Consider the following 115,343-nt stretch of genomic DNA (forward strand, 5'->3'; position numbering starts at 1 on the left):
TACTACCTAATTTGGTTACCCAGTGCTTTACGTCAAGTCCGCGTTGCTCACGCAAGACAGACCTTACTCACTCAATTATGGTCGTAATGTCGCCGTTTACCCCCGGCGCCATTACTTATCTTTTTCAGTAGCTAACGCGTTATGCACCGCCCGGGTGAGAGGATAAAACCAGAGCACCACAGCCCCGAGCAGACAGCCTGCGCTGGCTACCAGCGAAATGATTTCGACAAACAGCACAGACTCAATATCAGCGTTTGCACTCTGCGCCGCATATTCCAGCGCACCGGCAATCACAGCAAAAGACAGCCCGTCGCTTATCCGCATCACCAGATGAAATGCGCCAAAGGTAAGCGCCTGATTAGGTATCCCCTGATCCCTCGCACCGTACTCAATGGTGTCTGGTAATGCTGACCACACCAGCACCAGCAGTCCGCCTGAGAAAAAACCACAAACAGCGAAATAAACACATGCACCGGTCATCGTGGCCGGGGTCAGCAGAAGAAAGCTAAGGAAAGTCACAGCCAGCCCGGCTAGCGCAAGGATCATGGCATGATGCTTTTCCATGCGCTGTGAGAGGTGGTTAAACCAGGGTAGCGCCACCAGCTTTCCTGCCGCCAGACTCATAATGAACCATGTCGTCAGCTTCTCGTCGTGAAAAAGCATGCTTGCGAAGTAAACGCCGGATTTGTAGAACACCGGAATAAAGATACACGGCAGTAATGAATATACCGCCAGTACCATGAATGCCTTATTTCGCAGGAGTGCACGGAATGCTTTACTGAGCGGAGGCGGGTGTTTGACCGCTGTCAGATTACCTTCCCGCCAGACCGGCAAAATACATAAATAAATATTCACCAGCATGAACACGCTTGCCGTGATAAGCAAGATAGTCCGCATCCCGTTATCCTGTGACTCCAGCATGGCAAGTGTATCGCCGGCAAATGCGGCGAAGAGCAGGATTGCACAGGAATTATAAAAAATGCGGGATGAAGACAGACGTGTCCGCTCATGGCTGTCTCTGGTCAGTGACCCCATCATCGCGTTGTGAGGTATGTCTACCAGTGCATAACCAATGCGAAAGAGGATGGTCACCACAAGATAAAAAGTAAACAGGTAGTCCGCACCGGCCGGCAGGGGATAAAACAAAATAGCGAACGACAGTACTGTCAGCGGCGCACCTGAGGCGATGACTTTCTGGTAGTGCAAATTATATCTGTCGAGAAGCAGAGACAGCGAGATATCCAGCACGCCGGATACAAGCAGAGACACCATCAGGATCAGGCCCGCTGCCGCTGCCCCCAGTCCCTGTATATCGGCAAAATAATAAAGCAGCAGTAAATCAGTAAAGTTCCAGAGTGTACTTTTAGTAAAAGCACCGGATGCATAGGCCTGTCTCTGGAAAGATGTCAGCATGAGCAGCTTCCGGAGGGCGGGATAGCAACCGGCATATTCATATCAGAGCAGCGGCCCGCAGGAGCTTCGCTGCACGTATTTACAAGTCAGATCTTCTTTCTCTTCATAGGGACGATGCAACACAAGCTGTTGGATCAGCTTGCCGGCCGCTGCGCGTCCCAGATTGCCCACCGGCTGGTGCACAGTGCTGAGTGGTGGCCACAGATTCTTACTGGAAGGGTCGTCGTCAAAACCTATCACCGATACATCATAAGGGATCCGCAATTTCAGCTGGCTGGCCACTTTGTAAACCAGAGTGGCAAGATAATCATTGAAGGTAAAAAATGCGGTGGGGCGATCGTCCCCGGACAGCAGATGACGGATAATCTTTTCATATTCTTCATCTGACGACATAGGGCCCTGAAAAACCAGCGATGTATCAACAGGAATATCAAAATCGCGGTGCGCTTCTTCATAGCCCTGATAACGCAGTAAGCCACCGTGTACATTGTTAAAATTAATGATCGCAACACGGCGGTGCCCCAGCGTAAGTAAATGACTCACCGCCTCTTTCACGCCGGCCACAATGTCACAGGAGACGCAGCTGTTGGCGTCCAGTGACATAGGCAGAATTTTAACCGCCGGTTTTTGTTCAGCTTCGATGACTGACAATACTCCCTGATCATCACACAGTGGTGGCGTAAGAATGTAACCGTCAGGGTTTGAACGTTCCGCCAGTGCCTTAACCTGTTCCGCCAGCGAGGTTCTGTCTTTTACCGGCCGCACCAGTAAATCGTAGCCAGCTTCGTCACACACTTCGATAGCACCGGATGTCAGTCTCGCCGAATAGGAGTTCGAGGCATAGTCCATATATAAGAGACAAATAAGATAAGACTGTTTGGTGCGCAGGCGCCTGGCATTGAGGTCCGGCCGGTAGCCGGTAACGGCCACTGCACTGAGCACCTTTTCTTTATTTTTATCTCTGACTGTCGGGTCATTATTTAATACACGCGATACCGTTTTAATTGATACACCGGCAACCCGGGCGACATCATGTACCGTGAGATTCTTATCCGTTTTCATTATGGCGAGCTTCGTTTATTTATGAACACATTGTGCCACAGAAGACACCTGACAGAGAATCCATCAAGTTGTAAAAAGTTTCGCAAATAGACAACGATAGCATATATTTTATAAAAATAGATTTATAACCATTCAGAATATGTAAAATAAACATAAATTAAATCATAAAATTAAACTTGACTGATTTAACAAATAGCCAAAAGACAACGATAGACTTTTTAAATATCAACATAGTATGATTGTTAAACATTTAACAGATATTAAACATTTGCCACACCGGAATCTGCCGTACCGGTGAGTGATAAAAATAAAAACCGTTAATTTGCCGGGTGCTGATAACAGCCCCGAAAGGACTACACTCTGAGGAGAAAATCCGATGTTTAACAAAAAACCACTGAATCGCGCATTGTTGCTCGCACTGGGCACGATGACATCCACTTATGCCGCGGCTCAGGACAACACCAATGATGACGCGAAAACGAACTCACAACTGGAGGTCATTGAAGTCACCGCACAAAAGCGGGTACAGGGCTTCATGGAAGTACCGGTTGCCGTTACCACAGTATCCGGCGAAATTTTAGATGCCGCTCAGGCCACAGAATTCCAGGACTTAGTTCAGGTAAGTCCGTCGGTGACATTTAACCAGTCCGGCGATATGCGTGGTTCCGGTGTGAACATTCGCGGGATTGGTACCACCGCGTTCCAGACAGCTGTTGAACCTACTGTCAGTACAGTCATTGACGGTGTCCCCCTTGGCCGTACGGTACAGTTTTTGTCGGATCTGGCAGATATTGATCGGGTTGAAGTACTACGCGGACCGCAGGGCACCTTGTTTGGTAAAAATGCTTCCGGTGGTGTACTGAGTATTTTTACTAAACGTCCGGAAGATTCATTCTTTGGTGAAGTCCGCCTTACGCTCACTGATGATGACGCCTGGGGCATGATGGGTCAGGTGACCGGCCCGATCAGTGACAATGTGCGCGGACGGTTGTCTTTTTATAACCGTGATTTCGATGGTTTTGTGGAAAATGTTACTAATGGCGACACCATCAACGGAGACGAAAGTAAAGGTGTAAGAGGTAAACTCGATATCGACCTGGGTATGAATGACAACGTTTATATTATTGCCGATTATTCGAAGCAGGAAAGGGACTGCTGTACGTCAGTTTTACAAAGTATTGGCCGGGGTTCACTGGCAGACTTGCATCAGTTAGGAGAAGACTATGCCGACGTGGATGTATCCTGGGGTAACAACAAGGTCAAGATTGCCAGTCCGGCATATTCCAACACTGAAACCGGCGGGATCTCAGTTGAATACAACCACAGCTTTGAAGACTTTGCGCTGACCTCAATTACTGCTTATCGCGGCTTCACCCTGGAAACAGCTCAGGATGCAGATATCAATCCGTACACGTCGCCGGTAACAGGCCATGTACTGTTCACCAAAAACGGCGCTTCCGGCGGCGGCGATCAGCAACAAACCCAGTTCTCACAGGAACTGCGTTTATCCGGCCAGGCCACTGATAATATTTTCCTGACAGCGGGTGCATTCTACTGGGAGCAAACCGTTGAGCGTTATTTCGAACGTGAAGTGATGCGCTGCGCCGATGCCTACGATCCGGCTGTGGGCACTGTCGCCTGTTCAGAAGAAGGCTCAGGCATCGGTTTTGCTGCGATGGACTCAAAAGTTGATACCCGCAACTACGCATTCTTTGGTCAGGCAGACTGGGATGTAACCGAAGATTTTACTGCGTCATTGGGCCTGCGCTACACCAAAGATGAAATATCTTTTGATTTCGCCCGCGGCGCTACAGTCATTACCGGCCCGTTCTCAGGATTACCGGCACTGCCTGCGTCAGCCGGGTATTTCACCAATGAAACCGAAGACGACGCACTGACAGGTCGCCTGGCGCTGTCGTACGATATCAACGATACCACCATGATTTTCGGTAGCTATGCCGAAGGTTACAAAGCCCCTGCGTTCGACCTGATTTTCTCGCTGAACGAAAGCCGAACCGCACCGGTACCGGCGGAAACAAACAAAGCCTGGGAAGGCGGCGTGCGTTCAGAGTTTTTCGACCGCAGATTGCGTCTGTCTGTCACCGGTTTCCACACTACCTTCGAGAATTTCCAGGGTCAGGCTTACAACCCGGAAACGGTGACCTTCTCACTCACCAGCGCCGGTGAAGTGATCACCGAAGGTCTGGAAGTAGAGTTTAACGCCAAGCCTGTCCCTGAGTTACTGATCAGTGGTGGTGTCGCCTTTATCGATGCAACCTACGGTGAATTCCAGGATCAACAATGCTATTTCAATCAAACAGCAGCACAAGGCTGTATTGACGGCTTCCAGTCGATTACCGGCGGAGATGTGCCTAACTCTCCGGATACCAAGTTTACTTTGTCCGGCAAATACAACATCTACCTGGACGGCGACATGGATATGTTCGTCAGCGCCAATTACCGCTGGCAGGATGAAACCCAGATGAATCAGAACCAGGCACCGTATCTTATTCTGCCAAGCTACAGCGTATTGGATCTGACTGTCGGTCTGCAGGCTGATGACGGTAAATGGGTCGCCAGTGTATTTGCGAAAAACGCACTCAACGACACCTATGTTGCTCAAATCGGTACCGCTATCTTTGATCAGAGCAACATTAACGCGCAGCTGACCAGAGACTTCCAGCGTTATATGGGTGTTGAATTTACATACCGCTTCGGCGCTTACTAACCCGGTGGTACATTTCGCGGATAAAAGACAACGTTGCTTTTATCCGCACTTTTTCACTTTTTACGAATACGGAATAAGCAACCATGCCCGACACATTCACTAAGAAGCTGTTAACTGCTGCCAGCGCCATCGCCTTGAGCTTGTCGATGAATGCCAGCGCTGCAGAACAACAGCGTAACGTTATTTTTGTACTGATGGATGACCTTCGCTACGACGGTATGGGTTTTCTGCAGGAAGAACTGCAAACCCCTAACATTGATAAACTGGCTGAAACCGGTGTGTATTTTCCCAATGCGGTAGTGACATCTTCACTGTGTTCACCCAGCCGCGCCACCATTCTTACCGGCATGACCGCCCGTAACCACAAGATTGTTGATAACAATAACTCCAGTGAAGAAGGCCTGACCTTCTTTCCCAAATACCTGCAACAGGCAGGCTATCAAACCGGTTTTTTCGGTAAGTGGCACATGGGCAGCCATTCAGATATGCCCCGTGACGGATTTGATAAATGGGTCAGCTTTCCCGGACAGGGAGCGTATTACCCGACTGACGCCATTCCGGCTCCGATGCTGGCGAAAGGTATGGTGAATCAGCTCAACGTGGACGGTAAACACGTTAATCAGAAAGGCTACATCACTGACGAGCTGACGGATTACGCACTGGACTGGCTGAAAAATGATGTGAAAGGAAACCAGCCATTTTTCATGTACCTGAGCCATAAAGCTGTGCATTCCGATGCCACGCCGGCTGAGCGCCATAAAGGACAGTACGATGATGTGGATTTCAAATTACCGGACTCAGCGGTGGTGACAGAAGAGGACGCTAAAAACAAGCCCATGTGGGTACATAATCAGCGCAACAGCTGGCACGGCACAGACTTTTTCTATGCCAGCGACCGCACTATGGAAGCATACCTTAAGGAGTATTACGCCACATTGTCAGCCGTTGATGACAGCCTGGGCGAGTTAGTGCAGTACCTGAAAGACAACGATCTGTACGACAACACCATGGTGGTATTTTACTCAGACAACGGCTTTCTGATTGGCGATCACGGCCTTATCGATAAGCGCAATGCTTATGAAGGCTCAGTACGCGTTCCTCTGGTGATCAGCGCGCCTGGCCTGCTGCCACAAGGTGCGACCAATGAAGCACTGGTGAGAAACCTGGATATGGCTCCTACTTTCCTCGAACTGGCGGGCGCTGCGCAACCTGAACAGTTTGAAGGAAAAAGCTTTTTACCCGTGGCATCCGGCAAGGTAGCAGAAGACGAGTGGCAGTCACCTGATTTTGTTTATGAGTACTACTGGGAATGGTCTTTCCCCATGACGCCGACCACCTTCGCCATTCGTCGCGGCGATCTTAAATACATCCAGTATCACGGTGTCTGGGACATCGAAGAACTTTACGATCTGAAAAACGACCCGGAAGAAATGCATAACCTTATCCGCGATCCGAAATATGCTCATGAGTTACTGCCACTGCGTCAGGCGCTCTACGCCGCTCTGCGTCCTGCTGATAACAGCAAGCCCTCGGTACCCTTTAACGCAAGGCTGGCTGAAGGTATGAACCTGCGCAAGAAAGACGGGTTGAAGGCCGCTCCTTTCCCGGACTGGTGGCTGGTTGAGCCCAACCGCAAAGACATGTACATGGGACTGTTTCCTGATACGCCGATGAAAATCGACATGCAGCGCAAAGGTGAAATGTACTTCCCGTGGATGGAAAAAACGGCTGACAAGCCGCGTCACTAAGGAGTTTGGTAAATGCGAATGTTACGCTGGTTAACTTTCACCGTTGTTGCCGGTTTATCCCTAACCGCATGGGGAAAGCAACCCAACATCTTGTTCATCGTTGCCGAAGATCTGAGTCCGCGCATAGGAACCTTCGGCGATGAGATTGCTAAGACCCCAAATATTGATGCACTCGCTGAGCAAGGCATTCGCTTTACCAACGTTTATGCAGCGGCCGGCGTGTGTGCGCCGAACCGCTCTGCATATACCACTGATTGTGCGGTTTCCCGACGGACGCGGTGCCGGTACTCAAAACGATAAATTAATTTCTATGGTGGGTTTTGCTCCAACGTTTTTATCCTTTGCCGGTGCACCGCTCCCTGATTTTTTGCAGGGCACCGGTATCTTTTCCGGCGAACAGAGAGAGTATATCTACGCAGCCAGAGACCGCATGGATATGGTACCGGATAAAGAAGGCGCTGAAAAACTGGGAGGTACAGGTTCATGATAAAAGCACTGAGCCGGAAACCAGTATAGTCGGGGCCATGTGGCCGGGGTTTGAACAGCCGGTGACCGCCAGCCCGCAATTTAAATTGACTGAATGTCACCGGCAGGTGTGCGTTGAGATGACCTCGTCCAGTGACAATGCATCCGTTGCCTGGCGAATGGCAGCCGGGGAGCCCTGGCAACTGTATACCCAACCCGTTCCTGTCCAACCCAACAGTTATATCGAAGCAAAAGCCGTCCGCTATGGCTATCAGGAAAGTAATGTGGAGCAATATCATCATGACTAAGTTTTCTGTAGTAACACTGTTATCTGCCACCATCGGCGCAGCATGTTTGCTACCTGCATTTCCAGCCAGCGCAAAAAGCACCGGGCAACCCAATGTCATTGTCATTTTCGCTGACGATATGGGCTATGGCGACATGAGCAATAACGGTCATCCCACACTCACCACGCCTAATCTGGATAAAATGGCGATGGAGGGACAGAAATGGACAAATTTCTACGTGGCTGCTCCGGTGTGCTCACCCAGCCGCGCCGGTCTTATGCTGGGACAATATCCCGTTCGTGCGGGACTGGCATCATCCACGCCAATGCGTCAGGTATTCCGCGAAGACTCCTTAGGGGGCATGCCGGACAGCGCAACCACCATACCTGAAGCACTCAAAGCACAGGGCTACGATACGGCGATGATTGGTAAATGGCATATTGGCCATCTGCCACAATACCTGCCGGTCAATCACGGGTTCGACAGCTGGTTTGGTATTCCTTACTCCAACGATATGGACCAGGATTTTGAGAAAATTCAGCAGTTAAATGGTCCGGACTGGAGCGTTAAAAACTGGAATAAAGGCAAACAGTGGACAAACCCCAAATCAGAATACTTCCGTGTACCACTGATGCAGGGAGAGGAAGTCATTGAACGTGCACCAGACCAGCATCAAATCACCAAAACCTATACCGCAAAGGCACAGGATTACATTAAATCTCATAAAGACAATCCGTTCTTTTTGTATATCGCCCATGCGATGCCTCATGTGCCACTGTTCGCATCGGAGGAATTCGAAGGACGCAGCACACAAGGTCTTTATGGCGACGTGATAGAAGAACTGGACTGGTCGGTAGGTCAAATTCTGCAAACATTGAAAGATGAAGGTATCGATGACAACACGCTGGTGATTTTCAGTTCGGATAACGGCCCCTGGCTGTGGTTCGAAACCATGGGCGGCAGTGCCGGACTGCTTCGCGGTGGTAAAGCCGACGTTTTTGAGGGGGGAATGCGTGTTCCCGGCATCTTCTGGTGGCCAGGACATATCAAACCGGGGATCCGTCACGATATCGGTTCCACCATTGATTTACTGCCCACACTTGTGGATTTAGCCGGTGGTAAAATTCCCAAAGACAGCGACGGTTATTCAGTTAAAAGCACACTTCTGGACGGTGAAGATGCAGTCCGTGATGTGTATTTTTACTACCGCGGAGCAAAAGTATTCGCTGTCCGTAAGGGCCGCTACAAAGCCCACTTTATTTACAAAGAAGGCTACGGCGGCAGCCCCGAAGAAACACTGGCAGTGCCGTTATTGTTTGACCTGAACGCCGATCCTTCCGAGAAATACAACATTGCTTCAGAGAACAAAGCCATTGTTGCAGAGCTCGCTGCACTGCGGGAACAGCACGCGGCAAGCATTAAACCGGTTGAAAACCAGCTGGATAAGTGTCAAAAAGGGTCGCGACTTTGTCAGTAACGAAAAGCAGATCATAGTGAACAACCTGATAAAGGGCTGCCTGGCAGCCCTGTTTTTATGCATTACCTTTACCGCCACAGCCAGTAGCGATAAGCACTACACCGGTGCGGAAACCTGCCTGTCCTGCCATCAGAAGGAAGGGGACGCCTGGCGTCAGTCTGATCACTATCACAGCATGCTGCCTCCCAGTGACAAAAGCGTGTTGGGAAACTTTAACGACATGACTTTCAGTGCGGGAGCCCGCACTTCCCGTTTCTTCAAAGAAGGTGATGCTTACTTTGTCGAAACGCTGAACGGGCAGGGAGAAAAACAAACGTTCGACGTGGTTTATACGTTCGGCTTCAGACCACTGCAGCAGTATTTATTGCGGACAACCGGAGGACGGCTGCAAGCTTTTGATGTGGCATGGGACAGCCGGCCGGCAGAGCAGGGCGGGCAACGTTGGTATCAGTTGCAGAACAATGAAGTCACCGATCCGGAACATCCTTTTTTCTGGACAGGATACTATCAAAACTGGAACAGCCGGTGTGCTTCCTGCCACTCGACCAATTTACAAAAGCACTATGACCCCGTTAATAATACGTTCGATACTACCTACTCAGACGTTAATGTGGCCTGTGAAAGCTGCCATGGCCCGGGCAGTGAACATATCAAACTGGCCGGTGAAGGCACGTTAAGCGCAACCAACACTGGCCTTAAAGCACTGGGCAAAGCCATCGCTTTTCATTTTAAGCCAGGAGACGCCATTGCACGGCCTCAGTCTTCTCCCGCCCCAATCAGTGAACTTGCCCTGAATACCTGCGGAGGGTGCCACAGCCGCAGAGCAGAATTAGGTGAACCGGATCTGACACAGCCATACCACCAGCAATTCCAGTTAGATGCCATCGACGAATCGCTATATTTCAGTGACGGTCAAATCCGTGATGAAGTTTTTGTACTCGGTTCATTTATGCAAAGCAAAATGGCGCAGGCTGGTGTTACCTGTATCCATTGTCATGATCCCCACTCAGGCAAAACCCGCCTGCCCGATGCACAGGTGTGTGCAACGTGTCACCGTCCTGACGTATTCATGGCCGACACCCATACCTTCGGGCATAAAGACGCCAACTGCCTGGACTGTCATATGCCCGCGCGCACCTACATGGGCGTGGATGACAGACGGGATCATAAATTCCACCGGCCTTCTGCCCTTAATGAAGACAGTGTACGACCCTGCGCCACCTGTCACGAAGACAAATCCACGGCCTGGCTGCGCGATGCGGTTGAAAAATGGCCAGCCCGTGACGGCGCATCGCCGGATACCTCAGGTGAATGGGCAAAGTTAAATGCGGCATTAACCACGTGGGATCCCGCAGCCATTGCTGAATCCGTATCACTGCTTACCGATCCAAAAATTACGCTGCCTGATTTACTCACCAATGCCCTGACCAGAAAAGTGGCCGCTCAGGCGCCGCAGCAAGCCGTAAAACTGATAAAAGCCCATGCGGCTTCTCCATCTGCGGCTTTACGCCGGGGCGCTGCCATGGCAGCACCGTCATTATCAGCTCAGCAACAGGCAGCTGTACTGGCCTCACTTGCAGATGATCCGGCATTGTCTGTACGCAGTGAGGTGGCAGCGGCACTGCTGAATGCGCCGGCAGACAGTATTCTGCCGGAGGCGCAAATCAGCCCCCTTTTAGCAGAATATGAAGCAACATTACTGGCCACGCGGGATCACCCGGGCGCCAACACGGGTCTGGCCCAGCTGGCTTTGCGTAAAGGAAACATAATCGACGCAAAAATGTATTACGAGGCGGCGCTTCGCATTGACCCTGCCAACTTACCGGCTCTGCTGAGCTTTGCCGATTTTTTACGCAACATGGGTAATGAGGACGGCGCGAAAAAATATCTGACAAATGCACTGACCATCGCACCGGATTCCGGAGCCGTGCAGTTTGCCTACGGACTGATGCTGGTGCGGGACAAGCGATATGAAGAAGCGACGACGCATCTGGAAAAGGCCGCCCGGGCTGAAGATGCCAGCCCGCGTTTCGCCTTTGTTTACGGCGTATCCTTGTGGCAGCTCAAACAACCCGAAAAAGCACTCACGGTGCTGGATGACGCGGCGACAAGATGGCCGGGCGATTATGATTTGCTGACAACACGCGCTAAATACGCCTATTTAAGCAAAAACGCCGTGATGCTCCAGAAAGCAGTCACGGCACTGGGTAAGGTGTATCCGCAGGACAGCGTATATCTGCAGTTAAAACCGCTTATTCAGCCTTAGCGGCAGACGGCGCCTCGATGTGATGTGCCGTTACTCCCGCCGGATATAATAAACTGCGACGAAAGGTCGAAGTTACCGTTACATCGTCAAATCCGGCATCTTTCAGTACGGCTTTAATGGACTTGTTCGAATAGCAACGCAGGCTCGATACAATGCCGTCCCACAATAACATCACCGGTACTACCGGGATCAGATAGGTGAAAATGGCAGTCACCAGCAATAGCCGGCGCTCGGTGATAAACGGTAACATGATCATCGCCACCAGCGGGCCTAACAGCATAGACACGTAACTCATAAAGGAGTTATCACAATACTCCAGCACCAGCACATCGTCACCGTGTGACAGATTGAGCTTGAAGATCTGCGCCACCTGTTCGTTGTCAAAGTGGTGGAAAGAGTTAATAAAGATTTTCGGGCAGCGGAAATCCGGATTGTCTTTCAGCACGTCAATGGGTTGTTCCAGATAATGAATACGGTCATCACCCAGATTGTTAATGCGTTCACGAAATTCCGGGTTTTTATCAATCATGAAATCCGACAGGTAAAAACGCAGATCTTTCTTATTCAACTCCTTCATCAACAGTTCGTTGACATAGCCACTGCCGGCACAAGGATCCATCACTGTGCCACCGGCTTTGTTGATAAAGCGGTTCAGCTCAGGCAACCATAATCTGTGATAGCCGAATACTTTATACAATGCGCCCATAAAGCGACGCAGAAAGGCGTGATAAAACTCCGGAACCCAAAATAAATCACCGAATTCAAACAATTTTTTCTGCATGGTATCCCCGCGTTCTGTCCTTTTATCGTTGTAGGGTGAACAGTAAATAAACCTGTCATCGCCACAGGGTAAGTCTGTTTAGTATGGCTTATGTTGCGATAAACGGTTGAGCTATTTTTTCGCTGAACCTTTTACGCGCCTTTTCCGTTTATGATCTTATGCATTATTCTTCTAAAACACTCACCGGCGCATACATCGCCGTACTACTGGCTTTTGCCTGCCTGGACGCAGTCTGGCTGGGCGTTATTGCTATGCCGTTGTATCGTGAAGCGTTTGAAAGTCTATTGCGACCGCAATTTATTACCTGGCCATGGATCGCATTCTATCTGCTTTACTGTGCTTCGGTCGTCTGTTTAACGATACGTCCTTATGCCGGAAAGAACCTGATTCATACTTCATTAGCGGGCCTGGCCCTGGGGGCTACCGCCTACGGCACCTACAATCTGACCTGCTATTCCATTATCCGGGACTGGCCATTGAATATGACTTTGATTGACTGGATATGGGGAACCGTGGCCACAGGAATCATTGCCACCTGCGGCGGTTTTGCAGCACAAAAAATCAGCGATAAACTGGCGCACTGAGGGTGACTCAGGCCCAAAGACCCCCTATCATGGTAACCCCGTCTTATGTTCATCTGGATCGCAGTAAATTTATGGTAGACTGCGCCCGTTTTCTCAACACAGGATTCCATTTTCATGTCGTGGATGCGCAAAACGCTTTTGTCAGTGTTTCATTATCCCGTAAAGTTGCTGGTGAAAGACCACAACATTCCCGCGAATGTCGAAAAAGAACTGGGTATCGACCGCACTAAGCCGATCATTTATCTGCTGCCCACCAACTCTGTGACCGACCAGCTTGCGCTGCGTATGTGCACACAGCGGTTAGGTTTGCCCAGCCCTGTGAAAGATGTCGAACTGGCCGGCAAAACCTATCCCGCCAGTGTCTTTCTGCGTAAAACGGAACCCTTGTTCGGGCAGCCGTCCCAGACGGATGTAGAATCAATATTCTCAGATCTTTTCCACTTGCATCGTGACCATGAAGATGTGGATGTGCAGGTTGTACCGGTATTCGTTACCTGGGGACGTGCGCCGGGTAAAGGTAAACCCGGTCTGAGTGATTTAATTGCCCATCATGCCTCACCAAGCTGGCTGCGAAAATTCTTTATCGTGATGTTTCTGGGCCGCGATAACTTCATTAATTTTAGCAAAGCTGTATCAGCGAGAGAAATGTCGACCCAGCGGGGTACGGATGACTCGATTGCTCACAAACTTGTGCGCGTAGCAAGTACTCACTTCCATCGTAAGCGCCAGAGTATGACGGGCCCGACATTGCTCGAACGTCAGGAACTGCACAATGCTATCCTGGGATCGGAAGCGGTTAAACGGGCCATGGCTGAAGAATCTGCGTCGAAAAAGGCAAAGAAACAGGATCCTAAAGAAGCTGTCAGAGAGTATATCGATGAGATTGCCGCAGATTACCGTGAAGGCCTGATCCGGTTCGGCGATCGCATACTTACCCGAATCTGGAACAAGATTTACAACGGTATCAGTGTGGGCCACAGTGAGCGGATCCGTGAACTGGCTGCCAACGGTCATGAGATCATCTACGTGCCCTGTCATCGCAGTCATATGGATTACATGTTACTGACCTATGTGATTTACCACGAAGGTATGGTGACACCTCATATTGCTGCGGGTATCAATCTTAACTTCTGGCCGGCGGGTCCCATTTTCCGTCGTAGCGGCGCCTTCTTCCTGCGCCGCAGTTTTGCCGGTAATAAGCTTTACACTGCGGTTTTCCGTGAATATCTGGAATTACTGTTTAATAAAGGCTATTCCGTTAAATATTATCCGGAAGGTGGCCGCAGCCGCACAGGTCGTCTGATCCCGCCTAAAACCGGTATGCTTGCCATGACTATGCAGGCAGTACTTAAAGGTGTTCAACGTCCTGTGAGTATTGTGCCCGTGTACATCGGGTACGAAAACGTGATGGAAGTAAAAAGCTATCTCAGTGAACTGAAAGGCAGCGGCAAAAAGAAAGAGTCTAATTTGCAGGTGTTTTCTGCCATCAGAAAACTGAAAAATTATGGCCACGGTTACGTAAACTTCGGTGAGCCGATTCAGTTGAATCAGTTCCTTGAACAAAGCGTTCCTGACTGGCGTGAAACCTTACCTGCAGACCCGGAGAAAAAACCAAACTGGCTGACGCCACTGGTTAACGATCTGGCCCACGAGGTAATGCTGCGTATTAACCGAAATGCTGCCATTAACGGTATGGCGCTGATTTCTTTATGTTTGTTGTCGTCTAAAACACAGACCATGACGGAAAAAGAGCTGGTCAGGGTGATGGACAACTACCTGGCTTTGCTGCGCAGTGCGCCGTACAGTGATGACGCCACCATTCCCGCCAGCAACGGCAGAACCATGCTGGAAGAAACCCTGGCGTTGAAACGTTTTGATATCAGTCAGGATGGCTACGGCACGATGATCGCGCCACTAAAAGATGCCGCTGTATTCCTTACATATTACAGAAATAATATTCTTCATTTGTTTGCCTTGCCCGGCGTTATCCTTTCAGCTGTCTTCGGCCGGCCCGGCATTCACCGTCATGAGATATTACGCCTGATGGCAGCACTGTATCCTTTGCTGCAACGTGAGCTTTTTATCTACATGACTCAGGATGAGGCGCTGGCTTACACCGACAAGCTCATCACCACTTTGCTGGAACAAGGCATGCTGACAGAGATGGAGCAGGGACTGTTGCATCCGCCGGCATCATCAGACCGGGCGTTCCATTCAGCCTGGCTGCTGAGCCGGTGTATGCAGGAAACTTTCCAGCGCTACGCGGTGGTACTTACCATTATCGAGCGTGATCGGGTGATAAGCCGCAATAGTCTGGAACGGACCAGCCGTCAGGTGGCGGAACGTCTGTCAACCTTATACGGCATGAACTCTCCGGAGTTTTACGACAAGAATGTGCTTTCTTCTTTCATTTCTGCCCTGCGGGAGAACCACTGGCTGGATTCTGCGCCGGATGGCAGTCTGAAGTATTCTGAAGAAAGCGATGCGCTGCGCCAGGATGTGTTGTCTCTGGTGTGGCCTGAAATTACCCAGCACTTGCAGAATGTGGAAGCAACGTGCGGGTAACGGATCCACGTGTAAAAGTGAAAAGGAAAGTTATGATACAGGGCACTTGTCGATATTTATTTGCCTTCGCAGTGACACTGATGCTGGCGTCATGTTCATCTGTACCGGATATCAGTGAATACCGGAAACCGGCAGGGTTCAAGCTGGAGAGTCCCCGTCTTGGTGCCGGTGCAGCTACCGATCAGAAAACCATATTTGTGTTTGGTGGCAGTAACCAGAAGGGTCTGCTGAATGATGTGGAAATTCTCGACCCGGCGACCAAAAACGTGCAGGTACTGAAAAACCATATTATTCCCCGCCGCTATTTTTCGTCGGTTTACGATGACAATAACCACGTGTATCTGATTGGCGGGATCTCTGCGTCAAAACAACGGGCAAACTATGAAAGCACCGTCGAGGTGTTTAATACCGTAACCCGTAAAGTGACTAAAGCGGCGACATTACCTTACCCTACGCGTACTAACACCGCAGTATATCTGGATGGCAAAATCTATGTGCTGGGCGGCTCTCACCACGACTGGCAGACCCGCAAGCTTAAACCTACAGCACTGATGGCAGTTTATGATATCAGCAAGGACGAGTGGTCTCTGGGCGCGCCGATGCCCACAGCCAAGTCCACCTCTGCTGTCACATGGCAAAATAAAATTTATGTCGTTGGCGGTTACACTGGTGAAGAGCAACTGGATGTGTTTGAACAGTACGATCCGGCGACTAAAAAGTGGAAATCTCTGCCTCCGCTGCCGGTGCCTGTCAGTGCACATACCACCACTGTGTGGCGTGATTACCTGATAGTGTTTGGTGACTACAACAATCTTGATGCTGTGTGGACTTACGACTTTAAGGCTGGCACCTGGCATCAAAGCGACTTATCCATGACCGGTGTCAGACACGCAAAAGCGGTTACCTACAACGACGCTGTTTATCTGATTGGCGGCAATCAGGACTCACCGGGCCCTGTGCTCGACACTATTCAGATATTTGATGCGAAACAATTGCGTCAGGCCGTTGGTAAGTAGCCTGTTCCAGTTCATTCAGACATAAAAAAGGGGCTGTTCAGCCCCTTTTTTATGACAGGAAGAATTTATACGCGGGGTCGTCTGTGACCTCTTTAAACTCGTAGCTTAACTGCTGCAAGTGTGCATTAAATTCATCACGGCTTTCCGGTGGTATTTCAAAACCGGCAAGCACCAGGCCTTCAGCGGCACCATGATTACGGTAATGGAACAGTGTTATATTCCAGCGTTCACCCAGCGTTCCAAGGAATTTAAGTAACGCCCCCGGGTGCTCAGGAAACTCGAAAGTAAACACCGCTTCGTTCAGCAACGCTGGTGGTCTGCCGCCAACCATATGGCGTACGTGCAGCTTCGCAAGCTCGTTGTCGCTCATATTGAAGCAGTCGTAGCCCTGTTCAGTCAGCGAGTCATTCAGCGCAGCAAACTCCTGCTTGCCGCCTTTAAGATTTACACCCACAAAGATGTGCGCGTCTTTCCCGTTAGCAAAACGGTAATTGAATTCAGTGATAGCTTTACCGCCAAGGACTTCACAGAATTGCTTGAAAGCCCCCTTACGCTCGGGGATCTTCACGGCAAAAACAGCTTCTTTCTGCTCACCTAATTCACAACGCTCAGACACATAACGCAGCGTGTGAAAATTAATGTTGGCACCGCACAGAATACCACCCAGCTTCTTGCCCTTGATATTGTGCTCTGCCACATATTTTTTAATAGCCGCCACAGACATCGCACCGGCAGGCTCTGCGATAACACGGGTGTCATCGAAAATATCTTTGATTGCCGAACATATTTCGTCATTGGTAACAGTGATCACGCCGTCCAGCAATCTTTCACACAGACGGAACGTTTCTGTCCCCATAGTTTTTACCGCAACACCGTCGGCGAAAATACCCACCGAGGGCAGAGTCACGATTTCACCGGCTTCCATGGCCGCCTTAAAGCAGGCTGATTCTTCCGACTCGACACCGATGATTTTGATGTCCGGCTTCAGTTGTTTGAGGTATACCGCGATACCCGCAGCCAGACCACCACCGCCGATAGCCACAAACAGAATATCCAGGTTAGGATTCTGCTCCAGTAGCTCCCGGGCTACAGTTCCCTGGCCGGCAATAACATCAGGATCATCAAACGGAGGAATAAAGGTGTAGCCGTGGGTTTTCGCCAGCATCTGCGCGTGCTTGCTGGCCATATCGAAATTCGTGCCGTGGAGCACAATGTTAGCGAAGTGTCCGCCGAAGCGACGTACCGCATCCACCTTGATATCCGGCGTGGTTTCCGGCATCACTATGGTGGCATGTACGCCTTTCTTCTTTGCACCGTATGCAAGACCCTGAGCATGATTACCAGCAGATGCTGCAATAACACCAGCATCCAGTTGCGCTTTGCTCAGCGCACTTAATCTGGTGTAAGCACCGCGCAGCTTGAATGATTTAACCGGCTGCTGATCTTCACGTTTCAGATAAATATCATTACCTGTTAACTGCGAGAGTCTGGATAACACAGACAACTCGCTGTTAACCGCAACTTCATAAACCGGCGCTAACAAGACCTTTTTGAGGTATTCGTGATCGCTGACGGTCATATGTCTTCCAGTTTAGAGGCATCCCGCACAGCACCTTTGTCTGCACTGGTAGCCAGCATGGCAAAGTTCTTCAGTGACAGAGACACTTTACGTTCGCGGTTCTTCGGTTTCCAGGGCTTGTCGCTGGCTTCCATCGCGGCACGGCGGTGAGCCAGTTCCTCGTCAGAAATCGCAATGTTGATAGTCCGGTTAGGGATATCAATTTCAATCTTATCGCCGTCTTCCACCAGACCAATGCCGCCACCGCTGGCCGCTTCCGGTGAACAGTGACCAATAGACAAACCGCTGGTACCGCCAGAGAAACGTCCGTCAGTGATAAGGGCACAGGCTTTACCCAGACCTTTCGATTTCAGGTAGGAGGTCGGGTACAGCATTTCCTGCATGCCCGGGCCGCCTTTCGGACCTTCGTAACGAATGATAACCACATCACCGGCTTTCACTTCATCACCCAGGATGCCTGCTACCGCATCATCCTGGCTTTCGTAAATCTTCGCAGAACCGGTAAATTTGAGGATAGATTCATCCACACCCGCAGTTTTCACGATACAGCCATCAACCGCCAGGTTACCGTACAGAACCGCCAGACCACCGTCCTTGCTGTAAGCATGTTCAAGATCGCGGATACAGCCTTCGCTACGGTCGGCATCGGCTTCATCCCAGCGACAATCCTGACTGAATGCCTGCGTAGTACGGATACCTGCAGGGCCTGCACGGAAGAAAGTATCAGCATCTTTGTTTTCAGGATTAGTGATATCCCAGTCGCTGATCACTTCCGGAAGCGTCTTACCCAGAACATGATGCACGTCCTGATTCAGCAGACCGGCTTTATTCAGTTCACCAAGAATACCCAGTACGCCACCGGCACGGTGCACGTCTTCCATGTGATATTTAGGTGTAGACGGTGCAACTTTACACAAATGCGGCACTTTCCGTGACAGACGGTCGATATCTGCCATGGTGAAAGGCACTTCACCTTCCATCGCCGCTGCCAGTAAGTGCAGGATGGTGTTTGTAGAACCACCCATGGCGATATCCAGACTCATAGCATTTTCAAATGCCTTGAAGGATGCAATGTTGCGTGGCAACGCAGTTTCATCATCATTTTTGTAGTAACGCTCACACAACTCAACTACCAGCTTACCCGCCTGCTTAAACAGCTTTTCGCGGTCAGCGTGGGTAGCCAGCATAGAACCGTTACCCGGCAGGGACAGACCCAGCGCTTCCGTTAAACAGTTCATCGAGTTTGCGGTGAACATGCCTGAACAAGAACCACAGGTCGGGCAGGCAGAACGCTCAATCTGGTCTGTGTCTTCGTCGCTGACGCGGTCATCCGCAGCGGCAACCATGGCATCAACCAGATCCAGCTTAATCAGTTGATCTGACAACTTGGTTTTACCGGCTTCCATGGGGCCGCCGGAAACAAACACCACGGGAACATTCAGGCGCATAGACGCCATCAGCATTCCCGGGGTGATTTTGTCGCAGTTAGAAATACACACAATGGCATCAGCACAATGGGCATTCACCATGTATTCAACGGCATCTGCAATGATTTCCCGTGAAGGCAGGCTGTACAGCATACCGCTGTGGCCCATAGCGATACCGTCGTCTACCGCGATGGTGTTGAACTCTTTAGCAACACCACCGGCTTCTTCTACGCTGCGGGCAACAAGTTGTCCGAGATCTTTTAAATGCACATGCCCTGGCACAAACTGCGTGAAGGAGTTGGCAATAGCAATAATCGGCTTACCGAAATCAGTGTCTTTCATACCGGTAGCGCGCCACAGCGCACGTGCGCCGGCCATATTTCTTCCCTGGGTGGAGGTTGCAGATCGTAACTTGGGCATAATGCTTTCCCGTTTCTTAATTCAATTACAAAAAATTACTTATAAACCGGCGTTAACCAGTTCCATTTATCTTCGGTCTTGCCGTTGAACAAGCCAAAGAACATATCCTGTACTTTCTCAGTGATCGGGCCACGGGCACCGTTACCTACTGAAATACCGTCAACGCTGCGTACCGGCGTTACTTCTGCTGCGGTACCGCACATCAGAATTTCATCGGCCAGATACATCGCTTCACGGGGAATATTTTCCTCACGGACTTCATAGCCCATTTCTTTCAGCAAGGTTATCACTGTGTCACGGGTGATACCGGGCAGAATGGCTGCCGTCTTCGGTGTGGTGGATACAATACCGTTGCGGATAACAAAGATATTCTCACCTGCACCTTCTGAGATATAACCGTTACGGTCCAGTGCGATACCTTCACCGTAACCATGACGACGGGCTTCCATAGAGATAAGTTGTGAAGACAGATAGTTACCGCCGGCTTTTGCACCGGTAGGAATGGTGTTGGCCGCCAGACGGTTCCATGAAGAAATACCGGCATCCACACCATTCTTCAGTGCTTCTTCACCTAAATATGCTCCCCATTCAAAGGCAGCAATGGCTAACTCAGTTTCAGTACCGAAAGGTACAGCCAGACCCATACCGATATCGCCGTAATAAGCGATTGGACGGATATAAGCTGACTTCAGTTCATTCTTACGAATGATATCCATCGTCGCTTCATTGATTTGGTCCAGCGTGTAAGGAATCGTCATGCGGTAAATTTTCGCAGAGTCCAGCAAACGCTTGTTGTGCTCGTCCAGACGGAAGACGCAAGTTCCTTTATCTGGCGTGTTGTACGCACGGATCCCTTCAAAGACAGATGAACCGTAATGAATAGCATGTGTCATTACATGCACAGTTGCATCTTTCCAATGCTTGATTTCACCGTTAAACCAAATAAATTCTGCTGGTTGCTTAGCCATGTTAATTCCTTCCTGTAGCAGGCTGTTCGCCTGAAACCGTTAGTTCGGTACAAAATAAGTGACAAGACAAATGTCTTAAGACGAATGATACATGACCGCAGTGAAGTGCCCAATAACCTCTCCGGACTCTGCTTGCGACTGGACAGGAATATTTACACCTTTTGTAAGGTTGCAGACACACCTGTTCACGCCTGATTTCGCCTGTAGGTCGACACAGAAAAGGATAGTCCCTGAATACGGACTTGTTATGACTGGATTGTTGATAGTTCGGAATTTTATAAAGGGCCGGAACGGGCCCCCGGATCGTGGCTGGCTGACCACGAATCTGTATGGTGCGAAGAAATAGCATGAAACCCATGCCATAATCAAGTATTTTGCGCCCTGAACGCCGATTTTCCGTTTAACAGGCGTGCGTGTTAAGCAATAAAAAAAGCTGAGTAAAGAAATGACAGACTGGTTTCACTGGTTAAACCTGGCGGGTGTGGCTGTTTGTGCCATTTCCGGCACCTTAATGGCTTACCAGAAAAAAATGGACGGCTTCGGGGTCGTTGTACTGGCATCGGTGACTGCAATTGGTGGCGGTACGCTGCGGGATATTATGCTCGATTTGCCGGTATTCTGGATTCAGAATACAGACTACATCTATACCACTTTAATTGCTGCGCTGGCGACCATTGCCTGGCTCAGAGTCAGCCCGCGATTCCCCTATCACTACTTATTGATTGCCGATGCTTTCGGCCTGGCGTTATTTAATGTCGTGGGCATGGAAAAAGCACTTATTCATGAAGCACCCATGTCTGTAGCCATTGCTATGGGGACGATCACCGGCGTTTTTGGCGGCCTGCTGCGCGATGTTATTTGTCGTGAAGTCCCGCTGGTACTGAACGGAGAGCTTTATGCCATTACCTGCATAACTGGTGGATTAAGTTACGCATTGCTGCTTTATTCTGGCTTTGATCAGCATTACTGCCCCTGGGCTGCTTTGCTTGTCACCGTCGTCATGCGCCTGTGTGCCATGCGGTGGCACTGGCAACTGCCGGTATTTAAGCCCGACTGAGAACTGTTCACGGGTTCAGTTATTCCCGTTCCGCCACCTCTGTAAACTGCACAGCAGAAGAACACAGGAGTGCGGACATGGGAATGGCAGTGGTTAAGACCCGCGCCGGTACGGGAATCGATGCCCCGCTGGTAAGGGTGGAAGTGCATCTGGCAAACGGATTGCCGGCATTTCAACTGGTGGGTATGGCAGAAACTTCAGTGAAGGAGGCCAGAGACAGGGTTCGTAGTGCGCTTATTAACAGCGGCTTTGAGTTTCCGGCAAGACGGATCACGGTAAACCTGTCTCCGGCAAGTATTCCCAAGCAGGGCGGCCGTTACGATCTCGCCATCGCGATAGGTATTTTAATGGCACATGGTCAGCTTAATGACAGCGCCTGTGACGGAATGGAATTTACCGGCGAGTTGTCGCTTACCGGCGAGCTGATGGCTGTCAGCGGCATTATCCCGGCTGTCATTGCCTGTAGATCTGCAGACCGCACACTGTTTCATCCCGCTGCAAACAAAAATGAAGCCGCACTGGTTGACCGTGCAAGGCGCTTTGCTGCCGATTCTTTAATTTCCGTTTTTCTGCACCTGGCAGGGCTTGAGCCCCTTGCCGCTGATGAAAACCATCCGGTAAAGCCTGCTCATGGCTCCGCACAGCCCGTGTGGGAAGGTATTCATGGCCAGCATCAGGCGAAACGGGCACTTATGATCGCAGCGGCCGGCGCGCATAATTTACTTTTCACAGGACCACCGGGCACCGGCAAAAGTTTACTTGCCAGCCGGCTGCTCCGCTTACTGCCGCCACTGTCAGCGGATGAGGCTCTGGATGTGGCGGCGTTGTATTCAGTCAAACATACCGTTACCCGTGACATCATTGCCGGTTGCCGTCCTTTCCGCTCTCCCCATCATACCAGCTCAGCCGTTGCGCTTACCGGTGGCGGTGCTTCACCGGCTCCCGGGGAAGTTTCACTGGCACACCACGGTGTACTATTTTTAGATGAACTGCCAGAGTTCGGCAGGCGGGCGCTGGATGTACTCCGCGAACCGCTTGAAACCGGTGAAGTGCATATTTCAAGAGCATCCGGGCAGGCCACCTTCCCGGCACGTTTCCAGTTGATAGCCGCAATGAATCCCAGTCCTACCGGCGATGCAGATGACGGCCGAACGCCACCGGACCAGATATTGCGATACCTGAGCCGCATATCCGGTCCGCTGCTTGACCGTATCGACATACAGGTGGAAGTGCCCCGCTTACCGGACTATCAGTTAACTTTGACCCCGGAAAACCACGAACCGGAAGACATCCGCCAGCCACAGCAAAAAGTAAGTCAGGCGCAGACTATACAGTACGCCCGCCAGGGGAGCCTGAACGCCATGTTGCCGGTAAATACACTGGCAGAAATGTGCGCGCTGTCTGCACAGGACACGCAGTTTATTCAGATGGCGGCTGAGAAATTGTCACTCTCTATGCGGGCATTTCATCGTGCACTGAAGGTGGCCAGAACCATTGCCGATCTTGAAGGGCAGGATACGGTTCAGCGCAATCACCTGTCAGAGGCACTGGGCTACCGTGCGCTGGATAATCTGCTCCGTCAGCTTAGCGGGATCTGAAATAAAGCATCAACCAATGGCTCGTTCCGGCGGGAAGACAAACAGCTGATCCCCAGCTCATAAGCTTCAATATCGCCAACCTGTATTTTGCTGACACTGCCTGCCATAGAGGAATGATCCAGCACAACCTGAGGTACAAACCCCACACCGCATTCCAGTGCCACCATGCTCACAATGGCTTCATTGCCTCCCACAGAAGCATACACGTTAGGTCTTATCCCGTGTTCTGCAAACCAGTGATAAGCAATCCGTCGCGTGGGGCCGTGTTCCGGCATGATCACCTGATGCCGCCGCCAGTCTATCTGAGCCAGTTCAGTAAGCCGCCAGTCACGGGGAGCAATCAGTACCAGCGGCACTTTGTCCAGTGGTGTGAATGTCATATCGGTAGGAAAATCAGGTGCATGGATGGCGATCGCCACGTCGCATTCCTTATGCTTCACCTTTTCGTTAGCCAGCGCCGGATCACCGGTCACCAGCCTGATATCCACACCGGGATAGCGGGAGCGGAACTGCCTGAGCAGGGCCGGCAGATGGCTCTGGCTGGCAGTTACCGAGCAAAAAACACTGAGCTCTCCTTGTAATGCTTCGCTGTCATCGTGCAGTTCACGTTGCAAAGATTGCCAGTCTTTCAGTACTTCCGTAGAGAACGCCAGCAGTTTATGGCCGGCATGGGTAAGGACCACAGAACGGTTATTCCGCTTCAGCAACACTGCACCGCACTCTTCCTCAAGCCTTTGAATACAACGACTTAGCGTGGACGGTGACACATACATTGCCTCAGCGGTATCACCGAAATGTAAACTGGATGCGAGATGATTGAAAAGTTGAAGTGAACGGAAATCCATAAATATTGCAAAAAATGAAATACTGTTTTGCGAATATATCATTTTCCAAAACAAAAGTGATCAAGTAATCTTCGCAGCAAGTCGTCATCGACGAGGTCATCGACTGGCTTTGAGCCCGTAGATAATGACTAGATTAATGATGTTCGGAATTTTATATGGCTAATTATTTTAATACTCTGTCTCTACGTCAGCAACTCGACCAGCTAGGTCGCTGTCGTTTCATGGAGCGCAGCGAATTCACAGACGGTTGTGAGTTCTTGAAAGGCAAGAAAGTTGTTATCGTCGGCTGTGGTGCTCAGGGCCTGAACCAGGGTCTGAACATGAGAGATTCAGGGTTGGATGTTGCTTACGCATTGCGTCAGGCAGCAATCGACGAAAAACGTGACTCTTTCCAGCGTGCAAGCAGCAACGGATTTAAAGTTGGTACCTATCAGGAACTGATCCCTGAAGCCGATCTGGTATACAACCTGACTCCTGATAAGCAGCACGCAAGCGTTGTTGAAGCGGTAATGCCGCTGATGAAAGAAGGTTCTGCATTAGGCTATTCTCACGGTTTCAATATCGTTGAAGAAGGTCAGCAAATCCGTAAAGACATCACGGTAGTGATGTGTGCACCTAAGTGTCCGGGTACTGAAGTACGCGAAGAATATAAGCGTGGTTTCGGTGTACCTACACTGATTGCGGTTCACCCTGAGAACGATCCGAAAGGTGAAGGCTGGGATATCGCAAAAGCACTGGCAAGCGCTACTGGCGGTGACCGTGCAGGTGTTCTGGAATCTTCTTTTGTTGCAGAAGTTAAATCAGATCTGATGGGCGAGCAAACCATTTTATGTGGTATGCAACAAGCCGCCGCTATCCTGGCATTTGAAAAAATGACTGCTGATGGCATCGACGCCGGCTATGCCGCTGCGTTAATTCAGTATGGTCTGGAAACCATCACCGAAGCACTGAAAATCGGTGGTGTAACAAACATGATGGACAGACTGTCAAACCCTGCGAAAATCAAAGCGTTTGATTTGTCTGAACAACTGACCGATCTGTTACGTCCGCTGTTTGAAAAACACCAGGACGACATCATCAGCGGCGAGTTTTCCCGCACTATGATGGAAGATTGGGCAAACGGTGATGCCAACCTGCTTAAATGGCGTGAAGAAACTGGTCAGTCTGGTTTTGAAAACGCACCTAAGTATGATGGTAAAATCACTGAGCAAGAATTTTTTGACCACGGCATCCTGTTAGTTGCCATGATCAAGTGCGGTGTAGAAGTTGCCTTCGACGTAATGGTTGAAGCAGGTATCTTACCTGAGTCTGCCTACTACGAATCACTGCATGAAACACCATTGATTTCAAACACTATCGCTCGTAAGCGTCTGTATGAAATGAACGTGGTAATTTCCGATACTGCTGAGTACGGTAACTACCTGTTCGCAAATGCTGCAGTACCGCTGATGCGTGAGAAGTTTATGCCGTCTATCGATACCAGTGTTATCGGCAAAGGTTTAAATGTCAGCTCTAATCAAGTTGATAACCGCCGCCTGGTAGAAGTAAATGATGCCATCCGTAATACCGGTGTAGAAGCTATCGGTAAAGAATTACGCGGCTACATGACGGACATGAAAGCCATCATTGGTGTGTAACGATTTCTGTCGTTAGGTGCTTAACCAAGCCCTCTTGCCCGACCATTTTGGTCGGGCTTTTTTATGCCTGAAATTCCATATCTGCAAACAAAAACACCGGCAGAACGCCGGCGCTTGAATTGAGTAAGCCATACCGCTGCGCTGATTATTTACCAGGCCCTGCAATATCGATTTCCGGTAACGGCTCTGCAGTATCAAAGCCCAGCACCTGAGAATAGAAATACAGCTCAGCATTCAGGGCTGTCACAATATTCTCAGACTTTCTGAAACCATGCCCTTCACCTTCGAACGACACGTAAGCTGTCGGAATTCCTTTGTCTTTCAGTGCTTCGAAAATCATCTCTGACTGATTTGGAGGTACCACTTTGTCTTCCAGGCCCTGTAGCAGCAGTAGCGGCGCATTGAAGCCATCGAGATGATGGATGGGTGAGCGTTCAATGTACAAGTCCTTTCGCTCCGGATACGGTCCGATCACCTGGTCAAGATAGCGGGATTCAAACTTGTGGGTATCTCCCGCCAGCGCCCCAAGATCGCTGACACCATAATGACTGGCACCCGCTTTGAACACGTCACTGAACGCCAGGGCCGCAAGCGTCGTGTAGCCACCGGCACTGCCACCGCGAATAATGAGCTTTCCGGCATCTGCCAGCCCCTGATCCGCCAGCCACTGCGCGCCGGCTACAGCATCTTCTACATCGGTTACACCCCATTCACCGTAAAGTGCATGACGATATTCACGGCCATAACCCGTACTGCCGCGATAATTAAGGTCGAGAATACCGAAGCCCCGGCTGGTCCAGAAATACTTACTCACTGAATAGGTGGGTGACGCTTTTGATGTCGGCCCGCCGTGGATCATCACAATGAGTGGCGGCGCACAGCCTTCTGGTGCTGACACGTCCGGATTCGCCGGCGGGAAATACGTGCCGTATGCTTTCGCGTTTTCACCCACCGGGAAACTCACTGCCTGAATGGCTGGCACCCACGCCGGGGGCAGCGTGGAATCACTGGAGGTTGTGATCACACTGACTTCAGGGGAGTCAGCGGTTAAATCAGATAAGGCAATCAGTTCACCCGGGCGGGTTTGCGGATCCTGAATGACATACAATGCAGAGTCCGACTCAACAAAGTCTTCAATAGCCGCACTTTCCGGCGTCAGCACATGCATTTCGCCGGTTTTTCTGTCAAACAGATAAAGCTGGCCAATGGCTCCCTGAACCACATTCGCCAGAATGGAGCCATCCTGACGGATGCGGTAGTAATGCTTACCCACCTGCCAGGCCGGTCCGCCTGTCTCTGAATTCTCCGGCTGCGGTGACAACAGAGTAAATGCAGTGCCCGACACCTGGTACAGTGACCACCAGTTATTCCGGTCGCTGAGCACGTACAGGTTACCTTCAGCATCCCACTGGGGATCGATAGCCGATTCACCGGTATCCGGGTTATGTACTGTCAGCCCTTCCAGTTTGCCGTCAGCAGCAAAGGCAGCCGACCACAGCGTAGTGTTATCCCAGGGCATATCCGGATGATTCCACGCGATAAAGGCAACGGATTTGCCATCCGGAGACAGGCCGGGTGCAGATACAAAGCTGCTGCCTGAAAAAAGCACTTCACCTTCTGACATCCCTTCAACCGGAATGGCAACCAACATATTCTCCGGCTCACCGGATACGCGATGATCTTCGCGGATACAAATCAGCCGGTTACGGGGCGCATCAAGCTCAAAGGCTCCAAAACGAATGTTTGCTGCCGGAGTGATAGCCAACGGCGCTTCGCCAATGACCATGCGGTAAACACGCTGATCATCAAAATGCGTAAACCAGACCACGCCGTTATTAACCAACATGGAACGGCCACCGTATTCGTGTACGCGTGTTCTTGCATTCCACGGTGCAGGCAGCACCTCTTGTGGCTCACCTCCACTTTGTCCCTTTTTTCTGCGCATGATGGTACACCGGCCTCCTTCTTCAGGCCGGGACTCAACCCAGTAAACAAAATCACCATCGACGGCCAGAGAGGACAGACCGCGACTACCCTGCACAACTGCCTGAGCGGAGACAGGAGATGGCCAGCCGCCATAACCGGTGGTGTGAGAAGAGGGTGTATTCATGAAGCTTCCTGTCTGATAACGGGTGTCAGTCCGGCTCGCCCCGGGTAAACGGGGGCAAACCACCTCAACACAAGATACCGCATCAGGAAGCGGGTTTGAATGCAGGGCTTACATTTACATATTCAAATGTGTACAGCCCTGCCGCCGTTTTCAGTGCACTGACTTTTCTGCAAATCTCACGCTCACAAAAGCGAGGGAGAAGAAGATCAGGAAGCCAAAACCGATAGGATATAAGGTGCCGTTTAAGAAACTGTCGATAGACAATGCGATAGGAACAGAGAATATACTCGACATGGAGCCGATGATGGCTGCGCCAAGGCCGGCCATCTGTCCCAGAGGCTGCATTGCAAGGGCGTTCAGATTACCGAACAGGATCCCCACAAAGAAGAATCCGCAGAACATAACCGGCAGAAGCAAGGTCAGAGGAGGTAATCCGCTGAATGCCGTGATAAGCGCCAGGAAAACGACAGAGAAACCCACAACGCCGTATAACGCAATACCCACCAGCTTTTTCATACCGAAGCGGACTACCATCGTGCCGTTAAAGAACGATGCCAGGCCGATGGAGAACGCGAGGAATGCAAAGATAAACGGGAACATGGTGCCTGTGTCGTAATATTCCTGAAAAATGGTCTGTGAAGCACTCAGGTATCCCAGGAAAGCACCGAACATAAAGCCCATGGCGACGGTATAACCCATCACGTTTCCGTGGGTCAGAATAAACTTCGAAGACTGGAAAAATTTAGACCAGGCGAAGCGGCCCCGCCGGTCAGCAGGCAGTGTCTCCGGCTGACGGGACAAAAACCATGTGCCGGTGAACACAGAGACAATCAGAAACAGCGTAAAAATATGCGTCCAGTGGAAGAACGTCAGGACAGCCTGACCCACCATCGGTGCAATCATCGGCACCAGAATGAAAACCATCATGATGAATGACATCACTCTGGCCATTGCATCGCCCACATACAAATCGCGGATGATCGCCATTGCAGCCACACGGGGACCGGAAACACCGAATGCCTGTATTAAACGGCCGGCCAGCATAGTAGACATGTCGTCTGCCATCATACAGACCACAGTGCCTACAACAAAAATCGAGATGCCAAGTAAAATGGCTTCCCGCCGGCCACGGGTATCAGAATAGGGGCCAAAAAAGAGCTGACCGAAAGCCATGCCGCCGAAGAAAATAGACACAATCAGATGCGCATCATGGGGATCGTCTGCATGCAGCGCTTCGCCAATCTGGATCAGAGCAGGCAACATCGCGTCGATGCTCAGGGCAACCAATGAAGTCATTAACGCCATCAGAGCAACAAACTCGACAAGGCCCAGCGTTGGCTTAATTGGGGAAGGGTTTTCTGACATGTGTGTTGTCTACTCTAATCGACATAAAATAAAGGGCGCATAGTATAGCCTGAATTTGCCGGAAATTGCGTCAGTCTTTACCGCCGGAATGTAGAAAATTTACACCTTTTAAAGCATAACCGGTTTGATAAAACGCATACCCCGGCAAAATAGCGCCTTTTGAACTTTGCAGTCCGGGATATACTCTAACGCCTGTGATAATGCAGGTTTAGTTTCAACGGCAATTTTACGCAGTTGATAGCGTCTGAAAGATGATCGTTTTGCATCGTTTCTACGAATACCATTATCATTGTACGACCGTTTTTTTAGGGTAGGCATCCATCAATACTGTTTTCCGGCTTTTGCAAGAGAGCCTTTCTATCACGGGGCTTTAATGCACACTTTCCATCTGCACCACAGGAAAAGGAAATTCGCCCGGTTATGATTCACCGTTTTACTGTTAACGCCTGGCAGCGTTTTGTGCTGTCCTGCGCCCTCGTGTTACCTGCATTTTGCACCTTCGCCATCGATGTGGATATTGAAGGCGTAGAAGACGGGAAACTGGAAGATAATATCCGTTTACACCTTAACAGTCTGGATATCAGCAAAGATGTGTTGTCAGACCCGTTCTGGCAGGATGAGCTGGGCGCGACTGTGTCAACAGCGGTTGAGCCTTTCGGCTATTACAACAGCACGACAACCGTAGAAGTATCCGGCGATGATGTGATCCTTCATGTGAATCTGGACACGCCGCTGACAGTGACCAATGTTACCCGTGAGATCATCGGTACCGGCCGTGAAGATAAAGATTTCCGTGACCGCTTTAATGCCTTTTCGCTGAAAAAAGGCGATGTATTGAATCAGCCGGTATACGAAAACTTTAAATCGTCCATGTTTAATTACGCGTTGTCCCACGGTTATTTTGACTTTAACTGGCAGGCAACGCGGCTCGACCTGGTCAGGGAAGAAAGAGCAGCCAATATTCTGCTTATCGCACAGAGCGGCCCCCGCTATAAGTTCGGTGAAGTAAAGCTGATTGGCGATCAGAAATCTGAAGCCATCCTCAACCGGTTAAAGCCCTTTGAATCCGGCGAGTATTACTCGTCAGCGAAACTGACAGAATTTAACCGCCGTCTGAATCAGTCGGGTTACTTCTCCCGTGTTATTGCCCGTCCGGTGGTCAGCGAAGCGGTGGATCTGACCGTGCCCGTTGAGATTACACTGGTACACAAGCCCAGGGATACCTTTAACGTGGGCCTGGGTGCAGCTACAGATACAGGTGCCCGGTTGCGGTTAAAATGGGAACGGCCATGGATCAACACCCGCGGGCATTCGGTCACCTCTGAACTGTTTTTATCTTCACCGGAGCAGTCGTTTACGGTGGACTACCGTATTCCAATGCAAGACATCACCAATGACTACCTCAGTATTGAAGGCGGTTACCAGTTTATTGATTACAGCAATACCAATACCGAGGCTGAAACCCTTACCGTTGCCGCTCACCGTTACTGGCAGGAAGCCAATTCCCCCTGGCAGCAGGACGGCTCGCTGACTTATCTGCGGGAAAATTACACCCAGGGTACGAGTGTGGAACAGACAACTCAGTTGGTCATGCCGGGGTACGCCATACGTTATCTGGATCGTAACGACCCGCTGAATATCACCAAAGGCACCTACCTCCAGGCGTTTTTCCAGTTTGGCCGTGACAACGCCGGTTCTGACATCAATATCACTAAAACCGTTTTGGAAGGCGGCATGATCCGCACACTCAATAAACACTGGCTGATGCTGAGAGCAGAGGGCGGTGCCATTGAGACCAATGACTTTTACCGTGTACCTGCATCACTGCGGTTTTTCGCCGGTGGTGATCAGAGTATCCGGGGCTTCGCTTACCGTGATATCTCACCGAAAAAGAATGTTTATATTGACCCGGAGACTGGTGAAGAGGTTGTTGACGTCATTATCGACCCGGAAACCGGAGAGGAACTGACCGACGTGTCGGTGGGCGGCCGCTACCTGGTGACGGCCAGTGTTGAATACGCCTACCGTGTAGCCGAAAACTGGCGTGCTGCGGTCTTCACTGACGCCGGTACGGCAACCAACGACTTTGACGAAGGCCTGGCTTATGGCTTTGGTGTGGGTTTTCACTGGTTATCGCCTATCGGACCTGTGCGGGTTTATGGTGCCAGAGGTCTGTCTGAATTCGAAAACAGCTGGCGGCTTCACTTTATTCTGGGGCCGGAACTATGAGCAGACGGAAGTTCACTTTCTGGTTTTTTACCATTCTGCTGCTGATTGTACTGATTGCAGGCCTTATCATCAGTCCGTTAGGTACGCCTGTGATCCGCTATATTGCGAACAAGGCTGTCGACGGATTACATATCGAAAATATCAACGGAACGGTACTCAGTGACTTCTCTGTAGAAGGCGTAAGCTGGCAGAACGAACAGTGGTCGGTAAACGTTAAACGGGCTGAAATCAATGTAGTTTTGGGCTGTCTCATCACATCCAAAGTGTGTATCGACTACCTGAATGTTGATGGCACCCGTGTTGAGCAACTCTCCGGAGCACCGGCTGAGGATGAGCCGGAACCGGAAAGTACAGAACCGGTCGAAATTCCGGTTCCGGTGAAAATCAATGCATTAGGTATTACAGATGTGTCGGTTAAGTTGCTGGCAGGTCACATCACTCTGCAGTCTTTGTCACTGGAAGGTCAGGCCTTTAAAGAGGTGACGCTGTCACCAGTAAATATTGAAGGACTTATTGTCGCACTGCCAGAAAGTACAGAGAAAGCAGCAGATAAAACGGGTGATGACAAACCGGTGAGTTATGCACTGAGCTATAAAGCGCCGGAACTGCCTGAAATCGTCATCCCCATCCCGGTCACCGTGCAAGACTTCACCCTGCGTAATACACAGTTAAAGCAGGGCGACGCAGTGACGCAGGAAATGGCGCTGCTGAGTTTCAGTACCCTTACACTGGAATCAAGCGACATCGCACTGGATAAGCTCCACGTGGAACATACGCTGGCCAAACTCGATGCGGATGCAAAGGTGACCTTGTCCGGAGATTATCCTCTGTCTTTAGCAGCCAGTGCTGATGTTAATGCCGCCGGTGTGGAGGAGCAGGTCAACGTGTCTGCCGACGGCTCCCTGAAAGCTTTAGCACTGGATGTTGATGCCAGCGGAACATATTCAGCCAGCGTGACCGGTAACGCCAGCATTCTGGATGATACGCTGCCCCTTGAACTCTCTGTTAGCTGGCCGGAGCAACCTGTACCTGACGTTAAGGACACCAGATTGTGGGAAGGTGCGCTGGATCTCACAGGTACCATGGGCAACTACCATTTTACCGCCAAAACCGGTGCAAGCTTGCCGGATATCGGCGATATTCCCGTTGATGCCGATGTTGTACTCAACAGCAACAACATCACAGTGAATGCCCTGACAGTGGATATCCTGGAAGGGAAAATTACCAATACCGGCACACTGTTTTTAAATGAATCTGTCAGTTGGTCGGGAAAAACCAGACTTAACGGCATTTCAGCGCGCAGCTTGTCGCCCTATGCACCATCGCAAATTGAAGGCGGACTAACCAGTCTGATGCAGCTCACCGACAAGGGCGTTGAAGTCAGCGTTACCGATCTTGCAGTGGACGGCATCAGGGACGGTAGTGAGCTGAACGTGACAGGATCACTGGTGTACTCTCAGGCCAGCGATTTAATTGTTACCAACTTAGGTGTTGTACAGGAAAAAAACCGGGTTCACGTTGCCGCGCAAGTATTTAACCAGCGTTACATTAATGCAGATATCGACCTGGACGTAGACGCCACTGAGCAGCTTTATCCTGATGTATCCGGTCAGATAAAAGGTCGTATCAAAGCCAAAGGTGAATGGAGCGATCCGGTGGCGGAAGGTGACATCACACTCACCGGCGTAAAAGTATCGCCGGTACTGAGTGCGCTGGCCGCTGAACAGGGGGAAATGAACGGTAATCTGGGGATCAGCGGCTCTTTATCAGCACACAATTTTAATGTGGATCTCACCCTGCCTGATCATCATCTGAAACTGGAAATGGACGGCGCGTGGAAAGATGAACGCTACACCGCCGACATCACAAACAGCCAGCTGGGATTGCTGACAACACGGTGGCAGTTAAATCAGCCTTTCCGGGTTGCAGTGCGGCCAGAACCTTTCAGCATGAAAATATCTGAGAATTGTTGGGAGTCCCGTGAGAACGGTGAGCTTTGCATCGAAGATGTGCTGTTCAAAGATGAACGGACAAAATGGATTGTCAAAGCGAACGGTCTGCCACTCGGGTTGTGGGCCCATGAGCTGCTGCCCGACACATTTACAGCCAGTTCTGATGCGAAGCTGTCGGTGAATACAACCGGTGAATTTGGCAAGAATGCGCCAATGACAGCGAATTTTGATCTGGCAGTCACTCCGTCTGTCTGGACAATGGGGCCTGAACAGCAACTGAAGCTGAACCTTGATGAAGTCTCCGCCAAAGGCCGGTATGAAGATGATTTGCTTACCTCCACACTGAACATTCTCAGCGAACAGCTGGGGGCGGTAAACGCCGACATGAAAGTCAGACCCGTTGAAGAAAACATTCCGCTGGAAGGAACGGTGAATATCGACAATATCCGCATCGCACCGTTCAAACCCATGTCAAAAGCGATACGGGAACTGGAAGGCGCACTGAACGGCCAGCTGGCAATTAAAGGCACGGCAAGCTCACCGTCGCTCACCGGCAGCGTGAAGCTGACAAACGGCAATGTGGATATTGAAGATATGCCGGTGAAAATAGGCGACTGGGAACAGACTATCGAATTCGTTAACCGCAGTGCCACCTTTAACGGCGCGTTTTTGCTCGGTGAAGGAAAAGGGACGTTGTCCGGCGATGTTAGCTGGGAAGATGAGCTTACCGCTAATGTGAACCTTAAAGGCAAACGCTTCCAGATTAACCAGCGTGATATCCGCATGCAGGTGTCGCCTGACATTACAGCCAGCATCAAACCCAACAACGTAAAGGTGACCGGTAATGTGAACCTGCCCTGGGCCAGAGTAAAAATTGAAGAACTGCCTGCCAGTGCGGTTTCGCCATCCAAAGACGTGCATTTACGGGGCGAACCGCCGGTTGAAGACCCGCTGGATATTATTGATGCCACTGTCATGGTAAACATCGACAAAGACAAAACCGGCGAAGTAAAGTTGGATGCTTTCGGGCTGACAGCTAATCTATACGGCGGCATTGAAGTCAGAACCCATCCTGCACTGGTGGGATACGGCGATTTGCAGATCCTTGACGGACGCTACCAGGCCTATGGTCAGGACTTGATTATCCAGACCGGTGAAGTGCAGTTTAACGGCCCGTTGGATCAACCTATGCTGCTGGTTGAAGCTATCCGCGACCCGGACAAAACTGAAGATGGTGTGGTTGCAGGGATCCGCATTGACGGCGCGGCTGACAGCCCGAATATAAACTTATTCTCTGAGCCGGCAATGAACCAGAGTAACAGTTTGTCATACCTGTTAACCGGCTCCGGCCCGGGGTCATCCAGTTCTTCTTCGCCAGACTACAACGCCTTGCTGCTGGGCTTCGGTTTATCCAATACAGAGAAGCTTCAAGGCAAAGTGGGCAGTGCGCTGGGGATTGAAGATTTCAGCGTTGGCACCACATCAAGTGCAGGGGGCGGCGCAACGAAGTTATCATTGAATGGCCGCATAAACGATCGTTTTACTGTGCAATACAACGTTGACGTGGGCCTGAGCGGAGACAACAGCAGTACGCAAACACTGAGACGACGTCAGGAGCCACCCGACCTGGCACTGCGTTATCGTCTGTTACCCAAACTGTTTGTAGAAGGTGTACAGACAACCATTGAAGAACAAACGGAATTTGCTATCGATTTTTATTATGAGTTCTTTCTGGGCGGCCCGCAGGAAGCAGAGAAAAAAGCTGATGATGAGGCTGACGAGGAGTAATCATGCAATCTGTACCGTTTTCCATTCTTGACCTGGCGCACATCGGTGAAGGCCAGACGGCAGCCGATGCCTTTGAAAAAAGCAAAGCCATTGCGGCAGAAGCAGAAGCACAAGGCTACCAGCGCCTCTGGCTGGCAGAACACCACGGCATGCGGGGCGTAGCCAGTGCAGCAACAGCAGTATTACTGGCGGCCATCGGTAATGCCACCCGCCATATCCGTATCGGCTCCGGCGGCATTATGTTGCCCAATCACTCACCGCTGGTCATTGCCGAACAGTTCGGTACGCTGGCGACACTGTTTCCGGGCCGGATTGATTTAGGCCTTGGCCGGGCGCCGGGTACAGACATGGCGACGGCCATGGCGCTTCGCAGAAATATGCACGCCAGCGTGGATGACTATCCCGCCGATGTGCAGGCTCTGCAGGCGTATTTGTCTGATGACAAAGGTGGCAAGGGAGTTATCGCCATGCCGGGCGCAGGCACTCGTGTACCACTTTGGCTGCTGGGCTCCAGCCTTTACTCAGCAAAACTTGCCGGTCAGCTCGGTTTACCCTATTCATTTGCCTCCCATTTTGCACCGGAAATGTTGCAGGATGCCATAAGCGTTTACCGCGCCAGCTTCAGACCCTCTGAACAACTGGAGAAACCTTTAGTATCCGCCGGTGTGATGGCTGTAGTCGCTGATGACGAAGACGAGGCTGCCCGGCTGTTTACGTCGGTCCAGTTGCAATTTGCTAACCTGAGAAAGCAGGCCAACAAACCCATGCCGGCTCCGGTGGATCACATTGAAGCCGTATTGTCTGAATATGAAATCGCGGCCATCAATAACACCCTTCGCTTTGCCATTACCGGCACGCCGCAGCAGGCTGAGCGCCAGATTGCACAGTTTATTGAGGCTACCGGCGTAGATGAGATGATTTTCTCATTCCCGGTCACCGATACCGGAAAATGCTTACAGGCAATCCGTCATGTTGGCAGCCTGACGTCAGTGATGACTAAGCAGGACTGGGCCGCCTGAACAACGCCTCAGGACTGGTTTTTAATCAAAGCCAGTTCCTGAAGCCTGGCTCTGAAGCGGCGTTCACGGCGCTGTCCCCACAGGTAACAGTGCAAAGAAAACACCACTCCCAACCCCAGAGCCCCGTAGAACCGCATTGAAGAAAAGTCCGGTTGAGCTGCTTTTTCACCGGTCACCAGTTCCCATCCCAGTATGCCGGCCAGATACAAAACAGCAAGCCAGCAGGAATGCTTCGTTAACATGGCAATTTTCACATTGTTGGCTATCTGACGGTAAAGCACATCCACATACGCCTGCGTGTTCACGGCATTACTGAAAGCTGCATGCCGGCGCAGCCAGAGCAGGTATCCCACCATCGGAATAGTGATGATAAGCAATCCCCAGATCACAGTACGGGAGAAAGACGACAGCTCATCTGCCATGATGTACAACATCAGTATGAGCGGCACCGGGCTTAGGAGATCGATCAGGATGTACAGCCGCTGCTTGCGACGCTGACCGCTGAGTTCACGCCTTAGCTTGTCGATGTCTATGGTCTGCACGTCCTGCGTCTGCCACAGGGCAGCCAGATCATCCGTATTATTCGTCACGATTTAACCTCCTCACCACTTCTTCTTTTGTGCGTTTCAGCAGCACACCGGCGTGGCTGGTTGTGATCCCGCAAACATCTGCAATTTCCCCGTAGGACAGCCCTTCAAGAGATAAAGTCAGCACCTGACGCCCCGGCAAAGGAAGGGTACGTACCACTGAGAGGAGCGCTTGTAATTGCTTGTCCTGTACGGTGGCGTCTTCAGGGTTTAGTAATGCAGACACACCGTGTTCAGTGTTTTCATCCAGTTCATCAGTGCGGGGAAGCCGGGCGTTTGAAGCAACATGCGTGACCGCACGGTTGTGGGCTATTTTCAGAATGTAAGTTTTCAGGCTGCTCTTGTGTTCAAAGCGCTGCAGTCCCTGCCACACTGCAACAGCAATCTCCTGCAGCAATTCCTGACGCAGTGCATCATTGGCCTCGTAACCGGCGGCAACACGGCTCAGTAATCCGTTGTACTGTTTTAATATGCTGGCGAAATCTTCGGCCAAAATGGGTTCCCGTTCATACAAAAATTCCCTGTTTCCAATGTCATAGTCGCGGGACAAAGAAAAAAATTACAGTGATTTGTAATTTTTTTTATTCCGCCAGGACTACCTGATCAACACGCCGCCATTGCGGTTAAAAATAACCCTGATTACCCGGAGACAACCATGACTATTACCGCTGTGATAATTATCCTGAGTGTGCTGTCGGTTTCCCTGACCGTATGCTTTCTTGATGCCCGCTATAACCTGAAACTGGTCGCGTGGATGAACGGAGAGGTCACCAACCCGTTTATGCAGGCTTCATTCAGTGAAAAAGTCTCAGCAAAAAAACGGGATGATTCAGAAATGGCAGCCCTGAAAGCCCGTATCGCAGCCCTTGAAGCCATCGTGACAGAGCCTGCCTACGAGTTGAATCAGAAACTCAACCGGCTGTAACTGTTCTTACTTTGACAGGAAAGCAGACAACCGTCCGGCAGCAATATTCACCAGTCTTTGCCGCGCCTCTTTTGCCACCCAGGCAGAATGGGGAGTGATAAGCAGGTTAGGCAGACCGGTATTTAACAGGGGATGATCTGCCGGGGGCGGCTCTGTCGACAGGCCGTCAAGCCCGGCGCCGGCAATGTCCCCGTTTTTCAGCGCCTGTAACAACGCGGCTTCATCAATCAGCGCGCCTCTGGCGGTATTAATAAGAAAAGCCGACGGCTTCATTTTACTCAGGCGCTGCGCATTGATGAGATGATGGGAATCCTCTGTCAATAAACAGTGCAGCGACACCACATCAGCATCAGGTAACAAACTGTCCAGTGACGGTCTGTCGTCATCCGGCTTGCCCGGTCTGGCAGCAACCGTGATACGCATACCCATAGCTTTTGCCATTTCAGCAAAACGCTGACCAAGTTCGCCATAGCCCACAATCACCAGATGTTTGCCCGCCAGCTCCATGACCGGATGATCCAGCAAGCAAAAGTGCGGCCCTGCAGACCACTTGCCGGCGTTTACATCGCGGGCGTAAGGGGCAAACGAGGTAGACAAATTTAACAGCAGCATCAGTGCATGTTGGGCAACGGCGTCAGTGCCGTAACCTTCCACATTGGCAACCTCGATACCATGCTGCGCGCACCAGTCTTTATCAATATTATTGGTACCGGTTGCCAGAACACCTATGTACTTACATTGCTTTGCATGACGCAACACTTCAGCATCCAGCACCACTTTATTTACCAGAATGATGTCAGCATCGCGCACTCTCTCTTTGCGCTCATCCGCCGTTGTGGTGGCATACTGTGTCAATGACACAGGCAGGTCAGTCAGGCAGGAAATATCAAGTTCTTCCGGCTTCAGCGTATCAGCATCCAGCAACACGGCCTTCATTCAGAATTCCTCCCGGATGGATTCCAGAGCGTCTTTGATATCAGCGGGAACAGGCACGGCATGATCGGTCTGCCGTTCAACATAAACATGGACAAATTGTCCGTGTGCCACGCGGCGCTTAGCATCGCCGGCATACACAGACAGCCCGTAAGTCACTGAACTGCGACCGACTTTAACCACCCGCAGCCCAACAAAAATACTTTCAGGATAGGAAGCGGGAGAAATATACTGACACTGGGAACTCACCACATAAGCGACGATATCCCGCGAGGCATCCGGACAACGCTCTTTGAGAAAACGGCTCACACCGGTATCAAAGAAGCTGTAAAACGCCACATTATTGATATGGCCATTTTCATCGTTATCCTGTAACCGTGTGGTTAACTCTACATGCCACGGGTAGTCACTTAATCCCGGTGTAAAATCCGTCATCCGTTCACTCCTTCTGCTTCGCAGCTAAACCACCAGCGGGCTTATGTGCGTCTAGGGCAACAACACCAGGTCGTCGCGGTGGACAATCACCTCTCCATAGTCATAACCGAGAATATGGCGGATTTGATTGCTTTTCTGCCCTTTTATCTGGGCCAGATCTTTGGCGTCGTAAAGTGCCAGACCTTTCGCCAGCGCTTTCCCGTCGCAATGCAGCTCCACTGCATCTCCGGCAACAAATTTACCTGAAATGCCGGTGACACCGGAAGGCAGCAAAGAAGCGCCCCGGTCGGTGATAGCCCGGCGGGCACCCGCATCAATGTCGATGACACCACGGGTTTTTAACGTATGGGTTAACCATAAAGATCGGGCGGTCTGACTGGACTGCCTTGCAGTAAATAATGTTCCCGGGCACTGGCCTTTGAGCAATGCATCAAAGACTTTGCCATCACGGCCGTTGACGATGAGCGTTTGAATACCGCTATGGGTACATTTATCCGCTGCCTCAATTTTCGTCCGCATTCCGCCGGTGCCCATGGATGTTCCCGCTCCGCCGGCTAATGCATAGATGTCCGGAGTAATGGAATCAACAACAGGGATCAGAGTAGCCGAGGCATCTTTGCGGGGATCGGCGGTGTACAAACCGTCGATGTCCGAGCACATGATGAGGGTATCAGCCTGTGCCACCAGCGCAGTATATGCACCAAGATTGTCGTTATCGCCGACTTTGAGTTCGGCCACCGCCACGGTGTCATTTTCATTCACAATGGGCAGCGCTTCATGTTTAAGCAGTTCGCGCAGGGTGTTTTTAATATTGACGTACCGGGTACGGTCACGAAGGTCATCCGCAGTTACCAGGATCTGGGCACAGGGACAGTCAAAAAAACGCTGCCAGTTCGCCATCATCTGCATCTGCCCGATCGCGGCCATGGCCTGTTTTTCGGCAATAGAAGCCGGATGGTTGATGGTTACCCGTCCACGTCCGGCAGCAATACTGCCTGATGACACGACAATCACTTCTTTTCCTGCAGCACGGCTTTCGGTAATGAACCGCGCCAGGGGCAGTAAATACTTAGCACTGACATGTAAACCATCAGGTGCAATTAACGCGCTGCCGACCTTTACGACGGCACGCTGCCAGGTGAAATTACTCATGAAGATAACTGATAAACAAAGAGAGTTTGAGAATACTGCAAACCCATTCAGAAAAAAACGCATATCCGCGCTTTCCCAAAGAACAATTTGTCACACCGCAGTTTATTCTGATCTGAAACCCGCTGCCGTATGACTTAGTTTGCGGTGAGACCGGAGCTATCTACGGCTAAAAACTGGCATCTGCGGGGGAAAACTCATTAAAATAGGCGTTTGGACTTTAATGTCTTAAATAAGAAGGAAATTGAATGAGCACGCGACAAAAGCGACTGCTTTGGCTGGCTCCTGTACTGGGTTTACTGGTTCAGGCTCCGTTTGCCTCCGCAGCGATAAAACAAACAAAGGGCGACTTCGAAGATAAATTCAGACAACTCGACGAAGTACTTCCTACCCCTAACGTATACAGAAACGCCGCCGGTGAAGCTGGTCATCAGTACTGGCAGCAGCAAGTCGATTACGTCATTAATGCAAAACTCGACGAAGAAAAACGCCGTATTGATGCTTCTGAAAAGATTTCTTATCACAACAATTCACCTGACACGCTGAAGTATCTTTGGATCCAGCTTGATCAGAACAAATTCCGTGATGATTCCATGTCAGCCCTCACCACTACCTTTGGCGGCATCGGTAACCGTGGTCCGGCGACGCAGTCAGCCAGCGGCGACAGCCCGGCTAAACTGAGTATGGGTGCACTGCGCCGTCAGCAATTCGTTGACGATCACGAACTGGGCTATCAAATTAAAGCCGTTGAAAGTGCCGGTAAAGCGCTGCATCACGTGATTGTAGGCACGCTGATGCGTGTAGATCTGGCAACACCGCTGAAACCCGGCAAATCAGTCGATTTCACCATCGAATTCGGTTACAACATCGTTGAAGAAGATGCAGTATCAGCCCGTTCTGGTTACGAGCACTTCCCGGATGATGAACGCGAAGGCGGCAACGACATCTTCCTGCTGGCTCAGTGGTTCCCCCGTCTGGCGGCTTATACTGACTACGAAGCCTGGACCAACAAAGAGTTTATCGGCCGCGGTGAGTTCACCCTGGAATTCGGTAACTACGATGTATCCATGACCGTACCAGCTGACCACATTGTTTCTTCCACCGGTGTACTGCAGAACCCGAAAGATGTGCTCACCAGCACTCAGCGTAAACGTCTGGAAGAAGCCAAAACCGCTGACCGTCCTGTTTTCATCGTAACGGCAGAAGAAGCGCTGGAAAACGAAAAAGCAGGCACCAGCAAAACCAAAACCTGGCGTTTCAAAGCGGACAACGTGCGTGACTTTGCGTGGGCATCTTCACGTAAATTCATGTGGGACGCCAAAGGCATTGAGCAGGACGGTCCGCAAAAGCACGTGATGGCCATGTCTTTCTATCCGAAAGAAGGTGGCGATCTGTGGAAGAAGTATTCGACAGAGTCGGTAGTGCATACGCTGGACGTATACAACCGCTTCACTTTCTCCTATCCGTATCCGACAGCGCAGTCTGTAAATGGCCCGGTTGGCGGCATGGAATATCCGATGATTTCCTTTAACGGCCCGCGCACCGAGCTGCAGGACGACGGTTCACGTACCTACTCACTGGCTGAAAAGCGCTTCCTGATTGGTGTAGTTATCCACGAAGTGGGTCACAACTACTTCCCGATGATCGTGAACTCTGACGAACGTCAGTGGACCTGGATGGATGAAGGCCTGAACAGCTTCCTGGACGGCGTTGCTGGCCGTGAATGGGATCCGAACATTCCATGGGGTGTTGAACCCCGCGATGTTACCGGCTACATGAAGTCTTCATCTCAGGTACCCATCATGACCCAGTCTGACTCGGTACTGCACCTGGGCCCGAATGCTTATACCAAGCCGGCAGTTGCACTGAACATTCTTCGCGAGACCATTCTTGGCCGTGAGCTGTTTGATTTTGCCTTTAAAGAGTATGCACAGCGCTGGATGTTCAAGCGTCCTACGCCATCTGACTTCTTCCGGACAATGGAAGAAGCTTCCGGTGTCGATCTCGACTGGTTCTTCCGTGGCTGGTTCTATACCACCGATCACGTCGATATTTCACTGGACCGTGTGTACAAGCTGCGCCTGGACACGAAAGATCCTGACATCGACCTGGCCCGTCAGCGTGAAGCTGAAATGGATAAGCCTCTGTCTCTGACCGACGAGCGCAACCGTGAAGAAGGCCGCAAGCTGTGGGTTGAGCGTTTCGACGACATCAAAGATTTCTACGATGACAACGATCAGTACACACCAACCAACAAAGACCGTAACAAGTACCGCGAATTCCTGAACAAACTGGAACCGTGGGAACGTGAAACCTTTGAGCGTGCTGTACGTGAAGACAAAAACTACTACGTCATGGACTTCAGCAACCTGGGCGGACTGGTTATGCCAATTCTGCTGGAAATGGAATTTGCAGACGGTACCAAACAGTCAATGCGTATTCCTGCTGAAATCTGGCGCCGTACACCGAAAGCTGTCTCTAAGCTGGTCGTGACCGACAAAGATAAAGAGCTGGTAAGCGTTACTGTGGATCCCCGCTGGGAAACTGCTGACGTAGATGTGGAAAACAACTACTACCCGCGCCGCATTATTCCTTCACGTATCGAAGCGTATAAGGCGAAGAAGAGCGAAGCCCGTACCTCAATGGATCTGATGCAGGACAGCAAAGCTGAACTGAAAACAGATGACGGAGAGGGTGATGACAACTAAGTCTCACCGCATGATTCAGTGGAGCCTCGCGGCTCTGCTGATGATGGTTTGTCAGGCAGCATCTGCCCATCAGATTAAAGCGGCAATCACCACAGTTCTGTTCAACCCGAGAACAGAAAATATTGAGGTGATGCACCGGTTTAATCTGCATGATGCGGAACATGCTGTAAAAGCACTGTTCGATAAGCGTGCAGATATTCTTGATGACAAAACCACTCAGCAGGCTTTCACTGATTACGTGATGGCCCGCTTTGCATTACTGAATGCAGATGGCGAAAGTCTGGGGCTGAAAACCGTAGGTTATGAAGTGGATGGTAAGTTTTTCTGGGTTTACCAGGAAACCGAACAACCACCTTCGCTGGAAGGTCTCAGTATCCGTCACGATGCACTCAGAGACTTGTGGCCGGCACAAATTAATACACTGAACGTGGAAGGACAGGGCGACGTAAAAACCCTGACATTCCGTGATAACGTGGAATTACTCAGTGTGGAGTTCGCTAACAGCTCTGCGCGCCACCACTAAAGTCTTATATCTTCACATTGACCCGCTTGCCCGTAATGCATCATAGTTAACCACACTGTTTTCGCGTTACGGGTAAGTGTTATGTCTGAAACGACTCCTCAAACCAACAGCTTCACTGACAAAAAGAATATTATGTGGGTGTTGCTATCCGGCGCTATGGCCATTCTTTTTGTTGCGCTGTTATTTATTCCGGGCGCCACCAGCCCCGACAGCACCCTTTCAATTTATGCCGCCATGCTATGGTGCGGTATTTTCTCCGCTACGGTTTTCCGTTATCTGGGCAAAAACGGCTGGACCGGATTTGCCGCAGGCAGTGCAGCCGGATTCTGTATTCAGCTCCTTTCTGCATTCGTGACACTATGAGCGATGAGCCGGACGGCAAACCCGTCCCCTCTGGCAGACTGTCGCGGGTAATAGGTCTGGGTTCTCTGGCTGGCCGCATTGCCGGCAATATGGTGACCAGTGGTGCCGGACAATTACTGAAAGGGCAGCGGCCGGCCATGGCTGACTTGTTGCTGACGCCGGCCAACATCACACGCATAGCCGACAAACTGGGCACCATGCGCGGTGCCGCCATGAAAGTAGGGCAACTTATTTCCATGGACGGTGGAGATTTTCTTCCTGAAGAACTGTCCGCAATCCTTGCCCGTTTGCGGGAAGATGCCAGTCCGATGCCAAAAGCCCAGCTTACTGAAGTGCTGAGCAATGCACTGGGTGAAAACTGGCAGGACAACATGCTGTATTTTTCTTTTGCCCCAGTCGCCGCCGCGTCTATCGGTCAGGTCCATAAAGCCATCACCCCCGACGGCACAATGCTGGCGTTAAAAGTCCAGTACCCCGGCGTACGTGAAAGCATCGACAGTGATGTTGATAATGTGGCCACACTGGTTCGCATGAGTGGTCTTATCCCTAAAACGCTGGATATTGCGCCGGTGCTGGAAGAAGCGAAACAGCAGCTTAAACAGGAAGCAGACTACCTGCGGGAAGCGTATATGCTGGACACCTACCGTTCCCGCTTGCAGGATGATGATGCGTTTATTGTGCCCCGCAGCTACCCGTCGCTGTGTACAGAAAATGTTCTTGCCATGTCTTTTGAGAAAGGGGATGACATAGAGTCGGTACTGCATCTGGAACAAGACCTGCGCAACGGGGTCATGAGCGCACTGATGCGGTTGTTTTTCAGAGAAGTCTTCGATTTCAAACTGATACAGAGCGATCCGAATCTGGCAAATTACCGCTATGACCCCGTTTCCGGAAAAATTATTCTGCTGGATTTCGGTGCCACCAGAGAAATTACCCCGGCCATGGCTGAAGGATACCGTTCGCTGTTGCGCGCGGCGGCAAACAATGACGCTGACGCCATGCTCATTGCGGCATTGTCTATAGGACTGGTCACGGAGGAGCATACCACTCAGCAGCAAACCAAAGTCGTTGAACTCGGCATGACTGCCTGTGAAGCGATACATGTTGACGGCAGCTACGATTTTGGTAACAGTGACCTGATTATGCGGTTACACAATATGGGGACCGCACTGACGTACCGGGAAAATTTCTGGCATGTGCCGCCGGCGGATGCCCTGTTCATTCACCGTAAACTGGGCGGATTATTCCTGCTGGCCAGACGGTTAAAAGTACAGATGAATCTACGCCAGATTGCTGCTCCCTGGATTCAGTAGGGTAATGCCATAGTGAATGGTAACGCTACAGAATGTGACGCTTTCGGCGGATTGCCAATCATTTCATCGTAGGGGGTGTCATGCTTCATCACCGATTTTTCGACATGACAATGAGCGAACAACTCGCGGATCTGTCCGGCGCTGTAAAAACGCATGGGCTTGTCTTCGTTATCGTAAACCAGTCCCGAACGCTGGCCGATGCAAATAAGTACCAGATATACATTCATTTCGAATGACTGCACTTCAAGGTAATCAATCACTACAGGGTCGTTTTCGATGTCGCGAAAGTAGAATTTGTTCATCGCTGCTCTCCGTTAACCTGTTTGAAGTGTACAAATACCATTCAGAAAGGACTACTTTTACAGACGGAATTCCCATTAAGATGTTGTAATGAAGCGCTCCGTTTTTTCACATTTTTTCTGGTTATAGCAAAGATAATGCGATCAAAATCAGGCTTTTCTGAGTAGAAAAGTGTTAGAAAAGAGGAATTTGCTATTAGTACGGAACAAATTGATCCATTGATTCTCAAAACAGAGAACACATCTCTGGTAGTATGATAGCCGTGCTATCTCAGGACAGTTGAATTCAGTCAATTTCTGAGGCGAATGTCCTGAGGTAGCACGGGTTTATGATCCAGAGGGAACATTACAGGGTGAAAAGTTTATGAGTGATGATTCAGAGAAGAAAACGCTGGCGCCGCATATTTTAATTATCGCGGTGATTGTAGTGGTCATAATTGCAGTTCTGTTGTGGCCGTCGAAGGAAGAACCTGCACCGGTTACCGAAGAAGTGCCGGCAGAAGAAATGCCAGTTCTGCCTGACGAGCCGGACGATTTTCAGCCCGCCCCGCCACCGGAACCGGTAGATATTGATCCCGTTGACGAGCCGGAACCTATGCCGGAACAGCCAGAGCCTGAACCGGAACCTCTGGATGTGTCGGATAAGGGCGTAGAAGAAGCCTTAAATGCTATTTCAGGTACGGAAGAAGCGAACAACCTGATTGTGAATGAGGGTCTTATTCAGCGCTTTGTTGTTACAGTGACCAATCTGGCCAATGATGAAATGCCGGCGGCCCAGCAGGTACCGTTAACCGCACCGGAGCAAACATTCAAAGTTTACCGTCAGGCTGATAAAGAGTGGATTGATGCCGCCAGCTACAAGCGTTACACGCCGTACGTTACCATGATGGAAAGTTTTGATAATGAAGCTCTGCTAGATCTGTTCAAACGTTACAAAGGGGAAATCCAGTCGAAGTATGACGAGATTGGACAGCCCGGCCAGCCGTTTGAATCTGTCGTGGTGGAAGCCATCGATCAACTGCTCGATACCCCGGAAGTTCCTGTTCCGGTAGAAGTGTACTCTGACTCAGTTGCCTACAAATATGCTGATCCGCAACTGGAAGAACTCAGCACGCCGCAAAAGCAATTGCTGAGAACCGGCCCGGACAATATGCGCCGTATCAAGGCGAAATTACGGGAATTGAAATCTCTGCTTGCAGACGATGGATTTTAACCGGTTTCAGGCTCAGATAGAGTCGCACCCGTCAGATGACGGGTGCAACCTCCCTCCGGTAGAACAATGGCATCCGCCATTTTGCGGTAACATCGATATGTGCATCACAGCCTCCGGTGAATGGCAATATCAGCAATCTCCTGTTACACGATTATCCCTTGTCAGGCTTTTTTCCTCTGTTTTAGTAAAAGAAAATGACGATTATTTTCTGGTAACGCCGGTGGAGAAAGTCGGTATACAGGTAGAGGATGTGCCTTTTGTAATTATTCAGTGGGCAATGGAAGATAATCACCTCAGATTAACCACACAAACCGGTGATACATTCACTGTCAGCGCCTCTCATCCCGGCACACTGCGGGCTTCTTTAGACGGCACCTTTTTACCTTACGTGAATGTCCGGCGTAACTTATGGGCCAGACTTCATCAGAATGTTTACTATCAGTTACTCAACGAAGCTGAGGAAAAAACAGCACCCGACGGCACCACCCGCTTTACAGTTCAAAGCGGTGACTATGAACTCATTCTCGGAGAAATCAGCGAATAACCTTTGCCATACTGGCATCCGCACAGTCATTTCATTACAGTAGAAAACTCACACACTGATAACGATAATGACAATGAAAAAACTCTCTTTATGTATAACAGCCCTGTTGGGACTGAACACTTTACCTCTGCAGGCAGACACCCTCATTCATGCCGGCAACTTATTTTCTGCAACTGACGACTCTCTGCAAAGCCGGATGACAATTGTGGTCGACGGCAACAAGATAACCGCGGTGAAAAAAGGCTATATCAGCGCTGAAGACGGCGACACAGTGATTGACCTTAAAAATCATACCGTGATGCCGGGACTGATGGACATGCACGTTCACCTTTCCTCCCAGCAGGGCCCGTCTTCTTACATGGAACGCTTCACACTCAACGAAGCTGACTACACCCTGAAAGCGGCACACTTTGCGGAGAAAACCCTGTCTGCCGGCTTCACAACCGTGCGTAATCTGGGTGACGGATACAACGAAACCATCGCACTGCGAAAAGCCGTTGACAAAGGCCTGGCACAGGGGCCGCGCATTTTCTCTGCCGGTAAATCGATTGCGACAACCGGCGGACATGCAGATCCCAGTAACGGGATGGCACACAAACTTCGCCCTGATGTCGGACCGGAGCAAGGTGTTATAAACGGCGTTGCAGAAGCCCGCGATGCAGTGCGCCAGCGCTATCAGGATGGTGCTGACGTGATAAAAATCACTGCCACCGGCGGCGTTCTGAGCGTAGCGAAAAGTGGCCAGAATCCGCAGTTTATGGACGATGAACTGGAAGCCATTGTTGCTACAGCTAATGACTACGGCATGACAGTGGCTGTGCATGCTCACGGAAAAGAAGGTATGAAGCGGGCCATTAAAGCCGGTGTGACGTCTATCGAGCATGGTACTTACATGGACGATGAGATTATGGATTTGATGAAAGAACACGGCACCTGGTACACCCCGACTATTCTCGCCGGCGAGTTTGTGGCTCAGAAAGCGAAAATCGACGGATTCTTTCCGGAACTTGTCAGACCCAAAGCGGCCGCCATCGGCCCGTTGATCCAAAACACCTTCTCCAAAGCGTATAAAGCGGGTGTAAACATTGTGTTTGGCACTGACAGTGGCGTTTCAGCACATGGCGATAACGCTCAGGAGTTTGCACTGATGACAGAAGCCGGCATGCCTGCTGCTGAAGCATTGCGCAGTGCAATGGTTTCACCGGCAAAACTGCTGAATATCAGTGATGAACTCGGCACTATCGAAAGCGGCAAACTGGCCGACATCATTGCAGTTGAAGGTAATCCCCTTGAGGACATCAGGGTGATGGAGAAGGTTGTCTTTGTTATGAAGGACGGGGCAATCTTCAAACAATAACGGAAGATTATGCCCATAACGAAAAAGTTAAAACGTACGACGAAGAAAATGGTGGATTCCAGGCACATGCTGAAAGGCATTACCCTGGCGTCATTTCTGGAATCTACAATCGTACCTGTGCCCCTGGAAGCGATCCTTATACCGCTGATGCAGGCAAGAAGAGAAAAGCTCTGGAGCATTGCCCTGATGGCCACTCTGGGGTGTGTTATTGGTGCATTATTCGGTTATGCGCTGGGGTATTATCTTTTCGATTTGACCGGCGACTGGATCATTAACACCTTTTCTGACCCGGAACAGTTTAAGCAGGTTTCAGCTAAAATGGAGCAGCAGGGGTTCTGGTTTGTACTGACGCTCGGGATTGCCCCCATTCCGTTTCAGATAGCCATGCTGGCAGCGGGTGCAACAAAATACTCCCTGCTGTTGTTCTTACTGGCCACGGTCATCGCCAGGTCCATACGGTATTTTGGTCTGGCACTGGCGGTATATGTTGCCGGAGACAAAGCTGAAGCGTTAATCAGGCGATATAAAACGAAAGCAATACTGGCACTGACTGCTGTCGTGCTGTTGATCTGGTATATCACTACATTGTTTTAACCGGGCAACAGCATTAAATTTAATTTGATAATAATTCTCATTTGCATTACTTTTAATTCAGGAGGTGCGTATGATGAAAACCCATTATCTTAGCCCGGAATACTGGAAGTGGCTGCAATCCCACCCGGAGCATGCCCGCAACCACTTTACACAAACCAGTCAAACTGCGCTGGAAAAGGCAAAGTCCGGTGAAATGGAATCCGCCCGTCAGACAGCAGGGGAAGCTTATGAAATTGCGCAGGCGGTATTGCTTTCTTTGCAGGCACCTGAAACCTCCCCGGCCTCACAGAGAAAAGATTTGACCGCTTATGGTGCTGCTGCCATACAGCTTGCACGCAGCCATGCTGCTACAGGGAACATTGAAGATGCTGCCACCTGTCTTGATGCGGCATCACAGCAAATCTATGCGCTGGCCCCGCTGTTTGCATTACACCCTGAGTTACTGACGATGCTGCAACAAATTACGTTTTCACTGCAGAAAGGGCTGGCCTTCTACCAACGGCAGACATTATCTTCAAGGGTACTTCACTAGTGACCTTACCGGTGGACAGCCAGTCATCCACAACCATAACGCTGGAAGTGGATATCAGGCTTCTGAAGCATATGCTACGGCAGAGGATTCTGCACATCAGCGATCTCCGTTGCCAGTCTCATGATGACAAAGTGCGCTTACAGCGGCTCTTACTTCAGGCCATCACGGAAAGCCATTAATTTTAGCAACAGATAAATCGCTATCAGCAGTTATTTGCGTATTCAAATAATACAGGAAAAAGCTTGCGGGTTTTCCCCCCTGCCAGCGTAACGAATACCGGATAAGATACTGTGATCGCTTCAACCACTATCAGCTATATTGCCCGCGCCGGATATGGTGCAAAAACCGTTGTTTATATTCTTCTTGGTATTTTCGTTATAACCACAGCATTTACGTTCCTGCAATCTGAAGAACCCACTCAGGACCATGTTTTCAGAACACTCCTGGAGCAGCCTTTAGGATGGTATCTGCTCGCCGGCGTAGTATGCGGGCTCGTCTGCTATATGTTATGGCGTCTTATTCAGGCCTTTCTGAATACCGAGAACCTGGATATGTCAAAAGCCGGCGATGTGATCACCAGAGCTTTCTTTGTATTATCAGCGACGATTTACGGAGTCGGGGCCTGGGGTGCAATCAGAGTACTGATTGGTACCGGTAATTCAGAGAAAGACAGCAGTAAACAGGTTTCACAGGAGTTAATGCAGCAGGCGTGGGGAGAATGGCTGGTTGCTGCCATCGGTACAGGTATTCTGATATTTTCTTTCATCCAGCTAAAGCATGCCTGTAAAGCCGATTTCATGGAAAAATTTAATACTCATCATATGCGGGACAGTGAGATTCATATCAGCCGTATTGCCGGCAGACTCGGCTATCTCGCGAGGGGTGTTGTTTACATTCTGGTAGGTGCTTTTTTTATTCAGGCGGCAATTGAACTGGATCCGTCAGAGGCAGGTGGAATTAAAGAAGCATTCAGTACTATTTTAAATCAGCGGTACGGGCAGTATGGACTTGCTGCGACAGGTGCCGGCATAGCCATGTTTGGCATTTTCTGTGGTTTTGAAACAATTTACCGCACCACGCCGGGAAACCGGTAATAAAAAGCCGGCGTATCACCGGCTTTAAAAACTGTTTGTATGAGATAACGGCTACAGCCCTTTCTTAATCAGAAACTGATAAGGCAATGCATCAGTCTGACTTGCCACCAGCGTGTGTTGCATAAACCGGCAAAACCCCGGGATATCCCGCTCTGTTGCCGGATCATCTGCGGTGATCAGAACCGTTTCACCTTCTTGCATTTTCCGCACTTTCAGACGCACCATCATCACAGGTTCCGGGCAACGGAGGCCCAGTGTGTCCAGTTCGTGGTCCGGGCTGGCGAAGAGGGGATTATCCAATCCCATATGACTCACGGTACTGACGAATTGACGCCATGTGCTCTGCGTGCGCACCGGTTTCTTCCAGATAAGCAATTACGTCATTCAGAGACACGATAGAAACTACCTGTGTACCAAAATCACGTTCCACTTCCTGAATAGCAGACAGCTCGCCTTTACCCCGTTCCTGGCGATCCAGCGCAATCAGTACACCGGCCAGAGAGGCACCGTTCTGAGCAATAAGCTCCATTGACTCACGGATAGCTGTTCCGGCAGTGATCACATCATCCGCCAGCATAATACGGCCTTCCAGCGGGCTGCCTACCAGATTACCGCCTTCACCGTGATCTTTCGCTTCCTTACGGTTAAAGCAATAAGGCACATCCATATCATGATGATCAGCTAAGGCTACTGCTGTGGTTGTGGCAATAGGGATCCCTTTGTAAGCAGGGCCAAACAGTACATCGAAGCCTATGCCGGAATCCGCCAGTGCTGCCGCGTAGTAACGACCCAATTTGGCCAGATCGCCACCTTTGTTGAACAACCCGGCATTAAAGAAGTAAGGACTTGTACGGCCTGACTTCAGGGTAAACTCGCCAAATTTCAGCACGCCACGGGCGATGGCAAACTCAATAAACTCTCTTTTAAACGCTTTCATCTGCTCTCCTTACGCAAGAGCCGCTTTCTGAACATCAAACAGTTCACGCAGACCGTGCTTAGCGATATCCAGCATTTCGTGCATTTCATCAAAGGAGAACGGTTCGCCCTCCGCGGTACCCTGGATCTCAATCAGCTTGCCGGTTTCGGTCATTACTACGTTCATGTCGGTTTCGGCTGCTGAATCTTCGGTATATTCCAGGTCAGCAATTGGCGTACCTTCGTAAATACCCACAGACAATGCTGCTACCATGAATTTCAGCGGGTTAGTTTTGATAATGCCTTTAGCACGCATGAAGGTAAGGGCATCCACCAGTGCAACACAGGCACCAGTGATAGAAGCGGTACGTGTTCCGCCGTCAGCCTGAATAACGTCACAATCCAGTGTTATTGTGTTTTCACCAAGCAGTTTCAGATCAAGTGCCGCACGCAAAGAGCGGGCGATCAGGCGCTGAATTTCAAGGGTACGGCCGCCTTGTTTACCCCGTGCTGCTTCACGCTGGCTGCGGGTATGCGTTGCCCGCGGCAGCATACTGTATTCAGCCGTTACCCAGCCCTTTCCCTGACCCTTCATAAAACGCGGTACACCTTCTTCCACCGTCGCAGTGCAAAGTACCTTGGTATTACCGAATTCGACTAAAACCGAACCTTCAGCATGACAAGTGTAATTGCGGGTAATCGTAACGGGACGGATCTGACTGGCGGTTCTGCCGCTTGGACGCATAGGAGTCTCCTGAGAAAAGGTCATAAATCTGTATTTTTTAACAGGCGCAAGTATAGCGTAAATACACCGGCAAATTGAATCCGGCGGGAAGGGAATTAAGGCGTAAAAAAGTAAAACGCCGCATAAATGCAGCGTTATCAGATTATTTTAAGGTTTCAGAGAGGAAATTCACGACCTTCTGATAGTACTCGCCGCGGTTGGTTTCATCATAGAAACCATGTGTTTCCGAGTCTTTCACGAACCACTCATAGGATTTGCCAGCTTTGTCCAGGGCACTTTTCAGACGTTCGGCGTGCTCAAGGGGAACCCGGCGGTCACGGGCACCATGGGCAATAAGTACCGGACCGGACAGTTTGCTCACGTGGGACACAGGGGAAAATGCAGTTAACTGAGCGGGGTCAGTACCCAGCACTTTTTCCAGATAGGCATCACCGGTGAGGAATTCAGTAATGTCACCTTTCTCCAGTGCCAGATTAAGATCATAGACGCCGGCATTAGCAACAGCACACTTAAACAGGTCAGGGGCGAGTTCTGCAGACATCACCGCAGAATAGCCGCCAAAGCTGCCGCCCATGATACACACTTTGTCTTTATCGATATGTCCCTGAGAAATGATGTAGCGTGTACCGTCGATAATATCCTGCTGAATATCGTCACCCCAGTGCTTGTAGCCGGCAACCTGATAATCGCCGCCATAGCCACCGGAACCACGGTAGTTCACCTGAAGAACAGCATAACCTTCGTTCGCCAGTAACTGAACTTCACGGTCAAACCACCATAAATCACGTACATAGTGCGGACCGCCATGAACAAGAGTTACCAGAGGAACTTTCTGTCCCTGTTTCATCGTAACAGGGTAGGTAACGAAACCGTGAATTTTCATTCCGTCTGACGCTTCAAAACTCACCGGTTTGGTTTCAGAGAAGTCGTCTACGGAAATGTGTTCAAGGTTAGCGAACAGCTGGCTCAGGCTATTGGCAGATTTGTTGTAAAGATAATAGGTACCGGCATCAATATCGCTGGTGGCATAGATGAGCCACAAATTGCCGTCTGCTGAACGGCTGACCATATTCACGTTGTAACCCGGCAGGGCACCCAGCAAGTCTTTAAAGATTCTGGCTTCTTCACCGGCACTGTCGAAAACCATGTACGCCGGCATACCGTCATCCACGCGGATAGCATAGGCAGAGGACTTATCGGTTGTCAGATTTACCTGAGACAAAGACACTACATCATCGGTGTATATTTCTTTTCGCTCACCGGTCTTGAGATTCATCCGGAAAAGGCCGACTTTGTCCTGTTCGAAATTATCCAGGTAAATCACTTCCGTGGCATCTTCGTTCAGAGATACCGGATGGAAAGCCTGCCCGAATTGCTCACTGATTTCTTCCCAGTCATCGCCTTTACGACGAAAAATAAGCGTATCGTCATTCTTATTTGTGCCGGTTGCCATGATCAGGTTACCACTGTCATCAGTAAAAATGTCAGATTGTGGCGCGGGCGCATAAGCCTTGGCGGGGTACAATTTGCCGCTGTAAACGTTCAGACGGTGAATTGATGCGATGCTGTCGTAGCTGGCAGAAAGACGCTGAACGAAACCAATCCGGTCTACGTTCATCGGCTCTGATGCAATCAGGATCTCATTGTCGTTATCCGGCATTGTACTGATCACGCGGGCCCAGCCATCTACGCTTTTCTTTCTTTTAATCCGGGTATTCTGACGCTCTTCGACGTTGAATCCATAGATAATCTCGCCGTTAGTACCGTCGTAATTAATAGCGTAAAGTTCGCCCCAGAACTGAGGTTCAGATTGCCATGGCTCTTTACGCCAGATTTCCATTACCAGGCGATCATTATTCGCCCAGTAAAAGGTACCGACCTCATTTCCCCCGCGCATGGCCATTCCGCCAACCGTTGAGAAATCTTTCATGTCCAGCACGGCAAGGTTTCTGATGCCATCCTGTACAACCACGATGGCCAGACGGTCTCCGTCCGGTGATATTTTGGCATCTGCGTAAATAGCATTTTTAGCTATGTCCTGCGGTGTGAAAGCCGCAAAAGCAGAAAAAGAAAGGAACAAAAATGCGACCAGCGCACCTAATTTCTTATACGACATGTGGGTCATCCCTGAGTAAACATACTTCTGATAATGAGGCATTATCTCTGAAATCAGAATCCATTAAATGTAACAAATTTATCCGGTAACAGAATAGCCAGCAACACAGTTACAGGCAAGCAGGGACGATCAAAACCTGTCTGAACCTTGTACTAAAGTATGAACACAGTGAACATTACCACTGACAACCCGGTGATTCCTGCGTAGACTTACGCATAAATCCATACGGAGATTGAAAATTTATGATTTACAGCATGACCGCGTTTGCCCGCAGTGAAGTGAAAAAAGACTGGGGAACAGCCGTGTGGGAAGTCCGCTCGGTGAACCAGCGTTTTCTGGAAACTTACTTCCGTTTGCCTGAACAATTCCGGGCACTGGAACCGGTGCTCCGTGAGCGCTTTCGCAAGCGTTTACAGCGGGGAAAGGTAGAGTGCGCGCTGCGTTTCAGCGCTAACGATGCCGCTGTAACCAAACTCACGCTTAACGAAGCACTTGCGAAAGAAGTCATGCATGCTGCAGACTGGGTGCAGTCACACGGTCAGTCCACCGGAGTTAACCCCCTTGATATTCTGCGCTGGCCCGGCGTTATCGCTGCCGAAGAAGCCGATATGGATGCCATTCAGGCGGATATTCTGGCGGCATTTGACGATACCCTTACTCAGTTCATCGAAGCCCGCGCCACCGAAGGGGATGCGCTTAAAGCACTTATTGAACAGCGCCTGGACGGCATTGAAAAAGAAGCCGCAGCAGTTGCTGAAAAAATGCCGGCTATTGTTGAGTGGCAGCGTGAAAAAATTCAGTCCCGTTTTGAAGAAGCCAAAGTAGAACTTGATCCCACCCGCTTCGAGCAGGAAATGGTCATGCTGGCGCAAAAGATTGATGTGGCAGAAGAACTCGACCGCCTGAATGCTCACGTTAAAGAAACCCGTAATATCCTGAAAAAAGGCGGCGCCTGCGGCCGTCGTCTGGATTTCATGATGCAGGAATTCAATCGTGAGTCGAATACGCTGGGTTCCAAGTCAATAAACTCAGAAATCACTCAATCAGCTGTTGAGCTGAAAGTGCTGATTGAGCAAATGCGCGAGCAGATCCAGAATATTGAATAGCGTTCACATATTTATTGCAACACACTTATATTACATATTTTTATTACAAATAGTCAGTTTGATACTGCTTACCCACCAGAATCCAAATGATTTGGTGGGTAAATCAAGTTTTGAATTAATAGTTAGGTAGTATCCGATATTCATCACTATCCGGAATGCTGCAATATATTGAGTGATTTTTTAGTTCACTAATCGTTTGAAATTTTTCATCCAACTGTACATTTAGAACTTCTTTTAACGTAGATCCGATACACTTTGCTAAAAATGATCTACTCGAATAAATTTCTAACGAGTATTTATTCTGAAAGTCATTAGATGACATTGACCGTTCTCTACTTTCATTTCTCTCAACTATTTCATCTACTGTATCTATTAATTTTTTATATACCTCATTTACTCTTGGATCTCCAAAAACTACAAATGACTCATAGTAAATATTCTTTAGCTTTAGATTTGAATTCTTTAACTTCTCAATATCTAGTGGATTCTTTGCCGCAGGCAAAAGTTTTGCAGATTCTATCAAAATATCTGAATACATCTTCACCCTTAAATCCATCAATGGCTTTTTCAATTCGAACTCGGTTTGGATTTTAAATTGCGAATATGACAATATAATAGTTATTGTAATTATAATTGACGTTATAACTTTGGTAATATTGTCAATCAAAATAGAATTTTTTTCATCGCCTAAAATTAGCATTATTCTTCTATACATCACTTGCCTTATAAATTTTTAATAAGTACGCTATTCATTACTCATCTTGGGTGTGATATTCATAAAAACCGGATAGCATTCCAATTTTTCAAGGAGTTCAACTTATTCTTTTAGTCGTCTCGAATCAGAGCTTTTTTATCTCTTCCTCATAAACGCTACCATTTCGCTGGCGACGGCCCTGATCACATTTACACAGACTGAGTTGCCAAACTGTTTGTAGATTTGGCCCTGAGATACAGCATCAACGATGAATGCCTCGGGAAAGCCTTGTAATCGAGCACATTCTCTTGGTGTCAGTTTACGCGGATTCTTGTTCAGTGCGCTCTGGTCAATCAGGATCTCGGACCCGTCTTTATAATAGCGGGCACTGATCGTGTTGGTGTAGGCATTGTCGGGCGTAAACAGTGAATAGCCGAACCCGTTACCTTTTTGTTTATGCTCCGCTTTACGCTTCTGGTGGCCCGTCCAGAGCCTGTCTGACAAGGTGTAACGATCATCTTTGGCTGCCAGTTCGGACGCACTCTCAAGAATATCGCCCACACGGGTTGGTATGTTTGGTGGTTCCGGCCAGCGAAAATGTGCATTGATATCTGCTTCGCTGAAATGATCTTTATCGAAGCCGATGATAAATACCCGTTCACGGTTTTGCGGGGCACCGAAATCTGCCGCCCGCAGCACTTTATAGTCCACCCAGTAATTCAGCTTCTCAGAAAGAGCATGGCGCGCTTCCTCACTGAGAGGCATATCATCCGGTATACTCTGATCAAAATCTCCCCGCAGGATAGCCTCAATGGTTTTAAGTGTACGACCTTTATCATGGCCTTTAAGCTGCTTTACGTTTTCCAGCAGGAATGCTTTCGGACGCTTTTCAACAAGAATGCGCTGAATTTCAAAAAACATGGTGCCGCGGGTATCGCTGAACCCTTTTTTCAGACCTGCCTGCGAAAATGCCTGGCAGGGAAACCCGCCCAACAGCACATCGTGATCCGGAATATCTGCCGCGCGGATTTGGGTAATATCGCCGTGTGGCATTTCACCGTAGTTCGCAAGATACGTTTTTTGTGCAAATTTATCCCATTCTGAAGTAAATACACACTTACCTCCCAACTCCTGAAATGGAAGTCGTATGCCACCCACTCCGGCAAAGAGATCGATAAAGTTAAAGTGGTATTCTGAGCCGGTAGCTGCGAAAGGGGCTTCTTTGGCCAGTTGCACCATGCGTTTTTCCAGGGTTCTCACTGCTTCTGCTTTTTTAGCCGAAGGCAGGTGCTCGCCATTTTCCCAACCGCGAACTGTCCGCTCGCCCTGATTGCCCAACCCCAAAAGATTTGCAAATTCTGTTCTGCCCAATCCCAGCCGTTGACGTATACACCTGATATCATCAGCGCTAAGATTCTGGTTTTGTTTACTCATGGGGAGACTTCTGCTTATCCGGTTTTTATCCCTGCGAGGTTAGCATCAGAACAGATCAGCTACCAGCGCTTTGTCATTTAAAACGGAAGGAAACTTTTATTGGCAGACGTACACGACAAAGCTACACGAAGTAAAAACATGTCTGCGATAAAAAGCAGAAATACAAAACCGGAACTACTGGTCCGGCGGGCGCTGTTTGCCAGAGGGTACCGTTACAGGAAAAATGTTAAGCGGTTACCGGGCTCGCCGGACATTGTGTTACCCAAATACAGAACCTGTATTTTCGTGCACGGCTGCTTCTGGCACATGCACGAACAGTGTCATCTGGCACACTTGCCGGAAACAAGAACAGCATTCTGGCTCACCAAACTTACGCAGAATACAGTGCGGGATAAACGCCACCAGCACGACCTGCTTAGTCAGGGATGGAAGGTAATTATTGTCTGGGAGTGTGCCCTGAAGGGGGTTGGCAAACTGCCTTTTGAAGAAGTCATATCGCGACTTGAGAAACTTATCCATATGAAGCACGGCTTTAAAAGAGCACTGGAAATACGCTGAAGGCAGAGACGTTTGTGACCACCCGCAAGTAATGTACTATACCTGTTTAGCAAAAGGAGAATGAGATGAAACGGTTAAGTTGTTGCTTGTTGTTTATGCTGTCACTGTCGGTGTCAGCCAGTCCTCAGGAAGAAGTCAGCAACGTGCTGGATAAGTTTCATCAGGCTGCATCTGATGCCAGCTTCACCACGTATTTCAGCCTCTTTTCAGCCAATGCTGTATTCATCGGTACCGATGCGGGAGAAACCTGGCCGGTTGATGAATTTAAAGCCTATGCGAAGCCATATTTCGATAAGGGGCAGGGTTGGACCTATCATCCCCGCGACAGGCATATTTATTTTTCTGCTAACGGCAATACGGCCTGGTTTGATGAACTTCTTGATAATGCCAGCTATGGTGTAACGCGGGGAACCGGTGTACTGGTGCTTGAAAACGACAAATGGAAAATTGCCCAATATCATCTGACCATTCCTATTCCTAACCAGTTAGCCAGTACAGTCACCGAAATGATAAAGCTTTCCTCTGCTGAGATACCTGTAGCAAATTAACTAAAAGGACTGGCGATAGCATGATATGGACAGTATTTAACATACTTTCACCATTCTGTTTTTTACTTTTTAACATTAGCATCTTCTATCGCCTTCAACTTTAGGAAATTACCTGATGCGCACAATTTTAAAGGTTATTACTCTAACATTGTTGTTTACAGCTCTTCCCGGATGCAATTTTTCCGGATCAAACGGTAAGTCTAAGAATCAAGTGGACAAAATTATCCCAGCCTATAATGTAAAAACACTGACTTACAAAACGATCGGTAGTAAAGCTCTTCAACTGGATTTATATATACCCAAACAGAGTAAAGCGGAACATACGCCTCTTTTGATATGGGTTCATGGAGGAGCTTGGTTCAGGGGCTCCAAAGACGAATTTATTTCCAAAAATGGTACCTTGGCTGATAAATTGGTAAATGAAGGTTACGCAATTGCCGCGGTCAATTACCGCTTGAGCGGAGAAGCCGTTTTTCCTGCGCAAGTAGCAGATATCAACGATGCAATTAACTATTTGGTAAATCATGCCAGTCAATACAATATCAGTACTGATAAAGTTGGTATTATGGGACGCTCTGCAGGTGGTCACCTGGCCTCTCTGATTGCTACATCTAACAACGATACTGAAACTGGCTTCTATGAGGCAAGTAGACAGCCCGAATACGATATTGCTGTAGTTCTCGACTTCTTTGGCCCCAGTGATATTAATGCTATGAGGGGAAACAGTGGAAATGTTGACCATGACGCACCAGATGCAGCAGAAGCAAGGCTCCTTGGCGCCTCTCCTGTTGAAAGACCAGATCTAGCTAAATGGGCATCATCTACTACATATATTGATACAGATACCCCACCTTTCATCATCATGCACGGAGATGCTGATGGAGTTGTTCCGGATAGTCAAAGTAGAATTTTGAAAACCAGGTTGGGGGAATCAGGAGTATCAAATAAGTTAGTTGTTGTACAAGGCGCCGGTCATGGCGACCCAGTATTTGATACCGAAGAATACGTTGATATGGCCGCTGAGTTTATTAAAAGTTATCTTCCGGTTACTCAGTAATTATTGGCTGCTCTTGCTTTGTGTACGAAAAGCAAGAGCAGCTAAAGCTGTGACCGCAAAAAACTCTATGTCTAACTCGCTATCTTTAGTTCGTTATGTAAACGAGAATGGCAGGCGTTGACTCATATGCAATTGAAACTTTGAGGATTTACTATTCGTCTATAGTCTTCATTCTGTATGCTCTGGGCGTGTCTCCCGTCCATGATCTAAACGCCCTGGTAAACACAGCGGGATCGGAATATCCAACCCTTTCAGCAACTTCATTTATTGAAATTGTCGTCTGCGAAAGGAAATGCATTGCTCTGTCACGACGGATTATATCTTTCAATTGTTGGAACGAAGTCCCTTCATCTCTGAGCTTCCGCATTAACGTCCTCGGAGTCATATGCATTTTGTTTGCACAGTACTGAATCGTAACAATGCGATTTTGCAGGCCTGATTTGATAAGAGGTTTCAATTCACCACTCAAACTATAGTCCGCTTTGTACTGCCGGAACAGCTCGAGAGGACAACGGTTCATAAAGACCTTCAGACTTGCACTGTTTTGCCTGACTTCTCTATCCAGGTAATGGGTTGGGAATATCAATGAAAGTTCTTTGCTTTCAAAATTGTGCGGCCCTGGGAAGAGATAACTATATTCACCGACATGAGCGGGCGTAGGATAAGGAAAGTGGCTTTCAATAATGGGCAGTTCATCGGCAATTAACCACGCGGCGTAACGATGCCATGATAAAAGACAAATCTCAGCGAACAGATGGTGATAATCCAACTCAGGTTTATGCAGAACAAGGCGCAGGGTGACCGATTTACCATTTTCTTGCAGAGTTATTTGCTCACGTCTGAATAACAGGTTGTAAAAACGAATTCCTAAAATAAGGGCTTTTCTCAAGGTCGGCTGATTTACGGTTAACTGTCCCATCATGTAGTAGGAGCCGTACGGAATGACCATGTCATTAAGACCCATACTTTCATCATTCATCCACTGCCAGATAGCTTTTTGCAAATCCGCCAGCTTTTGTGTCGGAATACGATGTTCAGGCCGGTATAGATCCTGTCGCGATAGACCGATACCTTGCATCAGAATATCAACGTCAACACCTTTGAGCGCAGCGGCCTCGACCAGTGCAGTCAAGTAATGATTAGCAGCGGACCCATACTCCATTTTATCAGTGTTCACCGTCTGACTCTCTTAATTCCCTGATAATTTTTTAACTAAAATAAGAAGGCAAAGTCATTTAATTCACAAGAATAATGCGTATGTCATTCACATTAGTCAACGTTGGTCCGGTGATAAATAAATCCCCCATCTCTTTAAAAAATGAATAGCTGTCATGCTTCGTAAGATATTCTTCAAGATCCAAGTTATTTTCCATAGCTCTGAATTGACTATCTGATAGTAAAAATGCTCCTGCGGCATCTTCGGTACCATCTATGCCATCGCTGTCCACCGCAATTGCACCAACGCCATAACAATTCTTTAATTCTTTCATCAACGCCAGTACGAATTCCGTGTTTCGGCCACCCCGTCCATACGATTTACCTGAAATGGTAACCGATGTTTCTCCACCACTGATGATAGCCAAAGGAGGTTTATCAGGAAAACCTGCTGTTTTAGCGGACTTCACAATGGCAGCCATGATACTGGCCAGGACTTGGCTATCGCATTCAAATTGATCACTTAGCACGACAGGCTTATAACCGTGTTTCTGTGCTTCTCTCGCGGCGCGTTGCAGGGCCTGTCGGGCAGACGCGACAATCTTGTACTCTACGCTTACATCATCATTCGACTCCTTATGCTGATAAAGAGGAACGTATTGCTTCCATTCGGATAGCCCATATTTTTCTAGTATTTTTTGTGCACACAACGGTCTTCTTGTGTCTGGTATTGTTGGGCCGGAAGCCACATCTTCCGGTACATCTCCGGGTATATCACTTACTATCAGGTTAAATACGCGGGCTGGAGCGGCAGCTTTTGCAAGCTGGCCGCCTTTGACCTGACTCAGTGCTTTCCTGACTGCATTCATTTCACTGATAGATGCGCCACTTCTCAATAACGATTGGGTAATTTTCTGCTTCTGAGAAAGATGAATACCTTCAACAGGTAATGCACAGCACGCTGAGCCACCACCGGATATCAAACTAATGACCAGATCATCTTTTGACAAGTTAACTACGGCATCCAGCATTGCCCTGGCAGCACGTTCGCTATTCTCGTCGGGTACCGGATGTCCTGCTTCGATTACTGCAACTCGTCCCGCACAGACACCATGTCCATATCGGGTTGCAACTATGCCAGAGAGCGGCACACCCTCCCAGTAGCAGTTTAATTCCGCCGCCATCAATGCGGACGCCTTACCTGCCCCGATTACAACACACCGCCCCTTGGGCGGTGCGGGCAAACAAGCAAACCAGTCAGCGGATGGAACCACGCTATCAATAGCTACCTGAGCAATAGCTGTTAATGTTGCTTTTTGTACATCTGCATTCATTTCGCGTGATCACGAATATAGTGAATGACGGCTTCAGTAACGTCTTTTGTCGTTGCTTTACCACCTACATCAGGAGTCAGTTTTCCTACACCCGTGGCGTACTCTATTGCTTCCATCAGTAAGGCTTCGAGCTCAAACTCCCCGAAGTGATTCAACATTTGTGCTGCACTCCAGAAGCATGCAACCGGGTTAGCTATTCCTTTTCCGGTAATGTCAAACGCTGAGCCGTGAATTGGCTCAAACATCGACGGAAAGCGACGCTGAGGATCGATATTGGCAGTCGGTGCAACACCCAGACTTCCCGCTAAAGCACCGGCTAAATCAGATAAGATGTCTGCGTGAAGGTTCGTTGCAACAATGGTATCCAAAGATTCTGGTTTTAGCGTCATACGCATTGTCATAGCATCAACCAGCATTTTGTCCCAGGTTACATCGGGAAATTCCTGCGCCACTTCGGCCGCTATTTCATCCCACATAACCATACCATGTCGCTGTGCATTGGATTTGGTGACGACCGTTAACTGCTTCCTTGGACGGCTCTGAGCCAACTCGAAGGCATAACGCATAATACGGGTCACGCCCACACGGGTAAATATGGACACTTCTGTCGCAATTTCCTCTGGCATTCCGCGGTGAGATCGCCCTCCCTGACCCGAATATTCACCCTCAGAGTTTTCCCTGACTATTACCCAGTCCAGATCCCCGGGCTTACAATTTCTTAACGGAGAACTAATTCCGGGCAATACACGGGTTGGTCGCACATTAGCGTATTGATCAAAATTCTGGCAAATATTTAATCGCAGGCCCCACAGAGTTATGTGGTCTGGTACGTCTGGTGCCCCCACCGCTCCGAATAATATGGCATCGTGTTTCTTTAACTTTTCTAAGCCATCATCTGGCATCATTTCGCCGTGCTTTTTATAGTAGTCTGAGCCCCAGTCGAAAAACTCAAAATTAAAGGTCGCTTTTTTGGTTTCCTCCTGTAATACATTGAGAACGTCAACGGTTTCGTTGATGACTTCTATACCTATACCGTCCGCCGGTATCGCCGCAATTGAATAGTTTTTCACATTTACCCCTTATGCACTTACTTAAGCGCTGTTGAATTAAAAGAAGTATGGGTTTGGGTTGGCTTTCCTGCTAAAAACAACACGATACATGCTGAGACCACCAGACTAATACCAACGCCAATCAGTCCCCACGTATAGTCTCCGGTTGACATCTTGATGTAGCCGATTAACGTTGGCCCGAAAAAGCCGCCAAGATTGCCGATAGAATTGATTGCAGCAATACCCGCTGCAGCCCCTGAGCCTGTCAAAAACTGAGTAGGAATTGCCCATAAAGGTGGTTTAGCAGAACTCACTCCCACGTTGACGACAATGAGTGCCAACACCGCAGCCAGCAGAGATGTTGTAAAAGCTGCGGCAAACAGGCCTACGGAAGCAACAATACACGCGACGAATACGTGGGTTGTACGTTCGCCCGTTTTATCTGAGTGTTTTGCCCAGAAAACCATTGCTATTACAGCAAAGACAGGGGGAATCGCATTAACCAAACCAATTTGGGTTAAGGTTAGTTCGTATTGCGCCAGTATTTGTGGGGCCCATATCCCTATTGTGTAAAGCCCGGCAGATGTGCCGAAATAAACCAGTGCCAACGCCAGAATTCGCGGGTTAAGCAGCGCAGAGAAAACGGCTGAAGCACCATGACTTGCTGCAACGGCTTTTCTCTCTTTGCTCATTTCTTCCACAAGCCACTGTTTTTGCTCTTCAGGCAGCCATTTCGCCTTTTCCGGCCTGTCAGTAAGAAAGAGAAGAACTGCAGCAGACAATAACACAGCAGGTAGGGCTTCAATGAGAAATAGCCACTGCCAGCCTTTCATTCCCATGATGCCGTCGAAAGACAGCAGCCATCCGGATATTGGCGAACCAAGGCCGATTGAAATTGGCACTGCTGCCATAAACATTGCCGTGATCCCCGCGCGATATCGACATGGAAACCAATAACTTAAATACAGAATTATGCCGGGAAAAAAACCCGCTTCTGCAGCCCCTAGTAAAAATCTGAGTATGTAGAAACTAATGGGCCCCTGTACAAAGGCCATGGCGCCGGAAACAAGACCCCAGGTTAGCATAATCCTCGCTATCCACCTGCGGGCGCCAACCTTGTGAAGAATGAGATTAGAAGGGACTTCAAAAAGAAAATAGCCGATAAAAAAGATACCTGCCCCCAATCCAAACGCAGCCTTGGACAGGCCAATATCATCGTTCATCGTGATTGCAGCAATTCCGACGTTTACCCGATCCAGATAAGCAATAAAGTAAAGCAACATAATGAAAGGGACGATTCTCCAGGCAACCCTTTTCATCGTTAATTGTTCAGTTGACAACACCATCACCATTTTCATTAATTTAACAATGAAAAAGGACATTACACTTAAAATAAAAGCTGAACAATATGCAATTTTTTTTGCAAAAAGGTAAACGAAATGCCAATTATTTCAAATTTAGCGTATTTGTAAATGTGTAATAAAAAGTTGCAGAAATAACATTTAACCAAACAATTTCAAATACTTATAAAATATAAAAATTGAAATTCAATAACTTTTTACACACCTGAAATTTCTTTGCATAAGATTCCCAATGTCACATATTGCAAAAAAAATAGTCATCATCTGCCATTTAATAATTTAAACATTTAATTAACACTTCAGCTTATAAATTAGTCTGCCCGAGATCACTGGGATAGAGGACTAAGACTAATTATATGAAAAGACACACTGGAGCATTTATGACTGAATCACACGCTAAAACGAGAATTGCCGTATTAATTGGGGCTATGTTAAGTCCAACAGTAGTTATCGCACAGGAGCCGCAAACGACAGAAGCTCAGGAAGAACAGCAAGTCGAGACAATTTCCGTAACAGGTACCAGAATTAAGCGTAAAGATCTCGTCTCTTCCAGCCCGACAGTGACAACCGACGCAGAAGATTTTGCCCGTGCCGGCGACGTAACGCTGGACAATTATCTGCGTCAGCTTCCTCAGTTTCAGCCTGGCCAGGGTAGCTTCAGTAACAGCAGTTCCGGGGGAACAGTCGGGCAGTCGACACTGAATCTCCGCGGCTTAGGGCCTCAGAGAAACCTTGTGTTACTCGATGGTCGCCGCATGCAGTCTTCTAATGCAAACAGTGCCATTGACATAAACACGCTTCCTTCCAATGCTATAGGTGGTGTAGAGATTGTCAGTGGCGGGGCTTCTGCAACTTACGGCTCAGACGCAATGTCAGGTGTCGTAAATTTCCAGACCCGAACAGATCTTGACGGGCTGGAACTATCTGCGAAACTAACTCAACCCAAAGATGGTGATGGCCAAACCACACTATATGGTATCGCTTATGGTTCGGATTTTTCTGATTCTAAGGGTAATGTGTTTATTAGTGCTGAATGGGTAGACCGGGAAGGGATCTCTATTCAGGACAGGCCGTTCTTCTTAGATCAACCAGCTAGTGGATTTACACCTTTCAGCAGAACGTTACCTGACGCACCACCAAGTGCAGATGCTGTTAATGAACTGTTCGCCGGCTATGGGTTTGAGGGCGTGAGTAACAGAAGCTTTTTCGGGGTTAATGATGACGGCTCAATTTTCGCAGTCAGTCGCGGCCAGGCGATCAATTACCGAGGCCCTACAGAAGCTCCTTTCCTGGTGAGTGATTCTGGTTATGGTTACCACCCTGGTTACTATAACTATGTGCAGGTTCCTCTTGAAAGAAAAGCCATATTTGGTAAAGCAAATTATATTCTGGATGACGACCTAACACTTTATGGGCACTTCCAATACTCAGATAGTGAAGCTCAAAATATAGGGTCAGAGCCCGTACTGGCAGCTCCCTGGAGTGTGTTCGTTCCGGTAACCAATCCGTATATTGTTGCAAATGAAGCCTTCTCTGATTTGCTTGCTTCAAGGAGCCAGCCGGATTTACCGGTAGAATATCAGGTACGTTTAGGTGCGGCTGGCCCGCGAACCTATAATACCGACTCAACAGTATGGCAAGGTTTAGTAGGGTTGAACGGCTATGTTGAATCCATGGATTTGTCCTGGGACGTGTTTGTTTCCAAAGGCCGTACCAAGAATACCGACTCTACAACATCTGGTTCAGTGAGTTATGTTGCAATGCAGGAACTGGTTGATGCACCTGATGGTGGTAACAGTATTTGTAGTGGCGGCTACCAGGTATTTAACGGCCTCAACCAATTATCTGATGACTGTCTGTCATATATCTCCCGCACACCAGTCAATGAAACGATAATGGAGCAAACAGTTATTGAAGGTGTCGTCGAAGGTTTGATAACCGAGCTTGATGCCGGTGAGGTACGATTCGCTCTTGGTGCCCACTATCGCGAAAACACATATGACTTTAACCCGGATGATGACATTGCAGCTAACAGGCTCGCTAGTTTATCCGCAACACAACCTACTTCAGGTAGTATTGATGTAAAAGAAATTTCCGCGGAAGTTTATGTTCCTTTATGGGCATCGAGTGATATGGACCAGGCAGTGAATATGACTGTCGGTTACCGTTTTTCTGACTACAACCTGGCTGGTACAGCAAACACATATAAAGCAGAATTAGACTGGCGGGCGAATGAACACGTGTTGTTCAGAACTGGCTTCCAACACGCATTACGAGCTCCAAATGTTGAAGAATTCTTTAACGCAGGAACTCAACAAGTTTCCGGAATAGGCTCACCAACTAGTGGCGGCGGTGATCCCTGTGACTACCGCCATCCGGGTCTGAGCGGTGAAAATGCAGACGCGATAGGGGCACTTTGTATAGCAACAGGACTGAATCCATCACTTCTGGGTAGATTCAGACAACCCTCAAACGCGCTGGTTACAACAACTTTCGGCGACAGAACTCTGGATCCGGAAGAAGCAGAGTCATTCACGTTAGGTATGGTGCTGGAATCCCCCTTTGACAGTGAATACTTCGAGGATATGTCGTTAACCCTGGATTATTATGATCTGGAAATCGAGAAGGCAATTGCGGCTATACCGGCCGACCAGTCATTGGCGAAATGCTATAACCTGGACGGCTCAAACCCTGAATACAGCACAGAAAACTTTTTCTGTCAGCAATTCGACAGAAATAATAACGGTATTTTCCAGTACGTTAATCAGCCATATCTAAACCTGGGTGGTTATAAAACAAGTGGTCTGGATATATCTTTCAACTGGACGGTGCCAGCTAAGTTCGTAAACGACTCATCGAAATTAGTCTTTAATAGTTTTGCCAACCACTTAACTAAGTTTGACATTGCCGTATTTGAAGACAGCCCTTATCAGGATTACGCCGGAACAGTTTCGGGTACAGAGAGCTATCCTGAATGGAAACTGGTCAATAGCCTGACGCTCGTTAGCGAAGATTTCTCTGTTACAGCGCGCTGGCGTTATGTTTCAAGTATGGATGACGTTAGCGTGGTTTCAAACCCGGCGTCGACAACGCCTGGCAGTAGCAGTTATAGCTATATTGATTTGTCTGCCAGCTATACATTTGATGAATCAGTAACATTCAGAGCAGGTGTTAACAACTTATCAGACAAAGCACCTCCAGTTATAGGTGGTACCAGCGGTACAACAAACCAGGGTGTATTTGACGGTATAGGTCGCACCTTGTATGTCCAGGCAAACTGGAAAATATAAACATAAGGGGCGCTCAGGCGCCCTTTTTTAAGGAAACTACAATGTTACTTCGTCATACGTTTTTTTTTACTCTCTTTTATATATTCAACTCTTCTGTTTTCGCCCACGAAAACTCAGGCACCGATGCTTTCCCGGCTCCTCATATTCAATCTGCGCCAGTGCTACAAATACATGTTGAACTCGGGACTAAAATTGACGTCGGTGAAACTGACGACGGCCACAGATACATAGTTCCTATTACTGGCGGGCATTTCACAGGTCACAATATTTCAGGAAGCGTAATTCCCGGCGGCGCCGACTGGCAGGTGAATCGCCAGGACAATGTAAAGAATATTGAAGCTATTTATGCACTTAAGACAGATGATGGTGTTACTATTGTCGTTGACAATAAAGGTATTGTTCACACACTGACCGGCCAGCGATACGCATTTACCCGTCCAGAGTTTCATGTGGCTACCGGAAAATATGACTGGCTCAATAAAGACTTTTATATTGGAACCATTGAGTCAATTAAATCCCCAAGAGCGGTAAATATTCGTATATACCGCGTGGAATAACTACATAGAAGGATCCTGTATGCAAGCTCATCGTTCGCTGCTATTCGTTCTCCTCATTGGCGTAGTGTTTTGCAGCCAAGCCGAGGAAGCAAAAACCAAAGCGGAACAACTTGCAAAAAAGGGTATTTCTACCGGCTCTTACTTTCCTGGTTATACCAATCTCTGTGACTTAACAATGACCTTTCGCGATGTAAATGCCCCCAGAGACCGGGCTGCGACCCCTCGCAGGAAAGATAGCGCCGATGCTAAAAAATCTCCGCGAGAACGTTCTCCCGGAAAAGAGCCAGGGCCCATGCAAGTCTTCGACAACTTGTATTTTGTTGGAAACGCGGGTGTATCTGCATGGGTCTTGGGAGATGAAGATGGCTATATTTTAATTGATGCCCTGACCAGCAATAAAGAAGCACGTGAAACCATTATTGGCGGGATGAAAACACTGGGACTTAAACCTGAGAAAATTGCGTATTTAGTAATTACTCATGCGCATGGCGATCATTACGGCGGTTTCAGATACCTGACACAAGAATATGGTATGCCCGTGGTTATGAGTGAATCAGATTGGAAGCTTGCTGAAATCATGCCTGAGCATCCCAAATTCGGGCCAGCTCCGGCGTTAGAAGGTAACATTGCAGTAACAGATGGTACCATACTTTCAGCAGGTAACGCTGAGATGGAAATTCGAGTGACTCCGGGACATACAATGGGTACGATTTCTCCCCTTTTTACGGTGTATGACAACGGACAACCATTCAGAGCCGCATTATGGGGTGGAACCGGATTTAACTTTGGCGTTAAACCAGCCCAATTTGCTGCTTATGCAAAGTCTGCGAGTAACTTTAAAGCGCTGGCGGAAGAGCAAGACGTGACTGTTTTTCTATCGAATCATGGAAAAAGGGATGGCTCGATAGAAAAGATGGAGCAACTTGCGCGGCGCCCCCCCGGAGCTCTCCACCCGTTTGATATGGGCAAACATGCAACAGATGTATTTGACGTTTTATCTAATTGTGCAATGGCGCAATATCACAGGGTTAAAAGCGGGAATTAATCATATTAACAGAATCAGGGAGGAGTGGTCCTCCCTGATTCTATTCACTCAGCGGTTGTATTTTCAGCTCAACACGACGGTTAATCTGACGGTTTTCAGCCGAGGTATTAGGCACTTTTGGCTGATACTCTCCCAGACCCACTGTGGTTACCCTGGTAGGATTAACATTGAACGTGGTCAGCCGATTCTTAACAGATTGCGCACGGCGCTCTGACAACGTCTGGTTGTAAGATTCTGCGCCGGTGTCATCGGTATGACCTTCGATAAGCAGCACCGTTTTCTCGTACTGATTTACCACCGTTGCCACATCCTGCAAGACAGGATTGAAATTAGGACTGATAGACGCACTGTTGGTGGCAAACGTAATATCACCCGGCATAATGAGGCGCAGGTTATCCCCTTCCCGAACTACCTGTACGCCGGTGTCAGCCAGTTGCTCGCGCATTTCTTCTTCCTGGCGATCCATATAGTTACCAATCGCACCACCGGCAATAGCACCGACCACGGCACCCCAGGCATAACGGCTTTTGTCGTTATCCCCGGTCGCTTTACCCAACAATGCACCGACGACAGCACCAATCCCTGCACCTTTTTGTGTATTGTTAGGGCTTGTTGCACAACCACCCGCGATTAAAGAAGCGGTGATGAGTCCGACTGCGAAGACTTTCTTCATGATATCCCTCTTAAGATAATTACAACTGTACCGGTCAGGACAGCAAGACCTGTTCCATCATCCGGTTTAACGCCAAAATACGCGCCGGCAAATGAATACAAGCTGAATGGCCTTGCCCGCAGGGGATAAACGGGAAGTTAACTGCGATGATTGCACACACCGGCGGGTAAAATGTTCCCGGTGGTGTATGCAATTAAAGACAAATCAGGGAGAAATGTTCTGTGCAAAAAACTGGTTGAAGTTAATTTTGTAGTCACTGGCTTTTACCGCTTTTTCAATTTTTACCCGCTTATCATGGGAAAGGTCGATATCCCGCGGGGTAACATAATGATTACCGGTCAGCGAATAGAACACTTTAACAACCGGTGTCAGCGGAGAGTCGTTCTGCGACAACACCATAGCCAGTTTATCGTTAGACAGAAGCACCAGACTGCCTACGGGATAGACGCCCATACATTTGATAAATTGCTGAACAAGTGCCTGGTCAAGCTTATGAGGACATTCCCCGATAAGGATCTGGAAAGCCCGCTGGCTCGGCATACCGGCTTTGTAACAACGGTCAGCAGTAAGCGCATCGTACATATCTGCAACTGCCAGCATACGCCCTGCGGTGCTGATGTTGTCACCTTTTGTTCCTGCCGGATAACCATATCCGTCAAGACGCTCATGATGTTCACTGACGGTTCTGACGAGGTCCGGGTTCAGATTTACCTCATGCAGGGCATCCACGCCATATTCGACATGCTTCTTCATCACGTCCATTTCTTCATCAGTGAGTCTGCCTGGTTTATGCAGGATCTCATCCGGCACACGAATTTTGCCCATATCATGAAGGAATCCGGCAAAAGCCAGTTCCTGTACCTGGTCATCAGTCATTCCCATATGACGCGCAAAGTTAGCGAGAATAATAGCTACGTTTAACGAATGCTCCAGCAGGTAATCATCTTTTTCACGGATGCGGGTAAGGCAAAGCAGTGCGTCAGGATTGCGCTCGACTGATGCCACAAGGTTCTGTGAAAACTCACTGGGAATGCGATCGTCGAAAGGTAGACCCTGCTGAACAGCTTTAAGTAAGGTTCTTTGAATTTCCTTACCCTGTTTATATAAATCTTCTGCCCGGACCAGTTCGGACGTCAGGCTCATACGGGACTTTTTCTTCGCCGGAACCGGCTCCTCTGCCGGCACAGGCACAGCGTCAGGTTCGAATTGCTTCGATAAATCGATAACGAGTTTGAGGACGCCGCGTTTTCGTAAAGATTCCACCACAGCCTTACGGGCAACGCGCCCCTGGCTTTTGATTTTCACTTTTCCTGACTGCTCAATGATTTCATTGACGTACATGCCGGGCGCTAATTCGTCTATAGTAATCGTTTTAAATACGCTGTCGGTCACTTGCTATCACACCATGGAATAAATGAGTCTGTACACTGAAGTTTAAAGATTAGCTTTAGCTCTGTGGCCACATTCAGTACTTCAGTGTATAGAGTATAGTTGCCATATCAGGTTGCCACTGACAATTTCGCAGTTTCACCCGATTATCTTTTACCATGATTCCTTCGGCCATAAGCAATTCTCTTTGCTCCTTCGCTTTTTCAGAGCCGGGCGGAAAGGCTATTTTCCCGTCAGCCCGTAAAATACGATGCCAGGGAACCGGTTCTCCATTGAAATCAGCACGCAATGAACGACCTGCCAGCCGCGCTCTGCCGGGCAGACCGGCAAGATCCGCAATCTGCCCGTAGGTAGCAACCGACCCTTCCGGCACGGCCATAACGGTTTGCAGTATTTGCTTCACTTTGTCGTTGTTGCCAGTATCGGCCATAATGCGCTTTTATTTTCCAATAGAGTGTTCGAATGCGTCCATATTGCTCAGTTTGCCGCTATCCGCAAAAAACCTGTGTATGCAGTGCAGTGACGCAGATTTGTACACCTGTTCAGTTTCTCATCATTCAGCATGATAAAGAAGCCATTCACGCAAAAAATACCGCTAAATTAGTACAGCTGTGTTTACCTGATACACCCATACTTTCCGCAGGCGCTGATGAGGCGGAAATGGCCGTGGCAGATGCTCTTAATAATGCGGGATCTCCGGCGGTGATTTATCCGTCTCCGGAAAGCGCTTCTTTAGAAAAGACACCACAATCAGACACACACGATCTCTTCATTCTGCTGGATGGAAGCTGGCGTCAGGCTTACGGATTGTGGCAACGTTTTACACAACTACACCCGCTCCCCCAGTATCATTTCAGTCATGCCGGCCCGAGTGATTACCGTATCAGGCACACCCGTTCAGATTCAGGATTATCTACGCTTGAAGCTGTTGCCCATGTGATGAAGGTAACGACAGAGACAGATCCGGTGCCGTTATACCGCTTACAACAGTTTATGCAGGCGCAATGGCAGGGACCTGCGGCACACCTGCGCCGCAAGTAAAGAGGGTTCAGCCGGCTTTCATCGGCGTGTAGCCTTTGTGATCTTCAACCAGTTTCAGCCAGTTATTCACCGCCGGATAGGCTGTCAGATCGAATCCGCCTTCGTGGGCCACATGGGTATAAGCGTATAAACTGATATCAGCCAGTGACAATTGTGACCCGGTCAGAAAAGGGGTGCGGGAAAGCTGCTCTTCCATGACTGCCAGTGCTTTGTGCCCGCCAGCCTGTTTAGCTTCATATTCAGCTTTACGTTCTTCCGGTAACCCCAGATATAAATTAATGAACCGGGCTACCGCAATATAGGGCTCATGGCTGTATTGCTCAAAGAACTGCCATTGCAGCATCTTAGCCAGATCGAAAGATGAGCGGGGAATGAGTGCGGAACCTTCAGCAAGGAAGTTTAAGATGGCATTTGATTCGGACAGCGTGCGGCCATCTTCCATTTCCAACAGCGGGATTTTACCATTCGGGTTCTTCTGCAAAAACGCGGGGGTTTGCGTTGCCCCTTTTAAAATATCGACTTCTTCCCAGTCGACTTGTTTACCCAGTATGGAAAGTAATAATTGAATTTTATAGCAGTTTCCGGAACGGCTATCTCCATAAACCAGCATGACCAACTCCTTTTTATCTACAGCACTTCAGCTTACTGACGTTTCTATCAGGTCACAAGATGTTCAATATAAATTAATGTCATCCAGGAAGCAGGGATTAGAAAGACGACGCTCAGCATGCGTTTACACTGTTCAAACGTAACCGGTGTAGCAGTAATGTTTTCCACTTCTTCGATTTCCTGCTGAATCGCGTTGCGCCGTGCGTGATTAATGCGATCACTTTCATCTTCACAGTAAATGGACGTCAGCCCGCGGGTCAGTTGATCCATTATCTTTTGCTTTTTTGCGCCGATAAGCCGGTACACCTTTACAGCAGGCATGATGAGATACACAGTCAAAGACGATGAAAACAGGGTCACTATGGCAAGATCGATTGCCGGTATATCTTTTTTAAACCAGAAAACGGGAATGATGATCAACGCAGTGATACTGAACAGGGCATTCTCCATCGACAGTAGCGACACTCTTTTCAATGCTTTCAGTTCGCTGCTGGTGGCAATATTAATATGAATGAAATGCTTCATCATGTAGTGAGTGGAATAGATCATCTGAAACAGGAAAAGCCAGAAAAAGAACCAGAAAGGTACTGCAATCAGATCAAGCACCAGAACCTGCATGTTCATATCGAAGGCAACCAGTTCTTCACTCATGATATAGACAGCCGTCATGGAAATAGCGAGGGTGGCGGAGGTCAGAATGTGGTGGCGCAGTTTCACCGCCAGACGGGCACGATGCTGTGCAAATAAACTCAGGGCGTTTTTATCCAGCAAATAACTCATGATGGCACCTGCCATTTGCTGTTGCTGAATGCGCAGGCTGATCCAGAAAAAGGTCGTCAGCAAGGGCATGCCTAAGGCAGCATTGAAGTCGCGTTGGGCCCGGAAATCATTGATAAGCTGGTAATCCAGCGCACCGGTGAAGTAATTGGCAATACAGCAAATTACAAAATAAAGAACCGGCATGTGCCAGAAAGAAGCGGCAGAAGTTGAGGGATAATTAAATTCAGTCGTCATACGGCCTTCACGATAATACTCAGTAAAGTCCTTCCCACTGTTGTTCAAATTTTGTTTTTATTATGCTGCTAGTTTAATCATCCGCAGGCGCAATGCAACCTCTGCAATGCCGCAATTGCGCCTTTGTTTGTAATAGTTTGTATCACTCTTGCTGATAGCAGTCAGACCATGCTGCAAATTCACTCCCGCCCGGTTCTGTAAAATGAAACCGGTGACCGCCTGGAAAAGCAAAAACAGGCTGAGTAATAATTCCACCCGCACCAACAATTTCAGCTTCAAGGCTGATCAGATCGTCACTGTAAAACACAGTGAGAGCTGCACCCCGGGACGTAGTGCTGATTTCTTCACTGGCATAAAAGCCGCCGTCGACATTGTCCAGAGAGAAGGCACAATAGGCCTCACCATAGTCGGTGAAAGTCCAGCCGAAAACGGATGAGAAGAATGCTTTGGTCTTTTCCAGTGATGCGGAAGGATACTCCAGATAATTTAATGATTTATTTTTCATCATCGCCTCCCTGTTGAAAAGCAGCCATGACTTCAGCGCCGGTCATTTTCCTGCTGGTGGGATGCAGTTCGTAGTAAGGCCCTTTTTCATCGACAAATATTTCAGTTCCCATGGAAAAGTTATCACCATCGAACAAACCGGCAGGCACGAAATACTCACCGCTTTCTTTGTAGAGATAAAATAAATGGGTACCGCAGCGGTGACAAAAGCCTCTGTCAGCCCACGGAGACGACGAGAAGCGGGTGATGGCATCTTCCCCTTTAAAGGTGACCGCAACACCACAGTGAGCACTGTAGAAAGGGCCTCCGCTCCATTTCCGGCACATGTCGCAGTGACATACACCGACTTGTTCTTCTGCCTGCGTTGCATACACTTCCACTTCGCCACACAAACAACGTCCGGTCAATCCTTTATCTGACATCATTGTTCTCCGGTGAATAAAAACTGGATAAATACACAGTACACCGGTTTAAAGCAAAACAGCAAGTAGCAGATACAAAAAACCCGGCATGTAGCCGGGTTTTTCAATTTTTTGCTGATGTATTACTTACGCAGTTTTTGTATCAGACGCAATTGAGCAATAGCTTCTGCTAACTCTTGTGCCGCTTCTGCATAGTTGAAATCAGCGCCCGGGTTGGCGATATGCTCTTCAGCACGACGTTTTGCTTCTTCTGCAGACTGCTCGTCCAGATCTTCTGCACGAACAGCAGTGTCAGCAAGAACAGTGACTATACCGGGTTGTACTTCAAGTACACCGCCGGCAACATAAATCATCTCTTCTTCACCGTGCTGCTTAACCAAACGCACCATACCAGGTTTAATTGCAGTAATAAGTGGCGCGTGACCAGGGTGGATACCCAGTTCACCTTCACTTCCTGTTACCTGTAATGTTTCAACCAGACCAGAGAAAATCTCTTTTTCTGCGCTTACTACATCCAGATGAACGGTCATAGCTGCCATTGTAAACTCCTTAGTAAGGAACGTGAATCAAGCACGGGCAGACGTTAAGGCCTGCCCGGCTTCACTCTTATTTCTTGGCTTTTTCCAACGCTTCGTCGATCGAACCAACCATGTAGAAGGCTTGCTCTGGCAGGTGATCATATTCACCTTCCAGGATGCCTTTAAAGCCACTGATAGTGTCTTTCAGAGAAACGTACTTACCAGGAGAACCGGTGAATACTTCTGCTACGAAGAATGGCTGAGACAGGAAACGCTGAATCTTACGAGCACGGGATACCACTTGCTTATCTTCATCAGACAGCTCGTCCATACCCAGTATCGCGATGATATCTTTCAGCTCTTTATAGCGCTGAAGTACAGTCTGTACGCCACGCGCTGTGTCGTAGTGTTCCTGACCGATTACCAGTGGATCCAGCTGACGTGAAGTTGAGTCCAGAGGGTCTACCGCAGGGTAGATACCTAGAGACGCGATATCACGGGACAGTACTACCGTTGCATCTAAGTGAGCAAAGGTGGTAGCTGGTGAAGGGTCAGTCAAGTCATCGGCTGGTACGTATACCGCCTGGATTGACGTGATTGAACCAGTCTTAGTTGATGCGATACGCTCCTGCAGAACACCCATCTCTTCAGCCAGGGTAGGCTGATAACCTACTGCTGAAGGCATACGACCTAACAGTGCTGATACCTCAGTACCTGCCAGAGTATAACGGTAGATGTTATCTACGAAGAACAGAACGTCACGACCTTCGTCACGGAATTTCTCTGCCATCGTCAGACCAGTCAGAGCTACACGCAGACGGTTACCCGGTGGCTCGTTCATCTGACCGTATACCAGAGATACCTTATCCAGTACGTTTGATTCGTTCATTTCGTGGTAGAAGTCGTTACCCTCACGAGTACGCTCACCAACACCAGCGAATACTGAGAAACCGCTGTGCTCGATTGCGATGTTACGGATAAGCTCCATCATGTTTACGGTTTTACCTACACCGGCACCACCGAACAAACCAACTTTACCACCTTTCGCAAACGGACATACCAGGTCGATAACCTTGATGCCGGTTTCCAGCAGTTCTACTGAACTTGACTGATCTTCGTAGCTGGGCGCTGCACGGTGAATAGACATACGCTCTTCTTCACCAATTGGGCCTGCTTCGTCGATTGGGTTACCCAGCACGTCCATGATACGGCCCAGAGTGGCTGTACCAACAGGAACCATGATAGGTGCTTGCGTATTTTCTACTGCCAGGCCACGACGCAGACCGTCAGTGGTACCCAGAGCGATGGAACGAACTACACCACCGCCTAATTGCTGTTGCACTTCCAGGGTTAGCCCGGATAAGTCACCTTCGGTAACTTTCAGTGCGTCATATACTCTTGGTACCGCATCTTGTGGAAACTCGATGTCCACAACGGCGCCAATGATTTGGACGACCTTACCTTGACTCATAATTAGTCCTCGTTATCTCTTCTAAACCTTTGCCTACACCGCTGCGGCGCCGGATACAATCTCACTGATTTCCTGTGTGATTGCAGCCTGACGGGCCTTGTTGTATACCAGTTGCAGATCATCGATAAGGTTGCCGGCGTTATCTGTTGCCGCTTTCATTGCAACCATACGTGCTGCTTGTTCTGACGCTGCGTTTTCCACAACACCCTGATATACCTGGGATTCGATGTAACGAACCATTAAGGATTCCAGAATTTCTTTCGGATCCGGCTCGTAGATGTAATCCCAACGATGCTTCAGTGTCTCATCTTCTGACTTTGGCAAAGGCAATAATTGATTCATCACAGGCGTTTGCGACATGGTGTTAACGAAGTTGTTATACACCAGATAAACTTTATCCAGTGTGCCTTCGTCGTAGGCGCGTAACATCACGCGTACCACACCCACTACATCGCTTACCGAAGGTGCATCACCTAAACCTGTTTCTGCGGCAAGTAGCTTACCACCAAAACGGTTAAAGAATGCACAAGCCTTCGAACCTAACGCTGCAAAATCTACTTCAACACCCTGATCGCGATACGCTTTCGCTTTCTGGGTTACCAGCTTGAACTCATTAGTGTTCAGGCCGCCGCATAATCCGCGGTCAGTAGAAATTACGATAAAGCCAACCCGTTTCACGTCACGCTCTTCAAGATAAGGGTGACGGTACTCAAGGTTACCGTTAGCAATGTGACCAATCACTTTTAGCATGCTTTGCGCGTATGGACGGCCATGAGCCATACGTTCCTGCGCCTTTTTCATTTTCGACGCAGCAACCATTTCCATCGCACTGGTAATCTTTTGAGTATTCTTGATACTCCCAATTTTACCTTTAATCTCTTTACCGCTGGCCATGATTATCTCTCCGATTACTCAACGAATTGTGCTGACCACGAAAGCCAGCACCATTGATTACCAAGTTTGAGTTGCTTTGAACTTCGTTAAAGCGTCTTTCAACTGAGAATCAATATCGTCGTTGTAGTTGCCGGTTGCATTGATAGACTTCATCAGCTCAGCGTGTTCGCTGTTCATATAAGCGTGCAGGGCTGATTCAAAATCAAGGATTTTGCCCAGTTCTACATCTTTTAAGAAGCCTTTCTCAACGGCGTACAGAGACACACCCATATCAGCGATTGACAGAGGCGCATATTGCTTCTGCTTCATCAGTTCGGTTACACGCTCACCGTGTTCAAGCTGTGCACGTGTAGCTTCGTCAAGGTCAGATGCGAACTGAGAGAACGCAGCCAATTCACGATACTGTGCAAGCGCAAGACGGATACCGCCACCCAATTTCTTAATGATCTTGGTCTGAGCAGCACCACCAACACGTGATACAGAGATACCGGCGTTAACAGCAGGACGGATACCTGCGTTAAACAGGTCAGTTTCCAGGAAGATCTGACCATCGGTGATAGAGATAACGTTTGTAGGTACGAACGCTGAAACGTCACCGGCCTGAGTTTCAATGATAGGCAGAGCCGTCAGTGAACCCGTTTGACCTTTAACTTCACCGTTAGTGAAACGCTCTACGTACTTGTCGTTTACACGGGCAGCACGCTCCAGCAGACGGCTGTGGAGGTAGAAAACGTCACCAGGGTATGCTTCACGACCAGGAGGACGCTTCAGAAGCAGAGAGATCTGACGGTAAGCAACAGCTTGCTTAGACAGGTCATCATATACGATCAGTGCATCTTCACCACGGTCACGGAAGTACTCACCCATGGTACAACCAGAGTAAGGTGCCAGGTATTGCAGAGCAGCAGATTCAGAAGCAGAAGCCGCAACAACGATGGTGTGAGCCAGCGCGCCGTGTTCTTCCAGTTTGCGAACTACGTTAGCAATAGTAGAAGCCTTCTGGCCAACTGCTACGTAAACACACTTAATGCCTGAATCTTTCTGTTGAATGATGGCATCAACAGCCATGGCTGTTTTACCACACTGACGGTCACCGATGATAAGCTCACGCTGACCACGACCAACAGGAATCATCGCATCAACTGACTTGTAGCCAGTTTGTACTGGTTGATCAACCGATTGACGGTCGATTACGCCAGGGGCGATTTTTTCTACTGGCTCATAGCCTGCCGCTTCAACAGCGCCTTTACCATCAATAGGCTCACCCAGGGTGTTTACAACACGACCTAACAGGCCAGGGCCTACAGGTACTTCAAGGATACGACCGGTAGATTGTACTTTAGTGCCTTCTTGCAGGTCCGCATAAGGACCCATAACTACTGCACCAACTGAATCTCGTTCAAGGTTCAGTGCAATAGCGTAGCGACTACCAGGAAGCTCAATCATTTCACCTTGCATTACATCGGCAAGGCCGTGAATGCGGATAATACCGTCAGTTACTGCGACGATAGTCCCTTCGGTGCGAGCTTCACTGGTTACATTAAACTGTTCAATTCGCTTTTTGATCAGTTCTGCAATTTCAGTGGAATTAAGTTGCATACTCTTATCCCCGTTATGCTTGCAACGCGTCTGCGAGACGGTTCAATTTCGACTTCACGGAACCATCAATAACTGTATCACCGGCTTTGACTACAAAGCCTGCAACCAGGGCAGGGTCCACGTTACAATTAAGCTTCACTTTACGTGCCAAACGTTTTTCTAACGATGCACTGATTTCAGCAGTTTGCGCATCAGACAATGAAGAAGCAGAAGTCAGCTGGACTTCAATTTCTTTGTCGTAATCCGCTTTCAAAACATTAAACAGCTCTGAAATGGCTGGCAGGGCAACTAAACGTTTATTCTCAGCCAGAACCTTAATAAAGTTCTGACCATGTTCGTCGATCTGTTCACCGCACACATTGATGAAAATCTCAGCGAGTTGGTCAGCGGCAACAGCACCAGTCATTAACTGATGCATGTCTTCGTTGTCAGCAACTTCGCCGGCAAACACCAGCATGTCCTGCCATTTGGCAACGGCGTTTTGTTCGACAGCAAAATCGAAAGCAGCTTTAGCGTAGGGACGAGCAACGGTTGTCAATTCAGACATGGCTCATCTCCCTCTTATAGCTCAGCGACAAGTTTTTCAACAATGTCGTTTTGTGCGTTTGCGTCGATTTCACGATGAAGAATTTGTTCTGCACCAGCAACAGCTAAAGCTGCTACCTGAGCGCGTAATTCTTCCTTGGCACGATTGCGTTCAGCTTCAATTTCGGCATAACCAGAAGCAATGATTTTCTCACGCTCTGAGTAAGCTTTTTGCTTTTCACTTTCTTCAAGTTGACTAGCACGCTTTTTGGCTTGCTCGACAATTTCAGCTGCTTGCGCTTTCGCATCTTTCAACTGGTCAGTAGCTTTCTGCTGAGCCAGTTCCAGGTCTTTTTCAGCGCGTTCAGAAGCTTCAAGGCCATCGGCAATTTTCTTCTGACGCTCTTCAATCGCGCCCAGTAATGGTGGCCATACGTACTTCATGCAGAACCACACGAATACGATAAACGCGATTAATTGACCAATTAGAGTGGCGTTAATGTTCACGACCGCTCCTCCTCATATGTTCGCTAAAAAATGGGTTTAAAAAATTAAGCACCAACAGCGAACAGAAGGTATAGCGCGATACCAACACCGATCATTGCGATGGCGTCGATAAGACCCGCTACGATAAACATCTTAACTTGCAGTTGAGGAGCCAGTTCTGGTTGACGAGCAGCAGATTCTAAGAATTTACCACCCAGCAGACCGAAACCAATAGCGGTACCCAGGGCACCAAGACCAATCAGTAGTGCAACAGCGATGTATAACATGTACGTCTCCGATTTAAGTTAAATTTAAAGTTAAAGTGTAAAAGTAAAACAGTTTGAATCGTTTGCTTTCTTTTCCAGGGATTGCAAAAGATCCGGACTACATTAATGGTCTTCGTGAGCCAGGCTCAGATATACAATGGTCAACATCATAAAGATGAAGGCCTGAAGCACGATTACCAGAATATGGAATACCGCCCATGGGAAGTGCAGAGGCAGCTGCCATACACCCAGGGTCGCAATAAGAATAAAGATCAATTCACCGGCATACAGGTTACCGAACAGTCGCAGCGCCAGAGAGAACGGACGTGCCAGCAGGGTAACGGATTCCAGAATGAAGTTAACAGGAATGAAAGCCCAGTGATTAAAAGGCTGGAATGTCAGCTCTTTCATGAAACCACCAATGCCTTTCACTTTGATGGAGTAGAAAATAATCAGGAAGAATACGCCCAGCGCCAGCGCCAGCGTCATGTTCAGGTCGGTGGTAGGTACCACTTTCATGTACACGTGATGCGGGTCCACACCGGTGGCTGCGTTAGCAATCTGACCTGCAGCTGAAGGCAGGAAGTCTACCGGAATCAAGTCCATCAGGTTCATCAGGAACACCCAGACGAAGATGGTCAGCGACAGTGGCGCAATGAGATTATTTTTACCGTGGAAGGTGTCACGAACGTTGTCGTTTACGAACTCAACAACCAGCTCGATAAACGCCTGGGTTTTGCCCGGTACGCCGGAAGTAGCTGATTTAGCCACTTTACGGAATAACCACAGGAACAAAATACCCAGACCGATAGACCAGCCCATCGTATCGATGTTCCAAACCCAGAAACCCGCTTCAGCACATACTTCAGCGACATTATGCAGTTCTTCACCGTGACTAAATTTCACCCCGTCGTCTGTGACGCACATGGTGGCATTGGTCAAATGGTGGAGAATATACTCTTGTGTTGTAATCTCAGATGCCATGTTTCAACCTAAAAAAATTAAAGTGTAAAAACTTTCCGGCGTTTCGTCTGTAAGACCCTGGTCTTGCTACCAAGGTACCACTCTGTCTTTTTGTTATCGTTTTTGTTGACGAAACATTGCCAGCCAATAGCTGACAGTTGTGACGGCGAATGCTGCAAAAACCGCTTCGGGTATCGCATGCAAAAATTTAAATGCCACCACAAATAAAATAACTGCTAAAACCAGGCGCAGTTTGGCTCCCTGGCTGAAGCTCCGTACTACCAGTTCATTTTTACTGGCACCGGAGTAACGAAATGCGAATAACGCAAAAATCGCGTTGGGCAGAATGCTGATTAACGCGCCAATAGCAGCTGATTTCGCTACTTCAACGGACATCGCCCAGGCGCTGATGATGACCAGCAGAGTCATGACAATTGCCTGAATCTGCAGGGCATGTCTGGCAAGTTTTTTACCGGCCCCTGCCAAATCTCTGTTCACCATTGTTTTATGCTTATTTGAGCCCAAATAAAAAGCGTCAGAAGTATACTGTTTTACCGATAATTTTCAACCATACATCGCGTTTTGAAAGTTATTCTGAAAATTTTCTTATCGAATAACAGGACGAAACGCATTGTACGCGAAAAGTGCGGGAATAACGACCACCGTTAACATTTTGCTAACCACGGCCGTAAAGTGGATTAGTGTATTTTAGAAAGGATACCGTCCAGCTGTTCTAAATCATTGAAGTTAATAGTAATTTTGCCTTTCCCTTTGGCGTTATGGTCAATCACGACCGGCGCACCAAGGTTATCAGACAGGCGGGTCATCAGACTTTGCACATCCGGATCGACGGTTTTTTCCGGTTTCGGCTTCGCCGGCTCCAGACATTTGCGTACTAACTTTTCTGTATCCCTTACCGTTAAACCTTTTCCGGATACGACTTGAGCCACTTCAGATTGCTGACCGCCGGTGAGTCCGAGCAGTGCACGGGCATGACCCATTTCAATATCGCCGTGCTCAAGCAAGGTTTTGACATCATCATTGAGGTTATTCAGGCGCAATAAATTTGTTACCGTCGCCCGGGATTTACCCACCGCCTCAGCGGTTTGTGCATGGGTAAGTTCAAACTCGTTCATTAAACGCTCAAGGGCCTGTGCCTCTTCCATGGCGTTTAAATCTTCGCGCTGAATATTTTCAATCAGTGCAATGGCCACAGCCGCTTCATCCGGCACGTCTTTGATGAGACAGGGCACAACGTCGAGTTGCGCAAGCTGTGCAGCCCTCCAGCGTCGTTCACCGGCAATAATTTCGTACTGATCTTTACCCAGTGTACGCACCACAATCGGCTGAATAACGCCCTGGGAACGGATAGAAGACGCCAGTTCTTCAAGCGCTTCTGGAGACATGTCTTTACGGGGCTGATATTTCCCCGGCTTCAAAAATTCGACCGGCAGCTTGCTCAGTTCACTTTGCGATGCCGCAGTGCTGTCAGTTTCCTGTTCACGACGGGCAGCGGAAGACTGACTGGTCGCCAGCAATGCATCCAGGCCCCGACCGAGTCCTCTTTTCTTAGCAGACATATTTTCCTCAATGACTCAAGCGATTAAGACAAACCGTTTTTTGGCTAGTTTAACAGATTAACTTGCTTTTGCGGGCTGTAATGTCTTCTCACGGCGGCGAAGAATTTCACCGGCCAGAGACAGGTACGCTTTTGCGCCTGCCGATGACTTATCATAGTACATGGCGGGCATGCTGAAACTAGGCGCTTCGGCCAGTCTCACGTTGCGGGGAATGACCGTGCGGTAAACCTGTTCGCCAAAATGACGTTTCAGTTGCTCAGACACATCATTGGCCAGACGGTTTCGGGGATCGTACATGGTGCGCAGTACGCCCTCAATTTTCAGTTCAGGGTTTACCACCGACGCCAGTTTCTGAATGGTATCCATCAGCGCCGTTAAACCTTCAAGGGCATAGTATTCACACTGCATGGGTACCAGTACTGAATCAGCCGCTGCCAGCGCATTAACGGTAAGCTGGTTAAGAGAGGGCGGGCAGTCAATAAAAACGAAATCGTAATAATCCATCACCGGCTTGAGTGAATTACGCAGACGGACTTCACGGGCAAACATTTCCATCAGTTTGATTTCAGCTGCCGTGACATCACCGTTTGCGGCAATAAGATCGTATTTTCCTGACGTATCTTTGATGATGACTTCATCAACAGGCTTTTCTTCAATCAGTAATTCAAAACACGTGCATTCTGCTTCGTATTTATCAACACCGCTGGCCATGGTGGCATTGCCCTGAGGATCCAGATCGATAAGCAGCACTTTACGTTTGGTCGCAGCCATAGACGCCGCAACATTCACTGCTGTGGTTGTTTTGCCCACACCACCTTTTTGATTCGCTATTGCGATTACCTTCGCCACTGTGCACCCGTCAGACTTTTCGAATAGTTACTAAATGACGCTCTCCGGTCAGATCCGGCACGGATAACGCCTCTACAGACCCGATCTGGAAGTGATCACTTACTTCGTCTATCTCACTTTGAGGAAATTGTCCCTTCAGAGCAAAAAAGACTCCTGATGAATCTACCAGATGCTGGCACCAGTGCAACATATCTTTCAACGACGCAAAAGCACGGCTCAACACAATATCGTAAGGTTGTGCAGGTTCATGCTCTTCTACGCGACTGTGCACAGGAGTGACGTTTGTCAGACCAAGTTCGAATGCACATTGTTTCATAAACCGGACACGTTTGCCTAAACTATCCAGTAACGTGAATTCAATATCCGGCAACATAATAGCCAGAGGCATGCCGGGCAGACCCGGTCCGGTGCCCACATCGATAACCCGCTTACCACTGACAAACCGGGTAACGGCCAGTGAGTCAAGAATATGTTTTACCATCATCTGCTCAGGATCGCGCACCGAGGTAAGGTTGTAGGCTTTATTCCATTTGTCGATACGCTGAACATATCCGGTGAGCTTATCAGCCTGTTCAGTGGTGATGTCCAGCGCTAACTTTTCGCAGCCCTGCAACAAAATTTCATTGAGTTTTACAGTATCGACGTTACTCACGCTGTCTTTAATTCCTGTTTACGTAACATGCCATGCTTTTTCAGATACACCAGCAACAACGAAATAGCCGCCGGCGTAATACCCGAGATCCGCGATGCCTTACCGATGGTTTCCGGTCTGGCTTCGGTAAGTTTGGCCACCACTTCGTTTGAAAGACCGGATATTTTACTGTAATCGAAGTCCATTGGCAGCAATGTATTTTCATGGCGTTGCGCTTTTGCGATCTCATCCAGCTGCCGGGCGATATAACCGGCATATTTGATTTGAATTTCCACTTGCTCAGCAGCAACAGGATCGTCAATACCCGGCCCGATACCGTCAATGTTCATCAGCGCGTTATACGTCATCTCCGGACGCCGGATAAGCTCTTCAAAGGAGTGTTCACGGCTCACGGGATTTTTAAGCAGCGTGTTGAGCTCCGGCACTGCTTTGTGATCAGGATGCACCCACTGGCCACGCAGACGTTGCAGCTCGAGTTCAACGGCTTCTATCTTCGTGTTAAACGCTGCCCAGCGTGCGTCATCAACCAGTCCGATTTCACGGCCAAGCGCTGTCAGACGGCTGTCAGCGTTATCTTCCCGTAACAACAGACGATATTCAGCACGGCTGGTAAACATGCGGTAAGGTTCTTTGGTTCCCATGGTCGCAAGATCATCTACCAGTACACCCATGTAAGCCTGATCACGACGTAAAATCATCGGATCTTTCTGTTGAACCTGCAGTGCTGCGTTAGCTCCCGCCATCAGTCCCTGTGCACCGGCTTCTTCGTAACCGGTAGTGCCGTTAATTTGTCCGGCAAAGAAAAGTCCGCCGATAAATTTAGTTTCCAGCGTTTGCTTCAGATCCCGCGGATCAAAGAAATCATATTCGATGGCATAACCGGGACGGATGATATGGGCATTTTCAAATCCACGGATCGAGTGAATAAGCGCCTGTTGAACATCAAAGGGCAGACTGGTTGAAATACCGTTCGGATATACCTCGATACTGTTAAGCCCTTCCGGCTCCACGAAGATCTGGTGAGAGTCTTTATCAGCAAAACGGGTGATCTTATCTTCAATACTCGGACAGTAACGCGGGCCAACACCTTCAATGACACCGGTAAACATGGGTGAGCGATCCAGACCTCCACGAATGATATCATGGGTTTTTTCGTTAGTATGGGTGATGTAGCAGCTGATTTGCTGCGGATGCATTTCACGGTTACCCATAAACGAGAATACCGGTACAGGGGTGTCGCCGGGTTGTGCTTGCATAACGCTGAAATCCAGCGTCCTGGCATCAAGACGGGCAGGGGTACCGGTTTTCAGGCGATCCACTCTGAAGGGTAATGCACGCAGACGTTCTGCCAGAGCCAGTGACGGCGGATCACCTGCACGGCCACCTCGATAGTTCTCAAGACCAATGTGAATGGTACCGCCAAGGAATGTGCCCACTGTCAGAACAACCGTTTTGGCTTTAAATTTAAGACCCATCTGGGTAACCACACCGGCCACGCGATCGTTCTCTACGATCAGGTCATCACAGCTTTGCTGGAAAACCGACAGATTTGGCTGGTTTTCTACCACATTACGGATAGCCTGACGATACAGTGCCCGGTCAGCCTGGGCGCGGGTTGCACGCACAGCAGGGCCTTTACTTGAATTCAGAGTTCTGAACTGGATCCCGCCCTGATCAATTGCCAGTGCCATTGCACCACCTAAGGCATCGATCTCTTTAACCAGATGGCCTTTTCCGATCCCGCCGATAGCAGGATTACAGGACATTTGTCCGATGGTTTCCATGTTATGTGTCAATAACAGGGTTTTTGCACCCATACGGGCAGATGCTAATGCTGCTTCGGTGCCGGCATGACCACCACCCACAACGATGACATCGAATGCTTCCTGATAAAACATGTTGAACCTCACATAACACGGGGAATGTAGTTAATCGTATATTTCTTTGGCTTTACGGGCTGTCAGAAAAAGGGCGCGTATTTTAGCTGACTTATTGCCTGATTAAAATGGTTAAATTTTCTGCAATTTACTTTGGATCCGGAAAAGGCTACCGGCTTATAGAATATAAGATCTCTTTTAAGATCTTTATTTTTATATTTATTAGGATCGCGAAGATCTGTGAGTAAGTGATTTTTCGTTCTTTAGATCATGATCTTACAGAAAGAATAAGTTCGGTACAGAGCCGATCATAACCCACCCGGGATCATGTGCATAACCAGGTATATTATCCACAATCCAAATCTTGAGAAAAGTTATTCTTTTCGTGATCAGAGCTTATGCACAGTGGTTTACAGGATCCTATCCACAGGCGTGATCAAGATGTGATCCGATTGGGGATAACTTGTCGGCAACGATCACTTAATGATCGCATATATCCCTGTTTTACGCGTGTTTGAAGGGTGATCTTCCTGTGATTAGATCTTTTCCACAAGATCACATGATCGCACACTTATCCACGATCCTTTTTTCTGTTTCGATTAGTAACCCGCAGGCAAAAAGAAATAAAAAAAGCGTCATTATGACGCTTTTCCTGTAAAACCCGGTTTCGTTCAGCTCGCTTCAGCGTACCTGATTGGGCTGATAACGCGTCTGCTGCGTCTCAGAAGGCTGTTCATCATTAACCAGACCATCACGGCGGCTGGGGCCGGAAAAACGCACCTTATAGGTGTCATACTCTTTAATCGACTCAAAACAGTACTTACCTAATGCCAGCTCGAGCTCTGTCAGATTATGGTTGGTGATCAAGATACAGTTTTTCTTATTCACCAGGCGCTGTCTGAGCAGATTACCGAGCCAGCTTTGCTGGTTTTTCTTGAGCATACTTTCATTCACACAGACTTCATCAAGGATCAGCAAGTCCACATCCAGCAATTCCTGGTGGGCTTCGCGGAAGCGCTGACCTATATTATCCTGTGAACCGAAATCGAAGGAGAAATGACGCATTTCCATCAGTGTGGACAGCTGACGGTATAACACCGTTATCTCGTACTGCTCAATGAGTTCGTGGGCAATAGCCCCGGCGATGTGTGATTTTCCGCGGCCATAGTCACCGTAGAATAACATCATGTGAGAACCGGCCTGACGCCACTCTCTGTCACTGTGCGCAGCAATAAATGACTGGGCGATGCTTACCGCTTCAATCACGTCTTCACTGTCTTCAATCAGGTTTGCGAAGGTCCAGCGGGGATTCAGATCAGAGCGGCCGTGCAGATCTGTGATGCGTTGTTTTTTACTGTCCTGCTGTAACTGGCGGACTTCCTCATTCGCCTTACGCTCATACTCTTTTCTGAGTGTTTCGTATTCTGTAAAACCGTCCTTAACTTCCGGTTTGCCCATGGCGCGGGCCAACTGATTAAGCTTATCTTTTAACGATTGCATGACATTCAGCTCTTCTTTTGTGAGGCGTATTTTTCCACCAGCTTTCTGGCATTATCGTCTGCTTCTATGCCTGCTGCAACGGGTACACTCTGACTTCCCACTTTTTTGGTTGTGGTATGGCCGGTCGTCATCCGTTTTCTCTTGATGGCATAAGCAAATTTCTGTGTCCACTGGAAGTGGCTGAAAACGGCATCCGGCCTGCCCAGCCAGTAGGATACAAATTCACCGATATCTTCATCACCGAATTCACGATCGATAAGCCCGATAAGGTTTGCCATTTCTTCAAACAGGGCAGGATCAGGACGCCAGCGTCCGTGGATTGCTGTATATTGTCTGTGAAGATGGGTGAAGTCATCCTGTGCGTGACGACACAGTGGCAACAACACGTGCTGGCCGCTCAGAGAGGTCTCAAAGGTTGCCTCTCCCTCAAGGGCGATAAGGCCGGCCTGATCCAGTTCGCTGAGCAGCGTATTGATTTGCTGGCCACGGGTATAGGTGTCTTCCTGCTGGTCGTTGCCGTTTAACAGGGTGATAAGAAACTTATAATTGAGGACATCTGAACGGGCGGCGTTCAGATCGGCTGTCGGCTTCAGACCGAGGCAATATAACACTCTGCTGTCGTTAGAGAGCGGCGAGGTGAGGGCGTGATATTCTGCTTCGGTAAACATAAAACGTTATTGCTTAACTTGTTGTTCAAACCATTCTACCGCTACATCTTCAGGGATAGGATGGTTAAGTACATCAATATGCAAAGGCGGCGCAATTAACGTTGCACCGGCGTCAGTTAAGCGCTTTTCCATTTCCATGGCACCATAACAGAAGGTGTCATAGCTGCTGTCGCCCAGCCCGACTACCCAAGCGTCAATACCACTCAGATCGGTTTCTTCCAGAGCCTTCGCAAAAGGCTGAATATTCTCTGGAAGCTCGCCGGCTCCATGTGTTGAGGTGCAAATTAACCATGACCCCTTTTTTTCCAGTGCATCCAGATCCGGCTCGAACTGCAGTGTGGTAGCGAATCCGGCAGACTGCGCTACCTGCTCAAGGGCTTCAGCAACGTACTCTGATGCACCCAGTACAGATCCGACGATGATTGACAGATGTTTAGACATAATTATTTACCGATACAAAATGAAGAAAAAATACGACCCAGTAAGTCGTCTGAAGTGAATTCACCGGTAATTTCAGTGAGTGCCTGATGAGCAAGACGTAACTCTTCGGCCAGTAATTCTCCGGCCAGATGTGAGAGCAATTGTTGCTGGCCGTTATCCACATGTTCTGCTGCCTGCGCCAGTGCGTCAAGGTGACGGCGGCGGGCAATGAACTGTCCTTCTGTGGTGGTGTCCAGACCCATGGTATCGGCAAGGTGCTGACGCAGTAATTCCACACCCTCACCGGTGCTGGCAGACAGGCCAATCACGCTGACGTTGCCATGTTGTGTGGTGAGCTGCTGAATGCCCACAGTCTCTGCTGATAAATCGGCCTTATTGCGGATTACTGTCGTGGGTATGTTTTCAGGCAGTCGTGCCATGAACTCAGGCCAGATCTCATACGGGTCGATTACAGCGGTGTCTGTACTGTCGACGACAAATAACACGCGGTCTGCTTCCGAAATCGCTTTCCACGCACGCTCAATACCGATCTGCTCAACTTTATCCGGACTTTCCCGTAAGCCGGCTGTATCGATGATATGCACCGGCATGCCGTTAATGTCGATATGTTCTTTTAAGACATCACGGGTAGTACCGGCGATATCTGTGACGATAGCGCTTTCGCGACCCGCCAGCGCATTCAGTAAGCTTGATTTGCCTGCGTTAGGACGACCGGCAATAACCACCTGCATGCCTTCTCTTAAAAGCGAGCCTTGTCTGGCTTTTTGCTGTACCGCTGCAAGGGATTCAACAATATCAGCCAGATCCCCGGCGACTTTGCCATCTGACAGAAAATCGATTTCTTCATCAGGAAAGTCGATAGCCGCTTCTACATACATGCGAAGATGAATGATTTGCTCAGATAAAGCGGTTATTGTGCGGGAGAACTCTCCCTGCAATGAGCGCAGAGCACTTTTCGCAGCCTGTTTAGAGCTGGCATCAATCAAGTCTGCTATGGCTTCGGCCTGAGCGAGATCCAGCTTATCATTCAAAAATGCCTGTTCACTAAATTCCCCGGGCCTTGCCAGGCGTACGTTCCCGCAGGCCAGGATAGCATCAATGAGCATATCCATGACGATTTGTCCGCCATGGCCCTGGAGTTCAAGCACATCCTCACCGGTAAAGGAATTCGGCCCTTTAAAATAAAGTGCTATTCCCTGATCGATCACATCGCCCATTTGATTATGAAAAGGCGTATAAGTCGCTGAGCGCGGAGCCAGTGTGACAGGTACCAGTGCCTGCGCAATCTCCATTGCTGCGGGCCCTGATACACGCACAATACCCACACCGCCACGGCCGGGGGCTGTAGCTTGTGCGACGATGGTATCTTGTGAGGAGGCAATAGGGTGCATATCAGTCTTTCATATTCTTAAATTGGAACGGCTGGCCTAAATCGGAGCTGCGCACCAGTGCAATAACCTGCTGTAAGTCATCACGCTTCTTACCGGTGACCCGAAGTTGATCACCCTGGATGGCTGTCTGCACTTTGATTTTATTGTCTTTGATAAGCTTTACAATTTTCTTGGCAGTATCCTGCTCGATACCTTCTTTGAACGTAATGACCTGGGTCACCGTTTTGCCGCGGTGATCGTAATCTTTTAAATCCAGAATGCTGGTATCCAGATTGCGTTTGGAGCAGGCGTTACGGAACATTGACTCAAGCTGCTGAACCTGAAATTCACCCTCAGCTTTCATGGTCACGGCTTTTTCTTTAAATTCGATGCTGGCTTCTACGCCGCGAAAATCAAAACGGGTAGCCAGTTCCCGCTGGGTGTTTTCCGTTGCATTACGGACTTCTTCGATATTGATTTCAGATACGATGTCGAAAGATGGCATTATTTGACCTCTCTTAGATGAATCAGCCCGCTATAGCGGGCTGATAATGATGGGATAGTTACTTAGATTTTAGCCCTTTCTTTTCCATTGCGGCATAAATCAGTTTTGCCTGGATGAGGGTGATTATATTACTGACTAACCAATAAAGTACCAGACCGGCCGGGAACCACAGGAAGAACACACTCATGGCCACAGGCATGAACTGCATGATCTTCTGTTGCATTGGGTCGGTTACGGTTGTGGGTTGCAGCTTTTGCAGTAACCACATACTCGCACCGGTCAGTACCGGCAGCACGAAATACGGGTCTTTCACAGAAAGGTCTGTGATCCACAGGAAGAAATCTGCGTGACGCAATTCAACACTTTCCAGTAATACCCAGTAAAGCGCGAGGAAAATTGGCATCTGCAGGATGATTGGCAGACAACCGCCCATCGGGTTTACTTTCTCTTTGCGATACAGTTCCATCATCGCCTGAGACATTTTCTGACGATCATCACCAAAGCGATCTTTCAGTTGCTGCATCTTAGGTGCGAGATTTCGCATGCGGGCCATGGATTCATACTGTTTCTTCGTCAGCGGATACATAGCACCCTTAACGATAACAGTGATGAGAATAATGGCGACACCCCAGTTACCTACCAGGCTGTGCAGGAATTGAAGCAGTGCGAATAATGGCTGTGATAACCACCATAAAATGCCGTAGTCCACTGTCAGGTCCAGACCATTTGCCAGCTGCGCGAGGTTGTCCTGATCTTTAGGGCCCAGATACAGCTCTGCACCGATTGTCGCAGTTTCACCACTGGCTACATTTACCGGCGTACCGGTGAAACCGATAATGGCGTACTGATTCTGAACCAGTTTGGTATAAAGGTTATTTACCTGAGAAGCAGGCGGGATCCAGGCTGAAACAAAGTAATGTTCGAGCATACCAACCCATCCGGCTTCCGTAGACACTTTCAGATTTTTATCTTCAATGTCGTCGAACGTGTACTTCTCATAACGATCTTCCTCGCTACCGTATGCTGCACCACGGTAAGTTGGCATGAACATGTTTCCGCCATCAGGTACCTGAGTGGTTTGTTTAAGCTGTGCATACTGCTGGTAAGTTGTCGTATTGCCCGAGTTATTCTCGATGGTATAGGTCAGGGCGATGTCGTGGCTGCCTTTAGTAAAATTAAAGGTTTTGGTAATTTTCACGCCATCTGCATTTTGCCAGGTCAGAGGCACAGACAAGGTATCGCCCTGCATGACAAATTCTTGTTGTGAAGTATCATAACGCGGACGCCCTGAACGGTTTCCGTCAGGACCATCACGACCAACCAGACCGCTTTGTGCTATATACAAACCATCCTGAGGGCGCAGCAGGCTGTAGTTTTCTGATGATTCCTGAGTTAACGGAAATTTCACCAGATTCGCTTTAACTACGTCACCGCCGACTAAATCAATTTTCAGATCCAGCGTGTCAGTAAGTACGTGAACTGTACGTGCAGATTCAGGCTTAGCTTCCTGCACCATGCCGGGCACGTCGTCCTGAGAAGCAACCGGCACATCATCGCTGCCTGGCAGAGAGGACGGTACACCGTTACTACCGGCATTCGTGCTACTTTGTTCAGATGCGGCGGGCTGAACAGGTTGCGGGCCATAATCTTGTTGCCATTGTTGCCATAGTAAGAAGCTCACAAGGGCAAGGCCGATTAACAGAAAACTACGTTGCGATTCCATAGAGGTCTCTTTATTCTGAGTGTTTATTATTCCGTGATTCCGGCACGGGGTCGTTTCCGCCCGGATTGAAAGGGTGGCATTTTAATATGCGTTTAATCGATAACCAACCGCCAATTAGCAATCCATGCGAATTTAATGCTTCAATTGCATAATATGAGCAAGTCGGGTGAAATCTGCACCGTTGTCCCAAAACCGGCGAAATGAACCACTGATAGCATTTAACCAGTAGCAGAGGAAGAGCGATGGTTATTTTGCGCAGCGTTTTGCTAACTTTTTCCATTGCTTATCCAACATAGAAAATATTTCGTCATTGGTGAGTTTATCTGCGCCGGATTTGCCAACCACAATAATGTCGACTGCAGGCAGTGCGTGACGACGGTGACGAAAACTTTCTCTGATGATACGTTTCAGTCTGTTGCGGTCATGGGCTTTTCGCACGCGTTTCTTAGCAATAGTAATCCCGACACGGGCATGTGCTAATTCGTTTTTGCGGGCAAGTAAGGTAAAAGCAGGGGATACAGCAGGAGTTGCGTCATTAAACACATGGGTAAAGTGGGAGGGAGTTAACAGACGTAACTCCCTGGAAAAATTATTTTCACCCACTTTTGGGTAGTACTCTTAAGCAGAAAGGCGAGCGCGACCTTTAGCACGGCGAGCTGCTAGTACTTTACGACCATTTTTAGTCGCCATACGAGCACGAAAACCGTGAGAACGCTTGCGCTTTAAGTTGCTCGGTTGAAATGTTCTTTTCATGACCAAAGTCTCACTTTTCTAGTTAAATATCAGACGTGCAAAATAGCAGTCTTACCAACAAAACATTGTGTCCATTGATAAGCATGTTACGCCGCCCATCCAAAAAGGACGCTGAATTCTAGAGATCCCGGCACCTGATGTCAATCCAAAACGCCTTTATACTGCATATTTTTTATAAAATAGTGCAGAAATTTTGTTCAGCTCTGCAAAGATATTTCAATTCATGATAATTTTGCTGTGAATAAATTGTCTGCAAATATAATTTTATCCACAAGTCAATAGATGATCGGTAAAGATCATGGCTTTTTTACCCGGATCTCACAGCCTGATCAAGCGTACAGTGTTTTAGCGATTATCTGTGATAGAGATATAACGAAATAAAATAAGGGATAAATTTCAATAGTTTAATCTTTGGATCCGGAAGATCGAGCCAGATCGTGATTTACTTTACCCACAGAAGATCAGATAATCCACAGCGATCACAATTAGAATACAACATACACCGCTGTTACCCAGAATAAATATTGCTTTTCCTTTTTCTCAATCAGGAATACGTATTCTCTTCGCCGTTTTTTGTCTTACTGGCGTCTGCAGCAGCTTTTGGAGCCTACATTATTATGTCTCTGTGGAATATGTGCCTCGAGCGCCTACGCCAGGAATTGCCGACCCAACAATATAGTATGTGGATACGTCCGCTTACTGCTCAGGAAGATGCAGACGTTCTGACGTTATTTGCCCCGAATCGTTTTGTTCTGGACTGGGTAAGAGATAAGTACAGAGACAAAATCACAGAGTTGTTCACCGAGTTTTGTGGGCAGGATACCCCACAACTTCATTTAGATGTTGCTACCCGTACTGGCCGACCCACCAGCGGTATCCCCTCAGGTCGACCGGCTCCGGCTCCTGTTCAATCCGGTACTTTCAGCCGTTCTCAACCTCCTGCACAGTTTTCATCCGCAGAGACAGGGATGGGACGGCCGGAGGTGAATGCCTCCGCGCCTGTTCCACATGTACAACAAAATGACAACCTGTCTGCCCCGAACATCACTAAAGCCAGTTCTGGTGCCGGTGCATATCGCGAACCTGAACCTGTTCATCAGCAGACGGGGACTAATATACCTGCCGGACGTGGGCCAGCAGTTGTCCCCATCCCCGAAGCGATGAAGCACAAAAGCAATATCAATCCGACCTATCAGTTTGATAATTTTGTTGAAGGTAAATCAAACCAGCTGGCCAGAGCGGCTGCGACTCAGGTTGCTAATAACCCGGGAGGTTCCTACAATCCGCTATTTATATACGGTGGTACCGGTTTGGGTAAGACCCACTTACTGCACGCAGTAGGTAATGGCATTATTGCAAACCGTCCGGGTGCTAAAATTGTGTATATGCATTCAGAGCGCTTTGTACAGGACATGGTAAAAGCACTTCAGAATAATGCTATTGAAGATTTTAAACGGTTTTACCGCTCGGTAGATGCCTTGCTCATCGATGATATTCAATTTTTTGCGAATAAAGAGCGTTCACAGGAAGAGTTTTTCCACACCTTCAATGCATTGCTTGAAGGAAACCAGCAAATCATACTGACGTCAGACCGTTACCCTAAAGAGATTGACGGGGTAGAGGATCGCCTCAAGTCCCGGTTTGGCTGGGGCCTGACCATAGCGATAGAACCCCCTGAACTTGAAACCAGGGTGGCCATTCTTATGCGTAAAGCGGCAGAAAATAAAATTCACCTGCCTGATGAAGTGGCGTTCTTTATTGCCAAGCGATTACGTTCAAATGTGCGTGAGCTGGAAGGCGCACTTAATCGTGTCATCGCTAACGCGAATTTTACCGGTCGGCCTATTACTATCGATTTCGTCCGTGAAGCATTACGTGACCTGTTAGCTTTACAGGAAAAACTCGTTACAGTGGATAACATCCAGAAAACTGTCGCAGATTATTATAAGATTAAGGTTGCTGACATTCTCTCTAAGCGTCGTAGCCGCAGTGTGGCAAGACCAAGGCAGGTAGCTATGGCGCTTGCTAAGGAATTGACCAATCACAGTCTACCTGAATTGGGTAACGCTTTCGGTGGCAGAGACCATACTACGGTTCTGCACGCTTGCCGAAAAATAGAGCAGCTTAGAGAGGAAAGTCATGATATAAAAGAGGACTATAAAAACCTGATAAGAACCTTGTCCTCATAAAACTTTGACATTCCAGGCAGGAAAGTAAATCAATGAAATTTACCATTAGTCGAGAAAAGTTTCTTCAACCGTTACAGTTAGTTTCCGGTGCAGTAGAAAGAAGACACACATTACCTATTCTTTCTAACGTACTTATTAAAGTTAGTGAGGATGCACTCTGGCTAACCGGAACGGATCTCGAGGTAGAACTCATCGCCAGTACCCGTCTTGAAGGCGAGTATGAAGAAGGTGAAATTACAGTTCCTGCTAAGAAATTATTTGATATTTGCCGTGGTATTGCTGACGGTACTGATATCCAGTTCAGCCTCGATGGAAGCAAAGCGCTTATCCGTGCAGGACGTGGTCGCTACACTTTATCCACGCTTTCTGCCAGCGATTATCCAAATCTTGAAGACTGGGAAGGTGAGGTTGAGTTCGAGCTTTCTTCAGTTGACATCAAACGCCTGATCAACAGTACCCATTTCTCCATGGCACAACAGGATGTGCGTTATTATTTAAACGGCATGTCACTGGAAACCGAAGAACATATTATCCGTACCGTCGCTACGGATGGTCACCGCCTTGCTTTATGCAGGCTGGATTATGAAAGTGCATCCTTACCGGCGCGTCAGGTGATCATACCCCGTAAAGGTGTACTGGAAATTTCCCGCTTAATCGGAGATGACGATAAGTCTATTAAAGTACAAATAGGTGCTAACCATATTCGTCTTTTCTCTTCCGATTTTATTTTCACTAGTAAACTGGTTGACGGGCGGTTCCCTGATTATCGTCGTGTGCTACCGAAAGACGGGGATAAAACTATTCTTGCTAGTAAGGCAGTATTAAAAGATGCGTTTGCCCGTGCTGCAATTTTATCGAACGAGAAATTCCGCGGTGTAAGACTCAACCTTTCCAGTGGTGAGCTCAAAATCACAGCCAACAACCCTGAGCAGGAAGAAGCGGAAGAAATTGTTGATGTGAACTATGAAGGCGACGATTTAGAAATTGGTTTTAACGTCGCTTACTTAATTGACGTTCTTAATGCTCTGACGACAGAAGAAGTGCAACTAACTTTATCTGATTCTAACTCCAGTGCTCTTATCCAAAATGCCGGTGATGATGCTGCGTTATATGTCATCATGCCGATGCGTCTGTAGGCCATCTTTAAGCAGGGGCGAAGGCTTTGCTTTCGTCTCTCTGTTTTATACTTCCCCCGGGCAACGCCTATGAAACTGGACAAAGTCCAGCTGACTGATTTCCGAAATATTCAATACGCTTCATTTATCCCGTCTCGTTCTTTAACGCTGATAAGTGGTAAGAATGGCAGCGGTAAGTCATCTCTTATTGAAGCGCTTTACTATCTTGGTTATGGGCGTTCATTTCGCACAAACAAGCATGAGTCTGCTATTCGTCATGATGCAGACCGTTTCAGCATTTTCACCCGCTGTGCGGGCGATGATGGCAACGTAAAAAACATCGGATTACAGCGTAGCAGGCATGAGCAATTTGTTTGTTCAATAAACGGCAACCATTCACACCGTCTCGCTGACTTAGTTAGTCTTATACCGGTTCAATTATTTACACCTCAGAGTACTGACCTCATTATCGGGTCACCCGGGGAACGCCGTCGTTTCATCGATTGGGGATTGTTCCACGTGGAACATGAATTCAATTTGCTGTTTCAAACATTCCAAAAGTTGCTAAAAACACGCAATACATTACTTAAGAGACAAGCAAATCTGAGTGCGCCCGAGAACGCTTATTGGGAGCAACAATTCCAAACCGTAGGGGAACACCTTAGTGAGAAGAGAAAAGACTACATAGGGCGGTTACAGCCAATATTTAATGCCATTTGTAGTGAATTTCTACCTGAGTTTTCTCTCGAAATCTCGTATTATAAGGGGTGGGATAAAGATGCTTCTTTGATTGAAAGCCTGACGCGAAAACGTGACTACGATACAAAGGTAGGTTACACAACTTCAGGGCCACACAAATCAGACTTACGATTTAAAGTGGATGGTTCTGCGGCGCAGGAAGTTCTCTCAAGAGGGCAACTTAGAATGGCTGTCGCTGCATTACAGTTGTCACAGACAACATTGTTCCAACAGGAAACATCAAGACGCAGTATTTTTTTACTTGATGATGTTGGAGCTGAACTTGATTTAGATAAGCGAGAGCGGTTTATAGACGGGTTAGTCGCGATGGACACGCAGCTTTTTGTGACTGCTATAGAGCGTGAACAACTCGAGTTTATAAGCAAATATAAAGACAAAAAAATGTTTCACGTGGAACATGGCCACGTGAACGAGGAGTAAAGGTTAGACTATGTCAGAGCAAAACAACTACGACTCGTCCAGTATTAAAGTCCTGAAAGGATTGGATGCCGTACGTAAACGCCCGGGTATGTATATTGGTGATACAGACGATGGAACCGGTTTGCACCACATGGTATTTGAGGTTGTAGATAACTCTATCGACGAGGCGCTGGCAGGCTATTGCTCTGAAATTGTGATTCAAATTCACTCTGACGGTTCAGTATCTGTTTCAGATAATGGTCGTGGTATTCCTACTGCCATGCACCCGGAAGAAGGTGTATCAGCGGCGGAAGTCATCATGACGGTACTGCACGCCGGCGGTAAATTTGATGACAACTCTTATAAAGTATCGGGCGGTCTTCACGGCGTAGGTGTTTCGGTTGTAAATGCGCTATCCAGCAAACTGAAATTGAAAATTCGTCGTGAAGGCAAAGTTCATGAGCAGGAATATCACCATGGGGTTCCACAAGAACCACTGGCGATAACCGGCGATACGGACAAAACCGGTACTTCTGTGCGTTTCTGGCCAAGTTCCGATACCTTCACCGATACCTTATTCCACTATGACATTTTGGCTAAACGTTTACGTGAACTGTCATTTCTGAACTCAGGTGTGTCCATTCGCCTTAAAGATGAGCGTGACGGAAAAGAAGACCACTTCATGTACGAAGGTGGTATCCAGGCTTTCGTTCAGTTCCTTAATCAAAATAAGACTCCGGTCCATCAGAAGGTTTTCCACTTCAGCACTGAGCGTGAAGACGGCATTTCTGTTGAAGTCGCAATGCAGTGGAACGATGGTTTCCAGGAGAGCATATTCTGCTTTACTAACAATATTCCACAGCGTGATGGTGGTACACACTTAGCCGGTTTCCGTGGTGCGCTTACCCGTACACTGAACAACTACATGGAAAAAGAAGGCCTGAATAAAAAGGCTAAGACTAATGCCAGTGGTGATGATGCCCGTGAAGGTTTGACGGCCGTTATCTCTGTTAAAGTACCTGATCCTAAGTTTTCATCACAGACAAAAGACAAGCTGGTTTCTTCAGAAGTGAAGAACGCCGTTGAGTCTACGATGAACGAAAAGCTGGCTGACTTCCTGCTCGAGAACCCCAACGAAAGTAAAATCATTGCTTCGAAGATTATCGATGCAGCAAGGGCTCGTGAAGCCGCCCGCAGGGCTCGTGAAATGACGCGTCGTAAAGGTGCATTGGACCTGGCTGGTCTTCCCGGTAAACTTGCTGATTGTCAGGAAAAAGATCCTGCACTATCTGAACTGTATATAGTGGAGGGTGACTCTGCTGGTGGTTCCGCCAAGCAGGGTCGTAACAGAAAAAATCAGGCTATTCTGCCGTTGAAAGGTAAAATTCTGAACGTAGAAAAAGCCCGTTTCGACAAAATGTTGTCATCTCAGGAAGTCGCAACCCTCATTACTGCATTAGGTTGCGGTATCGGTCGTGACGAATACGATCCCGAGAAACTGCGTTATCACAGCATCATTATCATGACCGATGCGGACGTGGATGGCTCGCACATCCGTACGTTGCTGCTTACATTCTTCTATCGTCAGATGCCTGAAATCATCGAACGTGGATACGTCTATATTGCTCAACCACCACTTTATAAAGTGAAAAAGGGTAAGCAGGAACAGTATCTGAAAGACGAAGATGCATTGACTAACTACCTGACAAATATTGCTATTGATGGTTCAGCACTGTTTACCAGTGAAGATGCACCGGGCATTTCCGGTGTTGCTCTTGAGAATCTTGTGAAGCAATACCAGTCTGTTGAGAAGATGATCAAGCGTCTTCACCGTCTGATGCCGCCGGCGATTCTGTACCGTTTAATTTATTCTCCTACATTGAGACACGAAGATCTGAAGAGCGAGTCAACGCTTAGCGCCGTAGCAGAAAGTTTCGTAAACAGCCTCAATGAAAAAGAGAATGATGGGGCAACGTATCGTTACGACATCCTGCCGGAAGAAGAAGGTAGCGAATTCTTTATTCAGATCACCATGCGTATGCACGGTATTGACTACTTCTACAAATTGAATCAGGAGTTCATCGATTCTACCGAGTACGCGAAAATTCGTGACCTGAATGAATCTATTAACGACATGATGAATGATTCAGCATACATTCAGCGTGGTGAGAAGAAGCAGCCGGTAGAGTCATTTAAAGATGCCCTTGAATGGCTGATGGGTGAAGCTAAGCGCGGTCAGTATATTCAGCGTTATAAAGGGCTGGGTGAAATGAACCCTGATCAGCTGTGGGAAACAACGATGGACCCTGACAGCCGCCGTATGCTTCAGGTTACCGTTGAAGACGCCATCGCTTGTGACCAGTTATTCACAACATTGATGGGAGACCAGGTTGAGCCACGCAGAGCATTCATCGAGCAGAATGCACTGAAGGTAGAAAACCTCGACGTGTAGTTTATTGATAATCAGAACAAGGGGTGGCGTAAGTCACCCTTTTTCATTTTGAATATAAAATGCCGTGTGTATTTAAGCTGGTTAGTGGATGCACACTAAGTCAGGCGCCGTCCGGTAAAAATGACTCATAACCAGAACGGGAAGCGTTGAAATACTGATGGAGCAGAATTTGAAACTACTTGATAGTAGGCAGGCAAAGAGAAAAACCGTCGTCTTTGACTTCGATAAAACCCTGTTCAATGGTGATTCCGGATATTTGTTTTACCGGTATCTGATATGCGCATCCAAAAGGAAGATTGTTCTGTTTCTTCTTTTATTCCCGCTGCTGTTTATTCTATTTTCGTTCAGAAAAACCAGGTTGATGTCGTTGCACCTCGTGTGCTGGTTGGCTACGTTGGGCGTGACAGGTAAGGATCTCAAATTGAGATTGAGTGAATACTATCAGCAACTATCTGAAAAGCAGGATGTACTGATTTATGAAAGTGCATTGGAGGAGATACTAATAAGACAAAGGGAAGGCTACCGGATTGTTATCATTACCGGAGCCCCATCCTGGGTGGCAAGATATATCGCACGGCAATGCCGTATTCCTTTTGACAGGATCATCGGCTCGCGTCTCACACATACATTCTATGGTCTGTTTACTTCAGAATACTGCTTTGGCAAAAATAAACTGACGATGGCTACACAGAAAAAAGAATGTTTTGAACAATGGGTGCACGGTTATACAGACAGCTTGTCTGACATGCCTGTTATGGATAAATGCAAGCAAAGCATTACACTTATCAATCCCTCTGAAAAGTTAAAAGGTCGGGCAGAGCAACTCGCCGGGGAGAAAGTCAGAGTAGCGGAGTGGGTGTAATTAAGGGTAAGAATGAGAGATAAAAAAACGGCTTCGTAATGAAGCCGTTTTTGTTTACGCTTTCGGTGTAACCAGCAGCATAACCTCACCGCCACTGGCAGGGGTGAAGGTAAAGCGATACACACCGGTTTTCTCAGGTGTGAACTGCAGGTTTTCGGATTCGGTGCCGCAGACCATGTAAATGGAAGACTGCACCATGACAACCTGACCTTTGTAGCGCGCACCACAAGTCTGATCCGGCGTCCAGAAACCGTCAGATAAACGGAAGTCATAGGGTTGACCATCAGCAATCAAATCAACATCCACGTACCAGCCTTGTGAACCTTCCTTTAGCTGATATTTAGCATTGGCTTCCCACCAGTTAAAAACACCACGCAGGTAAAGGTTCTCAAATTTAATTTCCGGCGGTTCCATGATGCCGGGTAAACTGACTACGCTCCGGCTGCTACACCCGGAAAGGAAGACAAACATTAATAAAAAAGCGAACTTTTTATTCACTGTGACTCCACTAAAAAAATGCCCGACATTGATGTAGCCGGGCATCGTTAAAAAGGCGATACCAGTTACTGTTTAGTCAGTAACGAAATATCAGCGGTTTCAAGGAACTGCTGTCTTAATACAGACAACAAGGCCAGCCGGTTGTTCCGTACGGATTCATCTTCAGCCATTACCATGACATTATCGAAGAAGTTATCAACGGCTTCCCTGAGAGTCGCCAGAGCGCTCAGCACAGCATTATAGTCCTGTGAAGCAACACCAGCTTTCACCTCAGCCTGAACACCTTCCAGCGCTTCGTACAGTGCCTTTTCAGCATTTTCCTGGAGTAGTGCGGTATCTACAGACCCTGCAACATTACCTTCCTGCTTGGCGAGAATGTTCGCAACACGTTTATTGCCTGCTGCAAGTGCTTCTGCCTCTTCCCGTTCCTTAAACGCGGCTACCGCCTGAACACGTGCTGCGTAGTCTGCAGGACGGGTAGGACGACGGGCTGCAACGGCCTGAATAACATCAATACTCACACCCTGGTCCTGTAACAGGGCAACAAAGCGTCCAAGTACGAAATCAACGACCTGCGTTTCGGTGTCTGCATTGGTAAGCTTATCGCCATACACTTCAACAGATTTAGCCACCAGAGTTTCAAGATCCAGTGCTAAGTCCTTTTCAGTGATGATACGAAGTACGCCAATTGCTGCGCGGCGAAGTGCGAAGGGGTCCTTATCACCTTTAGGTAACTGACCGATACCAAAAATACCCACCAGCGTATCCAGTTTATCTGCAAGAGATACTGCTGCGCTGACACCGGATACAGGTAATTCATCGCCGGCAAAGCGGGGCATATATTGTTCATACAATGCGTCAGCTACAAGAGGGGCTTCACCATCATTGATAGCGTAGTACTTACCCATGACGCCCTGCACGTCCGGAAACTCCATGACCATCTGCGTCATTAAATCCGTTTTTGCCAGTAAACCGGCACGCGCAGCTGCTTCAGTGTCATCACCTGTCTGCTCAGCGATAAACGCTGACAACGCAGAGATGCGGTCAGATTTATCTTTAAGCGTACCCAGTTGTTTCTGGAATAACACGGTTTCGAGACTGCCAAGACGACTCTCCAGCGAGGACTTCTTATCAGTGTTGAAGAAGAATTCCGCGTCAGCAAGTCGGGGGCGGATAACCTTTTCGTTACCGGAAATAACCTGAACAGGATCCTGAGACTCAATATTACTGACGAACAGGAAACGGTTATCCAGCGCACCGTCTGCTGATAACAGAGGCACATACTTTTGATCATCTTTCATGGTGTAGATAAGTGCTTCTTTGGGCACTTCCAGGAAAGACGCTTCAAAAGATGCCTGCATGACTACCGGCCATTCAACGAGAGAGGCGATCTCTTCCAGCAGACTTTCATCGTAATCAGCTTTCAGGCCAAGAGTATCAGCGGCCTTTTCCAGTTCGTTACGGATGTACTCAGCACGCTCAGAAAAATCAGCTATAACGTAGTGAGACTTCATGGCTGCAGCGTAGCTATCAGCATGGTCAAGTTCAAATGTAGCTTCACCATGGAAGCGGTGGCCTTGAACTACGCGACTGCTGGCTTTACCTAATACAGTCAAAGGTAACAGTTCGGCGCCGTACAAAGCAGTAACTGTGTGTACCGGACGAATAAACTGAGTTGTTGAACTTCCCCAGCGCATCGCTTTAGGTATAGGTAGCTTACTGATGGCCTGATTCACCAGACCTTCAATGAGTTCACCGATGCCTTGTCCTTCGACACTGGCGCGGTACAACAACCACTCGCCTTTATCTGTGACCATACGTTCTGCATCAGCAACTTCAATGCCGTTGCCCCGTGCCCAGCCCATGGCCGCTTTAGTCGGATTGCCGTCGGCGTCGAATGCTGCTGACACGGCAGGACCACGCTTTTCTACCACTTTATCTTCCTGTGACCCGGCAAGATCAGATACAGATACTGCCAGACGACGGGGAGCTGCAAACCAGTGAATGCCTGAGTAGGCCAGTTCTGCGTTATCCAGTGCTGCCTGTAGATTAGCAGCAAAGCTCTCACCCAATGATTTAAGGGCTTTCGGTGGCAATTCTTCTGTACCAATTTCTACCAAAAGATTTTCAGTGCGCACGATTACTGCTCCTTATTACACAATGGGAAGCCGAGGGCTTCGCGGGCCTGGTAGTAGCTTTCAGCACAAGCTTTTGCCAGCGTCCGGACACGTAAAATATAACGCTGTCTTTCAGTCACTGAGATGGCGTGACGGGCGTCGAGTAAGTTAAATGCGTGCGACGCCTTCATTACCTGCTCGTAGGCGGGCAATGGCAGATTTTTTTCAATCAGTAACTGGCTGGCTGCTTCACATTCATCGAAAGTCCTGAACAGGAAGTCTACGTTGGCGTATTCGAAGTTATAGGCTGACTGTTCCACTTCGTTCTGGTGGAATACATCGCCGTAAGTTACTTTGCCCATCGGACCGTCAGTCCAGACTAAATCGTAGATGCTGTCTACGCCCTGAACGTACATCGCGAGACGTTCCAGACCGTAGGTGATTTCACCGGTAACCGGTTTGCACTCCAGACCACCCACTTGCTGGAAGTAAGTGAACTGAGTCACTTCCATGCCGTTTAACCAGACTTCCCAGCCCAGACCCCATGCACCCAGGGTAGGGGATTCCCAGTTATCTTCTACGAAACGGATATCATGTACCAGCGGATCAAAGCCCAGCTCTTTTAGTGAGCCCAGATATAGCTCCTGAATATTATCAGGAGACGGCTTCAGCATGACCTGAAACTGATAATAGTGCTGCAGACGATTGGGGTTTTCGCCATAACGGCCGTCTGTAGGACGGCGGCAAGGTTGAACATAAGCACTGCTGATAGGCTCCGGACCTAAAGAACGCAGGAATGTCATCGGATGAAATGTACCTGCACCTACTTCCATATCCAGAGGCTGGATAATCACGCAACCCTGGCGTGCCCAGTAATCCTGCAGTGCGAGGATCAAACCCTGAAAGGTTTTAATATCGTATTTCTGCATGTTTGCTGCTTATAACTGACCAATGTAAAGGTGGAGTAGTATACAATTTGTAAGCTGATGAATGTAGGCTGAAACAGCGAAAACTGACTAAAAAGCGCGTAATTAAAAGGAGAAACGCCATGACAGTGCCACCTGATGTTAACCGTTGCGGCTGGGTATCAGATGATGAGGAGTATAAGCTTTATCATGACACGCACTGGGGGCGGCCGGAAATGGACGATGTTGCACTGTTTGCGAAGCTTTGTCTTGATGGTCAGCAGGCCGGATTGTCCTGGATCACCATTCTGAAAAAGCAAAAAAATTACGAAACACTGTTTCATCAGTTTGATCCGGAAAAAATAGCGCAAATGGGGGAGCAGGATGTTGAACGTCTGATGCAGGAACCCGGTATTATTCGTAACAGACTAAAAATTAAAGGCATCATTGCGAACGCAAAGGCATATCTGGCCATTACAGAGAATATGTCATTCAGAGATTACATCTGGCAGTTCACTGACCATAAAACCATTATTAACAGCTGGCAGAACTATAAAGATGCTCCGGTAAGTTCAGCAGAGTCCGTACTGATGGCAAAGACACTGAAAAAAGCTGGTTTTAAATTTGTCGGAGAAACGATTTGCTATGCCTACATGCAGGCGGTGGGAATGGTAAACGACCATACGGTCACCTGTCATTGTTACCAGGCTTGTTGCGAGGAGGCGAGGCGTTAGCCGTTGCAGGGCTGCGGCCGTGTTAAATACGGCCGCAAAGAGAGCTGTCAGTTATTTCGATTCTGAAGTACGTTGACTGAGGTTTTCGCTCCAGCTTCTTATCGCATCCAGTTCCCTGAGAACGCGGGATTCGTATTCAGATTCAATTTGCTCCCGTGCATCATCCTGCTTCTTACGCTCTTTTAACGGAAGCTGCTTGCGCTCTTCCAAAATAGCAAAGCCACTGATTTCCACGTACAAAGCATGAATGTGAGGAAACTCAGAGCGGTAATCAGGCGGGGTTTCCAGTGGTAAAGCGTTTAACAGCTTCGTGATCCGGATAGCACCTTCAGATAACTCACATTGTTGTTGCTGCATCGCTTTGCTGATGACAATAATGCTTTCTGTAATGTTTTCTATCCGTCCGTCGCGGGCCGCTTTATGCCGCTCATTTTGTTGTTTAAGCATGAAAAGCAAACGGCCTGCGTAAAAACCGAGGCCGAGAATAATGACTAAACCGGCAATGATAGCAATGGTTAACCACATAAAACCTGACACCTTTAGTCTTTAAATTCGTCCATACTCATGGCATCGAGACTGTCCATCGGATCGTCATCATCTTCATCGTCGCTTTCAGCAATACCCAGCAGATCACACAGGATACGATGTCGTGCCATTTTGTCATCAACGTATTGTTGTTCAGCTTTTGAAATGGCTTGTCCTTCATCCAGTTTATCCAGCAAATCAGATAAACGGTTATCTGCTTCCAGAGCTGCCAGTTCATCAGCCGGTGTTGCATACTTTTTCACTGCCGCACGGGCTACCGGTGCTTTAATCAATTGCACTGGTTTTTTACTGCCATGACGGGGATCTTTGTTCACCCGTACCGCCTTCGTTTGCTCTGGTTTTGACTCAACAACATTACGGCTTCCCGCTGGATTACCTTTATGTTTGTTTGTCTTTGAGGAATTCTCAGAGCCGGCGGGCTTCTTTTTCCGGAAGTCCGGATCTTTACGGACACCAATGCGACCAATTTTTCTGGTCTTCTTCGAACGGGACGACATAGTTGTCTCCTGCTAATAAAAACTAATTACCGGATTATACCAGGTATCTGTGATTGCTTCTTCAACAAAACAACGTCTTTGCTATAAAGAGTGACGTCATACCCATATTGTTTACCAATAAAGGCGAAGGTTTGATCAGAGAAAAATGATACGTGGGTGAGGTCGTTTTTGTAATGCCAGCTGGCAAATTTCAATGCGCTTTCAACACGCTTGGTCATAATGACAAGCACACCGTTAGCGGCTAACAACCGGGTTAACAATGAAATCTCACGGTGCGGCGTATGGAAATGTTCTATGGCTTCCGTACAGGTAATAAAATCATAGTACCCGGATGTTTCAAGGGCAGTGCTGTCATCAGCATAAAAAGGGTCGTATACCGACATATGATAACCGGATTCGCTTAACATACCGGCGAGCACCGGGGCCGGCCCGCATCCGAAATCCAGTCCCTGTGCCGGCGGGGTGACCGTGGCCGTTACAGGCTCCATCGCTCGCTGTAAAAATCGACGGTAGCCCTCATCTTCAGCGTTGTTTTCATGGAGATCATATTCCTGCTTTTCTCTTTCTGCGGAGGGCAGAGAGCGTCCGTCAACAAATACCAGATCACACCGCTGGCACTGATGAAACTGTCGACGTTTATCTTCGTGATAAAACTGAATGTCTGAATGCTGACAAAGAGGGCAGGTAAGTTTTGGCATCGGATTAAAAAGGATGAATGCTATTTGTGAAGTGTAACAGGCGCCGGAAAGAAAAAAGGTGATGGCCTAAACCATCACCTCGTTTATCAGTGTCTGATGACACCTCTCCCGTATTTGCACTAAGTGCAAGGGTGTGCTCCCCTTATTCTTATTTTTCACAGAGCTGGAATTATTGTTCAAGGTCTTCCTGACACTTTATCCAAAATCCTATACTGTTGCTTTTTATTATTGTTGTATAGCCGGTGCGCTTTCAGGCAAAGCACCAAACTTGAAGTTGTATACTACAGAACAAATTTCAAAAAACAAGGTAATTTTTACAATTAATTAACAAGCTTTGTATAACAAGTACTTAGTGCAGGCCTGCCAGGTAGTTTGACAGTATTTCGATATCTTCATCTGTAAGTTTCATCGCTATATCCCGCATCATTGCGTTCATATCGTTGGCGCGCTGACCGGCTCTGAAACCTTTCAGCTGTGCGGCTACGTAATCGGTATGTTGACCACTGATATCCGGAAACCCGGCCAGACCCATGCCATTACCATCCGGACCGTGACATGCGCTGCAGGAGGGGATCCCACGTTTTTCATCACCGCCGCGATATAAAGCCTGACCCGCAGCAACATAATTTTCTGGCGTTTCGCCGGCTTTTGCTTCCTGAGAGGCAAAATAGGCGGCTAAGTCAGCCATGTCCTGTTCGGAGAGAGGTGCTGCCATACCATTCATGACTGCGTTGTTCCGACCTTCCTGACCACCGGTCTGAGAAGCCAGTTTGAACTCTTTTAGTTGTTTTTCCAGGTATCCAGCATGCTGGCCGGCGATCTTCGGATTCATAGGAATCATAGAGTTACCGTCCATTCCGTGGCAAGCTGCGCACACGGCCGATTTCGCTTTACCGGCTTCAGGGTCGCCTGCCGCCATGGCATTTGTGGTGAAACCTAACGTCATACAAACAACTAAACACAGTTTTTTCATAACTAATCTCTACAAAGGACCAAACGGCTTCGACGATATACGTGATATCATTGTATTTTACACATTTAGCACGCCAGAAAAACCTATTCCATAATAAAACTATGGTTTTATAACCGTTTTCTGACAGGTGTCAAATAAATTAAAATTAAATGCAAAGTATAGACGGATATTCAACATGTCGTATTACACAAAAGCTAAGTTTCTGATGAGCGCGCCTGATATCCGCCATCTAAAGCAGGATGAGGGCATAGAAGTCGCCTTTGCCGGCCGTTCAAACGCCGGAAAATCAAGCGCGTTAAATACACTGACAAGACAAAAGAACCTGGCGAGGACCAGTAAAACACCGGGCCGGACCCAGCTTATCAATATCTTCGAACTTGATGAAACCCGCAGGCTGGTTGACTTGCCGGGCTATGGCTTTGCGCAGGTTCCTATTGCAATGAAAAAGAAGTGGCAGGCCTCGTTGGGTGAGTATCTGCAAAAGCGGAAAAGCTTGCGGGGGCTGGTCGTCATGATGGATATCCGTCACCCGTTTAAAGATCTCGATCAGGATCTTATTTACTGGGCTGTTGATGCAGGGTTACCTGTTCTCGCACTTCTGACCAAAGCGGATAAGTTAAAATCTGGTAAACGAAAAGAGGCATTTATGTTTGCCAGAGATGCGGCGCTTGCCTTTAACGGAGATGTCACTGTTCAGGCATTCTCGTCTTTATCAAAGATTGGTGTAAGCGAAGCGGCTGCTGTTCTGGATAAGTGGTTTGAACTGAATGAGGAGGAGGACGCTTAGGCGTTTTCTGGATTTCTTGTGCCTGAAAGAAAAATCCCCGACCAAAGTGGCCGGGGAAAAGGACTGAGAGAAAACACATAAAAACCGAAGATATAGAGTGTCCCTGAAGCCGGTTAGTTCAAATTAATTGAAAAAAAATAGAATTTTTTTTGAGATTTATTTTATTTTTCAATAAAAACAATTGGTTGAGTGCTTTCGGAATGACTTTTCTACGGGCATAAAAAAACCCCGGTAAAACTACCGGGGTTAAAGCAAAGGTTTGAAAACAGCTTTCTCACCTCTGTACCCTACATCCATTAGGGTACAACAGAATGCTGAAAAGGCAAGTTAAATTGTAATAAAATTACCAAATGTCGGTGATTGTCACGATAAATACGCCATATACTGTAATCTACTTACTGTTTTAGTGTGCCTCGTCCCAATTTTCTCCCGTACCGGCTTCAACCTGTAAAGGAACTGACAGGGCGGCAGCCTGTTCCATCAGGGCTACAATGCTGGCAACGCGTTCTTCCACCACTTCTTCTTTAATTTCAAAAACCAGTTCATCGTGAACCTGCATCATCATAAATACGTCACTGGCGGCTTCTTTTTGGATCCACTCATCAACACGCAGCATTGCCAGTTTGATGATGTCAGCCGCTGTACCCTGCATAGGAGCATTAATTGCCGCACGTTCTGCACCTTTCCGGCGGGCACCGTTACTTGCTTTAATGTCAGGCAGATACAGTCTGCGCCCGAATACCGTTTCAACATAGCCGGTTTCTTTCGCGTGCTCACGGGTTTTATCCATATAGCGCAGTACGCCCGGATAACGTTCAAAATACAAATCCATGTATTTTTGTGCGTCGTTACGGGGAATATTCAGTTGTCTGGACAAACCAAAAGCTGACATGCCGTATATCAGTCCGAAGTTGATAGCTTTCGCGCTGCGACGCTGATCTGCAGTTACTTCCTCAAGTGGCACTGAAAACACTTCAGACGCTGTGGCCTTATGTATGTCTTTGCCCTGCGAGAATGCATCAAGCAAACCCTGATCTTCAGAAAGATGAGCCATAATACGCAGCTCTATTTGAGAGTAATCCGCGGCGACAATCTTATAACCGTCCCGTGGCACGAACGCTTGCCGTACTCTGCGGCCTTCTTCAGTGCGGATAGGGATGTTCTGCAGGTTAGGATCTGTGGAAGACAACCGTCCCGTTGCGGTGACTGCCTGATGATAAGACGTATGCACACGGCCTGTACGGTGATTGATCATCTTTGGCAGCTTGTCTGTGTAAGTATTTTTAAGCTTTGTCAGACCACGGTATTCCATGATCATTTTAGGAATAGGGTAGTCCAGCGCCAGTTCTTGTAATACTTCTTCCGACGTAGACGGGGCGCCTTTGGGCGTTTTCTTGATCACAGGCAAAGACAATTTCTCAAACAGAATCTGTTGCAGCTGTTTAGTTGAACCTAAGTTAAATGTTTCACCCGCGGCTTCATGCACACTGGCTTCCAGTTCAGTTATACGCTTAGCCAGATCCTGGCTTTGCTGATTCAGCTTTTGTGAATCTATCAGCACGCCCAGCTGTTCCATCCTGGACAGTACGCTGGCCAGTGGCACTTCGACATCCAGTAATAAATTTTTCAGTGGTTCGTGCTGTTCCAGCCGGCGCCAGATTTCTTCATGCAACCTTAAAGTAACGTCTGCATCTTCGGCGGCATAAGGCGCGGCTTCGTTCAAATCAATCTGATTAAAGGTAAGTTGCTTCGCTCCCTTACCGGCAATCTCTTCAAAGTGGATTGTTTTGTGATTCAGGTACGCCATCGCCAGTGAGTCCATGTCATGGCGGGTTGCCGTGCTGTTTAGCACGTAAGACTCAAGCATGGTGTCAAAAGCAATGCCCTGTAAATTGATGTCGTAATTGGCCAGGACGTTTTTGTCGTACTTCAGATGCTGGCCAACCTTTTTAACTGAATCTGATTCCAGCAACGGCTTTAATGCACCAAGCACGTAATCACGGTCAAGTTGCTCCGGTGCATCAGGATAGTCATGTGCTACCGGTACGTAAGCGGCTTCTCCCGGTGCCGTACTGAAAGATACACCAACAACTTCAGCTTCCATATAATCGAGACTGGTGGTCTCAGTATCAAATGCAAAAAGTGGTGCCTGTTCCAGCTTCTTCAGCCAGTTTTCAAAAGCCGCTTTATCTGTAACGGTTTCGTATTTGCTTTTGTTGATGTCTGATAGTGCAGGAGAGTCGTCTTCACCGTTACTTTCGTCAGTTTTTGCGCTGGTAGCAGATTCCTCTGCGGCTGATTCGGATGAGACTTCAGAAAACCAGCGCTTAAACTCATATTCGGCAAACAGGGCGGCAAGCTTTGTGTTATCAGCTTCCGACGGCACCAGCGTTTCCGGCTGGAAATCCATCTCAACATCCAGCTTTATTGTCGCCAGGTCATAAGATAACCGCGCCTGCTCTTCATACTCACGCATCTTATCAGCCATGGTTTTGCTGCCACGGAATGAAAGGCCTGCGATAGCGTCCAGATTCTCATAAATGGCTTTAATGCCACCGATCCCGTTCAGCAGTGCCTGTGCACTTTTGTCGCCTACTCCCGGCACGCCCGGAATGTTATCGACTTTGTCCCCTTTAAGGGCCAGAAAATCAATAACCAGCTCCGGAGAAATACCGAATTTTTCCTTAACACCCTCAGTCGTCATGATTTGGTTGTTCATGGTATTGATCAGCGTGACATGCTCATTGACCAGCTGAGCCATATCTTTGTCACCTGTACTGATGAGTGTGTCGATCCCTTTTTCGGTGGCCTGACGTGAAAGGGTTCCGATCACATCATCGGCTTCTACACCTTCTTCCACGATGATCGGCAAGCCCATTGCCCTGATAATGTCATGCAAAGGTGCAATCTGAGATCGTAATTCTTCCGGCATCGGCGGACGGTTTGCCTTGTATTCTTTATACATGTCGTCGCGGAAGGTTTTTCCCTTGGCATCGAAGACTACCGCCATGTGAGTGGGGTTGTACTGACGGATAAGGCTTCTCAGCATGTTGATCACACCGTAAATCGCACCGGTATCCTGACCTTTAGAATTTGTCAGTGGAGGTAAACCATGGAAGGCGCGGAACAGGTAAGAAGATCCGTCAACCAGAATAAAGGGAGGAGTTTTGTTTTCAGACATAAGGAAACTTAAATCGCAGGCATTAGTAAAGTGAGCAGAATGCCACAGGCCGCCTGTTAAAGCCATATAACCGTCTGCGGAGCTGTTCGATCCACAAAAGTGGATCGCCTGTGGATAACTTTGTGATCAAAATAAAAAGAAGTTGGATCGGGCACACAGATCTAATACGGCAAAAAAATCCGTAGATCTTTATATATAAGGTTTTGCAGGAACTCGAAGAGATGTCATTACCTTGACGAATTCTTCCCTGATAGTGTGGATAACTTGGTGAATTAAGAATTTGGTGTTTAACCAAGTTGGTCAGTTAATGTAGCATACTGATAACAAACAGTGACAGCAGAGTTTGATAATTTTTGTATAGTTTTTGTTTGTTTTTTAATCGCAAATGGCATAACGCCTGCTGTGGCTGGCTTGCAGAGCAAAGGAGAGTGTAACGTGAAAAAAGTAGCAGTGATTTTAAGTGGAAGTGGTGTATTCGACGGCACTGAATTACATGAAGCAGTGATTACTTTATTGGCGATTCGCAGCAATGGCGCTGAATATCAATGTTTCGCACCGGATGTCATGCAAATGCATGTGGTAAATCATCTTACCGGTGAAGTGGCTGAAAACGAACAGCGTAATGTGCTGGTTGAATCTGCCCGTATCGCCAGAGGGGAAATTAAACCTGTTACCGAATGTCAGCCTGACAACTTTGACGCCATCATCTTGCCAGGTGGTTTTGGTGCGGCCAAGAATCTGTGTACATTTGCAGTTGATGGTGCAGACTGCTCTGTGAATGAAGATGTACTCACTGTATGCAGAGCATTTGCAGAGGCGGGTAAACCGGCCGGTTACGCTTGTATTGCTCCGGCACTGGCAGCAGCTGTTTATGGCAGTCAGCGTAAGGTGACCATTGGCAATGATGAAGGTGCTGCCGCAGGTATTAATGCACTGGGTGCTGTTCACGTTGACTGTGCAGTAGATGAGATTGTAATTGATACCGACGCCAAACTGGTAACCACGCCTGCTTATATGCTCGCCGGGGACATCCTTGAAGCAAAGGCGGGGATCGACAAAATGGTCGAAACTGTACTGGCAATGAATTAAAACCTCCCCGCAAGGCGGGGAGTATCGGCGAATGGGACTTTCCCTTTCGCCCTTGTCACCGCATAATGTCAGCTATTGGGGTAGTACACACAACCATGCCTGGCATGGGAAAAAAACAATAAGGTTCAACGGCACATGCACTATCGTGCAATCGTAAGGATTCTCGGATTACTTGTTGCACTGTTCAGCGTGACAATGATCCCACCGGCACTGATATCGCTGATGTTTGAAGATGGAAGCGGACTGCCTTTCATCATTGCATTCCTGCTTTGTGTGGGCACGGGCATGATGATGTGGTATCCGAACCGCTATCACCGCAAAGAACTACGTGCGAAAGAAGGCTTTCTTATCGTAGTCCTGTTCTGGACAGTACTGGCAAGCTTCGGTGCGATTCCGTTTATCTTGCTTGAACAGCCCAGCATGACCGTGACCGACGCATTTTTTGAATCTTTTTCCGGCCTCACTACCACGGGTGCCACCGTGATAGAAGGTATAGAGTTTCTACCCCATTCAATTCAATTCTATCGTCAGCAATTACAGTGGCTGGGCGGTATGGGTATCATTGTACTGGCGGTGGCAATCCTGCCTATTCTGGGTGTCGGGGGTATGCAGCTTTACCGGGCAGAAACGCCGGGCCCTGTGAAAGACTCCAAGATGACACCCCGTATAGCCGATACTGCCAAGCATCTGTGGTATATTTATTTATCGCTGACCATTGCCTGCATGGTAGCTTACTGGCTGGCCGGTATGGACTGGTTTGATGCGATATGCCATTCCTTCGCCACCGTCGCGATAGGTGGTTTTTCTACCCATGATGCCAGTCTGGGCTATTTCGACAGTCCCATGGTGAATGTGATTTGTTCTGTCTTTCTGCTGATTGCGGCACTGAATTTCTCTTTGCATTACGCAGCAGTAAGTTCCCGTTCCCTGAAAGGGTATTTACGGGATCCGGAATTTAAGGCATTTCTGTTTATTCAGTTTACGCTGATCATGATTTGCTTTCTGGTGCTTACATTATCCGGCTATTACACCTCTGCAGAGGAAGCGCTGGATCAGGCTATGATTCAGGCGGTGTCTATCAGTACCACTGCCGGTTTTGCCACCACTGACTTCTCATCCTGGCCGGCGTTCCTGCCTATTTTGCTGATATTCTCCAGTTTTATCGGCGGCTGTGCGTCCTCAACGGGCGGTGGTCTGAAAGTAGTACGGGTACTGTTACTGTTCCTGCAGGGCAAACGTGAAGTTGATCGCCTCATTCATCCTAAAGCCGTGTACTCGGTAAAGCTGGGCGAAAGAGCGATGCCTGACAGGGTAGTAGAGGCCGTGTGGGG

107 protein-coding genes (2 of these 107 running past the window's edge) are annotated in these 115,343 nt (G+C 48.5%); 45 read left to right on the forward strand and 62 right to left on the reverse strand.

Annotated elements, in window-relative coordinates:
- Positions 1 to 87 carry the 3' end of a LysR substrate-binding domain-containing protein gene (locus ACXAGC_RS02785; RefSeq protein WP_474842198.1) on the forward strand. Its footprint begins 381 nt before the window's first position, so only the last 87 of its 468 coding nucleotides appear in the window; its start codon lies beyond the left edge, outside the window; the stop codon is at positions 85 to 87.
- 24 nt (positions 88 to 111) lie between these two features.
- On the opposite strand, the gene ACXAGC_RS02790 is transcribed toward ACXAGC_RS02785, so the two are convergent.
- Both ACXAGC_RS02790 and ACXAGC_RS02795 read right to left on the reverse strand, forming a co-directional pair.
- Complete coding sequence (locus ACXAGC_RS02790; protein WP_474842200.1) at positions 112 to 1,413, reverse strand: MFS transporter; 1,302 nt, start codon at positions 1,411 to 1,413, stop codon at positions 112 to 114.
- Between the two features lie 42 nt (positions 1,414 to 1,455).
- Positions 1,456 to 2,475: a LacI family DNA-binding transcriptional regulator gene (locus ACXAGC_RS02795; RefSeq protein WP_474842202.1), complete on the reverse strand. Its 1,020-nt coding sequence runs from the start codon at positions 2,473 to 2,475 to the stop codon at positions 1,456 to 1,458.
- A gap of 376 nt (positions 2,476 to 2,851) precedes the next feature.
- Between ACXAGC_RS02795 and ACXAGC_RS02800 the strand changes: the two genes are divergently transcribed.
- From ACXAGC_RS02800 to ACXAGC_RS02830, 7 genes are all read left to right on the forward strand, one after another.
- Positions 2,852 to 5,203: a TonB-dependent receptor gene (locus tag ACXAGC_RS02800; RefSeq protein WP_474842203.1), complete on the forward strand. Its 2,352-nt coding sequence runs from the start codon at positions 2,852 to 2,854 to the stop codon at positions 5,201 to 5,203.
- 83 nt (positions 5,204 to 5,286) lie between these two features.
- Complete coding sequence (locus ACXAGC_RS02805; protein WP_474842204.1) at positions 5,287 to 6,951, forward strand: sulfatase family protein; 1,665 nt, start codon at positions 5,287 to 5,289, stop codon at positions 6,949 to 6,951.
- Between the two features lie 12 nt (positions 6,952 to 6,963).
- Entirely contained in the window at positions 6,964 to 7,251 is a 288-nt protein-coding gene (locus ACXAGC_RS02810) for a sulfatase-like hydrolase/transferase (protein ID WP_474842206.1), read from the forward strand.
- Entirely contained in the window at positions 7,157 to 7,438 is a 282-nt protein-coding gene (locus ACXAGC_RS02815) for a sulfatase/phosphatase domain-containing protein (protein WP_474842408.1), read from the forward strand. Before ACXAGC_RS02810 ends, ACXAGC_RS02815 begins: the two co-directional genes overlap by 95 nt.
- A 118-nt stretch (positions 7,439 to 7,556) precedes the next feature.
- Entirely contained in the window at positions 7,557 to 7,724 is a 168-nt protein-coding gene (locus ACXAGC_RS02820; RefSeq protein WP_474842207.1) for a hypothetical protein, read from the forward strand.
- Complete coding sequence (locus tag ACXAGC_RS02825) at positions 7,717 to 9,180, forward strand: sulfatase family protein (protein ID WP_474842209.1); 1,464 nt, start codon at positions 7,717 to 7,719, stop codon at positions 9,178 to 9,180. Before ACXAGC_RS02820 ends, ACXAGC_RS02825 begins: the two co-directional genes overlap by 8 nt.
- 16 nt (positions 9,181 to 9,196) lie before the next feature.
- On the forward strand, positions 9,197 to 11,446 hold the full coding sequence (locus tag ACXAGC_RS02830; protein ID WP_474842211.1) for an ammonia-forming cytochrome c nitrite reductase subunit c552: 2,250 nt from the start codon (positions 9,197 to 9,199) through the stop codon (positions 11,444 to 11,446).
- Here the strand turns inward: ACXAGC_RS02830 and ACXAGC_RS02835 are convergent.
- Positions 11,433 to 12,227 carry a hypothetical protein gene (locus ACXAGC_RS02835; RefSeq protein ID WP_474842213.1) on the reverse strand — a complete coding sequence of 265 codons (795 nt, stop codon included), beginning with the start codon at positions 12,225 to 12,227 and terminating at the stop codon, positions 11,433 to 11,435. The two genes, ACXAGC_RS02830 and ACXAGC_RS02835, sit on opposite strands and share 14 nt — an antisense overlap.
- 158 nt (positions 12,228 to 12,385) lie before the next feature.
- Here ACXAGC_RS02835 and ACXAGC_RS02840 point away from each other — a divergent pair, with 158 nt between their 5' ends.
- The 3 genes from ACXAGC_RS02840 to ACXAGC_RS02850 all read left to right on the forward strand — a co-directional run bounded on the left by ACXAGC_RS02840 (position 12,386) and on the right by ACXAGC_RS02850 (position 16,392).
- Positions 12,386 to 12,811, forward strand: a complete 426-nt coding sequence (locus ACXAGC_RS02840) for a DUF2177 family protein (protein ID WP_474842214.1) — start codon at positions 12,386 to 12,388, stop codon at positions 12,809 to 12,811.
- Positions 12,812 to 12,925: 114 nt separating this feature from the next.
- Positions 12,926 to 15,376 carry a glycerol-3-phosphate 1-O-acyltransferase PlsB gene (gene plsB / locus ACXAGC_RS02845; protein ID WP_474842216.1) on the forward strand — a complete coding sequence of 817 codons (2,451 nt, stop codon included), beginning with the start codon at positions 12,926 to 12,928 and terminating at the stop codon, positions 15,374 to 15,376.
- Between the two features lie 32 nt (positions 15,377 to 15,408).
- Positions 15,409 to 16,392: a Kelch repeat-containing protein gene (locus ACXAGC_RS02850; RefSeq protein WP_474842218.1), complete on the forward strand. Its 984-nt coding sequence runs from the start codon at positions 15,409 to 15,411 to the stop codon at positions 16,390 to 16,392.
- Positions 16,393 to 16,441: 49 nt separating this feature from the next.
- Here the strand turns inward: ACXAGC_RS02850 and ilvA are convergent, their stop codons facing one another.
- The 3 genes from ilvA to ACXAGC_RS02865 are packed head-to-tail and all read right to left on the reverse strand — an operon-like array spanning position 16,442 to position 20,786.
- Positions 16,442 to 17,971, reverse strand: coding sequence for a threonine ammonia-lyase, biosynthetic (ilvA, locus tag ACXAGC_RS02855; protein ID WP_474842220.1), 1,530 nt, complete (start codon positions 17,969 to 17,971; stop codon positions 16,442 to 16,444).
- Positions 17,968 to 19,818 (reverse strand): dihydroxy-acid dehydratase, encoded by a 1,851-nt coding sequence (ilvD, locus tag ACXAGC_RS02860; RefSeq protein ID WP_474842222.1) that lies wholly within the window; start codon positions 19,816 to 19,818, stop codon positions 17,968 to 17,970. Before ilvD ends, ilvA begins: the two co-directional genes overlap by 4 nt.
- Before the next feature lie 35 nt (positions 19,819 to 19,853).
- A complete protein-coding gene (locus ACXAGC_RS02865; RefSeq protein WP_119503168.1) occupies positions 19,854 to 20,786 on the reverse strand; it encodes a branched-chain amino acid transaminase in 933 nt (310 codons plus the stop codon).
- A 445-nt stretch (positions 20,787 to 21,231) separates the two neighbouring features.
- On the opposite strand from ACXAGC_RS02865, the gene ACXAGC_RS02870 reads away from it, so the two are divergent.
- Both ACXAGC_RS02870 and ACXAGC_RS02875 read left to right on the forward strand, forming a co-directional pair.
- Entirely contained in the window at positions 21,232 to 21,843 is a 612-nt protein-coding gene (locus ACXAGC_RS02870; RefSeq protein ID WP_119503169.1) for a trimeric intracellular cation channel family protein, read from the forward strand.
- Positions 21,844 to 21,920: 77 nt separating this feature from the next.
- On the forward strand, positions 21,921 to 23,441 hold the full coding sequence (locus ACXAGC_RS02875; RefSeq protein WP_474842225.1) for a YifB family Mg chelatase-like AAA ATPase: 1,521 nt from the start codon (positions 21,921 to 21,923) through the stop codon (positions 23,439 to 23,441).
- Here the strand turns inward: ACXAGC_RS02875 and ilvY are convergent.
- Positions 23,423 to 24,286: an HTH-type transcriptional activator IlvY gene (gene ilvY / locus ACXAGC_RS02880; protein WP_119503564.1), complete on the reverse strand. Its 864-nt coding sequence runs from the start codon at positions 24,284 to 24,286 to the stop codon at positions 23,423 to 23,425. The two genes, ACXAGC_RS02875 and ilvY, sit on opposite strands and share 19 nt — an antisense overlap.
- Positions 24,287 to 24,441: 155 nt before the next feature.
- On the opposite strand from ilvY, the gene ilvC reads away from it, so the two are divergent.
- The gene (gene ilvC, locus ACXAGC_RS02885; protein WP_119503171.1) at positions 24,442 to 25,923 is read left to right on the forward strand and encodes a ketol-acid reductoisomerase; all 1,482 of its coding nucleotides are present in this window, start codon (positions 24,442 to 24,444) and stop codon (positions 25,921 to 25,923) included.
- A gap of 145 nt (positions 25,924 to 26,068) precedes the next feature.
- Here ilvC and ACXAGC_RS02890 read toward each other — a convergent pair whose 3' ends face one another.
- Together ACXAGC_RS02890 and ACXAGC_RS02895 are read right to left on the reverse strand one after the other, a co-directional pair.
- Complete coding sequence (locus ACXAGC_RS02890; RefSeq protein WP_474842227.1) at positions 26,069 to 28,033, reverse strand: alpha/beta hydrolase family protein; 1,965 nt, start codon at positions 28,031 to 28,033, stop codon at positions 26,069 to 26,071.
- A gap of 150 nt (positions 28,034 to 28,183) precedes the next feature.
- Positions 28,184 to 29,398: a multidrug effflux MFS transporter gene (locus ACXAGC_RS02895; protein WP_474842229.1), complete on the reverse strand. Its 1,215-nt coding sequence runs from the start codon at positions 29,396 to 29,398 to the stop codon at positions 28,184 to 28,186.
- A 420-nt stretch (positions 29,399 to 29,818) separates the two neighbouring features.
- Here ACXAGC_RS02895 and ACXAGC_RS02900 point away from each other — a divergent pair, with 420 nt between their 5' ends.
- From ACXAGC_RS02900 to ACXAGC_RS02910, 3 genes are read left to right on the forward strand one after another with little or no spacing between them, the layout of a single operon-like run.
- Positions 29,819 to 31,627: an autotransporter assembly complex protein TamA gene (locus ACXAGC_RS02900; RefSeq protein ID WP_303572488.1), complete on the forward strand. Its 1,809-nt coding sequence runs from the start codon at positions 29,819 to 29,821 to the stop codon at positions 31,625 to 31,627.
- Positions 31,624 to 35,367, forward strand: coding sequence for a translocation/assembly module TamB domain-containing protein (locus ACXAGC_RS02905; protein WP_474842231.1), 3,744 nt, complete (start codon positions 31,624 to 31,626; stop codon positions 35,365 to 35,367). The genes ACXAGC_RS02900 and ACXAGC_RS02905 overlap by 4 nt, the downstream gene beginning before the upstream one ends.
- A complete protein-coding gene (locus ACXAGC_RS02910; protein WP_474842410.1) occupies positions 35,367 to 36,386 on the forward strand; it encodes an LLM class flavin-dependent oxidoreductase in 1,020 nt (339 codons plus the stop codon). The genes ACXAGC_RS02905 and ACXAGC_RS02910 overlap by 1 nt, the downstream gene beginning before the upstream one ends.
- 8 nt (positions 36,387 to 36,394) lie before the next feature.
- Here the strand turns inward: ACXAGC_RS02910 and ACXAGC_RS02915 are convergent, their stop codons facing one another.
- Positions 36,395 to 36,976 carry a hypothetical protein gene (locus tag ACXAGC_RS02915; RefSeq protein ID WP_474842233.1) on the reverse strand — a complete coding sequence of 194 codons (582 nt, stop codon included), beginning with the start codon at positions 36,974 to 36,976 and terminating at the stop codon, positions 36,395 to 36,397.
- Positions 36,966 to 37,466: an RNA polymerase sigma factor gene (locus ACXAGC_RS02920; RefSeq protein ID WP_474842235.1), complete on the reverse strand. Its 501-nt coding sequence runs from the start codon at positions 37,464 to 37,466 to the stop codon at positions 36,966 to 36,968. The genes ACXAGC_RS02915 and ACXAGC_RS02920 overlap by 11 nt, the downstream gene beginning before the upstream one ends.
- 162 nt (positions 37,467 to 37,628) lie before the next feature.
- Here ACXAGC_RS02920 and ACXAGC_RS02925 point away from each other — a divergent pair, with 162 nt between their 5' ends.
- Positions 37,629 to 37,898 carry a hypothetical protein gene (locus ACXAGC_RS02925; RefSeq protein WP_474842236.1) on the forward strand — a complete coding sequence of 90 codons (270 nt, stop codon included), beginning with the start codon at positions 37,629 to 37,631 and terminating at the stop codon, positions 37,896 to 37,898.
- Between the two features lie 6 nt (positions 37,899 to 37,904).
- Here the strand turns inward: ACXAGC_RS02925 and ACXAGC_RS02930 are convergent, their stop codons facing one another.
- Genes ACXAGC_RS02930 through proB form a run of 3 tightly spaced genes read right to left on the reverse strand, consistent with a single transcriptional unit; the run spans position 37,905 to position 40,418 of the window.
- Entirely contained in the window at positions 37,905 to 38,834 is a 930-nt protein-coding gene (locus ACXAGC_RS02930) for a D-2-hydroxyacid dehydrogenase (protein ID WP_474842238.1), read from the reverse strand.
- A complete protein-coding gene (locus ACXAGC_RS02935) occupies positions 38,835 to 39,266 on the reverse strand; it encodes an acyl-CoA thioesterase (protein ID WP_119503180.1) in 432 nt (143 codons plus the stop codon).
- Positions 39,267 to 39,317: 51 nt separating this feature from the next.
- Positions 39,318 to 40,418: a glutamate 5-kinase gene (gene proB, locus ACXAGC_RS02940; protein ID WP_349590869.1), complete on the reverse strand. Its 1,101-nt coding sequence runs from the start codon at positions 40,416 to 40,418 to the stop codon at positions 39,318 to 39,320.
- Between the two features lie 245 nt (positions 40,419 to 40,663).
- Between proB and ACXAGC_RS02945 the strand changes: the two genes are divergently transcribed.
- From ACXAGC_RS02945 to ACXAGC_RS02960, 4 genes are all read left to right on the forward strand, one after another.
- Entirely contained in the window at positions 40,664 to 43,123 is a 2,460-nt protein-coding gene (locus tag ACXAGC_RS02945; protein ID WP_474842241.1) for a M1 family metallopeptidase, read from the forward strand.
- Positions 43,124 to 43,133: 10 nt separating this feature from the next.
- Positions 43,134 to 43,646 (forward strand): DUF6702 family protein, encoded by a 513-nt coding sequence (locus tag ACXAGC_RS02950; RefSeq protein ID WP_474842413.1) that lies wholly within the window; start codon positions 43,134 to 43,136, stop codon positions 43,644 to 43,646.
- Positions 43,647 to 43,727: 81 nt separating this feature from the next.
- Complete coding sequence (locus ACXAGC_RS02955; protein ID WP_119503182.1) at positions 43,728 to 44,009, forward strand: hypothetical protein; 282 nt, start codon at positions 43,728 to 43,730, stop codon at positions 44,007 to 44,009.
- A complete protein-coding gene (locus ACXAGC_RS02960) occupies positions 44,006 to 45,322 on the forward strand; it encodes an ABC1 kinase family protein (protein WP_474842243.1) in 1,317 nt (438 codons plus the stop codon). The genes ACXAGC_RS02955 and ACXAGC_RS02960 overlap by 4 nt, the downstream gene beginning before the upstream one ends.
- Here ACXAGC_RS02960 and ACXAGC_RS02965 read toward each other — a convergent pair.
- Positions 45,316 to 45,624, reverse strand: coding sequence for a DUF6482 family protein (locus tag ACXAGC_RS02965; RefSeq protein ID WP_303572498.1), 309 nt, complete (start codon positions 45,622 to 45,624; stop codon positions 45,316 to 45,318). The two genes, ACXAGC_RS02960 and ACXAGC_RS02965, sit on opposite strands and share 7 nt — an antisense overlap.
- 361 nt (positions 45,625 to 45,985) lie before the next feature.
- Between ACXAGC_RS02965 and ACXAGC_RS02970 the strand changes: the two genes are divergently transcribed.
- The 6 genes from ACXAGC_RS02970 (at position 45,986) to ACXAGC_RS02995 (ending at position 50,955) form a co-directional block, all read left to right on the forward strand.
- A complete protein-coding gene (locus ACXAGC_RS02970) occupies positions 45,986 to 46,834 on the forward strand; it encodes a DUF3014 domain-containing protein (protein ID WP_119503185.1) in 849 nt (282 codons plus the stop codon).
- Positions 46,824 to 47,378 (forward strand): DUF1285 domain-containing protein, encoded by a 555-nt coding sequence (locus ACXAGC_RS02975; protein WP_474842415.1) that lies wholly within the window; start codon positions 46,824 to 46,826, stop codon positions 47,376 to 47,378. Before ACXAGC_RS02970 ends, ACXAGC_RS02975 begins: the two co-directional genes overlap by 11 nt.
- Positions 47,379 to 47,451: 73 nt before the next feature.
- Positions 47,452 to 48,735 carry a metal-dependent hydrolase family protein gene (locus ACXAGC_RS02980; RefSeq protein ID WP_474842417.1) on the forward strand — a complete coding sequence of 428 codons (1,284 nt, stop codon included), beginning with the start codon at positions 47,452 to 47,454 and terminating at the stop codon, positions 48,733 to 48,735.
- A 9-nt stretch (positions 48,736 to 48,744) separates the two neighbouring features.
- Positions 48,745 to 49,329: a YqaA family protein gene (locus ACXAGC_RS02985; protein WP_474842246.1), complete on the forward strand. Its 585-nt coding sequence runs from the start codon at positions 48,745 to 48,747 to the stop codon at positions 49,327 to 49,329.
- A gap of 70 nt (positions 49,330 to 49,399) precedes the next feature.
- Positions 49,400 to 49,861, forward strand: coding sequence for a hypothetical protein (locus ACXAGC_RS02990; protein WP_474842248.1), 462 nt, complete (start codon positions 49,400 to 49,402; stop codon positions 49,859 to 49,861).
- Between the two features lie 290 nt (positions 49,862 to 50,151).
- The gene (locus ACXAGC_RS02995; protein WP_474842250.1) at positions 50,152 to 50,955 is read left to right on the forward strand and encodes a DUF1206 domain-containing protein; all 804 of its coding nucleotides are present in this window, start codon (positions 50,152 to 50,154) and stop codon (positions 50,953 to 50,955) included.
- Positions 50,956 to 51,006: 51 nt separating this feature from the next.
- Here ACXAGC_RS02995 and tusA read toward each other — a convergent pair whose 3' ends face one another.
- The 4 genes from tusA to ACXAGC_RS03015 all read right to left on the reverse strand — a co-directional run bounded on the left by tusA (position 51,007) and on the right by ACXAGC_RS03015 (position 54,731).
- Positions 51,007 to 51,261: a sulfurtransferase TusA gene (gene tusA / locus ACXAGC_RS03000; protein WP_303572503.1), complete on the reverse strand. Its 255-nt coding sequence runs from the start codon at positions 51,259 to 51,261 to the stop codon at positions 51,007 to 51,009.
- Complete coding sequence (gene pyrE, locus ACXAGC_RS03005) at positions 51,248 to 51,892, reverse strand: orotate phosphoribosyltransferase (protein WP_474842252.1); 645 nt, start codon at positions 51,890 to 51,892, stop codon at positions 51,248 to 51,250. The genes tusA and pyrE overlap by 14 nt, the downstream gene beginning before the upstream one ends.
- A gap of 9 nt (positions 51,893 to 51,901) precedes the next feature.
- Positions 51,902 to 52,615, reverse strand: a complete 714-nt coding sequence (rph, locus tag ACXAGC_RS03010; RefSeq protein WP_474842253.1) for a ribonuclease PH — start codon at positions 52,613 to 52,615, stop codon at positions 51,902 to 51,904.
- A 142-nt stretch (positions 52,616 to 52,757) separates the two neighbouring features.
- Positions 52,758 to 54,731: an alpha/beta hydrolase family protein gene (locus ACXAGC_RS03015; protein ID WP_474842255.1), complete on the reverse strand. Its 1,974-nt coding sequence runs from the start codon at positions 54,729 to 54,731 to the stop codon at positions 52,758 to 52,760.
- Between the two features lie 242 nt (positions 54,732 to 54,973).
- Here ACXAGC_RS03015 and ACXAGC_RS03020 point away from each other — a divergent pair, with 242 nt between their 5' ends.
- Positions 54,974 to 55,837 (forward strand): YicC/YloC family endoribonuclease, encoded by an 864-nt coding sequence (locus ACXAGC_RS03020; RefSeq protein WP_119503195.1) that lies wholly within the window; start codon positions 54,974 to 54,976, stop codon positions 55,835 to 55,837.
- A gap of 115 nt (positions 55,838 to 55,952) precedes the next feature.
- Here the strand turns inward: ACXAGC_RS03020 and ACXAGC_RS03025 are convergent, their stop codons facing one another.
- Together ACXAGC_RS03025 and dcm are read right to left on the reverse strand one after the other, a co-directional pair.
- The gene (locus ACXAGC_RS03025) at positions 55,953 to 56,552 is read right to left on the reverse strand and encodes a hypothetical protein (protein ID WP_474842257.1); all 600 of its coding nucleotides are present in this window, start codon (positions 56,550 to 56,552) and stop codon (positions 55,953 to 55,955) included.
- A gap of 135 nt (positions 56,553 to 56,687) precedes the next feature.
- Complete coding sequence (gene dcm, locus ACXAGC_RS03030; protein ID WP_474842259.1) at positions 56,688 to 57,965, reverse strand: DNA (cytosine-5-)-methyltransferase; 1,278 nt, start codon at positions 57,963 to 57,965, stop codon at positions 56,688 to 56,690.
- 99 nt (positions 57,966 to 58,064) lie between these two features.
- Between dcm and ACXAGC_RS03035 the strand changes: the two genes are divergently transcribed.
- From ACXAGC_RS03035 to ACXAGC_RS03045, 3 genes are all read left to right on the forward strand, one after another.
- Positions 58,065 to 58,523, forward strand: a complete 459-nt coding sequence (locus tag ACXAGC_RS03035; protein ID WP_474842261.1) for a very short patch repair endonuclease — start codon at positions 58,065 to 58,067, stop codon at positions 58,521 to 58,523.
- Positions 58,524 to 58,588: 65 nt separating this feature from the next.
- Positions 58,589 to 59,071, forward strand: a complete 483-nt coding sequence (locus tag ACXAGC_RS03040; protein ID WP_474842263.1) for a nuclear transport factor 2 family protein — start codon at positions 58,589 to 58,591, stop codon at positions 59,069 to 59,071.
- 115 nt (positions 59,072 to 59,186) lie between these two features.
- Entirely contained in the window at positions 59,187 to 60,128 is a 942-nt protein-coding gene (locus tag ACXAGC_RS03045) for an alpha/beta fold hydrolase (protein ID WP_474842265.1), read from the forward strand.
- A 151-nt stretch (positions 60,129 to 60,279) separates the two neighbouring features.
- On the opposite strand, the gene ACXAGC_RS03050 is transcribed toward ACXAGC_RS03045, so the two are convergent.
- Genes ACXAGC_RS03050 through ACXAGC_RS03065 form a run of 4 tightly spaced genes read right to left on the reverse strand, consistent with a single transcriptional unit; the run spans position 60,280 to position 65,024 of the window.
- Positions 60,280 to 61,305 carry an AraC family transcriptional regulator gene (locus ACXAGC_RS03050; RefSeq protein ID WP_474842267.1) on the reverse strand — a complete coding sequence of 342 codons (1,026 nt, stop codon included), beginning with the start codon at positions 61,303 to 61,305 and terminating at the stop codon, positions 60,280 to 60,282.
- Between the two features lie 58 nt (positions 61,306 to 61,363).
- Entirely contained in the window at positions 61,364 to 62,617 is a 1,254-nt protein-coding gene (locus tag ACXAGC_RS03055; protein WP_474842269.1) for a glycerate kinase type-2 family protein, read from the reverse strand.
- Positions 62,614 to 63,687, reverse strand: a complete 1,074-nt coding sequence (locus ACXAGC_RS03060) for a tartrate dehydrogenase (protein WP_474842271.1) — start codon at positions 63,685 to 63,687, stop codon at positions 62,614 to 62,616. The genes ACXAGC_RS03055 and ACXAGC_RS03060 overlap by 4 nt, the downstream gene beginning before the upstream one ends.
- 17 nt (positions 63,688 to 63,704) lie before the next feature.
- Positions 63,705 to 65,024, reverse strand: a complete 1,320-nt coding sequence (locus ACXAGC_RS03065; RefSeq protein ID WP_474842273.1) for an MFS transporter — start codon at positions 65,022 to 65,024, stop codon at positions 63,705 to 63,707.
- Between the two features lie 383 nt (positions 65,025 to 65,407).
- Between ACXAGC_RS03065 and ACXAGC_RS03070 the strand changes: the two genes are divergently transcribed.
- From ACXAGC_RS03070 to ACXAGC_RS03080, 3 genes are read left to right on the forward strand one after another with little or no spacing between them, the layout of a single operon-like run.
- Positions 65,408 to 68,317 (forward strand): TonB-dependent receptor domain-containing protein, encoded by a 2,910-nt coding sequence (locus ACXAGC_RS03070; protein WP_474842275.1) that lies wholly within the window; start codon positions 65,408 to 65,410, stop codon positions 68,315 to 68,317.
- Between the two features lie 41 nt (positions 68,318 to 68,358).
- Positions 68,359 to 68,874, forward strand: coding sequence for a DUF3237 family protein (locus tag ACXAGC_RS03075; RefSeq protein WP_474842277.1), 516 nt, complete (start codon positions 68,359 to 68,361; stop codon positions 68,872 to 68,874).
- Positions 68,875 to 68,893: 19 nt separating this feature from the next.
- Entirely contained in the window at positions 68,894 to 69,919 is a 1,026-nt protein-coding gene (locus ACXAGC_RS03080) for an MBL fold metallo-hydrolase (RefSeq protein WP_474842279.1), read from the forward strand.
- Positions 69,920 to 69,959: 40 nt separating this feature from the next.
- Here the strand turns inward: ACXAGC_RS03080 and ACXAGC_RS03085 are convergent, their stop codons facing one another.
- From ACXAGC_RS03085 to ACXAGC_RS03095, 3 genes are all read right to left on the reverse strand, one after another.
- The gene (locus tag ACXAGC_RS03085) at positions 69,960 to 70,592 is read right to left on the reverse strand and encodes a YiaD family glycine zipper/OmpA-like lipoprotein (protein ID WP_474842281.1); all 633 of its coding nucleotides are present in this window, start codon (positions 70,590 to 70,592) and stop codon (positions 69,960 to 69,962) included.
- 204 nt (positions 70,593 to 70,796) lie between these two features.
- Complete coding sequence (locus ACXAGC_RS03090; protein WP_474842283.1) at positions 70,797 to 71,984, reverse strand: HD-GYP domain-containing protein; 1,188 nt, start codon at positions 71,982 to 71,984, stop codon at positions 70,797 to 70,799.
- A gap of 73 nt (positions 71,985 to 72,057) precedes the next feature.
- Entirely contained in the window at positions 72,058 to 72,411 is a 354-nt protein-coding gene (locus tag ACXAGC_RS03095) for an MGMT family protein (protein WP_474842285.1), read from the reverse strand.
- A gap of 32 nt (positions 72,412 to 72,443) precedes the next feature.
- Between ACXAGC_RS03095 and ACXAGC_RS03100 the strand changes: the two genes are divergently transcribed.
- On the forward strand, positions 72,444 to 73,022 hold the full coding sequence (locus tag ACXAGC_RS03100) for a tRNA-uridine aminocarboxypropyltransferase (protein WP_474842287.1): 579 nt from the start codon (positions 72,444 to 72,446) through the stop codon (positions 73,020 to 73,022).
- A 7-nt stretch (positions 73,023 to 73,029) separates the two neighbouring features.
- Here ACXAGC_RS03100 and ACXAGC_RS03105 read toward each other — a convergent pair whose 3' ends face one another.
- The 26 genes from ACXAGC_RS03105 to rpmH all read right to left on the reverse strand — a co-directional run bounded on the left by ACXAGC_RS03105 (position 73,030) and on the right by rpmH (position 94,211).
- A complete protein-coding gene (locus ACXAGC_RS03105) occupies positions 73,030 to 73,632 on the reverse strand; it encodes a glutathione S-transferase family protein (protein ID WP_474842289.1) in 603 nt (200 codons plus the stop codon).
- 47 nt (positions 73,633 to 73,679) lie between these two features.
- Complete coding sequence (locus ACXAGC_RS03110; RefSeq protein WP_474842291.1) at positions 73,680 to 74,645, reverse strand: hypothetical protein; 966 nt, start codon at positions 74,643 to 74,645, stop codon at positions 73,680 to 73,682.
- A gap of 142 nt (positions 74,646 to 74,787) precedes the next feature.
- Entirely contained in the window at positions 74,788 to 75,153 is a 366-nt protein-coding gene (locus ACXAGC_RS03115; protein WP_474842293.1) for a VOC family protein, read from the reverse strand.
- On the reverse strand, positions 75,140 to 75,574 hold the full coding sequence (locus ACXAGC_RS03120; RefSeq protein ID WP_474842295.1) for a GFA family protein: 435 nt from the start codon (positions 75,572 to 75,574) through the stop codon (positions 75,140 to 75,142). The genes ACXAGC_RS03115 and ACXAGC_RS03120 overlap by 14 nt, the downstream gene beginning before the upstream one ends.
- Before the next feature lie 119 nt (positions 75,575 to 75,693).
- Positions 75,694 to 76,110, reverse strand: coding sequence for a F0F1 ATP synthase subunit epsilon (locus ACXAGC_RS03125; protein ID WP_303572536.1), 417 nt, complete (start codon positions 76,108 to 76,110; stop codon positions 75,694 to 75,696).
- 67 nt (positions 76,111 to 76,177) lie between these two features.
- The gene (gene atpD, locus ACXAGC_RS03130; RefSeq protein WP_303572537.1) at positions 76,178 to 77,560 is read right to left on the reverse strand and encodes a F0F1 ATP synthase subunit beta; all 1,383 of its coding nucleotides are present in this window, start codon (positions 77,558 to 77,560) and stop codon (positions 76,178 to 76,180) included.
- A gap of 33 nt (positions 77,561 to 77,593) precedes the next feature.
- Positions 77,594 to 78,454 carry a F0F1 ATP synthase subunit gamma gene (gene atpG, locus ACXAGC_RS03135; protein WP_474842297.1) on the reverse strand — a complete coding sequence of 287 codons (861 nt, stop codon included), beginning with the start codon at positions 78,452 to 78,454 and terminating at the stop codon, positions 77,594 to 77,596.
- 57 nt (positions 78,455 to 78,511) lie between these two features.
- Positions 78,512 to 80,053, reverse strand: coding sequence for a F0F1 ATP synthase subunit alpha (gene atpA / locus ACXAGC_RS03140; RefSeq protein WP_119503210.1), 1,542 nt, complete (start codon positions 80,051 to 80,053; stop codon positions 78,512 to 78,514).
- 13 nt (positions 80,054 to 80,066) lie between these two features.
- Complete coding sequence (gene atpH, locus ACXAGC_RS03145) at positions 80,067 to 80,600, reverse strand: F0F1 ATP synthase subunit delta (protein WP_474842299.1); 534 nt, start codon at positions 80,598 to 80,600, stop codon at positions 80,067 to 80,069.
- 14 nt (positions 80,601 to 80,614) lie between these two features.
- Positions 80,615 to 81,085 carry a F0F1 ATP synthase subunit B gene (gene atpF, locus ACXAGC_RS03150; protein ID WP_474842301.1) on the reverse strand — a complete coding sequence of 157 codons (471 nt, stop codon included), beginning with the start codon at positions 81,083 to 81,085 and terminating at the stop codon, positions 80,615 to 80,617.
- Between the two features lie 44 nt (positions 81,086 to 81,129).
- Positions 81,130 to 81,351, reverse strand: coding sequence for a F0F1 ATP synthase subunit C (gene atpE, locus ACXAGC_RS03155; protein ID WP_012520222.1), 222 nt, complete (start codon positions 81,349 to 81,351; stop codon positions 81,130 to 81,132).
- Positions 81,352 to 81,453: 102 nt separating this feature from the next.
- Positions 81,454 to 82,314, reverse strand: coding sequence for a F0F1 ATP synthase subunit A (gene atpB, locus ACXAGC_RS03160; RefSeq protein ID WP_119503213.1), 861 nt, complete (start codon positions 82,312 to 82,314; stop codon positions 81,454 to 81,456).
- A 93-nt stretch (positions 82,315 to 82,407) separates the two neighbouring features.
- Positions 82,408 to 82,794 (reverse strand): ATP synthase subunit I, encoded by a 387-nt coding sequence (locus ACXAGC_RS03165; RefSeq protein ID WP_474842303.1) that lies wholly within the window; start codon positions 82,792 to 82,794, stop codon positions 82,408 to 82,410.
- 197 nt (positions 82,795 to 82,991) lie between these two features.
- Complete coding sequence (locus ACXAGC_RS03170) at positions 82,992 to 83,873, reverse strand: ParB/RepB/Spo0J family partition protein (RefSeq protein ID WP_119503215.1); 882 nt, start codon at positions 83,871 to 83,873, stop codon at positions 82,992 to 82,994.
- A gap of 57 nt (positions 83,874 to 83,930) precedes the next feature.
- Positions 83,931 to 84,722: a ParA family protein gene (locus ACXAGC_RS03175; protein ID WP_474842305.1), complete on the reverse strand. Its 792-nt coding sequence runs from the start codon at positions 84,720 to 84,722 to the stop codon at positions 83,931 to 83,933.
- Between the two features lie 10 nt (positions 84,723 to 84,732).
- Positions 84,733 to 85,374 (reverse strand): 16S rRNA (guanine(527)-N(7))-methyltransferase RsmG, encoded by a 642-nt coding sequence (gene rsmG, locus ACXAGC_RS03180; protein WP_303572542.1) that lies wholly within the window; start codon positions 85,372 to 85,374, stop codon positions 84,733 to 84,735.
- Positions 85,371 to 87,272, reverse strand: coding sequence for a tRNA uridine-5-carboxymethylaminomethyl(34) synthesis enzyme MnmG (mnmG, locus tag ACXAGC_RS03185; RefSeq protein ID WP_474842308.1), 1,902 nt, complete (start codon positions 87,270 to 87,272; stop codon positions 85,371 to 85,373). Before mnmG ends, rsmG begins: the two co-directional genes overlap by 4 nt.
- A gap of 660 nt (positions 87,273 to 87,932) precedes the next feature.
- Positions 87,933 to 88,751, reverse strand: a complete 819-nt coding sequence (locus tag ACXAGC_RS03190) for an ATP-binding protein (protein ID WP_119503219.1) — start codon at positions 88,749 to 88,751, stop codon at positions 87,933 to 87,935.
- Positions 88,752 to 88,756: 5 nt separating this feature from the next.
- Positions 88,757 to 89,419: a DnaT-like ssDNA-binding domain-containing protein gene (locus tag ACXAGC_RS03195; protein WP_474842310.1), complete on the reverse strand. Its 663-nt coding sequence runs from the start codon at positions 89,417 to 89,419 to the stop codon at positions 88,757 to 88,759.
- A gap of 6 nt (positions 89,420 to 89,425) precedes the next feature.
- On the reverse strand, positions 89,426 to 89,860 hold the full coding sequence (gene mioC, locus ACXAGC_RS03200; RefSeq protein WP_474842313.1) for an FMN-binding protein MioC: 435 nt from the start codon (positions 89,858 to 89,860) through the stop codon (positions 89,426 to 89,428).
- Between the two features lie 2 nt (positions 89,861 to 89,862).
- Complete coding sequence (mnmE, locus tag ACXAGC_RS03205; RefSeq protein WP_474842315.1) at positions 89,863 to 91,251, reverse strand: tRNA uridine-5-carboxymethylaminomethyl(34) synthesis GTPase MnmE; 1,389 nt, start codon at positions 91,249 to 91,251, stop codon at positions 89,863 to 89,865.
- A 1-nt stretch (position 91,252) separates the two neighbouring features.
- Positions 91,253 to 91,735, reverse strand: coding sequence for a YajQ family cyclic di-GMP-binding protein (locus ACXAGC_RS03210; protein ID WP_303572547.1), 483 nt, complete (start codon positions 91,733 to 91,735; stop codon positions 91,253 to 91,255).
- 58 nt (positions 91,736 to 91,793) lie between these two features.
- On the reverse strand, positions 91,794 to 93,458 hold the full coding sequence (yidC, locus tag ACXAGC_RS03215) for a membrane protein insertase YidC (protein ID WP_474842317.1): 1,665 nt from the start codon (positions 93,456 to 93,458) through the stop codon (positions 91,794 to 91,796).
- A gap of 10 nt (positions 93,459 to 93,468) precedes the next feature.
- On the reverse strand, positions 93,469 to 93,717 hold the full coding sequence (gene yidD, locus ACXAGC_RS03220; protein ID WP_119503569.1) for a membrane protein insertion efficiency factor YidD: 249 nt from the start codon (positions 93,715 to 93,717) through the stop codon (positions 93,469 to 93,471).
- Complete coding sequence (rnpA, locus tag ACXAGC_RS03225) at positions 93,705 to 94,061, reverse strand: ribonuclease P protein component (protein WP_119503225.1); 357 nt, start codon at positions 94,059 to 94,061, stop codon at positions 93,705 to 93,707. Before rnpA ends, yidD begins: the two co-directional genes overlap by 13 nt.
- Positions 94,062 to 94,076: 15 nt before the next feature.
- The gene (gene rpmH, locus ACXAGC_RS03230; protein WP_014290886.1) at positions 94,077 to 94,211 is read right to left on the reverse strand and encodes a 50S ribosomal protein L34; all 135 of its coding nucleotides are present in this window, start codon (positions 94,209 to 94,211) and stop codon (positions 94,077 to 94,079) included.
- 617 nt (positions 94,212 to 94,828) lie between these two features.
- On the opposite strand from rpmH, the gene dnaA reads away from it, so the two are divergent.
- The 5 genes from dnaA to ACXAGC_RS03255 all read left to right on the forward strand — a co-directional run bounded on the left by dnaA (position 94,829) and on the right by ACXAGC_RS03255 (position 101,987).
- Entirely contained in the window at positions 94,829 to 96,400 is a 1,572-nt protein-coding gene (gene dnaA, locus ACXAGC_RS03235; protein WP_474842320.1) for a chromosomal replication initiator protein DnaA, read from the forward strand.
- Between the two features lie 32 nt (positions 96,401 to 96,432).
- Positions 96,433 to 97,536: a DNA polymerase III subunit beta gene (gene dnaN, locus ACXAGC_RS03240; RefSeq protein ID WP_474842322.1), complete on the forward strand. Its 1,104-nt coding sequence runs from the start codon at positions 96,433 to 96,435 to the stop codon at positions 97,534 to 97,536.
- 69 nt (positions 97,537 to 97,605) lie between these two features.
- Positions 97,606 to 98,694 carry a DNA replication/repair protein RecF gene (gene recF / locus ACXAGC_RS03245; protein WP_474842323.1) on the forward strand — a complete coding sequence of 363 codons (1,089 nt, stop codon included), beginning with the start codon at positions 97,606 to 97,608 and terminating at the stop codon, positions 98,692 to 98,694.
- Between the two features lie 10 nt (positions 98,695 to 98,704).
- Positions 98,705 to 101,125, forward strand: coding sequence for a DNA topoisomerase (ATP-hydrolyzing) subunit B (gene gyrB, locus ACXAGC_RS03250; protein ID WP_474842325.1), 2,421 nt, complete (start codon positions 98,705 to 98,707; stop codon positions 101,123 to 101,125).
- Between the two features lie 157 nt (positions 101,126 to 101,282).
- Positions 101,283 to 101,987 (forward strand): HAD family hydrolase, encoded by a 705-nt coding sequence (locus ACXAGC_RS03255; protein ID WP_474842327.1) that lies wholly within the window; start codon positions 101,283 to 101,285, stop codon positions 101,985 to 101,987.
- 54 nt (positions 101,988 to 102,041) lie between these two features.
- On the opposite strand, the gene ACXAGC_RS03260 is transcribed toward ACXAGC_RS03255, so the two are convergent.
- From ACXAGC_RS03260 to glyQ, 3 genes are all read right to left on the reverse strand, one after another.
- The gene (locus tag ACXAGC_RS03260) at positions 102,042 to 102,485 is read right to left on the reverse strand and encodes a hypothetical protein (protein ID WP_474842329.1); all 444 of its coding nucleotides are present in this window, start codon (positions 102,483 to 102,485) and stop codon (positions 102,042 to 102,044) included.
- A gap of 65 nt (positions 102,486 to 102,550) precedes the next feature.
- The gene (gene glyS, locus ACXAGC_RS03265) at positions 102,551 to 104,623 is read right to left on the reverse strand and encodes a glycine--tRNA ligase subunit beta (RefSeq protein ID WP_474842331.1); all 2,073 of its coding nucleotides are present in this window, start codon (positions 104,621 to 104,623) and stop codon (positions 102,551 to 102,553) included.
- Between the two features lie 2 nt (positions 104,624 to 104,625).
- On the reverse strand, positions 104,626 to 105,531 hold the full coding sequence (glyQ, locus tag ACXAGC_RS03270) for a glycine--tRNA ligase subunit alpha (protein WP_119499425.1): 906 nt from the start codon (positions 105,529 to 105,531) through the stop codon (positions 104,626 to 104,628).
- Positions 105,532 to 105,650: 119 nt separating this feature from the next.
- Here glyQ and ACXAGC_RS03275 point away from each other — a divergent pair, with 119 nt between their 5' ends.
- Positions 105,651 to 106,241: a DNA-3-methyladenine glycosylase I gene (locus ACXAGC_RS03275; protein WP_474842334.1), complete on the forward strand. Its 591-nt coding sequence runs from the start codon at positions 105,651 to 105,653 to the stop codon at positions 106,239 to 106,241.
- A 51-nt stretch (positions 106,242 to 106,292) separates the two neighbouring features.
- Here ACXAGC_RS03275 and ACXAGC_RS03280 read toward each other — a convergent pair whose 3' ends face one another.
- From ACXAGC_RS03280 to ACXAGC_RS03295, 4 genes are all read right to left on the reverse strand, one after another.
- Positions 106,293 to 106,766 (reverse strand): DUF2489 domain-containing protein, encoded by a 474-nt coding sequence (locus ACXAGC_RS03280; RefSeq protein WP_474842336.1) that lies wholly within the window; start codon positions 106,764 to 106,766, stop codon positions 106,293 to 106,295.
- Positions 106,767 to 106,780: 14 nt separating this feature from the next.
- Complete coding sequence (yihI, locus tag ACXAGC_RS03285) at positions 106,781 to 107,284, reverse strand: Der GTPase-activating protein YihI (RefSeq protein ID WP_303572558.1); 504 nt, start codon at positions 107,282 to 107,284, stop codon at positions 106,781 to 106,783.
- Between the two features lie 26 nt (positions 107,285 to 107,310).
- Complete coding sequence (locus ACXAGC_RS03290; RefSeq protein ID WP_474842338.1) at positions 107,311 to 107,982, reverse strand: class I SAM-dependent methyltransferase; 672 nt, start codon at positions 107,980 to 107,982, stop codon at positions 107,311 to 107,313.
- Positions 107,983 to 108,331: 349 nt separating this feature from the next.
- Positions 108,332 to 108,955, reverse strand: a complete 624-nt coding sequence (locus ACXAGC_RS03295) for a c-type cytochrome (RefSeq protein WP_119499435.1) — start codon at positions 108,953 to 108,955, stop codon at positions 108,332 to 108,334.
- A 175-nt stretch (positions 108,956 to 109,130) separates the two neighbouring features.
- Here ACXAGC_RS03295 and yihA point away from each other — a divergent pair, with 175 nt between their 5' ends.
- Positions 109,131 to 109,742 (forward strand): ribosome biogenesis GTP-binding protein YihA/YsxC, encoded by a 612-nt coding sequence (gene yihA, locus ACXAGC_RS03300; RefSeq protein WP_119499436.1) that lies wholly within the window; start codon positions 109,131 to 109,133, stop codon positions 109,740 to 109,742.
- Positions 109,743 to 110,145: 403 nt separating this feature from the next.
- Here the strand turns inward: yihA and polA are convergent, their stop codons facing one another.
- Positions 110,146 to 112,923, reverse strand: a complete 2,778-nt coding sequence (polA, locus tag ACXAGC_RS03305; protein ID WP_474842419.1) for a DNA polymerase I — start codon at positions 112,921 to 112,923, stop codon at positions 110,146 to 110,148.
- A 435-nt stretch (positions 112,924 to 113,358) separates the two neighbouring features.
- Here polA and elbB point away from each other — a divergent pair, with 435 nt between their 5' ends.
- Together elbB and ACXAGC_RS03315 are read left to right on the forward strand one after the other, a co-directional pair.
- A complete protein-coding gene (gene elbB / locus ACXAGC_RS03310; RefSeq protein WP_349591021.1) occupies positions 113,359 to 114,012 on the forward strand; it encodes an isoprenoid biosynthesis glyoxalase ElbB in 654 nt (217 codons plus the stop codon).
- A 135-nt stretch (positions 114,013 to 114,147) separates the two neighbouring features.
- On the forward strand, positions 114,148 to 115,343 hold the 5' portion of the coding sequence (locus tag ACXAGC_RS03315) for a TrkH family potassium uptake protein (protein WP_119499438.1). Its footprint extends 256 nt past the window's final position; only the first 1,196 of its 1,452 coding nucleotides appear in the window; it begins with the start codon at positions 114,148 to 114,150; its stop codon lies beyond the right edge, outside the window.

The organism is Alteromonas sp. AWJ4_197, from assembly GCF_056160285.1.

Excerpts from the sequence above, each read along its gene's own strand:
- ACXAGC_RS02790 (WP_474842200.1), bottom strand. The coding sequence starts at position 1,413 with ATGCTGACATCTTTCCAGAGACAGGCCTATGCATCCGGTGCTTTTACT.
- ACXAGC_RS02795 (WP_474842202.1), bottom strand. The coding sequence starts at position 2,475 with ATGAAAACGGATAAGAATCTCACGGTACATGATGTCGCCCGGGTTGCC.
- ACXAGC_RS02800 (WP_474842203.1), top strand. The coding sequence starts at position 2,852 with ATGTTTAACAAAAAACCACTGAATCGCGCATTGTTGCTCGCACTGGGC.
- ACXAGC_RS02805 (WP_474842204.1), top strand. The coding sequence starts at position 5,287 with ATGCCCGACACATTCACTAAGAAGCTGTTAACTGCTGCCAGCGCCATC.
- ACXAGC_RS02810 (WP_474842206.1), top strand. The coding sequence starts at position 6,964 with ATGCGAATGTTACGCTGGTTAACTTTCACCGTTGTTGCCGGTTTATCC.
- ACXAGC_RS02815 (WP_474842408.1), top strand. The coding sequence starts at position 7,157 with ATGCAGCGGCCGGCGTGTGTGCGCCGAACCGCTCTGCATATACCACTG.
- ACXAGC_RS02820 (WP_474842207.1), top strand. The coding sequence starts at position 7,557 with ATGACCTCGTCCAGTGACAATGCATCCGTTGCCTGGCGAATGGCAGCC.
- ACXAGC_RS02825 (WP_474842209.1), top strand. The coding sequence starts at position 7,717 with ATGACTAAGTTTTCTGTAGTAACACTGTTATCTGCCACCATCGGCGCA.
- ACXAGC_RS02835 (WP_474842213.1), bottom strand. The coding sequence starts at position 12,227 with ATGCAGAAAAAATTGTTTGAATTCGGTGATTTATTTTGGGTTCCGGAG.
- ACXAGC_RS02840 (WP_474842214.1), top strand. The coding sequence starts at position 12,386 with ATGCATTATTCTTCTAAAACACTCACCGGCGCATACATCGCCGTACTA.
- plsB (WP_474842216.1), top strand. The coding sequence starts at position 12,926 with ATGTCGTGGATGCGCAAAACGCTTTTGTCAGTGTTTCATTATCCCGTA.
- ACXAGC_RS02850 (WP_474842218.1), top strand. The coding sequence starts at position 15,409 with ATGATACAGGGCACTTGTCGATATTTATTTGCCTTCGCAGTGACACTG.
- ilvA (WP_474842220.1), bottom strand. The coding sequence starts at position 17,971 with ATGACCGTCAGCGATCACGAATACCTCAAAAAGGTCTTGTTAGCGCCG.
- ilvD (WP_474842222.1), bottom strand. The coding sequence starts at position 19,818 with ATGCCCAAGTTACGATCTGCAACCTCCACCCAGGGAAGAAATATGGCC.
- ACXAGC_RS02865 (WP_119503168.1), bottom strand. The coding sequence starts at position 20,786 with ATGGCTAAGCAACCAGCAGAATTTATTTGGTTTAACGGTGAAATCAAG.
- ACXAGC_RS02870 (WP_119503169.1), top strand. The coding sequence starts at position 21,232 with ATGACAGACTGGTTTCACTGGTTAAACCTGGCGGGTGTGGCTGTTTGT.
- ACXAGC_RS02875 (WP_474842225.1), top strand. The coding sequence starts at position 21,921 with ATGGGAATGGCAGTGGTTAAGACCCGCGCCGGTACGGGAATCGATGCC.
- ilvY (WP_119503564.1), bottom strand. The coding sequence starts at position 24,286 with ATGGATTTCCGTTCACTTCAACTTTTCAATCATCTCGCATCCAGTTTA.
- ilvC (WP_119503171.1), top strand. The coding sequence starts at position 24,442 with ATGGCTAATTATTTTAATACTCTGTCTCTACGTCAGCAACTCGACCAG.
- ACXAGC_RS02890 (WP_474842227.1), bottom strand. The coding sequence starts at position 28,033 with ATGAATACACCCTCTTCTCACACCACCGGTTATGGCGGCTGGCCATCT.
- ACXAGC_RS02895 (WP_474842229.1), bottom strand. The coding sequence starts at position 29,398 with ATGTCAGAAAACCCTTCCCCAATTAAGCCAACGCTGGGCCTTGTCGAG.
- ACXAGC_RS02900 (WP_303572488.1), top strand. The coding sequence starts at position 29,819 with ATGATTCACCGTTTTACTGTTAACGCCTGGCAGCGTTTTGTGCTGTCC.
- ACXAGC_RS02905 (WP_474842231.1), top strand. The coding sequence starts at position 31,624 with ATGAGCAGACGGAAGTTCACTTTCTGGTTTTTTACCATTCTGCTGCTG.
- ACXAGC_RS02925 (WP_474842236.1), top strand. The coding sequence starts at position 37,629 with ATGACTATTACCGCTGTGATAATTATCCTGAGTGTGCTGTCGGTTTCC.
- ACXAGC_RS02930 (WP_474842238.1), bottom strand. The coding sequence starts at position 38,834 with ATGAAGGCCGTGTTGCTGGATGCTGATACGCTGAAGCCGGAAGAACTT.
- ACXAGC_RS02935 (WP_119503180.1), bottom strand. The coding sequence starts at position 39,266 with ATGACGGATTTTACACCGGGATTAAGTGACTACCCGTGGCATGTAGAG.
- proB (WP_349590869.1), bottom strand. The coding sequence starts at position 40,418 with ATGAGTAATTTCACCTGGCAGCGTGCCGTCGTAAAGGTCGGCAGCGCG.
- ACXAGC_RS02945 (WP_474842241.1), top strand. The coding sequence starts at position 40,664 with ATGAGCACGCGACAAAAGCGACTGCTTTGGCTGGCTCCTGTACTGGGT.
- ACXAGC_RS02950 (WP_474842413.1), top strand. The coding sequence starts at position 43,134 with ATGATTCAGTGGAGCCTCGCGGCTCTGCTGATGATGGTTTGTCAGGCA.
- ACXAGC_RS02955 (WP_119503182.1), top strand. The coding sequence starts at position 43,728 with ATGTCTGAAACGACTCCTCAAACCAACAGCTTCACTGACAAAAAGAAT.
- ACXAGC_RS02960 (WP_474842243.1), top strand. The coding sequence starts at position 44,006 with ATGAGCGATGAGCCGGACGGCAAACCCGTCCCCTCTGGCAGACTGTCG.
- ACXAGC_RS02965 (WP_303572498.1), bottom strand. The coding sequence starts at position 45,624 with ATGAACAAATTCTACTTTCGCGACATCGAAAACGACCCTGTAGTGATT.
- ACXAGC_RS02970 (WP_119503185.1), top strand. The coding sequence starts at position 45,986 with ATGAGTGATGATTCAGAGAAGAAAACGCTGGCGCCGCATATTTTAATT.
- ACXAGC_RS02975 (WP_474842415.1), top strand. The coding sequence starts at position 46,824 with ATGGATTTTAACCGGTTTCAGGCTCAGATAGAGTCGCACCCGTCAGAT.
- ACXAGC_RS02980 (WP_474842417.1), top strand. The coding sequence starts at position 47,452 with ATGAAAAAACTCTCTTTATGTATAACAGCCCTGTTGGGACTGAACACT.
- ACXAGC_RS02985 (WP_474842246.1), top strand. The coding sequence starts at position 48,745 with ATGCCCATAACGAAAAAGTTAAAACGTACGACGAAGAAAATGGTGGAT.
- ACXAGC_RS02990 (WP_474842248.1), top strand. The coding sequence starts at position 49,400 with ATGATGAAAACCCATTATCTTAGCCCGGAATACTGGAAGTGGCTGCAA.
- tusA (WP_303572503.1), bottom strand. The coding sequence starts at position 51,261 with ATGGGATTGGATAATCCCCTCTTCGCCAGCCCGGACCACGAACTGGAC.
- pyrE (WP_474842252.1), bottom strand. The coding sequence starts at position 51,892 with ATGAAAGCGTTTAAAAGAGAGTTTATTGAGTTTGCCATCGCCCGTGGC.
- rph (WP_474842253.1), bottom strand. The coding sequence starts at position 52,615 with ATGCGTCCAAGCGGCAGAACCGCCAGTCAGATCCGTCCCGTTACGATT.
- ACXAGC_RS03015 (WP_474842255.1), bottom strand. The coding sequence starts at position 54,731 with ATGTCGTATAAGAAATTAGGTGCGCTGGTCGCATTTTTGTTCCTTTCT.
- ACXAGC_RS03020 (WP_119503195.1), top strand. The coding sequence starts at position 54,974 with ATGATTTACAGCATGACCGCGTTTGCCCGCAGTGAAGTGAAAAAAGAC.
- ACXAGC_RS03025 (WP_474842257.1), bottom strand. The coding sequence starts at position 56,552 with ATGTATAGAAGAATAATGCTAATTTTAGGCGATGAAAAAAATTCTATT.
- dcm (WP_474842259.1), bottom strand. The coding sequence starts at position 57,965 with ATGAGTAAACAAAACCAGAATCTTAGCGCTGATGATATCAGGTGTATA.
- ACXAGC_RS03040 (WP_474842263.1), top strand. The coding sequence starts at position 58,589 with ATGAAACGGTTAAGTTGTTGCTTGTTGTTTATGCTGTCACTGTCGGTG.
- ACXAGC_RS03045 (WP_474842265.1), top strand. The coding sequence starts at position 59,187 with ATGCGCACAATTTTAAAGGTTATTACTCTAACATTGTTGTTTACAGCT.
- ACXAGC_RS03055 (WP_474842269.1), bottom strand. The coding sequence starts at position 62,617 with ATGAATGCAGATGTACAAAAAGCAACATTAACAGCTATTGCTCAGGTA.
- ACXAGC_RS03065 (WP_474842273.1), bottom strand. The coding sequence starts at position 65,024 with ATGAAAATGGTGATGGTGTTGTCAACTGAACAATTAACGATGAAAAGG.
- ACXAGC_RS03070 (WP_474842275.1), top strand. The coding sequence starts at position 65,408 with ATGACTGAATCACACGCTAAAACGAGAATTGCCGTATTAATTGGGGCT.
- ACXAGC_RS03075 (WP_474842277.1), top strand. The coding sequence starts at position 68,359 with ATGTTACTTCGTCATACGTTTTTTTTTACTCTCTTTTATATATTCAAC.
- ACXAGC_RS03080 (WP_474842279.1), top strand. The coding sequence starts at position 68,894 with ATGCAAGCTCATCGTTCGCTGCTATTCGTTCTCCTCATTGGCGTAGTG.
- ACXAGC_RS03085 (WP_474842281.1), bottom strand. The coding sequence starts at position 70,592 with ATGAAGAAAGTCTTCGCAGTCGGACTCATCACCGCTTCTTTAATCGCG.
- ACXAGC_RS03095 (WP_474842285.1), bottom strand. The coding sequence starts at position 72,411 with ATGGCCGATACTGGCAACAACGACAAAGTGAAGCAAATACTGCAAACC.
- ACXAGC_RS03100 (WP_474842287.1), top strand. The coding sequence starts at position 72,444 with ATGCGTCCATATTGCTCAGTTTGCCGCTATCCGCAAAAAACCTGTGTA.
- ACXAGC_RS03105 (WP_474842289.1), bottom strand. The coding sequence starts at position 73,632 with ATGCTGGTTTATGGAGATAGCCGTTCCGGAAACTGCTATAAAATTCAA.
- ACXAGC_RS03110 (WP_474842291.1), bottom strand. The coding sequence starts at position 74,645 with ATGACGACTGAATTTAATTATCCCTCAACTTCTGCCGCTTCTTTCTGG.
- ACXAGC_RS03115 (WP_474842293.1), bottom strand. The coding sequence starts at position 75,153 with ATGATGAAAAATAAATCATTAAATTATCTGGAGTATCCTTCCGCATCA.
- ACXAGC_RS03120 (WP_474842295.1), bottom strand. The coding sequence starts at position 75,574 with ATGATGTCAGATAAAGGATTGACCGGACGTTGTTTGTGTGGCGAAGTG.
- ACXAGC_RS03125 (WP_303572536.1), bottom strand. The coding sequence starts at position 76,110 with ATGGCAGCTATGACCGTTCATCTGGATGTAGTAAGCGCAGAAAAAGAG.
- atpD (WP_303572537.1), bottom strand. The coding sequence starts at position 77,560 with ATGAGTCAAGGTAAGGTCGTCCAAATCATTGGCGCCGTTGTGGACATC.
- atpG (WP_474842297.1), bottom strand. The coding sequence starts at position 78,454 with ATGGCCAGCGGTAAAGAGATTAAAGGTAAAATTGGGAGTATCAAGAAT.
- atpA (WP_119503210.1), bottom strand. The coding sequence starts at position 80,053 with ATGCAACTTAATTCCACTGAAATTGCAGAACTGATCAAAAAGCGAATT.
- atpH (WP_474842299.1), bottom strand. The coding sequence starts at position 80,600 with ATGTCTGAATTGACAACCGTTGCTCGTCCCTACGCTAAAGCTGCTTTC.
- atpE (WP_012520222.1), bottom strand. The coding sequence starts at position 81,351 with ATGTTATACATCGCTGTTGCACTACTGATTGGTCTTGGTGCCCTGGGT.
- atpB (WP_119503213.1), bottom strand. The coding sequence starts at position 82,314 with ATGGCATCTGAGATTACAACACAAGAGTATATTCTCCACCATTTGACC.
- ACXAGC_RS03165 (WP_474842303.1), bottom strand. The coding sequence starts at position 82,794 with ATGGTGAACAGAGATTTGGCAGGGGCCGGTAAAAAACTTGCCAGACAT.
- ACXAGC_RS03170 (WP_119503215.1), bottom strand. The coding sequence starts at position 83,873 with ATGTCTGCTAAGAAAAGAGGACTCGGTCGGGGCCTGGATGCATTGCTG.
- mnmG (WP_474842308.1), bottom strand. The coding sequence starts at position 87,272 with ATGTTTTATCAGGAAGCATTCGATGTCATCGTTGTGGGTGGTGGTCAT.
- ACXAGC_RS03190 (WP_119503219.1), bottom strand. The coding sequence starts at position 88,751 with ATGCAATCGTTAAAAGATAAGCTTAATCAGTTGGCCCGCGCCATGGGC.
- ACXAGC_RS03195 (WP_474842310.1), bottom strand. The coding sequence starts at position 89,419 with ATGTTTACCGAAGCAGAATATCACGCCCTCACCTCGCCGCTCTCTAAC.
- mioC (WP_474842313.1), bottom strand. The coding sequence starts at position 89,860 with ATGTCTAAACATCTGTCAATCATCGTCGGATCTGTACTGGGTGCATCA.
- mnmE (WP_474842315.1), bottom strand. The coding sequence starts at position 91,251 with ATGCACCCTATTGCCTCCTCACAAGATACCATCGTCGCACAAGCTACA.
- ACXAGC_RS03210 (WP_303572547.1), bottom strand. The coding sequence starts at position 91,735 with ATGCCATCTTTCGACATCGTATCTGAAATCAATATCGAAGAAGTCCGT.
- yidC (WP_474842317.1), bottom strand. The coding sequence starts at position 93,458 with ATGGAATCGCAACGTAGTTTTCTGTTAATCGGCCTTGCCCTTGTGAGC.
- rpmH (WP_014290886.1), bottom strand. The coding sequence starts at position 94,211 with ATGAAAAGAACATTTCAACCGAGCAACTTAAAGCGCAAGCGTTCTCAC.
- dnaA (WP_474842320.1), top strand. The coding sequence starts at position 94,829 with ATGTCTCTGTGGAATATGTGCCTCGAGCGCCTACGCCAGGAATTGCCG.
- dnaN (WP_474842322.1), top strand. The coding sequence starts at position 96,433 with ATGAAATTTACCATTAGTCGAGAAAAGTTTCTTCAACCGTTACAGTTA.
- recF (WP_474842323.1), top strand. The coding sequence starts at position 97,606 with ATGAAACTGGACAAAGTCCAGCTGACTGATTTCCGAAATATTCAATAC.
- gyrB (WP_474842325.1), top strand. The coding sequence starts at position 98,705 with ATGTCAGAGCAAAACAACTACGACTCGTCCAGTATTAAAGTCCTGAAA.
- ACXAGC_RS03255 (WP_474842327.1), top strand. The coding sequence starts at position 101,283 with ATGGAGCAGAATTTGAAACTACTTGATAGTAGGCAGGCAAAGAGAAAA.
- glyQ (WP_119499425.1), bottom strand. The coding sequence starts at position 105,531 with ATGCAGAAATACGATATTAAAACCTTTCAGGGTTTGATCCTCGCACTG.
- ACXAGC_RS03275 (WP_474842334.1), top strand. The coding sequence starts at position 105,651 with ATGACAGTGCCACCTGATGTTAACCGTTGCGGCTGGGTATCAGATGAT.
- ACXAGC_RS03280 (WP_474842336.1), bottom strand. The coding sequence starts at position 106,766 with ATGTGGTTAACCATTGCTATCATTGCCGGTTTAGTCATTATTCTCGGC.
- yihI (WP_303572558.1), bottom strand. The coding sequence starts at position 107,284 with ATGTCGTCCCGTTCGAAGAAGACCAGAAAAATTGGTCGCATTGGTGTC.
- ACXAGC_RS03290 (WP_474842338.1), bottom strand. The coding sequence starts at position 107,982 with ATGCCAAAACTTACCTGCCCTCTTTGTCAGCATTCAGACATTCAGTTT.
- ACXAGC_RS03295 (WP_119499435.1), bottom strand. The coding sequence starts at position 108,955 with ATGAAAAAACTGTGTTTAGTTGTTTGTATGACGTTAGGTTTCACCACA.
- yihA (WP_119499436.1), top strand. The coding sequence starts at position 109,131 with ATGTCGTATTACACAAAAGCTAAGTTTCTGATGAGCGCGCCTGATATC.
- polA (WP_474842419.1), bottom strand. The coding sequence starts at position 112,923 with ATGTCTGAAAACAAAACTCCTCCCTTTATTCTGGTTGACGGATCTTCT.